This is a genomic window from Pantoea sp. X85 (genome assembly GCF_029623675.1).
Lineage (GTDB): Bacteria > Pseudomonadota > Gammaproteobacteria > Enterobacterales > Enterobacteriaceae > Pantoea > Pantoea leporis.
This window is the reverse complement of the sequence record NZ_CP121108.1, coordinates 979474-1094816: the sequence shown is the minus strand read 5'-3', so window position 1 is coordinate 1094816 and position 115343 is coordinate 979474. Positions and strand designations below refer to the sequence as shown.

Below are 115343 nucleotides of genomic sequence, written 5' to 3'. Positions count from 1 at the left end.
GGGCCCGTATTGTTCGCGATAACTGACAATCGCCTGCGCCTTCTTCAGCCCGATACCGTTCATACCAGCCGCCAGTTGTTCGGCGGTGGCTGAATTGATGCTAACCTGGCCTTCCTGTGGCGTGGAGACTTGCGTCGCCTGCGTTTCACTGGGACTTTCGGCAGCCGCCAGTCCGGTGGTATAAACTGCGCCGCCCAGCGCCAGCGTAATGCATAGGGCTTGAAACGTTGATTTAACCATGCTGTGTTTCTCCTTGTGTTTGACAGCAACAGCAGGGTGTCACAGCTCAATTCAACGCTCAAAAGGGCAATTACAGAAATGGAAAAGGCCGCATAAGCGGCCTTTCGGGTATTGCAGTGATTTAACTTTTTTTGTGAGGCTTACTGGTTTTGTGCTGCGGCGCCGTACTTAATCTTCGCCTCTTTACGCAGGTTTTCCAGCAGCGCTTCAAAGGCGATTTGCGCGTTATTCTGCGTTACGCCTTTTACCATCTCATCGATCTGCGCCTGCGGCATGTTGCCCGCGCTGACTTTATCCAGCGCGATCAGCACCACATTGCCCTGCATATCTTCGCTCACGCCCCACGACGGTTTATTGTCGGCAGGTTGTGGCAGATTGAAGGCCGACTGAGCAACAGGATCCTGCGCGTTGCGATCGAACGATTTGCTGGCGCTGAGCGTCAGGCCTGCAGCCTTCAGTGCATCCGCTTTACCGGCTTTCAAATCGGCCAGCAGCTTATCTGCTTGTGCTTTCGCCTGCTGCGTCGCTTTATCATGCTTCAGCGAGTCTACGATCTGTGCTTTTACCTGATCCAGCGGCTTCACCGCTTCCGGTTTGTGCTCGCTGATACGCAGTACAAAGGCACGATCGCCATCCACAGAGATGATGTCGGAGTTGTTACCCGGCGCACCATTCTGGCCTACCAGACCACCGTTGAAGATCGCTTGTTTAACCTGATCGAAATTCAACTCGTCTGGCAGGTTATCGCGGGTGATCCAGTTGGTTTCTACCACTTTCAAGCCGGAAGCCTGCGCGGCGCCCGCCAACGATTCGTTGTCGTTGCTGGCTGCTTCGCTGACTTTCTGCTGAATTTTGTAGAAGGCATCAACCGCTTTCTCTTGTTTTACTTTATCGGCAACGATGTCATGAACATCGGCCAGCGGCTTAACCTGCTCCGGCTGGATATCATCCAGACGCACCACCAGGAAGCCAACCGACGATTTGATAGCGCCGGAAAGCTGGCCTTTCTGCGTCAGATTGGCGTTTTTCAGCTCGTCTGGCGTAGTGCTCGGCTCCAGCCAACCCATGTCACCGCCTTTGCGGGCTGAGATTGGGTCGATGGATTTGCTTTTTGCCAGCGCAGCGAAATCTTCGCCTTTCTTCAGCGCGTCAACCACGGCGTTAGCGTCAGCTTCCGTCCTGGTCTGGATTACGCTGTAGCGATTACGCTGTGGCTGTGAATAATCCGCTTTATGTTGATCGTACCAGCTCTGAATGTCCGCTTCGCTGGCCGTTTCCTGCATGCTAGCGGCATCCATTTTGATGTAGCTCACGCGGAACTGTTCAGGCGCCATGAAGCTATTCTGATGCTGCTGGTAATATTGGCTGACTTCGTCGTCGCTGACCGTCTGCTTAGCCGCCAGCGCGTTGACATCAATCACCGCCTGACGCACTTCACGCTGCTGAGACACCAGATCCACCAGCTTGCTGGTTTCGCCTTTTAGCATGAAATCGGTGTTAGCAATTGCGTTAATCAGCTGCTGCGTCGCCAGCTGCTTGCGCAGCGCTTCGGCATACTGATCGGCAGTGAAGCCCATGCTGGTGATCAGGCCGCTGTATTTGGCGTTGTCGAATTTACCGTTGGTCTGGAAAGCTTTCTGATTAAAGATCGCCTGTTTCACCTGATCATCGCTGATGCCGATGTGCAGATCTTTGATGTACTGATCAAGTAACGCCTGATCGATCAACTGCGACAGCGCCTGCTGGCGCATCTGCTGCATGTAGCCTTCGTTGCTGGCTAACTGCGAGAACTGATCGCCCAGCATCTGCTGCTGACGATTGCGCTCGTTGTTATAACCCTGCTCCAGCTCTGCACGGCTGATCTCGTGGCCGTTAACTTTGGCAGCATAATCACCGCCGCCACCGATCAGGTAATTGCCCACCCCGGTGAGTACGAAAGACAGGATGATCAATCCCAGAATAATCTTGAGCACGACATGATTCGACGCCGCGCGTAAATTGTCCATCATGGTATGACAACACTCCGCTGTAGTGTGAATGTAAAGCTCTAACACGATGTCATCATCGTGCAACTGCTGTTCAGGCTGGCAGTTGGCAACCATGCGGAGACAACAACCAAAGGCTATCGCCGCGCATCAAGAATAAAAAAGGCACATCAAAAATGATGTGCCCGTATGTTACATGAGAACGGCTTTTGCGTCCTCAATCCACGGAAGAAAATGCTTCAATGGATGTATCAGCGGTCATTAATTGACGGAATCTTTCAGTGCTTTACCAGCACGGAAGCCCGGAACTTTACCAGCCGGAATGGTGAGCTCTTTACCCGTTTGTGGGTTACGGCCTGTACGAGCTGCACGCTCACGTACAGAGAAAGTACCGAAACCAACCAGTGCTACTTCATCACCGCCCTTCAGAGCTTCGGTAACGGAGTCCATGAATGCATCTAAAACACGTCCCGCTGCCGCTTTAGAAATGTCAGCATCTGCAGCAATTTTGTCGATCAACTGTGACTTATTCACTCTCTTCATCCCCTCTTTTATTATTCACATCGCACCCGTGCTTCCCGCCCGGTGCGAACGCGCAGCCAGTTATATCAAGCCTGTGGAGCTGAAACAACGGTATTCATCTTAATCGTTGATCCAGCAGCCCACTAAGTTAGCGGCACAAAAAAAAGCTGGCAAGCACCATTTTGCCTGCCAGCTTCGCTTTTTAGCGGTTTATGCCGCTAATCACTATTTTGCGGTCGCAACCTGCATGCCGTAAGGCGCATTTTCCAGTGCCAGGTTCAGCACTTCTTCAATACGCTTCACCGGATGAATCTCGAGATCGGCAATCACGTTCTGGGGAATATCCTCCAGATCGCGCTTGTTTTCGTCCGGGATCAGCACGGTTTTGATGCCGCCACGGTGTGCCGCCAGCAACTTCTCTTTCAGGCCACCAATCGGCAGAACCAGACCACGCAGGGTGATTTCACCGGTCATTGCAACATCAGAGCGCACCGGGTTACCGGTTAAGCAAGACACTAGCGCGGTGCACATAGCGATACCGGCGCTCGGGCCATCTTTCGGCGTCGCACCTTCTGGTACGTGCACGTGGATGTCGCGTTTCTCGTAGAAATCACCGTTGATGCCCAGTTTCTCTGCACGCGCGCGCACCACAGTCAGCGCGGCCTGAATCGATTCCTGCATCACTTCGCCCAACGACCCGGTGTACGTCAGCTTGCCTTTACCTGGTACGCAGGCGGTTTCAATGGTCAGCAGATCGCCGCCCACTTCCGTCCACGCCAGTCCGGTCACCTGACCCACACGGCTTTCGCTCTCTGCGCGACCATAATCAAAGCGCTGCACGCCAAGGAAATCCTTGAGATTATCGCCATTGATCACGATGTGCTTTTTCGACTTATCCATCAGCAGCGCCTTCACTGCTTTACGGCACAGCTTGGAGAGTTCGCGCTCCAGACTACGCACGCCCGCTTCACGCGTGTAGTAGCGGATGATGCCAACAATCGCGCTGTCGTCGACAGTGATCTCTTTCTCTTTCAGCGCATTACGTTCAATCTGCTTCGGCAGCAAATGTTGCTTCGCGATGTTCAGCTTTTCATCTTCGGTGTAACCGGAGAGACGAATCACTTCCATACGGTCAAGCAACGGTGCTGGGATGTTCATGGAGTTTGAGGTCGCCACGAACATAACGTCAGAGAGATCGTAATCCACTTCCAGATAGTGATCGTTAAACGCGATGTTCTGCTCAGGATCCAGCACCTCAAGCAGCGCTGAAGCCGGATCGCCACGCATGTCAGAAGACATTTTGTCGATCTCATCCAGCAGGAACAGCGGGTTTTTGACGCCCACTTTCGCCATTTTCTGGATCAACTTGCCAGGCATAGAACCGATGTAGGTACGACGATGTCCGCGGATTTCCGCTTCATCACGCACGCCACCCAGCGCCATACGCACGTATTTACGTCCGGTGGCCTTAGCAATCGACTGTCCCAGCGAGGTTTTACCAACGCCCGGCGGTCCAACGAGGCACAGAATTGGGCCTTTGATTTTGCTAACGCGACTCTGCACCGCAAGATACTCAAGGATGCGATCTTTGACGCGCTCCAGACCGTAATGGTCGATATCCAGCGTTTCCTGCGCTTTACGCAGGTCTTTTTTCACCTTGCTGCGCGCCACCCACGGAACCTGAACCATCCAGTCGATGTAGCCACGCACCACGGTCGCTTCTGCAGACATCGGCGACATCATCTTCAGCTTCTGCAGCTCAGCTTCGGCTTTTTCACGCGCTTCGGTCGGCATTTTGGCCGCTTCAATCTTACGTTTCAGCGCCTCGTACTCATCCGGCGCATCATCCATTTCGCCCAGCTCTTTCTGAATGGCTTTCATTTGCTCATTCAGATAGTACTCACGCTGGCTTTTTTCCATCTGCTTTTTAACGCGGTTGCGAATGCGCTTCTCAACCTGCAGCAGATCGATTTCTGATTCCATCATCGCCATCAGATATTCCAGACGTTCATTGACGTCGGACATCTCCAGCACGGACTGTTTATCAGCCAGTTTCAGCGGCATATGCGCTGCGACGGTATCGGCCAGACGGGCCGCATCGTCGATGCTGTTGAGGGAGGTTAAGACCTCAGGTGGGATTTTTTTATTGAGCTTGATGTAGCCTTCGAACTGGTTGATGGCCGTGCGCACCAGCACTTCCTGCTCGCGCTCTTCAATTTCTGGCGAGACAAGGTATTCGGCCTGGGCAACAAAATGGTCGCCATTATCAGCCAGCGTGGTGATGTGCGCGCGCTGTAAACCTTCGACCAGCACTTTTACCGTGCCGTCTGGAAGTTTCAGCATCTGCAATACAGAAGCGACGGTCCCTACTGAGAAGAGATCGTTAATGCCAGGTTCATCCGTTGAAGCCTCTTTCTGTGCAACCAGCATGATCTTTTTATCATGATCCATCGCGGCTTCGAGGCACCGAATCGATTTTTCCCGGCCAACAAACAACGGAATTACCATGTGCGGATAAACCACCACGTCGCGCAACGGCAACACGGGGATTTCAATGCGTTCAGAACGCTCAGGATTCATAGAGCTCTCTCTTAGTTTAATGTCCGCCAGGTGATGGGTACCGCGCAATAGAGGTTTTGCAGTTAAACCCACAGGATATTGAGTATATGGGGATGCTTGTACGACATTCAATGTCACTGGCGAGAGAAAAACAAAAGGGGAAAGATTTTTCCCCTTTTTTAAGATAACAACGTGGTGCAATTGTTTATTTATTCACCAGAAGCCTGGGCTTCATGCTTTCCATAAATCAACATCGGCTCGGATTGACCTTCAATGACTGATTCATCAATCACCACTTTTTCAACGTCATCCATCGAAGGCAGGTCGTACATAGTTTCAAGTAACGCACCTTCAACGATAGAACGCAGACCACGCGCACCGGTTTTACGTGACATCGCTTTTTTAGCGATTGCCGTTAAGGCTTCGTCGCGGAATTCCAGTTCTACGCCTTCCAGATTGAACAGCGCCTGATACTGTTTGGTCAGCGCATTCTTCGGCTCACGCAGGATCTGAATCAGCGCTTCTTCACTCAGTTCGCTCAGCGTTGCCACAACCGGCAAACGACCGATGAACTCAGGAATCAGGCCAAACTTGATCAAATCTTCTGGCTCAACCTGCGACAGCAATTCGCCTTCACTCGCCTTCTGGGATTTGCCCTTCACGGTTGCGCCGAAGCCGATGCCGGACCCGGTTTCAACACGCTGGGAAATCACCTTATCGAGACCGGCGAATGCGCCACCACAGATAAACAGAATCTTGGAGGTATCAACCTGCAAAAACTCCTGCTGCGGATGTTTACGTCCGCCCTGCGGCGGTACGGCAGCCACGGTGCCTTCAATCAGTTTCAACAGCGCTTGCTGTACGCCTTCGCCCGAGACGTCACGGGTGATCGACGGGTTGTCAGACTTACGAGAAATCTTATCGATTTCATCAATATAGACAATGCCGCGCTGCGCTTTCTGCACGTCGTAATCACACTTCTGCAGCAGCTTCTGGATGATGTTTTCAACGTCTTCACCCACATAACCCGCTTCGGTCAGCGTGGTGGCATCCGCCATCGTGAAGGGCACATCCAGCAAGCGCGCCAGCGTTTCGGCCAACAGTGTTTTACCGCTACCGGTTGGACCGATCAGCAAAATGTTACTTTTGCCCAGTTCAATGCCGTTGCTGGTATCGCCATTGCGCAAGCGTTTGTAGTGGTTATATACCGCTACAGCCAACACTTTTTTTGCCCTTTCCTGACCGATAACATAGTCATCAAGGTGATGGCGGATTTCATGCGGCGTCGGCAGTGAGCTACGCTCGCGATGCGGCGCAACTTCCTTAATCTCTTCGCGAATAATGTCGTTGCAAAGATCAACGCACTCATCGCAAATGTACACTGACGGCCCGGCAATTAGCTTACGGACTTCATGCTGGCTTTTGCCGCAGAAAGAGCAGTACAGCAACTTACCTGAACCGTCTTTGCGCTTATCTGTCATCAGCTAACCTCTTTTCTTTCTCAGACCAAATTTGTTGTACGGCGCTGGCCGTACATCAACGGCCGATATGCATTCAACCCATCTGCCTGCTACCCGTTAACTATAGCGTAAGGGGCAGACAGATGTGTCTTATTGGCGATGCGTCAGGATTGAGTCAACCAAACCGTACTCAACCGCTTCGCCCGCAGAGAGGAAACGATCGCGCTCAGTGTCGCGTTCAATCTCTTCCAGCGATTTGCCAGTGTGCTCAGCCATCAGCTCATTCATGCGCTGCTTCACTTTCAGGATTTCGCGCGCATGGATTTCGATATCCGTCGCCTGGCCCTGATAGCCGCCCAACGGCTGATGAATCATCACACGTGAATTAGGCAGGCAGAAGCGTTTACCTTTGGTGCCTGCTGTCAGCAGGAACGCACCCATTGAACAAGCCTGACCCATACAGATGGTGCTGACATCCGGCTTGATAAACTTCATTGTGTCATAAATCGACATCCCAGCAGTAATCACGCCGCCTGGCGAGTTAATGTAGAGATAAATGTCTTTTTCAGGATTCTCAGCTTCCAGAAACAGCATCTGCGCCACGATCAGGTTAGCCATATGATCTTCAACCTGACCAGTCAGGAAGATCACACGCTCTTTGAGCAGGCGAGAGTAGATGTCGTAAGAACGCTCGCCGCGCGAGGTTTGTTCGACCACCATTGGCACCAGCGCCATGTGCGGTGCAGTAAATTCACGATCGCCACTGTATGACATTACCGTCTCCTGATAAATTTCATTGGCAACATTCTGTACCGATTTTACGTGAGGCGCGCCGGGAAAACTATGCGCTGCAGTCTCACTCCGCAGTAACAAGACGGTTAATCAGTCAGTCTCACTGTTTTCATGCATTCTCCCTGTATCTGGGGATGCTGCCCAGTTGTTTCAAGCATAACAACCTTTTGCCCATTCGCTAACACGGAAAAAGAGCTTAGCGGATAATTTGCCGATTAATTAAGCAAATAGAGGGCAAATCGGTGTATTTGGCGCCAGAAACGAAAAAGCCCGCGACTTTTCAGTCACGGGCTTAGCACTAACGGTTAACGAATGAATCAGGCCGCAGAGGTCTGGTTCATCAGTTCCTGGAAGTTAGTGGCTTTATCGGTCACTTTCGCTTTCGCCAGTACCGCTTCAACCGCTTGCTCTTCCAGAGCCACGTTGCGCATGTTGTTCATCAGCTCGCTATTCTTGCTGTAGAACTCGATCACTTCCTGCGGATCTTCGTACGCAGAAGCCATTTCTTCGATCAGCGTTTTAACGCGTTCTTCGTCAGCCTGCAGTTCGTTGATACGAATCACTTCGCCCAACAGCAGACCCACAACGACGCGACGTTTAGCCTGCTCTTCGAACAGTTCGCGTGGCAGTTCCAGCGCTTGCTTCTCGTTGCCACCAAAACGCTGTGCAGCCTGACGACGCAGAACGTCAATTTCGCTGTCGATCAGCGCAACCGGAACATCGATGTCGTTGGCGTTAACCAGACCGTCGATTGCCTGCGTCTTGACGCGGTTACGGATAGCACCTTTCAGCTCGCGATCCATGTTCTTACGCACTTCAGCACGCAGACCGGCAACTGAACCATCTTCCACGCCAAAGCGCTTGATGAACTCTTCAGTCAGCTCTGGCAGTTCGCGAGTTTCAACTTTCTTCAGCACGATTTCGAACTTCGCATCTTTCCCTTTCAGGTTTTCTGCATGGTAATCGTCTGGGAATTTCACGTCGATAGTGAAGGTTTCGCCGGCTTTGTGGCCAACAACGCCCTCTTCGAAGCCTGGGATCATACGGCCCTGGCCCATTGCCAGCACGAAGTCAGAGGCTTTGCCGCCTTCAAACTCTTCGCCGTCAACAGAACCGCTGAAGTCGATGGTCGCGCGATCTTCAGCTGTCGCTGCGGCATCGCTCTCTTTCCAGGTCGCCTGCTGCTTCTGCAGGGTTTCCAGCATGGTATCAACGTCAGCGTCAGTCACTTCTACCACTGGCTTCTCAACTTCGATTGCATCCAGGCCTTTCAGCTCAACTTCTGGATACACTTCGAACTCAACCGCGTAGGTGAAGTCTTCGCCTTCTTTATATTCGCCCGGCACATAATTTGGTGCGCCAGCCGGATTGATTTTCTCTTTGATGATGGCGTCAACGAAGTTGCGCGTCATCAGCTCGCCCAGCACGTCCTGGCGAACAGAAGCACCGTAACGCTGAGAAATTATGTGTGCCGGCACTTTGCCTTTACGGAAACCGTCGATACGGACTTTCTTAGCCACTTCCACCAGTTCTTTCTTTACTGCGCTTTCGATGCTGTCAGCTGCAACAGTAATCGAAATGCGACGGCCCAGACCCTGAGTGGTTTCTACTGAAACTGTCATCTTGTTACCTCAAAAAATCACGTGCTCGGTCAACTTCAGACACCACACATAAAATGCGCCGTATCCAACAACCGGGACGGCCTCTGCAGGCAGAACCAAATCCCTGTCACCAGAAGCGTCCCGAAGACATTCCGGAAAAATAGACGCAGCATTATAGCGGCATCGCTGGAATGAGTCGAGGCTGCAAACTCACCACTTTTTAGCGGTTTTGCTGCTTTTTTGCGCCGTAGATCGCGTTTGAGTGTAATAAATGAAAAGAAAACGGCCCGCAGGCCGTTTTTAAGGATGAGTAAAAAGGGAATTCAGGCGAGCGTTCCCGCGCCGCGACAATTCGGCGAGGCCAAAACCGTATCCTGCAATCCATCCCACTCTTTTTGCGTGTAAGTATGCAGTGCCAGCGCGTGTACGCTGCCCGCTAATTCGGTCGCCAGTTCGCCATAAATAGCGCGATGACGTTGCAGAAAGCGCTGACCGGTAAATCGATCGCTGACAATCACCACTTTAAAGTGACTTTCAGAACCGGCGGGCACGTTATGACGGTAGCTTTCATCATGCACTTCAAGATGTGCAGGCTCGAAAGCGTTACGCAACTTTTCTTCTATTTGTTCGCGAATCATGATTAACACTCCTTTCCGGCGAGCGCTGTGCCCATCTGTTTAAATATTAGTAGGTTTTTCACCGCTCTCGCAGGTTGGCCGTAAATAAATCCGCCAGCGCTGCGCATAGTAACTTGCTTATCTCTCAGGTCAACCGGCTGGCGTTTCATCCTGTCCGAAAAAAGCCTTTACAATCAATTTCCATTGGCCCGGGGCTTTTTTCACCGCTGCGCAATGCTATGATGGCCGCAGTTTTGCAAACCAACCCATATGCTAACGAGAATGAGTATGTTGAAAAAACTGTTATTCCCTCTGCTGGCTGCATTTATTTTGGCCGGCTGTGCCAGCAACAACACCACATTGGATATTCAGCCGAAGATTCAATTACCGCAGCAAGATCCAAGCCTGATGGGCGTCACCATCAGCGTTAACGGTGCCGATCAACGTTCCGATCAGGCGCTGGCCAAAGTAAACCGCGACGGTCAGTTGATCACGCTGACACCATCACGCGATCTGCGCTTCCTGCTGCAGGAAGTGTTAGAGAAGCAGATGACGTCACGCGGCTACATGATCGGCCCGAGCGGTGCCGTTGATCTGCAGATCGTGGTGAATGGTCTGTATGCGGATGTGACCCAAGGCAACGTGCGCTACAGCATTACCACCAAGGCGGATATTTCCATCATCGCCACCGCGAAAAACGGTAACAAGCAGGTGAAAAACTATCGCCAGACTTACAGCGTAGAAGGCGCGTTTACCGCCACCAACGCGAAGATCACCAACGCGGTTAACTCAACCCTGAGTGACGTGATTGCTGATATGGCGCAGGACACCAGCGTTCACAACTTCATTAAGCAGAACGCCCGCTAATTTCCGCAGTATTTTGCCCGGCGACTCTCAGCCGGGCTTCATTTCAGGTTGGCTATGACATCTCACTATCTGCGAATTTTTACCCAACGTAATGCGGCGGTATTGCTGCTGCTGGGTTTTGCCTCAGGCTTACCGCTGGCGTTAACCGCCGGAACATTACAAGCGTGGATGACGGTAGAGAATGTTGACCTGAAAACCATCGGTTTCTTCTCCCTTGTCGGTCAGGCTTACGTGTTTAAGTTCCTGTGGTCGCCGATGATGGATCGCTATACGCCACCGTTTCTTGGCCGCCGTCGCGGCTGGCTGCTGGTCACGCAGTTGGCGCTGATTGGCGGCATTATTGCCATGGGCTTTATGCAGCCTTCGCGTGACTTAACGCTGCTGGCCGCGCTGGCGGTGCTGGTTGCCTTCTGTTCGGCTTCACAGGATATCGTGTTTGATGCCTGGAAAACCGATGTGCTGCCGCCGGAGGAGCGCGGCAGCGGCGCGGCAATCACCGTGCTGGGCTATCGTCTGGCGATGTTGATTTCAGGCGGACTGGCGCTGTGGATTGCGGATCGCTATCTCGGCTGGCAAGCCACTTACTGGCTAATGGCGTTGCTGATGGTGCCGGGCCTGATCGCCACGTTGCTGGCGAAAGAACCGGTGGCGCCGGCGCGCGAACCGCACTCGCTACGCCAGGCCGTGACATTCCCGCTGAAAGACTTCTTCCAGCGCAATAATGCCTGGCTGCTGATCACGCTGATTATCCTTTACAAGCTTGGCGATGCATTTGCCGCCTCGCTCACCACCACCTTCCTGATTCGCGGCGTCGGCTTTAGCGCGGGCGATGTCGGTCTGGTGAACAAAACGCTGGGTTTGTTGGCCACCATTATTGGTGCGCTGTATGGCGGCGTGCTGATGCAGCGCCTGAGTTTGTTCCGCGCCCTGATGATTTTTGGCGTGCTGCAAGCGGTGTCGAATTTTGCTTACTGGTTGCTGGCGGTAACGCCACCGCACTTGTGGAGCATGGCCAGCGCGGTCTTCATTGAAAACCTGTGCGGCGGCATGGGCACCGCGGCCTTTGTCGCGTTGCTGATGACATTGTGCAACAAATCCTTCTCTGCGACGCAGTTCGCACTGCTCTCTGCCCTCTCCGCCGTGGGCCGCGTTTACGTCGGTCCCGCCGCCGGTTGGCTGGTTGAAATGTGGGGCTGGCCGACCTTCTATGCTTTCACCGTGTTTGCTGGCGTACCGGGATTACTGCTGTTATGGCTGTGTCGCGGCACTTTGCATAGCATGCAGCAAAGCGGGGAGTTTGTGATGCGCAGCTTGTGGCCGCAAGGTTACCGCTGGACGGTGCGTCTGTTTAGCATCGGCTGCGGCTTGCTGGCCTTGTGGTTGCTGGCCTTAGCCCTTAACGCCAGCGGCGTTGTGCAGATTGATGCGCTACTTACGCCACTGTTTGAAGCCGGCATGGCATTTGCGCTGTTGGCGGTCGCACTCGGGGTTATTTTGGATAGTTTGGCATTAAAAAAAGCGGCGCGGGAAAATCTGGGTTGAGTAAGCCAATTTCATAACGAAATAATGGGCTAAAAATATCAGTTGCTCATTTTCCCAATAGCATTTTTTTTAAAGCGAATTAGAAACATTAAATTAACAACTGCGAGCGAATATTTAAATCCGGTGCGCAATTACTTTGTATAAAAGTCATCGCCGAAATGATGCAGAAATGTTAAATAAATGAGTATTAAGAGTACGGTTTATACTTTCCCTGATTTTTCTGCGGTTTCTACCATTGGTTTTTGTTATATTGGTGCCAACTGCTTGTCGCAGTTAATAATTTGTCACCCTGCGTAACATCTGTGACACCCTTAGCAAAAGGTGTCAACAGCCTTCTGACACATCCTTAAGCTGGTTTACACTGCATAAACCTTCCCGTAAAATGCGCGCACACTTAAACGACAATAGAGCCCTTTGTCATTGAGGTCGTTAAATGAGACTCAGTAAATACAATAAAAGTTTGGGGATTTTGTCATTAATTGCAGGCACTGTATTACTCAGTGGCTGCGATAGTGCGTTGTTAAATCCCAAAGGACAGATTGCACTGGAGCAACGTTCGTTGATTCTGACAGCTTTCGGCTTGATGATGATCGTAGTTATCCCGGCAGTCTTCATGGCAGTATTCTTTGCCTGGAAATATCGGGCAACCAATACTAACGCAACATATAGCCCTAACTGGTCACACTCAAACAAAGTGGAAGCCGTGGTCTGGACCATTCCGATCCTGATCATTATCTTCCTCGGCGTTTTGACCTGGAAATCAACCCACGCGCTGGAGCCGAGCAAACCGCTGGTTTCTGACGTTAAACCGGTTGAGATCGACGTTGTGGCACTGGACTGGAAATGGCTGTTCATTTACCCGGAACAGGGTATTGCAACCGTCAACCAGATTGCCTTCCCGGCAAACACTCCGGTGAACTTCAAGATCACCTCCAACTCCGTGATGAACTCCTTCTTTATTCCTACTCTCGGCAGCCAAATCTATGCGATGGCCGGTATGCAGACCAAACTGCATCTGATCGCCAACGAGCCAGGAACATTTGACGGTATCTCTGCGAACTTCAGTGGTCGTGGTTTCTCTGGCATGAAGTTCAAAGCCATTGCAACTAAAGACGATGCGGAATTCCAGCAGTGGGTTGCCAAAGTTAAAGCGGCACCTAACGCGCTGAACACCATGGATGATTTCGAGAAACTGGCTACGCCAAGCGAAAATCACCCGGTGGAATATTTCTCAACGGCAAATCCAGAACTGTTCAAGCAAGTGATTGATAAGTTCATGATGAGCCACGGGAAGATGGACATGCCAGAACATAAAGGCATGGACATGAGTCACGCCGCTTCCGCGGGAGCCGAGGAATAATACGATGTTCGGAAAATTAACACTGGATGCAGTGCCATACCACGAACCCATTATCGTGGTTACGGTCGCCGCTATCATCTTAGGTGGTCTGGCGCTGGTTGCTGCGATTACCTACTTTGGTAAGTGGCAGTACCTGTGGTCAGAATGGTTCACCTCCATTGACCACAAAAAACTGGGTATCATGTACATCATCATGGCTTTCGTCATGTTGCTGCGCGGCTTTGCCGATGCGGTAATGATGCGTACCCAACAAGTGATGGCTTCCGCTGGGGAAGCCGGCATACTACCGCCGCACCACTACGACCAGATCTTCACCGCTCACGGCGTGATCATGATCTTCTTCGTGGCGATGCCGTTCGTGGTAGGTCTGATGAACATCGCGGTACCGCTGCAAATCGGTGCTCGTGACGTTGCCTTCCCGTTCCTGAACAACCTGAGCTTCTGGTTTACCGCGATCGGTGTGATCCTGGTGAACATCTCTCTGGGTGTGGGCGAGTTCGCACAGACCGGCTGGTTGGCTTATCCGCCGCTTTCGGGTGCGGAGTACAGTCCTGGCGTCGGGGTCGATTACTGGATCTGGAGTCTCCAGCTGTCCGGTATCGGTACGACACTGACCGGTATCAACTTCTTCGTGACCATTCTGAAGATGCGTGCGCCGGGCATGGACCTGTTCAAAATGCCGGTATTCACCTGGGCATCACTGTGTACTAACGTCCTGATCATCGCTGCGTTCCCGGTACTGACCGTTACGCTGGCACTGTTGACGCTTGACCGTTACCTTGGCTTCCATTTCTTCACCAATGAAATGGGCGGTAACATGATGATGTACGTCAACCTGATTTGGGTTTGGGGTCACCCGGAAGTGTACATCCTGGTTCTGCCGGTGTTTGGTGTCTTCGCTGAAGTCACGGCTACCTTCTCTAAAAAGCGTCTGTTCGGTTACACCTCTCTGGTGTGGGCGACCATCGCGATTACCGTTCTGTCGTTCATCGTTTGGCTGCACCACTTCTTCACCATGGGTGCGGGCGCGAACGTAAACGCCTTCTTCGGTATCATGACGATGATCATCGCTATCCCGACCGGCGTGAAAATCTTCAACTGGCTGTTCACCATGTATCAGGGTCGCGTTGAGTTCCACTCAGCGATGCTGTGGACCATCGGCTTCCTGGTTACCTTCTCTATTGGTGGTATGACAGGTGTTCTGCTGGCGGTTCCAGGCGCGGACTTCATTCTGCACAACAGCCTGTTCCTGATCGCGCACTTCCATAACGTGATTATCGGTGGTGTGGTGTTCGGTTGTATGGCTGGCGTGACCTACTGGTTCCCGAAAGCGTTCGGCTTCACGCTGAATGAAAAATGGGGTATCCGCGCGTTCTGGTTCTGGATCATCGGCTTCTTCGTGGCATTCATGCCGCTGTATGCGCTGGGCTTCATGGGCATGACGCGTCGTATCAGCCAGGACATCGATCCTCAGTTCCACTCACTGCTGGTGGTTGCAGCAGGCGGTGCGGCGCTGATCGCTTGCGGTATCCTGTGCCAGGTTACCCAGTTCTACGTTTCTGTGCGTGACCGCGACCAGAACCGTGACCTGACCGGTGACCCGTGGGGTGGACGTACGCTGGAGTGGGCAACCTCTTCACCGCCGCCGTTCTACAACTTTGCTGTTATCCCGCATATCCATGAGCGCGATGCGTTCTGGGAAATGAAAGAGAAAGGCGAAGCGTACAAGCAGCCAGAAAAATATGAAGAAATTCATATGCCGAAAAACAGTGGCGCAGCTGTTGTTATCGCGGCTCTGATGACTGTATTCGGTTTCGCCATGATCTGGCATATCTGGTGGCTGGCTGGCCTCACCTTCGTGGGCACTATCGTCACCTGGATTGTGAAGAGCTTCGATGAAGACGTGGATTACTACGTACCGGTTGCTGAAGTCGAGCAGATCGAGAAGAAGCACTTTGACGAAATCAGCAAAGCAGGTCTGAAATAATGTCAACTGAAACTGCAAAACACCACCACGACGCCCATGCGGAGCATGGGCATCACGATGCAGGAGCCAATAAAGTCTTTGGCTTCTGGATCTACCTGATGAGTGACTGCATTATCTTCGCAACCCTGTTTGCGACCTATGCAGTTATGGTCAATAACACTGCCGGTGGCCCGGCAGGTAAAGACATCTTCGAACTGCCGTTCGTTCTGGTCGAAACCGCGCTGCTGCTGCTCAGCTCCATTACCTATGGTATGGCAGTGATCGCGATGAACAACCAGAACAAGGGCTCGGTCATCAGCTGGTTAGCCTTGACCTTCCTGTTCGGTGCTGGCTTTATCGGCATGGAAATCTATGAATTCCATCACCTGATCAAAGAAGGCTTCGGTCCCGATCGCAGCGGCTTCCTGTCAGCGTTCTTTACGCTGGTCGGCACGCACGGTCTGCACGTGACCTCTGGCCTGATCTGGATGGCAGTGATGATGTTCCAGATTTCTAAACGTGGTCTGACTGCAACCAACCGCACCCGTATCATGTGCCTGAGCTTGTTCTGGCACTTCCTGGATGTGGTTTGGATCTGCGTATTCACCGTTGTCTACCTGATGGGAGCCATGTAATGAGTCATTCTGTTAACGAACATGGCGCTTCTCACGGTAGCGTGAAGTCTTACATGATCGGCTTCGTCCTCTCTATCATCCTGACCGGTATTCCGTTCTGGATGGTCATGGATGGCGGCGCTTCACACGGCACTATTCTGGGTGTGGTTCTGGTGTGTGCGGTAGTTCAGGTGCTGGTTCACCTGGTCTACTTCCTGCACTTAGACAGCAAATCAGAAGGTGGCTGGAACATGGTGGCCATTGTCTTCTCAGCACTCATCATCTTGATTGTTGTCGTAGGCTCACTGTGGATTATGTGGAACCTCAACTACAACATGATGGCCCACTAAAGAGTCGCGTAATGATTAAGCAATACCTGCAAGTAACAAAACCAGGAATTATTTTCGGCAATTTAATTTCTGTGATCGGTGGATTCCTGCTGGCTTCGAAAGGCAGCATTGATTACACCCTGTTTCTCGCCTCGCTGGTTGGCGTATCGCTGGTTGTCGCATCAGGTTGTGTTTTCAACAACGTGATTGACCGCGATATCGACATCAAAATGGAGAGAACGCGGAACCGTGTTCTGGTCAAAGGCCTGATCTCGGCGAAAGTAAGCCTGGTTTATGCAACCGCATTGGGTATTGCTGGCTTTGCGTTGCTGTATTTCGGCGCTAACCCGCTGGCCATGTGGCTGGCGGTGATGGGCTTCGTGGTTTACGTAGGCGTTTATAGCCTCTATATGAAGCGTAACTCTGTCTACGGTACGCTGATTGGTAGTCTCTCTGGCGCTGCGCCGCCGGTGATTGGCTACTGCGCAGTGACCAACCAGTTTGATGCTGGCGCGTTGATTTTACTGGCTATCTTTAGCCTGTGGCAGATGCCGCACTCCTATGCGATTGCCATCTTCCGCTTTAAAGATTACCAGGCTGCCAACATCCCGGTTCTGCCAGTGGTGAAAGGCATTTCGGTGGCAAAAAATCATATTACGCTATATATCCTGGCGTTCATGATTGCCACGCTGATGCTGACCCTTGGCGGTTACGCGGGCTACAAATATCTGGTGGTGGCTGCGGCCGTTAGCGTGTGGTGGCTCGGCATGGCGCTTTCAGGTTACAAAACCTCAAACGATAAAGTTTGGGCGCGTAAACTGTTTGTGTTCTCGATTGTCGCTATCACCGCTCTGAGCGTGATGATGTCCGTTGATTTCATGACGCCAGCGTCGAAAGATTTACTGACTTACGTCTGGTAATTCAGCTCCGCAAAACCAGAAAGGGCGCGAATTTCGCGCCCTTTCTTTTTGTTACCACTGCTTAAGAACAAATGTTTTACCCGCCCTGCCCTGCTGCCTAAAATGGGCGCAGTATAATTTTGAGGTAAACATGAACGACAATAAAATGACGCCAGTAGAGCTTCGTGCTACATGGGGTTTAGGTACCGTTTTTTCCCTGCGCATGCTGGGAATGTTTATGGTCTTGCCGGTACTCACCACGTACGGCATGGCGTTACAGGGCGCCAGTGAAACACTGATTGGGTTCGCAATCGGTATCTATGGTTTGGCACAAGCCATCTTCCAGATTCCTTTTGGTCTGCTCTCCGATCGCGTCGGCCGAAAGCCGCTGATCGTTGGCGGGCTGCTGCTGTTCGTTTTCGGCAGCGTCATCGCCGCCACCTCCGACACCATTTGGGGCGTGATTTTAGGCCGCGCGTTACAAGGCTCCGGCGCGATTGCCGCTGCGGTAATGGCGTTGCTGTCAGATTTAACCCGTGAACAAAACCGCACCAAGGCGATGGCGTTTATCGGCATCAGCTTTGGCGTCACTTTTGCTATTGCGATGGTAGTTGGCCCGATTGTCACCCACGCACTCGGCTTGCACGCGCTGTTCTGGATGATCGCCATCCTCGCGACGCTGGGCATCGTCATCACCTTATTAGTGGTGCCGAACGCACCAAACCACGTATTGAACCGCGAATCCGGCATGGTGAAAGGCAGTATCCGCGCGGTGTTGACCAATCCAAAACTGTTAAAACTGAATATCGGCATTCTCTGCCTGCACATTCTGCTGATGTCGAGCTTCGTGGCGCTGCCGGGACAGTTTGAACAAGCCGGTTTACCGGCGGCCGAGCACTGGAAAGTCTATCTGGTGACGATGTTGGTGGCCTTTGTTGCCGTGGTGCCTTTCATTATCTATGCCGAAGTGAAGCGCCGCATGAAGCGCGTGTTTGTCGGCTGCGTGGCGATCATCATCATTGCAGAAATCGTATTGTGGGGCGCGGCAGGCCACTTCTGGACGCTGGTGATTGGTGTGCAGCTATTCTTCCTCGCCTTCAACCTGATGGAAGCGATTCTGCCATCGCTGATCAGCAAAGAGTCGCCGCCGGGCTACAAAGGCACCGCGATGGGCATCTACTCCACCAGCCAGTTCATTGGTGTGGCGATTGGCGGCAGCATGGGCGGATGGATCTATGGTCATGTTGATGCCCAAACCGTGTTCCTGGTCGGTGCGATTGTCGCAGCTGCCTGGCTGTTTGTGGCGATGTCGATGCAGGAACCGCCTTACGTCAGCAGCCTGCGCATTATGCTCAGCGATGCGGTGCTGGCGGTGCCGAATCTGGAGAAGCGTTTGAAAGCGCAGCCCGGCGTGGCGTCGGTGTTTATCGTGCCAGAAGAGAAAAGTGCTTACATCAAAATCGACAGTAAAGTGACGAGCCGCGTCGAACTCGAAGCGCTGCTCGCCAGCTGCTAAATGACCAGCCCGACCATCGCGTCGGGCTTTTTGTTACAGCGACATATCCACCACGATGCGCCCTTCAATCTTGCCAGCGTGCATCCGCGCGAAGATATCGTTGATGTTAGTCAGCGGTTCTACCGCTACGGTGGCTTTCACCTTGTGACGACCGGCGAAATCCAGCGCTTCCTGCAGATCTTTGCGCGTCCCGACGATGGAACCGCGCACCGTAATGCCGTCCAACACCATATCGAAAATCGACAGATCGAATTTGCCCGGCGGCAATCCGTTCAGCACCATGGTGCCGCCACGACGCAGCGTACCAATCGCCTGTTCGAACGCTTTTGGTGAAACCGCCGTGACCAGCACGCCATGCGCACCGCCAAAACTCTCCTGGAACACCTTGGCCGGATCGACATTTTTCGCATTCGCCACCACGCTGGCACCGAGACGTTTAGCGAACGCCAGTTTCTCATCATCAATATCCACCGCCGCCACGTTCAGACCCATGGCAACCGCGTACTGCACCGCCATATGTCCTAAACCGCCGATACCGGAAATCACCACCCAATCGCCGGGTTTGGTGTCGGTCATTTTCAGCCCTTTATACACGGTGACGCCGGCACAGAGGATCGGCGCGATTTCGTTGTAATCGACGTTATCCGGAATGATGCCGACATAGTTGGCATCGGCGAGGCAGTATTCCGCGAAGCTGCCATTCACTGAGTAACCGGCATTTTGCTGCGACAGACACAGCGTTTCCCAGCTATCGAGACAGTGTTCGCAGTGACCGCACGCCGAATAGAGCCATGGCACACCGACGCGATCGCCCATTTTCAGGTGCTTAACGCCCTCGCCGAGCGCCACAACCTGGCCCACACCTTCGTGGCCCGGAATAAACGGCGGATTGGGTTTAATCGGCCAGTCGCCTTCGGCCGCGTGAAGATCGGTATGGCACACGCCGGTAGCCGCAATTTTCACTAAAATCTGCCCCGGCCCGACCTGCGGCACCGGCACCTGCTCAATCACTAACGGTTCACCAAATGCCTTCACAACCGCGGCTTTCATGGTGGTTTTGATTTGCATATTCATCTTTCACTCTCCATTTGAACGGATGCGGACTTAGAACAGGCCCAAAGGCGCGGTGCCATAGCTAACCAGCAGATTTTTGGTTTGTTGATAGGCGCTGAGCGCCATTTTGTGCGTCTCACGGCCTACACCCGACTGCTTGTAACCGCCGAATGCCGCGTGAGCGGGATAGATGTGATAACAGTTGGTCCAGACGCGCCCGGCTTTGATGCCGCGTCCCATGCGATAAGCCAGATTGGTATCGCGCGTCCACACGCCCGCACCAAGACCGAACTGGGTTTCGTTGGCGATGGCGAGCGCTTCTGCCTCATCCTTAAAGGTGGTAACACCAATCACCGGCCCAAAAATCTCCTCCTGGAAACAGCGCATCTGGTTGGTTCCTTTGATTAAGGTCGGCTGAATGTAGAATCCATCATTCAGCTCGGTGGCCATGCTGGCGCGATCGCCACCGGTGAGAATTTGCCCGCCTTCGTCGCGTGCGATGTTGATATACGACAGGATTTTATCGAATTGCTGGCGTGAAGCCTGTGCACCAATCATGGTGTCGCTATCGAGCGGATCGCCGCGACGGATGTTCGCCACCTTGGCCATCACGCGATCCATAAAGGGTTGATAGATCGATTCATGAATCAAGGCGCGCGATGGACAGGTACAGACTTCCCCCTGATTGAAGAAACCGAGTACTAACCCTTCCACCGCCTTCTCAATAAACTCGTCCTCACCATCCATCACATCAGCGAAGTAGATATTCGGCGACTTGCCGCCCAGCTCGACGGTGCAGGGAATGATGTTTTCAGCAGCGCAGGCCATAATGTGGCGCCCCACCGGCGTTGAACCGGTAAAGGCGATTTTGGCGATGCGTTTGCTGGTCGCCAGCGCTTCACCCGCTTCACGACCAAAGCCCTGCACCACATTCAACACGCCAGCCGGGAACAGATCGCCAATCACCTCCATCAGCAGCGTAATACCGAGCGGCGTCTGTTCCGCCGGTTTCAGCACGACACAGTTGCCCGCCGCCAGCGCTGGCGCCAGTTTCCACGCCGCCATTAACAGCGGGAAGTTCCACGGAATGATTTGCCCAACCACGCCGAGCGGTTCATGAAAGTGATATGCCACGGTGGTTTCATCGATCTCCGCGGTGCTGCCCTCTTGCGCACGCAGGCAACCGGCGAAGTAACGGAAGTGATCCACCGCCAGCGGAAGATCGGCGTTCAGGGTTTCGCGAATCGGTTTACCGTTATCCCAGCTCTCCGCTACCGCCAGTTTTTCGAGATTGGCCTCAATGCGATCCGCCACCTGCAACAGGATGTTGGCGCGATGCTGCACGCTGGTTTTTCCCCAGGCATCAGCCGCCTGATGCGCCGCATCCAGCGCTAAATCGATATCGCGCGCATCCGAACGCGGGAACTGCGCGATATCGCTGCCATTCACTGGCGAGGTGTTAGTGAAGTATTGGCCGCTGAGCGGCTCGACGAATTTGCCCGCAATGTAGTTGCCGTAAATCGCCTGGAATGAAACCAAAGCGCCGGGCGTACCGGGATGTGCATAACGCATCGCAAACTCCTTTATGTAGGGTCAGATAATCTGAAGGCTCAGTCGCCTTACAGAGAACGTGCTGTCAGAGGAGCTATTGCAGCGGGCGTGCCAGCTTTTTTCATCAGAGGATGTTTTGTTAAAAAACCAATATGATCATTAAGTTAAGAGCCGACGCACAACATGACCTGGCTATGTTGTGCAGAAAAGTTCACCATCTGTGTTGCGTATCGCAACAGTACAGAAACCGACCCGCTACAATGTCGCAACACTTTCGCTTGGGCATGAGGTCATCAATGCAGGGAAATCCATCCGCGTCTGCCGTTAACGCCAATCCGCTGTTAAGCGACTCCTGGTTCCGTAGCCAGCTGTATGGCCTCGATCGCACCGCCGATGATTTTCCGCGTGTTCGCCAGGGTGAACTGGCCGATGTGCTTGCCAGCAATGCCGGGCTGCAGCAGTTCGCGCAGCCGGTGATCAAACAGCTGGCGCAGAAACTGGCCGAGAAGCAATCGGTGGTGATTCTGTCGGATGCCACCGGTTTGGTACTCAATACCTTTGGCGATATGCCTTCGATGGAAAAAGCCCAACGTTATGCGCTGGCGCCAGGCAATTTGTGGAGTGAATGCGGGCGCGGCACCAATGCGATTGGCACCGCGCTGGCGATTGATGATGGCTGCGAGATTCAAGGTCATCAGCACTTCCTGACGCTCAATCAAGGTTTGTACTGTGCGGCGATGCCGCTGCAAATGCCCAACGGTCAGATTGCTGGCGTGCTGGATATTTCCGGCCCGGCGCACTTCCCGCATCCGCAGACTTTTAGCTGGGTGAAAGCGGCGGCGAAACAGATCGAATATCTGTGGGTGAAGCAGAGCCTGCATCCGCAGCAATGGTTGATGAGCCTGCATCTGCAGCCGCAGGGCATCGATACCAGCGATGAACTGCTGCTGGTGTTCTCGGATAACGTCCTGACCGCCGCCAACAGGCTGGCGATGCGCGAGCTGGCGCTGAGCGTCGGGCAACTCGGCAGCGTGACCTTTCAACAACTGTTTCCGCAACAGCAGCAGCACGCCAACAGCATTCCCGCTCCGCTCGATTACGCCACGCAGCGCTACTATTTTCGCCTGCGAGCGCCGCAGCGCAGCCATTTTGCCACGCCGAGCGAACCCGCCAGCGAGCTGCCTTTCTCACTGGGGCGCGATGGCGAGAAGATGGTGCGACTGCTCAATGCCGGCGTTTCACTGTGCATTCACGGCGAAACCGGCAGCGGCAAAGAGTATGTCAGCCGCGCTCTGCATCAGCAAAGCCGCTGGCGCGAAGGCAAATTCGTTGCCATTAACTGCGCGGCCATCCCCGAAGCGCTGATTGAATCTGAGCTGTTTGGCTATCAACCCGGCGCGTTCACCGGCGCGAGCAAGAATGGTTACATCGGCAAAATCCGTGAAGCGGATGGCGGCGTGCTGTTCCTTGATGAAATTGGCGATATGCCGCTGGCACTACAAACCCGCTTGCTACGCGTGTTGCAGGAGAAAGAGGTGGCGCCGCTCGGATCCAGCCGCAGCTGGCCGGTGAATTTCGCGGTGATCAGCGCCACGCACCGCGATTTGGCACAGCGCGTGGCCGAAGGCGAATTCCGCGAAGATTTGCTCTATCGCCTGCAGGAATTCTCGATGACCATTCCGCCGCTGCGCGCCTGGCCGGATGTGGAAGGTTTTATCCGTCGATTATGGCTGGAGCTGGGCGGCGCGGATCGCGATATTCAGCTCTCACCTGCGCTGTTGACGGCTCTGGCGCAGCTGCCGTGGCCGGGTAACGTGCGGCAATTGCGCAGCTTGTTACGCGTGCTGTTGGCACTGGCGGATGAAGGTGAAGAAGTGACAGAGGTCCATTTACCGGCTGAGTATCGGCGTGCGGCGGTGCAGCCACAGTCCAATCGGCAGAGTCATGATAGGCGGTTGATCAGCGAAACGCTGCAGCGCTTCAATGGTAATATCAGTAAAACGGCGGAAGCCTTAGGCGTCGCGCGCAGCACGCTTTATCGTCGTGCGGCGCGCGACAAACGCGATTAGTCGCGGAAGTTTTTGAACTGGAAAGGCTGTCCGAGGTTGCCACCGCGCACCAGCGCCATCGCACCTTGCAGGTCGTCGCGTGACTTACCGGTTACGCGCAGTTCTTCACCCTGAATCTGCGTCTGCACTTTCAGCTTGCTGTCTTTAATCAGCTTCACCAGCTTTTTCGCGATATCGCTTTCGATACCTTTCTTCAGCTTGGCTTCCACCGACCAGCTTTTACCGCTGTGCACGATCTCTTCTGGCACTTCAATCGCCGCGCCTTCAATGCCACGCTTCAGCAGCTTTTCGCGCAGAATATCCACCAGCTGTTTGACCTGGAAATCAGATTCGCTGCTGAGTTTGATGGTCTCGTTCTTTTCGTTGAGCTCAATGGTTGCACTCACGTTACGGAAATCGAAACGAGTTGAGATCTCGCGGTTCGCATTCTCCACGGCATTTCGCACTTCCGACAATTCGACTTCGGAAACGATATCGAAAGATGGCATCTTTTCTTCTCCTGATACTAAAGTGACATGCATAATACGCGTCTTGTGGCGCTAATAAAACACGATACGCGGAAAGCTATACTTACCCGTAACGTGAAAACAGGAACCCGCCCACGGGAGGCAAAATGAAAATTACCGTGTTGGGGTGTGGCGCCTTAGGTCAAATTTGGCTCGCCGCTCTCGCCCGTCAGGGACATGAGGTGCAGGGCTGGTTACGTGTACCGCAGCCCTATTGCTCAGCCAACGTAGTCGATCCGCAAGGCGAGGTGAGCAATCACACCTTTATTGCCAATGATCCGCTGTTCCTCGCCGAAAGCCAGCTGTTACTGGTGACGCTCAAAGCGCCCCAGGTTTCCCCTGCGGTGAAAAATCTGCAAAGCGTGCTGCCGACGCACGCGCCAATTCTGCTGCTGCATAACGGCATGGGAACGTTGGAAGAGCTGAAAGATTTGCGTCAGCCGCTGTTGCGCGGCATCACCACGCACGCGGCAATGCGCGACGGCACGGTGATTAAGCATATTGCGCACGGCATCACCCATATCGGCCCTGCTAATCGTGAGAGCGCCGCACTGAGCGATATCGCCGATATTCTGCATCAGGCGCTGCCGGATGTGGCCTGGCATGACAACATCGCCGCCGCCAGCTGGCGCAAGCTGGCAATCAACTGCGTGATCAATCCGATGACCGTTGAGCACGATTGCCAGAACGGGGCGCTGCGCGCCTGGCCGGAACAAGTCGCGCTGCTGTGCGAAGAGATCGCCTGGGTGATGGAGCGCGAAGGCCAGCACATGGCGGTGGATAATCTGCGCGACATCATTTACGACGTGATCGAGAGCACCGCCGCCAATACCTCATCAATGTTGCAGGATGTGCGTGCGCAGCGTCTGACCGAAATTGATTACATCACCGGCTACCTGTTGCGTCGCGCCCGCGCGCAGGGCATTTCACTGCCGGAAAACACCCGTTTGTACGATCTGATTAAACGTAAGGAGTCCCACTATGAGCGCGAACGCATCGGTTCTGGTTTGCCTGGCACATGGAAGTGAAGAGACCGAAGCGGTCACCACGATCGATTTGCTGGTACGCGGCGGTTTAAGCGTCACCACCGCCAGCGTGGAGAGCGATGGCACGCGTGAGATCGTCTGTTCGCGCGGCGTGCGGCTGCTGGCGGATGCGCCTTTGGTTGAGGTGGCGGATAACGACTACGACGCGATTGTGCTGCCCGGCGGTTTGAAAGGCGCGGAGACCTTCCGCGACAGCCCGCTGCTGGTGGAAACCGTGCGCCAGTTCCATCTCTCCAGCAAGATTGTGGCAGCGATTTGTGCCGCGCCGGGCACGGTTTTGGTCGCGCACGATCTGTTTCCCGTCGGCAATATGACCGGTTTTCCCGGCCTGCGTGACACCATTCCCGACAGCAAATGGATGGAGCGCCGCGTGGTGTGGGATCCGCGCGTTAATCTGCTGACCAGCCAGGGACCGGGCACCGCAATGGATTTTGCGTTGAAGCTGATTGATTTGCTGGTGGATAAAGAGACCGCGCGTGAAGTGGCTTCACAGCTGGTACTGGCGGCAGGGATTTATAATTATCAGGAGTTTGAAGAGCGGTAACGTTGTTACAACAGACTGCACATGATTGTAGCGGCGCGATTAATTGCGCATTTCACTGCAACACTGATGCCGCATGAAATACGCGTGATTCATCGCGCCGCTACGGTTTATCGCTTATGGACGATAAACCTTCACGTTTTTGAAGCCCTGCTCATGCAGATAGAGCGCCTGCAGGCGACTCATCACACCGCGATCGCAATACAGCAGCCAGGTTTTACTCTGGTCCAGGTCGCCAAACTGGGTGCTGAGTTTGTAGAACGCCAGAGTTTTTACTTCAACGCCTTCGACGATCAGCGGATTCGCCTCCTGCTCATCGGCCGAACGGATATCCAGCACCACGTCGTTGCTGATGAAGGAGTCAACGGTTTCAACTTCCACCACTTCTTCTTCCGTCTGCTCGGCGATTTCACGGATATCGACGTTGCTGGCTTCCTGCACCACGCGATTGAGGATCTCGAAATCGAAGTTTTGCTCTTCCGCTTCGATCTTGCCCTTCACCGCTTTAACGGTTGGGCTTTTCGAAATCACGCCGCAATATTCTGGCATGGTGCGGGCAAAATCTTCGGTGCCGATCTTACGCGCCACATCAATGATGTGCTCTTTGTCATGGGAGATCAGCGGACGAAGAATCAGCGTATCGGAGGCGTTATCGATCAAACGCAGGTTGGTCAGCGTCTGGCTGGAAACCTGGCCCAGCGCTTCGCCGGTCACCAGCGCCTGCACGCCGTAACGTTCCGCCACCATTGACGCCGCACGCACCATCATACGCTTCAGCACCACGCCCATTTGGCCGTCGTCCACTTTCTCAAGAATCTCACCGACTACCGGCTCGAAGTTGATCGCTACGAAGCGTACGCGGTGTGAGCGACCAAAGCGCTGCCACAGGTAATGTGCAACCTGGCGCACGCCAATCTCGTGTGCCGCACCGCCAAGGTTGAAGAAGCAGTAATGCACGCGGCAGCCGCGACGCATCAGCATGTAGCTCGACACGCCAGAATCAAAACCGCCGGAAATCAGTGACAGAACATCTTCCTGGGTACCAATCGGGAATCCGCCTAAGCCTTCATAGCGTGCGGTGATCAGCAACAGACGATCGTCGTCGATCTCCAGATTCACCGTTTCTTCCGGACGATTGAGCTGCACGCGCGCGCTGGCGATGTGTTGGTTAAGGCCGCCGCCAACGTAGCGTTCCACGTCCTGCGAGCTGAAGCTGTGCTTGCCGCGGCGCTTGACGCGCACGCAGAAGCTTTTGCCTTCCAGACGCTCGCGGTTCAGCACCAGCGTCTGCTCGAAAATGTCGTGCATATCGGTGTAGGCGCGATCTTCCACCGCCAGCACATGGTGAATGCCCGGAATGCGCGTCAGTTCGGTGACAAGGGTCTCGCGCAGCGACTCATTCTTAGAACGCACTTCAATGTGGTCCCAATGGCGCACGACTTTGATCTCTTCATCCACGGTGCGCAGAATATTACGAATGCTACTGGAGAGAATTTTGATAAAGCGCAGACGCACCGACTGACTTTTGATGGTGATTTCTGGAAACAGCTTGACGATAAACTTCATGGCGACAGGGGTTCGTTTGGACAAATAAGTGCTAAAAGCATCGGCACTTAACTGTTAAAATCATATAATTGCGGGTTAATTCAGGAGCCCCCGCATCCGAGGCGCAAAAGTATATCACCTTTGCCGGGTGACTGCTTTAAGCAACCTTCATCACATTCATTATTTTGCTAATTAATCCTCGTCAGCTACCATGACCGATTGCAAGATGATCTCCTAACCTGTGAGTCGACACTGATTATGCCGAAAAAAGCCGAAGCGCCTGCCAGTTTTGAAAGCGCATTAGAGCAGCTGGAACAGATTGTTAGCCGCCTGGAAAGTGGCGAGCTGCCGTTAGAGCAGGCGCTGAACGAATTTGAACGCGGCGTACAATTGGCACGTACCGGTCAGCAAACCCTGCAGCAGGCAGAGCAGCGTGTGCAAATTCTGCTTAGCGATGAGAAAGATGCCGCCCTCGCCCCTTTTACCCCGGAAAATGAGTAATGGATTTTGCTAAACTGCTGAGCGCTTACCATCAACGCGTTAATCAGGCATTGACGCGCTTAATAGATCCACTTCCTTTTCAGAGTTCTCCTCTGGTGAATGCCATGGAGTATGGGGCATTATTAGGCGGTAAGCGTCTGCGTCCCTTTCTGGTGTACGCAACAGGCGAAATGCTAAAGGCCGATGCCGCCAGCCTCGATGTGCCGGCTGCGGCCGTGGAATGCATCCATGCTTATTCCCTGATTCATGACGATCTGCCGGCGATGGACGACGATGCGTTACGCCGCGGGCAGCCAACCTGCCATATTAAATATGGTGAAGACACGGCGATTCTCGCCGGCGATGCTCTGCAAACTTTGGCCTTTTCGATTCTGGCCGATCAGCCGATGCCCGGCGTCAGCGCCGACGCGCGTATTGCGATGATTTCCGAACTGGCGCAGGCCAGCGGCGTGGCAGGCATGTGCGGCGGTCAGGCACTGGATTTGGCGGCGGAAGGCAAAAGCATCGATCTGGCGCAGCTGGAACAGATTCACCGCCATAAAACCGGCGCGTTAATTCGCGCCGCGGTACGTCTTGGCGCATTAGCCGCCGGCGATCGTGGTCGCGCCGCGATGCCGCTACTGGATACCTACGCCAATGCCATCGGACTGGCGTTTCAGGTGCAGGATGACATCCTCGATGTGGTCGGCGATACCGCCGTGTTAGGAAAAACACAGGGCGCGGATCAGGCATTGGGTAAAAGCACCTATCCTTCATTGATGGGGCTGGAAAATGCCCGCAGTAAAGCCTGGGATCTTTATCAAGAGGCGCTCGGCGCTCTCGATATTCTGGCGGCACAGTCTTACAACACACTCGCCTTACAAGCGCTGGCAAGCTTCATAATTGAACGCGATAAATAACTTTCATAATGAGTCTCTGATGAGTTTTGATATTGCAAAATACCCGACACTGGCGTTAGCCAACACGGTTCAGGAATTACGTTTATTACCGAAAGAAAAACTTCCGGAGCTGTGTGACGAACTGCGTCAGTATCTGCTGGATAGCGTGAGCCGATCTTCCGGCCACTTTGCATCGGGTCTGGGCGTCGTCGAGCTAACAGTGGCGCTGCATTATGTTTATAACACCCCCTTTGATCATCTGGTGTGGGACGTGGGACATCAGGCCTATCCGCACAAAATTCTGACCGGACGCCGCGATCGTATCGGCACCATCCGCCAGAAAAATGGCCTGCATCCGTTCCCGTGGCGCGGTGAGAGTGAGTACGACGTGCTGAGCGTAGGTCACTCCTCCACCTCGATCAGCGCCGGGCTCGGCATGGCGGTTGCCGCCGAACGTGAAGGCAAAGGCCGCCGCACCGCCTGTATTATTGGCGATGGCGCGATCACCGCCGGCATGGCGTTTGAAGCCATGAACCACGCCGGTGACATCAAGCCGGACATGCTGGTGATCCTCAACGACAACGAGATGTCGATCTCCGAGAACGTGGGCGCACTCAACAATCGTCTGGCACAGATTCTCTCCGGGAAAACCTATTCACGCCTGCGCGAAGGCGGCAAGCGTGTATTGGGCGGTTTGCCGCCGATCAAAGAGCTGGTGAAGCGCACAGAAGAGCACCTGAAAGGCATGGTGGTGCCGGGTACGCTGTTTGAAGAGCTGGGCTTTAACTACATCGGCCCGGTAGATGGTCACGACGTGCTGACGCTGGTGAGCACGCTGAAGAATATGCGCGATCTGAAAGGTCCGCAGTTCCTGCACATCATGACCAAAAAGGGCAAAGGTTATGCCCCGGCGGAAGAAGATCCGATTACCTGGCATGCGGTACCGAAGTTCGATCCCGCCAGCCTGGCGCTGCCGAAAAGCGTGCCGGGCTTACCAAGCTACTCGAAGATTTTCGGCAACTGGTTGAGCGAAATGGCGGCTGACGATCCGCGCCTGATGGCGGTCACGCCAGCGATGCGCGAAGGTTCGGGCATGGTGAGCTACTCACGCGACTATCCGCAGCAATATTTTGATGTGGCGATTGCCGAGCAGCACGCGGTAACGTTCGCGGCGGGTATGGCGATTGGTGGTTACAAACCGGTTGTGGCGATCTACTCGACCTTCCTGCAGCGCGCCTACGATCAGCTGATCCACGATGTCGCCATCCAGAAATTGCCGGTGCTGTTTGCTATCGATCGCGGCGGTATTGTCGGCGCGGATGGTCAAACTCATCAGGGCGCATTTGATATCGCGTTCTTACGCTGCGTGCCAGAGATGGTGATCATGACGCCAAGCGATGAAAACGAATGTCGTCTGATGCTTTATACCGGATATCACTATCAGGATGGCCCGAGTGCGGTGCGTTACCCGCGCGGTACCGGTACCGGCGCAACGCTGGAACCGCTGGCGAGCTTGCCGCTGGGCAAAGGTATCGTGAAGCGTCGCGGCGAAAAGCTGGCGATCCTTAATTTCGGTACTTTGCTGCCAGAAGCCGCTGCCGCTGCGGAAGCGCTGAATGCCACGCTGGTGGATATGCGTTTTGTGAAGCCACTCGATGAAGCACTGATTGCCGAGCTGGCGGCCAGCCACGATTCGCTGGTTACGCTGGAAGAAGGCGCCATCAAAGGCGGCGCCGGCAGCGGTGTCAACGAGTACGTGATGGCAAAACGCCTGCGCGTACCAGTGCTCAACCTCGGCCTGCCGGATGAGTTCATCCCACAAGGCACGCAGGAAGAAGTACGTCAGGATTATCAGCTGGATGCCGCCGGTATTCAGCAGCAAATCACTGACTGGCTCGCCCAGTAATCTGCCCGACTCGCTCACCGCCCGGTGAGCGAGCCTGCTGCTATGCTTAGGGAACGATTTCCCTCAAGCATAAGAGCAGGAGCCCAAATAGATGAAAACCATTCCCCTAGGCCAAACCGACTTACAGGTTTCACGTCTCTGTTTAGGCTGCATGACTTACGGCGATCCCACGCGCGGCAATCACGCGTGGACGCTGCCTGAAGAGAGCAGCCGACCGTTGATCAAGCAGGCGCTGGAAGCCGGCATCAACTTCTTCGATACCGCTAACAGCTATTCCGATGGCAGCAGCGAAGAGATTGTGGGCCGGGCGCTGAAAGATTTTGCCCGCCGCGATCAGGTTGTGGTCGCCACCAAGGTCTATTTTCCGCTGAGTAATCTGTCACAAGGCTTGTCGCGCCAGAATATCTTGCAATCGATTGATGACAGCCTGACGCGCCTTGGTATGGAGTATGTCGATCTGCTGCAGATTCACCGCTGGGATTACGCCACGCCGATTGAAGAGACGCTGGAAGCGCTGCATGAAGTGGTGAAATCCGGCAAGGCGCGTTACATCGGCGCATCATCAATGCACGCATCGCAGTTTGCTCAGGCGCTGGAACTGCAAAAGCAAAATAACTGGGCGCGCTTTGTCAGCATGCAGGATCAGTACAACCTGATTCAGCGTGAGGAAGAGAATGACATGCATCCGCTGTGTCAGCGCGAAGGGATCGCGGTGCTGCCGTGGAGCCCGCTGGCGCGCGGTAAACTCACGCGTCCATGGGGCGAAACCACCGCACGTTCGGTATCGGATAATGTGATGGAGAAGCTGTATACCGGCACCGAAGAGAACGATGCGGCAATTGCCGAGCGTCTGGCTAATGTAGCCGCCGATAAAGGCGTGACGCGCGCGCAGGTGGCGCTGGCGTGGCTATTACATAAACCGGCGGTCACCGCGCCGATCATTGGCGCTTCGCGCGAGCAACAGTTCGCCGAGTTGGTGAAAGCGGTGGATGTTGAATTGAGTGAGAATGAGATTGCCGAGCTGGAAACGGTATATCAACCGCATCCGATGGTGGGGTTTGAGTAAGGTAGACCATTCCCCTCACCCCAGCCCTCTCCCGCAAGCGGGCGAGGGAGCAGTATCTGCAGTACCCACCTAATCGTTCCTTCTCCCACTTGTTGGAGCAGAACGAGCAGTCCCTACCTAATTGTCCCCTCTCCCACTTGTGGGAGAGGGTTAGGGTGAGGGCAATTTACTTCGCGCCGAAGTGATCAAACCCTTTCACATCTACACTGCGCGGCTTGCCGTTCTCCAGCAAACTCAGCCCTTCCGATTCGGGTGCAATCTGCCCAATACAGGTATAAGGCACACCAAAATGGCCGAGCGCCACGTCAATCGCGCCACGGTTCACTTCTGGCACGGTAAAGCACAGCTCGTAATCTTCGCCGCCGCTCAACGCCCATTTCAGCACCAGTTCAGGCTCGAAGTGATCGCGCAGGGCCGCTGAAAGCGGTAACGCGTCGAGATTGATGCGAGCGCCAACGCGGCTGGCGGTCAGCACATGGCCGAGATCGGAAATCAGGCCATCAGAGATATCGATCGCCGAGGTTGCCAGACCGCGCAGCGCCTGGCCTTGCAGCACGCGCGGCATTGGACGCAGATGGCGTTTGATCAACGCTTCGTGCACCGCCGGATCGTTCAGGCGATGGCGATGCTGCAGCAGCGATAAACCGGCCGCGCTGTCACCCAAGGTGCCGGTGACAAAGATCCAGTCGCCTGGCTTCGCGCCCGAACGTTTCAGCGCCCTTCCCACTGGCACTAAACCGTGAATGCCGAGCGTCATGCTCAGCGGTCCGCGCGTGGTATCGCCACCAATCAGCTGCATATCGTAATAATCCAGCAGCTCAAACAGGCTGTCGCTAAAGGCCGCCACCCACGGTTCATCAATTTCAGGCAGCGTTAATGCCAGCGTTAGCCAGGCCGGATCGGCGCCCATGGCGGCTAAATCGCTGAGATTAACGGCGACGGCTTTGTAGCCGAGATCGGCGGGATGGATATCACGTAAGAAGTGGACGCCTGCAACCAGCGTGTCGGTGCTGATGGCAAGTGTCTGTTTTTCTGGCACGTTAAGTAACGCGCAGTCGTCACCAATTCCTTTCTCCACATCGCGGCGGGAGCTGGTGACGCGGTTAAAGTAACGTGCAATCAGTTCGAATTCACCACAAGACATAAGTCAGGTCTCAATGAGAAAAAGGCCGGATAACCGGCCTTTAACGCTATTTTTTGTTTGGTCGAATTTGCGGGGCAGCTTTGTCGAGCACACCGTTGACGAATTTGTGGCTGTCTTCAGCACCAAACACTTTTGCCAACTCGATGCCTTCGTTGATGGCCACTTTATACGGCACATCAGAACGCTTGCTCAGCTCATACAGCGAAATACGCAGGATGGCTTTTTCTACCTGGCCCAGCTCTTCCAGCTGACGCGACAGGTAAGGCTTCATCAGACCGTCCAGGTACGCGCTGTTAGTCGCCACACCGGCCAGCAATTCGCGGAAATAGCTAATATCGACGTCTTTGACGTCTTGTTCCGCCAGAAACTGGTATTCCACATCGGCAATGTCGTTCTTAGACAGCTGCCAGGAGTAAAGCGCCTGGACAGCGCACTCACGGGCGCGACGACGAGCAGCAGGTTTCACAAAATTCCCCTTACAAAAATCAGGCTTTGATGGCTTTCAATACGTTGATCATTTCGAGTGCAGTCAGGGCCGCTTCGGCACCTTTATTACCTGCTTTCGTGCCGGCGCGTTCAATCGCCTGCTCGATATTTTCAGTGGTCAACACGCCGAAGGTCACCGGGATTTCGCTGGTCATCGCGACGTGCGCAATGCCCGAGCTGGCTTCACCGGCCACATATTCGAAATGTGCGGTGCCGCCACGGATGACAGTGCCCAACGCAACAATGGCGTCGTGCTTACCGGCTTTCGCCAGTGCGCGTGCTGCCAGCGGCAGTTCGTATGCACCTGGAACCCAGACAACGGTGATGTTATCTGCTTTCACCTGGCCGATGCGCTTAAGTGCGTCAATCGCGCCGTCCAGCAGGCTGTCATTAATGAAGTTGTTAAAACGCGCAATTACGATGGCAATGTTTGCATCAGGCGTGGCAACAGGAGCTTCGATAACTTTCATACATATCCTTTGGGTTGTTTTATGGCCCCGCAGAAGGGGGCGGATTCTATCATACTCTTTGGCGACGCGCTCAGGCTTTTCCGCGCGCTTTCAGCGCGGCGTCAGCGTCAGGCGCAGGTCCTCGCCAACCAGGCGCACATCGCTAAAATTCAGGGCCGGCGCATCGGCCAGCTGTTCCAGTCCCGGCAGCGTGCACAGGCCGCGTGCGGCATTCCCTAACAGCTTTGGCGCCATGTAAACAATCAGCTCATCCACCAGGCCCGCTTGCAGCAAAGCACCCGCTAATCCGGCACCCGCTTCCACCCACACGCTGTTGATCTGGCGCTGGCCGAGCAACATCATCATCGCGACCAAATCAAGCTGTTCACCACGCTGGGGTACCGCAATCTGGGTCACGCTGGCGGGCCACGCGTGTTGATCGGGCTCGCAGCGCATCAGCCAGGTTTCGCCTGGCTGGTCAATCAGTCGGTGTTGCGGCGTGACGCGCTGTTGGCTGTCAATCACCACGCGCACCGGCTGACGCAGCTGGCTTTCTTCGAGCTGCGCACGCACCTCTTCATTCAATTCTCTCCAGCGTACCGTGAGCGACGGATTGTCAGCCAACACCGTGGCGCTGGTGCTAAGAATAGCTGAACTCTGGGCGCGTAAACGTTGCACATCGCGCCTTGCGGCCGCGGAGGTGATCCACTGACTTTCGCCACTCGCCATGGCGGTGCGGCCATCAAGGGATGCGCCGAGCTTCAGCTGGATCCACGGGAATCCGGTCCGCATACGTTTGAGAAAACCCCGGTTCAGCGCTTCCGCTTCGTTCATCATCAGGCCATGACTGACGTCGATGCCCGCCTGCTGTAAACGGTAGAGTCCACGTCCTGCCACCTGCGGATTGGGATCCTGCATCGCGGCGACCACGCGCGTCACGCCTGCGGCAATCAGCGCATCGCAGCACGGCGGCGTGCGTCCATGGTGGCTACAAGGTTCCAGCGTGACATACGCGGTTGCGCCAGCAGCTCGTTCGCCCGCCATACGCAGCGCATGCACTTCGGCATGCGGTTCGCCGGCGCGCTGATGCCAGCCTTCGCCGACAATCTCGCCCTCGCGCACAATCACGCAGCCGACGTTGGGGTTAGGTGTGGTGGTAAAGCGTCCGCGCCGCGCCAGTTCCAGCGCGCGCGCCATATAGCGTTCGTCAGTCATGGATTAGTCCTGTAGACGGGCGATCTCTTCACCAAAATCGCGAATATCTTCGAAGCTGCGATAGACCGAGGCAAAGCGAATGTAGGCCACTTTATCGAGCTTTTTCAGCTCATCCATCACCAGATTGCCGATCAGTGCGCTTGGCACTTCGCGTTCACCGGTGGCACGCAGCTGAGTTTTAATATGATTGACCGCGCTTTCAACCGCATCGGCGCTGACGGGGCGTTTTTCCAGCGCCTTAATCATGCCGCTGCTGAGCTTGTCTTCATTGAAGGGTTCACGCACATCGTTGCTTTTTACCACGCGCGGCATCACCAACTCTGCCACTTCAAAGGTGGTAAAACGCTCATGACACACCAGACACTGACGACGGCGACGCACCGACGATCCTTCACTAACCAGACGAGAATCAATCACTTTGGTGTCCACAGCGGAGCAGAATGGGCAATGCATGAGGCTTCCTGATGCGAGATAAATAGGCCACACAGTGTAGCGCGATCGCGCCACAAAATGTATGTGTGTGGCACATAATGTGTGAATCCCCGTTTGTGACGTTAAGCCAAATGCAAGACATCACCTACATGACCTCAGGCAAAAAACCACTACGCTTAAAGAGCCGCCAGCAAGGCGGCCAACATCATAAAAATCTGGAGGATGTATGGGTCTGTTTGATTTCGTGAAAGATGCTGGAGAAAAACTGTGGGATGCCGTCAGTGGCGGCGGCGACGATGCCAGCAAGAAATTGCAGGATCACATCAACAAACTCGGTTTGCCCGACAGCGATAAGGTCAAGGTGGATGTCAAAGGCGATACCGTTACTGTGACTGGTGATGGCATCTCTCAGGAGTTGAAAGAGAAGATTCTGGTGGCCGCCGGTAACGTCGCGGGCATCACCAAGGTGGATGACAAGGTCACCGCCAGCGATGCCGCTACGCCCGCGAAATTCTATACCGTGAAAAAAGGCGATACCTTGAGTGCGGTATCGAAAGAGGTCTATGGGAATCCTAATGAATACAACAAGATTTTCGAGGCGAACAAGCCAATGCTGACGCATCCTGATAAGATCTACCCTGGCCAGGTTTTACGAATTCCCGAATAAAGAAAGGACATTGCATGACGATCAGGACGTTTTGGGCTCCGGCAGCACTCTCTTTGCTGGTTCTCAGTGGTTGCAGTTCAACGCCGGTTTCACCGCAGGTCAAAGAGTTGCATCAGGAAGTGAGTCAGCTTAATCAGCAGATGCGCAAGCTGACCAATCAGGCAACGGCGCTGGAGATTCAGGGACAGCTGAACAGCCAATCCACCCAGGGCGCGTGGCTGTTGCCGCAAGCCAATACGCCGGTGGAGTTACAGACGCAGCTAGGTAAATTGCGTTTGTCAATCTCGCAGGTGGCGGGTGAAGCCAGCGGCAGTCGCGCCAATCTGAATATCCGCTCGACCGATGATCAGCCGATTCCGGCACTGCGCGCGACCGTGGTATGGGGCGAAATGGATCCGGCCAGCGGCAAACCGCTTAACGCGGGCAGCCTGAGCCAGACCATCGAGGTTCCTGCACAGTTAATGCCGCGCAGTTCCGTTAGCGTGCCGCTGCGACTCAGCGGGTTAACCCCGGAGCAACTCGGCTACGTGCGCGTGCACGATGTTGAGCCTCCAGCGACGAAAACCACGCCCTGATCGACAGGCATAAAAAAACGGGCTGCCAATGGCAGCCCGTTTACTTTCTGACTCCGCGTTACGGCAGAATCGAAGGCTGATCTGCGCCCTCTTTTTCCACTTTCTGTACCAGCATATGTTCACGCTTCATGCCGAGTTTCAGCGCCAGCGCTGAAGAGACATAAATCGACGAAATAGTACCGATGGTGACACCGATCAGCATGGTCAGTGAGAAGCCTTTCAGCAACGCACCACCAAACACGAACAGGATCATGATCATCGCCAGCGTAGTGATGGAGGTGATCAAGGTACGGCTCAGCGTCTGGGTCAGCGACACGTTAGTGATGTCGTAAGAAGAACCGCGGCGAATCTTGCGGAAGTTCTCACGAATACGGTCGGAGACCACGATCTTATCGTTAAGCGAGTAACCAATGACCGACATCAATGAAGCGACAATCGTCAGGTCGATTTCGACGTGCGCCAGCGACAAAATACCACAGGTGATGATCACATCGTGCGCCAGCGCCAGAACGGTGCCGAGCGCTAAACGCCACTCAAAGCGGAAGCCGATGTAGATCAAAATCGCAATCAGCGCTGACAGCAACGCCATCGCACCGGCCTGCGCCAGATCGCTACCCACGCTTGGGCCAACGAACTCGATGCGTTTCACGGTAGCGTTCTGCTGCGTGGTCTGGCTAATGGAAGCCAGCACTTTATTGCCCAGTTCGGTGCCGGCATTGCCGGTGGCCGGAGGCATACGCACCATCACATCACGGCTGCTACCAAAGTTCTGCACCAGCGGCTCTTCAAAGCCCGCTTTCACCAAACCTTCACGCAGCGCGTCGAGATCCGCCGGTTTTTCCAGGTTAATCTCAATCACCGTTCCGCCGGTAAAGTCGAGGCCCCAGTTGAAGCCTCGCACACCGACAATGACGATAGATGCCACAATCAGCAGACCGGAGATGATGAAAGCCAGCTTATCCCAGCGCATAAAGTCGACGACTTTACGCCCGTGGTTTAGCTGCTCAATACTATATTCCTGTGCCACAACGCACTCCTCAGATAGACAGCTTGTTGATGCGTTTGCCGCCGTACACCAGGTTAACGATGGCACGGGTGCCGACGATAGCGGTAAACATTGAGGTTGCGATACCGATAGCCGTAGTAATCGCAAAGCCTTTGATTGAACCGGTACCGACCGCATAAAGAATGATCACTTTGATAAGCGTAGTGACGTTGGCGTCGACGATACTGGAGAAGGCGCCTTTATAGCCTTCATGAATCGCCTGCTGTACCGAGCGTCCGTTACGCAACTCTTCTTTAATACGTTCGTTAATCAACACGTTAGCATCGACCGCTACCGCCAGCGTCAGCACGATACCGGCAATACCCGGCATGGTGAGCGTCGCGCCTGGCAGCAGTGACATGATGCCGACAATCAGCACCAGGTTACACAGCAGCGCGCTGGTAGCGATAAGACCAAACTTCTTGTAGAACACCACCATGAACAGGATCGAAGCAATCAAACCCCACAGGCAGGCTTCGAGGCCTTGTGTGATGTTCTGCTGACCCATGGTTGGGCCGATAGTACGCTCTTCTACAATCTGGATTGGCGCAATCAACGCACCCGCGCGCAGCAGCAGCGACAGCTGACGTGCTTCGTTTGCATTATTGATACCGGTGATACGGAAGCTGTTACCGAGGCGCGACTGAATGTTCGCCACGTTAATCACTTCTTCCTGTTTCACCAGAATCGACCGGCCGTTGGCATCTTTCTTACCGCTGTCTTTGTACTCCACAAACAGGGTCGCCATCGGCTTACCGATGTTGTCCTTGGTGAAGTTGGACATCATGTTGCCGCCCGCGCCATCCAGTGAAATGTTCACCTGCGGCTGGTTGTACTCATCCATGCTCGACGTGGAATCGGTGATGTGATCACCGGTCAGAATCACACGCTTGTACAGCACCACTGGCTGCCCGTCGCGGGTTTTCTTCACTTCCGAATCGCCGGGCACACGGCCGCTGGCCGCTGCGGTTGGATCCACGCTGGTGTTCACCAGACGGAATTCCAGTGTGGCGGTAGCGCCCAGAATCTCTTTGGCGCGCGCGGTGTCCTGAATACCCGGCAGTTCCACCACGATGCGGTCAGAACCCTGACGCTGCACCAGCGGTTCGGCAACGCCGAGCTGGTTCACACGGTTACGCAGAATGGTGATGTTTTGCTGCACCGCATATTCACGCGCTTCGCTCAGACGCGCATCACTCATCACCGCACGCAGCGCATCGCTGCCCTGGCTTGAGATCACCAGATCACGGTGGCGAGTAGACAAGTAGCTGATTGCCGCATCACGGCTGGCGCCGTCACGGAAACGCACTTCTACGCCATAGTTCGCGATTTTATTAACGGTGGTATACGGAATGCTTTTGTCGCGCAGATCGCTGCGCAGGCTGTCGGCGTTCTGCTCTTGCAGTTTGCCCAGAGCCGTATCCATATCCACTTCCATCAGGAAGTGAACGCCGCCGCGCAGATCAAGACCGAGTTTCATCGGTTCCGCGGACAGCATGCTCAGCCAGCGAGGCGTTGCCGGCGCAAGGTTAAGGGCCACAATGTAGTCTTCGCCCAGCGCGCTGGTGAGTGCATCACGCGCGCGCAGCTGTCCATCCTGCGTTGCAAAGCGGGCCAGAATGGCACCATTTTCCAGAGCGAGGGATTTGCTCTCGATATTGTCTTGTTTTAATACGGTCTGGATCTGATCCAACGTTTGCTCACTGGCGGCGCCACCGCGCGCACCAGTGATCTGAACGGCCGGATCCTCACCATAAAGGTTAGGAAGCGCATAGAGCAGGCCGACGAGAATCACGACGACCAGCATGATGTACTTCCACAAAGGATAACGGTTTAACACGGCAGTTCCCTTCGGGAAGAAAAAATTACAGCGCCTTCAAAGTACCTTTCGGCAGAACGGCGGCCACGAAATCACGTTTAACAACTACTTCAGTGGTGTCGTTCAGGGCAATAGAAACATAGCCAGTTTCTGCCACTTTGGTCACACGGCCAACTAAACCACCGCTGGTCAGCACTTCATCACCTTTAGAGATGGAATCCATCAGTTTCTTGTGATCTTTAGTACGCTTCTGCTGTGGACGCAGAATCATGAAGTAGAAGATCAGACCAAATACCACCAGCATGATCACCAGAGAATACGGACTTCCCTGAGACGGTGCGCCTGCTGCGGCTACGGCGTCAGAAATGAAAAAGCTCATTAAATTTCCCTCATTGATGAATTATCAGACGTTCAGCGGAGGAACCGCCTTCCCCGTCCGTTGGTAGAACTCGCTAACAAAGTGCTCTAATTTACCCTCTTCGATAGCCTTACGTAAACCGGCCATCAAACGCTGGTAATAGCGCAGATTGTGAATCGTATTCAGGCGTGCGCCCAGTATTTCGTTACAGCGATCAAGATGATGCAAGTAGGCGCGGCTATAATTGCGACAGGTGTAACAATCACACTCTGCATCCAGCGTTGCGGTGTCATCTTTATACCGGGCATTACGAATTTTCACCACGCCATCGGTAACAAACAGATGACCATTGCGCGCATTGCGCGTTGGCATAACGCAGTCAAACATATCGATACCGCGGCGAACGCCTTCCACCAGATCTTCTGGCTTGCCGACGCCCATCAAATAACGCGGTTTGTCTTGCGGAATTTGCGGACAGACGTGCTCCAGGATTCGGTGCATGTCCTCTTTAGGTTCACCCACCGCCAGGCCGCCCACAGCGTACCCATCAAAGCCAATCTCTACCAGACCTTTAACCGAGACATCTCGTAAATCTTCGTAAACACCGCCCTGAATAATGCCGAATAATGCATTTTTATTGCCGAGGGAATCGAAGCGATCGCGGCTGCGTTGTGCCCAGCGCAACGACATCTCCATCGAACGTTTGGCGTAATCCCAATCCGCCGGATATGGCGTACATTCGTCGAAGATCATCACCACGTCAGAACCGAGATCGAACTGAATCTCCATCGACTTTTCCGGATCGAGGAAAATCGGATCGCCGTTGATCGGGTTACGGAAGTGCACGCCCGCTTCGGTGATCTTACGGATATCGCCAAGGCTGAACACCTGGAAGCCGCCGGAATCGGTAAGGATCGGTCCTTGCCAGTTCATGAAATCGTGCAGGTCGCCGTGCAGTTTCATGATCTCCTGACCTGGGCGCAGCCACAGGTGGAAGGTGTTGCCGAGCAGGATTTGCGCGCCGGTCTCTTTCACTTCTTCCGGCGTCATGCCTTTCACCGTGCCGTAAGTGCCCACGGGCATAAATGCTGGGGTTTCAACAACGCCACGATCAAAGACCAGACGGCCACGGCGCGCGCGCCCGTCGGTAGTATCTAATTCAAATTTCACATTAACCTCTGATCAGAGAAACAGTCTGATTCAATTATGCGCCGACGCTTTCGTCAGGCGCTTGTGGATTACGGGTGATGTACATCGCATCCCCGTAGCTAAAGAAACGGTACTGCTCTGCCACCGCGCTGTGATAAGCCGCCATGGTGTGCTGATAACCAGCAAAGGCCGAAACCAGCATAATCAGGGTCGATTCCGGCAGATGGAAGTTGGTGATCAGCGCATCGATCACCTGATAGTGATAGCCGGGATAGATGAAAATTTGGGTGTCATCGAAGAAGGGTGCGATCAGCGCGTCCTGGCTGGCCTTCGCGGCGCTCTCCAGCGAACGTACTGAGGTGGTGCCCACGGCGACCACTTTGTTGCCGCGTGCTTTACACGCCAGCACCGCATCCACCACATCCTGCGGCACTTCCGCGTATTCGGCATGCATGATGTGATCCTCGATGGTTTCAACGCGCACCGGCTGGAAAGTCCCGGCACCGACGTGCAGCGTGACAAACGCCATCTCGACGCCTTTAGCTTTCAGCGCTTCCAGCAGCGGCTCGTCAAAGTGCAAACCGGCGGTCGGTGCGGCGACGGCGCCGGGACGCACGCCGTACACGGTCTGGTACAGCTCACGGTCAGCATCTTCATCCGGACGATCAATATACGGCGGCAGCGGCATATGGCCGACGCTGTTGAGAATATCCAGCACCGCGCGATCGTCTTCGAAGGCGATCTCAAACAGTGTGTCATGGCGCGCCACCATCGTGGCTTTGACACTTTCGTCATCGCCCAGCAGCAGCGCTGCGCCCGGCTTGGGCGCTTTGGAGGCGCGCACGTGCGCCAGCACGCGCTTATCGTCCAGCATGCGCTCAACCAGCATCTCGATTTTGCCGCCGCTGGCTTTACGCCCAAAGACGCGCGCCGGAATCACGCGGGTGTTGTTGAACACCAGCAGATCGCCCGGATTGAGCTTATCCATCACGTCTGTAAATACGCCGTGGCTTAACGCGCCGCTTGGACCATCCAGCGACAGCAAGCGGCAACCGCTTCGCTGCGCCTGCGGATAGTGGGCGATTAAGGAATCTGGCAACTCAAAGGTAAAATCGGCTACGCGCATGCTTCACTTCTTCAGGACTTAAAATCAGGCGGCATAGTCTAGCGGAAAAGCGGCAAATTCTGAACAACTGGCTGCGCTTCTGTGATTCTGCGAATACACAAACTAATTCGAGGTGCAGGCAGGCGGCAAACGAGAGCAGCTCACGCACCTGTAACTTGAAGTATGACGTGTATATAATGCGCCATGAACTTTCTCGCTCACCTTCACCTGGCGCAGCTGGCTAACAGCTCTCTGCTGGGCAATCTCATGGCCGATTTCGTGCGCGGCAACGTGCAATCACAATGGCCTGCACCGGTGGTGGATGGCATTGCCATGCATCGTCGCCTCGACGTCCTGACCGATAACCTGCCCGAAGTGCGGATTGCGCGTGCGCTGTTTCGTCCGGAAACGCGCCGCGTGGCCCCCATCACGCTCGACGTGATTTGGGACCACTTCCTCGCGCTACACTGGGATAAATTCCACCCAACGCAGTCGCTGGTGGCATTTACCGCGGCGGCTGAACAAAACATCGTGCCGCAGCTGGCGGGCACGCCGGAAGGTTTCGTCGAGCTGAACGCCGTGATGTGGCGCGAACGCTGGTTTGAGCACTATGCCGAACCAACGCGGCTGGCACGCGTGCTCAACGGCATGGCGCATCGCCGTCCGCGCTTAGCCGCGCTGCGCGACTCCTATCAGGATTTTGTTGATCACTACGAGCAACTTGAGCCGCTGTTCTTCCAGTTTTATCCGCGCTTAATGGCCGCCGCGCGCGCGCAGGAATTGTAATATTAGGTAATTCAAGACCCGTCTGTTGGACGGGAAATTTCCCATCACCTACCCTGCGTGACCTTAATCTTCGTCACACTCAGGGAAATCTCATGCAGCATCTTATTGCCAACCGGCTCGCAGAAGCCGGTCTTAGCTACACGCACATCCTGGCGTTGGGGATAGTGATTGCCATAATCTTTGCCATCTCACTGCTTACTCACGCCATTCTGCACCGCGCTATCTTGCCGCTGCTGCGTCGCTACACCGAGAAAAGTAGCCGTCAGTGGCCAAAAGCGCTGATTAACAGTCGCCTGTTTAGCCGCAGCGTCTGGCTGATGCAAGGTGTGCTATTCAAATTACAGACTGAACTCTTCCTGCACGACAGTGCTCAGATCTATGCAGCGCTGCTGATTTTCGCCCAGCTGTGGATGATGATCTTCGCCCTGCTGATGTTGTTCTCCTTGCTGGATTTACTGCAGCAGCTCAGCGCGAATAGCATGCTAGCGCAGCAATTGCCGCTGCGCGGTATTATCCAGAGCGTGAAATTAATCGCCGCCATTTTAATGGTAATCATGATTATTTCGCTGCTGTTGGGTAAATCGCCTGGCGTATTGATCACCGGACTCGGTGCCATGACCGCGGTGCTGATGCTGGTATTTAAAGATCCAATTCTGGGTCTCGTGGCCGGTATTCAGTTGGCGGCCAATAATATGCTGAAAATGAATGACTGGCTGGAAATGCCGAAATATGGTGCGGACGGTGCGGTCATCGATATTTCTTTAACCACGGTAAAAGTGCGCAACTGGGATAACACCATTGTTACCATTCCCGCTTACGCCTTAATTTCCGACTCCTTTAAAAACTGGCGCGGTATGTCGGAATCCGGTGGGCGTCGCATTAAGCGCAGCATTCATATTGATACCACCAGTATTGGCTTCCTTGATGATGCCATGATGCAGCAGCTGAAAAGTGCGCATCTGCTGGCACCGTATCTGGATAGCAAAAGCGAAGAAGTGGCCGCATGGAATGCGCAACTGGGCTGTGATTTAGATTCGCCACTCAACGGTCGCCGCCTGACGAATATCGGTACCTTCCGCGTCTGGCTGCAGAGCTGGCTGGAGCAGCATCCGCGTATTCATCAAGAGATGACGTTAATGGTGCGGCAGTTAGCACCAGGTGAAAACGGTTTGCCGCTGGAAGTGTATGTGTTCACCAACACCACGGTGTGGAAAGAGTACGAGAATATTCAAGCGGATATCTTTGACCATATTTACGCGGTGCTACCTACTTTCGGTCTGCGCGTCCATCAATCGCCAACCGGTAATGACATGCGTCAAATTGGCGTAAGAACCCGCCATTAAGGCTTCATCCCGTATTACCCGCCAGTAAGAAGAAAAATTTCACTGGCGGGCTTTTCCCCCTCTTGTCACGCGCAGCCATCTGCGGCTTAATGAAGCCTTTCTTAACTTTTGTTAACTTCGTCACACAGCCAATACGCCATTTTTGGCGTCTGTTGTTGCTTCGCCAGCCTGAAAATCATAAGAGGGAAAGATGTCATCAGCTTCGCTTACCGAACTCGACGCACGTTATCATTTCGCCTGTGATGTTGCCAAAACCGCCGCCAGCCGGGCTCTATCCTGGTATCAGCAACGTCATCAATTAGTAGTTGAGCATAAGAAAGATCTGCAGGATGTGGTCAGCGAAGCCGATCGCAACGTTGAGGCATTGGTCAAGCATCTGATCCACGAACGCTTTCCTGACGATGCGGTGTTGGGTGAAGAGAGCGGCGGCAATACTGCTGGCGCACGCTTTATCTGGGTGCTCGATCCGATTGATGGCACCAGCAGCTTTCTTAACGGCTTGCACAACTGGTGCGTATCGCTGGCGATCGTTTGTGAAAACGAAGCGGTGATTGGCGTGGTGTGCGATCCCAATCATCATGAAACCTTTCACGCCTGCCGCGGCAAAGGTGCATGGGTTAATGATAAGCGCATCCAGGCGCACAGCGCGCAGCAGCTTGATCAGGGATTGCTTGGTCTGAGCAGCTCCAACAGCCAACCGATTGAACCGCTGACCACTTTTATCAGCGCATTATTGGCGCAGGGCGGCATGTTTATCCGCAATGGCTCGGGGGCGTTGATGAGCGCATGGGCGGCGGCCGGTCGCTTAATTGGTTACTACGAAGCGCATATGAATCCGTGGGATGGCTTGCCGGGCATTGTGCTGATGCGCGAAGCGGGCGGCATTACCAACGATTATCTGGCTAATCACGGCTTGCAGAACGGCAATCCGGTGTTGCTGGCTAATGCGGTGATTTATCCGCAGCTGAGAGCGCTGCTGCCTGGGCATTTATCGTTATAATTTCCGTAATCGGTTAAGTTCGTTAATTTATGCGAACTTAACCTTCATGCAAAATTACTTAAGCGCGCTGTAAGTAATATTCTATTCCGAAGTGAGAATTTTCTCTTTTTTTCTTAAACATCCCGGCATCAATAAAAATACGATATGCTGCGCAAGTCAAACATCCCTTAGTAATACTTATTTTCTCCTTTTTTGTTGTTCTTTTTCGGCGCCAGGATGCGCCGAGATATTTTTTGGCATTTTATTATTTAGGGATAGCGTGATTATTTTTTTATATTATGTTTAATCGTCATCGATAAAAAAGGTCGCCATCAATGGCGACCTTACAATATCATCAGCTTTTACGCTTTTTCACTAGCGGCCACGCCAGTAATAGCAGCGCAATCCACGCAAAACCAACGTACAGCGACACGCGCGTATCCGGGAAGTAACCAATCAGCCCAATAATGAAGGCCAGGAACAGCACGCCGAACCATGCGGTAGCGCTACCGCCCGGCATGGCAAAATCAAGCTTACCGGCTTGCTCTTTGCCAATCTTGCGGCGGAAGGCGATCTGCGACAGCAGAATCATGATCCACACCCAAACGGTAGCAAAGGTCGCCAGCGAGGCGATCACCAGGAACACTTTCTCTGGCATCAGGTAGTTGAGATACACCGCAATCAGCATCGCCAGCATCATCACCAAAACGGTCACCCACGGAATTCCGCGATTCGAAACCTTCTGGAATACCTTCGGTGCGTGGCCCTGTTGCGCCATGCCGTGCAGCATACGCCCCACGCCAAACACATCGCTGTTAATCGCCGACAGCGACGCCGTCAGCACCACGAAGTTAAGAATTGATGCCGCCGCCGCAATACCCAAATGCTGGAAGGTCAGCACGAACGGACTGCCAGAAGTGCCCACCTGATTCCATGGATAAATCGACATGATGACGAACAGCGTACCAACGTAGAATACCAGAATACGCATCGGTACGGAGTTGATGGCGCGTGGAATCGAGGTCTTCGGATCTTCCGCTTCACCGGCAGTAATCCCGATAATCTCAATGCCGCCGTAGGCAAACATCACCATCTGCAGTGACAGCAGCATGCCGACAATGCCGTGCGCGAAGAAGCCGCCGTTGGTCCACAGATTGTGAATGCCGGTCGGCTGGCCGCCGTTGCCGATGCCCCAGAAAATCATGCCGAAGCCGGCGAGAATCATGATGATGATGGTGGCGACTTTGAAAAAGGAGAACCAGAACTCCACTTCGCCAAAGACTTTCACGCTCATCAGGTTGATGGCGCCGATAATCAGCACCACGCTCAGCACCCAAATCCAGTGCGGCACATCGGGGAACCACACGCCCATGTAGATACCAAAAGCCGTTACGTCGGCAATCGCCACAATCAGGATTTCAAAACAGTAGGTCCAGCCGGTGATGTATCCGGCCAGCGGGCCAAGATAATCCTGCGCATAGCGCGAGAATGAGCTGGCCTGCGGGTTGTTGACCGACATTTCCCCCAACGCACGCATGATGATGTACGCCACCGCACCGCCGATGATGTACGCCAGCAGCACGCTTGGACCCGCCATTTTGATGGCATCTGCCGAGCCGTAAAACAGCCCGGTGCCAATCGCCGATCCCAGCGCCATAAAGCGAATGTGGCGCGTGCTCAGTCCGCGTTTGAGCTTATTGGTTTCTTGCATAACACTCAGTACCTTGAAAATGAAAAACCACGGGCAAGCCCGTGGTTGGAATTAACAGCAATGTCGCTTACTGATGAACCGCGACCTGCTCACGTCCTTTTGCCCGATCAACTACCGCGGCAATCACCAGCATCGCCAGCGATGGCGGCAACCAGGAAAGTCCCTGATCGGCCAGCGGCAAATGCTGACTGAACAGCGGCAACACATCTTTAAAGCTGGTGGTTTTGATGGCATCAACGATACCGAACAGCAGGCTTACCAGCATGGTCGGCGCGATAATACGCGAACTTTTGTTCCAGAACTTCAGCGTGAAGCTCAGCACCACCAGCACGATGCATGGCGGATAAATCGCCGTCAGCACCGGAATCGAAATCTGAATCAGATGGCTCAGACCGAGATTCGACACCACCATCGAGAACAGACCCAGAATAAATACCAGCGTTTTATACGACAGCGGAACATATTGCGCAAAGAATTCTGCACAGGCGCAGGTCAGGCCCACCGCCGTCACCATGCAGGCGACGAAGATCAGTGCCGCAAGGAAGAAGCTGCCCATGCCGCCGAAGGTCTGCTGCACGTAAGCATGCAGAATCTCAGCACCGTTCGCGCTTTGCGCCACCAATGCGCCGCTATCGTTACCGAGTTTGAACAGCGTCAGGTAAATCAGCGTCAAACCGATACCGGCGATGATGCCCGCCAGCATGGTGTAGCGCGTCAGCAGTTTGGCATCTTCAACACCGCGTGAGCGCGCCGCATTGACGATGACGATACCGAACACCAGCGCTCCCAGCGTATCCATGGTCAGATAACCATTAACGAAACCGCTGGAGAAGGCGGCACGCTGATACTCTTCGGTGCCCGGCGAAACGCCACCGGCCGGCCAGATCAGCACGGCAACGCCGAGCACAATCAGCGCCAGAATTTTCAGCGGAGCGAGGAAGTGGCCGACGGTATCCAGCAGTTTGCCCGGATACAGTGAGATGCCAATCACCAGCGCGAAGTAAATCAGGCTGTAAATGAACAGCGGCAGCGTGCCGTCGCCGGTCAGCGGTGCAATACCTACGGCAAAGGAAACGGTGGCGGTACGCGGCGTGGCAAACAGCGGGCCAACAGCCAGGTAACACACGGTCGCCAGCAGCAAGCCTGCGGCTTTACCAATCGGCGAGCTCAGCGCATCAATGCCACCGCCCACACGCGCCAGCGCGATGACGGTGATCACCGGTAAGCCAACAGCCGTAATCAGGAAGCCGAAAGCCGCAATCCAAACGTGTTCGCCAGACTGAATCCCCACCATCGGTGGGAAGATGATATTTCCTGCGCCAACGAACAGGGCAAACGTCATGAAGCCCAGCGCCAGGATATCCTTGGAGGTTAAACGATGTGTCATAAACTTCTGTACTGCCTGTAGCTGATGTTGCGGTGGAAGTTGAGTTCGTGTTGTCCTCTGGATGCGCTAAAACAAGGGCTTATCAGGCAAGACCAGCGTGTTATGCGGGACTAATCGTTAAAGCGCAGGTGATTTAATCTACTTTTCTTCTGTTCGCAGAGGGATAAATCGACAACGGCGCAAATTAGAACGTTTATAGCGAAGAAAGGCAATACAGGATCGAAAAACCAGAAGGATATAACAAGATAGTGGAAGAAAGCAGTGAATCACGGTGGAATAGCGGCAAAACACCTCAGATGATTTGCTAAATGTTTCCTCGATGCGAGAGATCTCTTTGCATAAATCAGCCTACAGATGCACAAAAGGCGCGATTTACGCGCCTGTTTGGCTAACTTTACAGCATTACCAGACTGTTCTTGCTATATCGACCACCAGACGAATCTTCTGCCACTGCTGCTCTTCGCTCAGGCTGTTGCCCTCTTCGGTTGAGGCAAAGCCACACTGCGGGCTGAGGCAGATTTGATCAAGACTCACGAACTGTGCTGCTTCCTGCAAACGCGCTTTCACCTGCTGCGCATCCTCCAGCTCGCCGGTTTTGGTGGTGATCAAACCCAGCACCACTTGCTGATGACCCGGCTTGAGGAAGCGCAGCGGCTCGAAACCACCTGAACGTTCGTTGTCATACTCAAGGTAGAAAGCATCGATATTTACGCCGCCAAACAGCACTTCGGCGACCGGCTCATAGCCACCTTCGGAAATCCAGGTTGAGCGGAAGTTGCCGCGACACACATGCAGCCCAACGGTCAGATCCTCTGGCTTACCTTCCAGTGCAGTATTCAGCACTTCAGCATAAATGCGCGCCAGTTCCTGTGGATCTTCACCACGCTCGCGGATCTGCTGCTGCTGTTCGGTTGAGCACAGATAAGCCCACACCGTGTCATCCAGCTGCAGATAACGGCAGCCAGCCGCATAAAACGCTTTGATGGCGTCTTTGTAGGTCTGCGCCAGATCGGCGAAGTACTCTTTCAGATCGGGATACACCGTGGCATCGATCACCTTACGGCCACCGCGGAAGTGCAGCACGCTTGGGCTGGGAATGGTCATCTTGGCAACCGCATCGCCCGCCACGCTTTGCAGGAAGCGGAAGTGATCCAGCATCGGGTGTTGAGGATTAAAAGCCACTTTACCAGTGACTTTCACGCCGTGCGCTTTGGTCTGCACGCCGTTGAACTGAATGCCTTGCTCCGCTTCGAACAGCTCGACGCCGTGCAAATCGCCAAAGAAATCGAAGTGCCACCAAGCGCGACGGAATTCACCATCGGTAACGATCTGCAGGCCATTGGCACGCTGCTGCTCCACAACATGGCGGATTTCGCGATCTTCAACCTGACGCAGCTGCTCAGCATTGATTTCGCCATTGGCAAACTGCACACGCGCCTGCTTGATGGCTGCGGGACGCAGAAAACTGCCGACGGTATCGGCGCGGAACGGGTTATGACGTGGCATTTTATCTCCTGGCTGAGCGCATAGTTGCGTCAGGGTATAATTTCGCTGGGTTATTTCAGCCATCTGGACGGCTATATGTCCACAAATAATGCCACGCTGTCACCCTTTCGGCAACGGAAGAAAATTCAGCTTACATGAAACTATTTCATGTTCAGATGCACGTTCTTCAATTTCCCTCAATTGCCGCTCGCGCTTGCGCCATCTGGCTATCTGACAACGGCAGATAACCCGCTTCGCTCACCCGACGCTGACCTTGTGGCGATAACACCTGATGCAGAAAGGCATTCACCAGCGGCGGCAGCGGTTTGCCGGGTGCTTTGTTGACGTAGATATAAAGCGGGCGCGACCACGGATAGCGGCCGTTGCGAATCGATTCGGCATCCGGCATCACGCTGTCGCCGTTCGCCGTGACCACCGGTAGCATTTTCACGCCGCTGAGATGAAAGCCAAAACTGGCATAACCGATGCTGTTGGGCGTGGCGGCAACGGCTTGCACCACCGCCGCAGAGCCGGGGAATTCAGCGACATCAGCACGGAAATCACCTTTGCACAGCGCCTGCTGCTTAAAGAAGCCCCACGTTCCCGACGCCGAGTTGCGGCCATAGCGCTGGATGCTGCGCGTGGCCCACTGGCCTTCGTTCAGGCCAAGATCGCCCCAGCGCTGCGGCACTTGCTGCCCGCCGCACAGACGCGTGATGGAGAACAGCGCATCGAGTTGTTGCGGCGCGATGCGCGACAGCGGATTGTCCTGATTAACCACTACCACCAGCGCATCCATCGCCACCGGCACCGCCAGCGGCGGATAGCCGTAGCGCGCGGTAAAAAGTTGACGTTCGTCGATCTGCATCGGCCGGCTCATCGCGCCCAGCTGGGCAGCACCTGCCGCCAGCGCCGTCGGCGCAGTAGAAGATCCCGCCGCCTGCACCTGAACGTTGACGCCCGGCGACTGGCGGCTGAAATCCTCGCCCCATAATGTCATCAGATAACCCAGCGTATCCGATCCAACGCTGCTCAGATTGCCGGTTAGCATGGTTTGTTGGCCGTGTGCCAAAGCAGAGCAAAGCAGCAAGAGGGAGATCAACAGCGATTTCATTGGCGATTCCGCAATTCAGTAAGACGCCTATTCTGGAGCGGTGCGATTTATCACGCAATACATTGCGTATGGGTTGTTAATGAGGCGGGAATTGGTCTCCATGAATGGCGTAATGCTTGTCAGTTAAACCAACGACGAGTGCGCAGGCCGGTGTCACTTTTGGTCCGGCGGTCCTCGCGCCGCTTACGCGGTACCTTCACTTCGCTCGTCTGCCTGACGGACCGGCGGAGACGGGACTTCCTTGTCCCGGCTCCGCCTTTCGCCCGCGTCCTGCGGGCTCTCCTGGCTTCCTCGCTTCGTTCAGCGCTGCGGATTGCCAGGCCAAAAGTGCCCCCGGCCTGCTCATAAGCTTCAGTGCGTGTTGTTGAAAAGGACTCATTCGCTTCAGGCGCTGGCGCGTCTGCTGCGGCAAAAGGGCCATTCGCAGCGCTGAGGCTTTTACGTTGGGCCAGGAGCCTCGCGCATGGATGCGCGAGGCAGTTCGGGGTCGGCCAGGGAAGGCCGATCCGCGAACGGTCCGTCGGCACAACGTGGAAGCCGAAGGTACCGCGCTAGCGGCGCGAGGACGGCCCGTGACGCAGCAGATGTGTCAGCGCCCGCACCAAAAAGGCTTTATTAACTGATAAGTATGGCGCCATGAATAGCGATCCTACGACCTTAATTAACCCGCTCTTGCATCACGTTAGCCACAATCAAGCGTGGCGGCAGCAGGAAGCTGAAACAGGTTTCCTGATGCGGCACGCTGGTGATCTCCAGCCGCGCGTTGTGATGTCCCAACGCATGCTTCACGATCGCCAGCCCCAATCCGCTGCCGCCGGTGGCGCGCGAACGCGCTTTATCCACGCGATAGAAACGCTCGGTGAGGCGCGGCAGATGCTGCTCGCTAATGCCCGGCCCGTCATCGCACACCTTAAACTGCGCGCCTTGTTTAGTGCGCAGCCAACTGATGTCGATGCGCGTGCCATCGGGCGTGTGATTCACCGCGTTGTAGACCAGATTGGAAATGGCGCTACGTAGCTGCTCATCATTGCCGAACACTTTCAGATGCGGATCGGTATGGAAATGGATGGTGTGACGTCCCTGACTCAGCGTTTCCGCTTCACGCTGCAACAGCATCAGCATGCCCGGCACATCCACCGTCTCTTTGAGATCGATGGCCGGCGCCGCTTCGATACGCGACAAGGTCAACAACTGCTTCACCAGGCTGTCCATGCGGCGCGTCTGCTCTTGCATGGTATGCAACGCCTTGCTGCGCGTGCGCTCGTTCATCACCGAGTCGTCCATCATTTCCAGATAACCCTGCAATACCGTTAACGGCGTGCGCAGTTCATGACTGACGTTAGCAAAAAAGTTGCGTCGCGCGCCTTCCAACTGGTGCATCTGGGTGACATCACGCGCCACCATCAGCCACTGACCTTCGCTGTAAGGCATCACGCGGAATTCCATATGATGCTGATTATTGAGGATCTGCGTCAGCGGCATGTCGAACTTGCGCTGACGGATATAGCGGGAAAATTCAGGATAACGCAGCAAATTGAGGATGTTCTGACCGTTATCTTCCGGCCAGCGCAAGCCAAGGTGCTGCTGCGCCAGGCCGTTGCACCAGAAAATAGTGCCCTCTTCGGTGGTCAGCACCACCGCATCCGGCAGCGATTCTGCCCCGCTGCGGAAACGTTTGATCAGATTGCCCAGCTCGCGGCGACGCCGCCGGTTGCGCAATTGCATCTGGTACAGGCCATAAAACAGCGGTTCCCAGCTGCCGCGTCCGGTGGGCGGCGTCATTGAACGATCGACCCACAGCCAGTGCGACAGACGCATCAGATTTCTGAAGTGCCAGAACATCACGCCGGTCACCGCAATCAGCAGCAGCCACGGCAGATATCCGAACAACAGACCCAACACCAGCGCAGGTAAACAGACCAGCGCCAGCTCGGTCAATAATCTCTTCCAGGAGAGTCGTTCCAGCACGGTAAACACTCCGTTTACGTTTAGTAGCGGGCAGAGAAACGATACCCTGTTCCACGCACGGTTTGAACCATGCGATCGTGTCCGGTCAATTCCAGCGCTTTACGTAAACGGCGAATATGCACATCGACGGTGCGATCTTCGACATACACATTGGTGCCCCAAACATGGTTCAGCAGCTGTTCGCGGCTGTACACGCGTTCCGGGTGGGTCATAAAGAAGTGCAGCAGTTTGTACTCGGTCGGCCCCATCTCCAGCGGCGTGGTTTCCGACATCACACGATGTGAGGAAGGATCAAGGCTCAGGCCCTGCATCTCAATCACCTCTTCCACCGCCATCGGCGAAATACGGCGCATCACCGCTTTGATCCGTGCCATCAGCTCTTTCGGTGAGAATGGCTTGGTGATGTAATCATCCGCGCCCACTTCCAGACCGCGCACGCGATCTTCCTCTTCACCGCGCGCCGTCAGCATCATCACCGGAATGTCGCGCGTCATGGCTTCACGCTTCAAATGCTTAATAAACTGAATCCCGCTGCCGCCGGGCAACATCCAGTCCAGCAGAATCAAATCAGGCCAGGGTTCGATCAGCTTACCAATCGCGCTGTCATAGTCTTCCGCCTCAATAGGCTGGTAATCATTCTGTTCCAGCACGAAACATAACATTTCACGGATGGGAGCTTCGTCTTCCACAACCAAAATGCGCTTAGCCATTGTAACTCCTGCTAGTGTGACACCGTGTCACTGGGATTTGCGGCGCCATTATGCGTCAGTTTTGTGACACTTTTATGAAAACACCGCCCTAAGATAGATAGATAAAAAACAGAAATGTCACAATAAAATTCTGTTTTTTTCTTTGTGATCTTAAGTGGTTATAATTCGCCTTCGCTAAACAGAGCACGGAGCAATCATGCGCATCATTCACACCGCTGACTGGCATCTCGGTCAGTTCTTTTACAGCAAAAGTCGCGCGCGGGAACATCAGGCGTTTCTCGACTGGCTGCTGGATCAGATTGTGCAGCATCAGGTGGATGCGCTGATTATCGCCGGCGACCTGTTTGATACCGGTTCGCCGCCGAGCTACGCGCGTGAAATGTTTAACCGTTTTGTGGTGGCGCTGCAGCCAAGCGGCTGTCAATTGGTGGTGCTGGCGGGCAATCACGACTCGGTGGCGACGCTGAATGAATCGCGCGAGCTGCTGGCCTGCCTGAATACGCAGGTGATCACCAGCGCCACGCCGCAGGGCGAACAGCAGGTGTTAACCCTGAAGCAGCGCGATGGCGCGCCGGGCGCGCTGCTGTGCGCCATTCCTTATCTGCGTCCGCGCGACATTCTGCGTAGCCAGGCTGGCCAATCCGGCCGCGAGAAGCAGATCTCGCTGCTGGAGGCGATCGAGCAGCATTATCAGCACTGCTTTGCTGCCGCGCAGGCGCAGCGCGATGCGCAGGACGTTACGCTGCCGATCATCGCCACCGGCCATCTCACCACCGTTGGCGTGACTAAAAGCGATTCGGTGCGCGACATCTATATCGGCACGCTGGATGCCTTCCCGGCGCAGGCGTTTCCGCCCGCCGATTACATCGCGCTCGGTCACATCCATCGCGCCCAGCGCATCGCCAACAGCGAGCACATTCGTTACAGCGGCTCGCCGATTCCGCTCAGTTTTGATGAGCTTGGCCGCGAGAAAAGCGTCTTCCTGCTGGAATTCAGCACCACGCTCGATACCGTTACGCCGCTAACCATCCCGCACTTCCAGCCGATGCAGATGCTGAAAGGCTCGATGGCGGAGATTGAACATCAGCTGGCGCAGTTCAGCGCGAGCGCCAGCGAACAGCCAGTCTGGCTGGATATTGAGATCACCACGCAGGAATATCTCAGCGATCTGCAACGTCGCATTGAAGCGCTCACCGAAAATCTGCCGGTCGAAGTGCTGCTGGTGCGCCGCAGCCGCGAACAGCGGCAGCGCAGCCTCGAACGGCTGGAGAACGAAACCCTGAGCGAACTAAAAGTGGAAGACGTGTTTGCGCGCCGACTGGCGCAGGAAGAACAGTTGGATGCCGGGCAGGCCGAGCAGTTAACGCAGCTGTTCCGCACCCAGCTTGCCGCGCTGGAGAATCCATCCGCATGAAAATTTTGACGCTACGTTTTAAGAACCTCAATGCGCTGCGCGGCGAATGGTTTATCGATTTCCGGCGTGAGCCCTTTGCCAGCAACGGCTTGTTTGCCATTACCGGCGCCACCGGGGCGGGCAAAACCACCTTACTCGATGCGATTTGCCTGGCGCTCTATCATCAGACGCCGCGCCTCGGCACGCTGTCGCAAACCCAGAACGAGCTGATCACCCGCGACACCGCCGAGTGTCTGGCGGAAGTGGAGTTTGAGATCAAAGGCGAAGCCTGGCGCGCCTTCTGGAGCCAGAACCGCGCGCGCGGCCAAGCCGACGGTAAGCTGCAGGCACCGCGCGTCGAGCTGGCGCGTGTGGCCGATAATCAGATCATCGCCGATAAAGTTGGCGACAAGCTGAAAGCGATTGAGACCCTGTCGGGGCTCGATTTCGCGCGCTTTACCCGCTCGATGATGCTGTCGCAAGGCCAGTTTGCCGCCTTCCTGAATGCCAAACCCGGCGAACGCGCCGAGCTGCTGGAAGAGCTGACCGGCACCGAAATCTACGGACAAATCTCGGTTCAGATCTACGAGCGCTGGCGCACCGCGCGCAGCGACCTGGATACGCTGCGCGCCCGCGCCGGTGGCATGTCGCTGCTCGATGAAGCGCGCCGGGCAGAATTGACGCAGCAGCTGGCAGAACTTGGTGCGCAGGAGAAAATTCTCAGCGAACAGCTGACGCTGGCGCAGCATCAGCAGCAATGGCTGGTGCAGCAGCAACAGCTAACGCAAGAGCAGCAGCAGGCCGAACAGACGCTGCTTGCCGCGCAACAGGCCTGGCAGCAGGCGGATGGCGATCGTCAGCGCCTGGCGCGCGCCGAACCGGCAGAAAAACTGCGCGAGAAGTTGCAGCAGCGCGAACAGTTGCAGGGCGATCTGCGCGCGCTGGAACAGCAATCGCAGCAGCTGCAAGCGCAACGGCAGCAAGCCAAAACCGCGCTGCAACAGGGCGAAAACCATTATCAGGCCGCGCAGCAGGCGCGCGAACAGGCGTTACAGCAACAGCAGCAGCTTGAAACGCTGCTCACCGAGCAGGTTATCCCGCTCGATCAACGCATCACCACCCTCGCGCAGCAGCTGGATGAACAGCAGCGATTGCATCTGCAGCAGCAACAGGCGCTGCAATCCAGCCAAACCGCACTCAGCCAGCAACAGCAGGTAAGTGAACGTTTACAACAACAGCTGGCGCAGCAGCAGGACTTCCGTGCCCGCGAAGCCGCTGTCGCCCATTGGGGCGCGGAATTAACGCGCTGGCAGGCGGAGATTGCTCGACTGGATGAGCGCGAGCAGACGCTGACGCAGCTCATCGCACAGCACCAACAGCAGCGCAGCCAGCTGGAGCAGCATCAACAGGCGCAGGCTCAACGTGAACAGGCGGCGCAACCGTTGCAGCAAGCCGAAGCGCAGGCCGCGCAGCAACGTCTGCAAGCGGAGCAAGCACTGACTTCACTTGAAGTGGAGATCGGCAGCGCACAACTGCGCGACGCCCTGACGCAGCATCAAACCCAACGCCCTGCGCGCCAGCAGCTTAACCTGCTCGCCGCGCAGTGGCGCGCGCTGCAACCGCAGCGGTTGCAGCGTCAGCAGAAACTGGCGCAGCTCCAGCAGCAGCATCAGGACGCGGAACAGACGTTGCAAGCGCTGCGCGAGGAGTACAAACGGGAACATCAGGCGCTGCTCGATGTGCGCAAAATCTGCGAGCTGGAGCGCACCATCGCCCAGCTGGCCGACGAGCGCGCCAAACTGCAGCCGGATCAGCCCTGCCCGCTGTGCGGCTCGTGCCAGCATCCGGCGATTGCGCAATATCAGCAGCTTGAGCCCGGTGCCAATCAGCAGCGTTTAACCGCGCTGGAAACGCGCGTGGCGCAGCTAAAAGAGTCCGGCACCGCCAAAGGCGAGCAGCAGAAACTGTCGCTGCAACAGCAGCAGGCGTTGCAGCAGGAGATCAGCGATTACGATCAGCAACTGGCGACGGTGAACACCCAATGGCAAGCGCTGAGCGGTGAGCTGGCACTTACCTGCACGCTGGAGCAGCAGGACGATTTTGCGCAATGGCAACAGCAGCAGGATGCGCAGGAACAGCTGCAGCAACAGCAGCTGCAGACGCGGGAAAACGCCGCGCGTGCGCTGCAGCAGGCGAAGGATGCGCATCTGCAACAGCAGCAGCTGTGGCAGCAGCATCAGAATCAGCAGCAGCTGGCGCAGCAGCAGATCGCCAGCACGCAGCAGACGCTGGATGAAATCAGCCAGCGCGAGGCCAGCGAACGCAGCGCCATGCAGCAACTGGCGCAGCAGCTGGAACAGCAGCTGACGCAGCATCAGCTCGTCCTGCCAGATGTCGCTGAGCGGGAAAGCTGGCTGCGCACCCTACAACAACGCTGGATCGCATGGCAGGAAAATGAACGTTTACACGGCGAGTTGCAGCCACAGCTGGCGAAAGCCGAAAGCGAGCGCAGCAGCCTGCAGCAGAATCTGGCGCGTGAACAGCAGCGGCTGGATGAGCTGCAGCAGACGCTCAGCGCTTTGCAGCAGCAGCGCCAGCAGCAGCAACAACAGCGTCAACAGCTGTTTGGCGATCGTCAGGTGGCAGAAGCCCGGCAGCAGCAGCATGTTGCGCTGCAACAGTGTGAACAGGCGCTGGCGCAGCAGCTTCAGCAGTGGCAACAGGCGCAAAGCTTGCTGCACGGCCTGAATGGCCAGTGCGAGCAGATCGCGGCGCAGCAAAACACCTTACGTGAGCGCGCTGCCGCCGCAGAAAGCGCCTTCCTCGCCGCGCTGCAGCAGAGTGATTTTGCGGATGAAAGCGCGCTACGTGCCGCTCTGCTGGAGGAGCGCGAGGTGCAGCAGCTGCGCCAGCAGTTGCAGACGCTCGATCAACAGCGCCAGCAGCAGCTCACCCTCAGCGAACAGCTTATGCAGCGCTGGACGGCGCATCAGCAGCAGCGGCCTTTGGAACTTAGCGACGAGATCGCCGCCACGATTCAGCAGCAGCTGGAACAGCTGCGCGTGACGTTACGTGACAATGCCCGTCAACAGGGCGAAGCGCAGCAGCAGTTACACAGCGATGCACAACAGCGTTTGCAGCAGCAATCGTTGCTGACGCAAATCGCCACCGATGAAGTGGAACTGGCGCAGCTGGGGCGTCTGAACGATCTGGTGGGTTCGGCCAAAGGCGATAAATTCCGCCGCTTCGCACAAGGTCTGACGCTCGACCATCTGGTGTGGCTGGCGAACCGTCAGCTCGATCGCCTGCACGGTCGCTATCTGCTGCAGCGCCGCATCAGTGAAGAACTAGAGCTGGAAGTGGTTGATACCTGGCAAGCTGACGCCACGCGCGATACGCGCACGCTATCGGGCGGCGAGAGTTTTCTCGTCAGCCTGGCGCTGGCGTTAGCGCTGTCCGATTTGGTGAGTCATAAAACGCGCATCGAATCGCTGTTCCTCGACGAAGGCTTCGGCACGCTGGATGCCGAGACGCTGGATACCGCGCTGGATGCGCTCGATGCCCTCAACGCCAGCGGCAAAACCATCGGCGTGATCAGCCATGTCGAAGCGATGAAAGAGCGTATTCCGGTGCAGATCCGTGTCCGCAAGATGAATGGCCTGGGTTACAGCAAGCTGGAGCTGCCGGGCGATCTCGCTTAAAAACGCACAATTGGTAGCGGCGCGATAATTCGCGCCGCTACGATTCACTGCGTTCTTTTATCGCGTACTCACCAACTTATAACGAGGGCCGGCCAGCAAACCGCCCTGCTCGTTCTGCGCCAGCAGACGGGCGCTGGTCACACCGGCGATGGTATGTGCCTTATCCGACACATTGCTGGCAATCTGCTTAATCGCAGCAGAGACCAACATGCCAATAATACCGCCATTATTGTTGTTGCCATCTTCCGCGTCGCTGGCGGTGGCAATGCCTTGCCACAGCTCTTTACCGCTGCGCAAATCCACCAGACGCGCCGTCGCCGACACCCTGGTCACGCTCTGGATCACCTGATAGCTGCTGCCGTAATCGGTCACTGAAATGTACAGCGCGCTGTCGGCGTGGAAGATGTCATGCAGACGCTGCGGGCTGACAGCCTGAATTTCATGGCCGTTGGTCAATCCGTTCTGCTGGAAGGTTTCATCCACCACCGCCACCGGGAACACGTAATAGCCCGCTTCCGCCAGCGGACGGGTCACCAGCGAGGTGAAGCTGTTCGCCGCGTTCACATCCGGCGCGCGGTTATCCGCAGGCAGCACCAGAATTGAGGCCGGCTTGCTGGCGCGGAAGGCGCTGTAATCGTACGGTTTTTTGTGCGCGCAGCCGGTCAATAGCAGCGTGGCCAGCACGCCTAAAGACACAATCAGCTTGTTCACTGGGCAACTCCTTGTTTTTTCTTCATCAGAAAGTCCATATAGGGCGCCGATTCCGGGAACAGCTGCTTCTCGGTGGCAAACTGGCCGAAGGCTTTATCGGTAGCACCGGTTTTGGCGTACAGCAGGCCGAGCTGCGCGTGCAGGCCCGGCGCGACCGGTTTGTTGACCGATTTGGCTTTTTCAATATCCAGATTCAACGCTTCGATCTGCTTCTGCGGATCGCTATCTTTTTGGTAATAGCTATAGATCTGCTGCTGGTAATCGCCCCAGTAATAGATCGGTTCCGGCCCTTTTGGCGCACAGCCAGCCAGCACACCCGCAGCGATCAGCGCCGCACTCAGTTGCAACCCTTTCATGCTCAATATCCTTATTTCGCCGGACGCCATGCGCCACTGTTAATGCCATCCACTAAATGATCTACCGCTTCACGAATCGCCAGATCCATCACTTTGCCGTTGAGAGTGGAGTCATAGCTGGTGGTGCCGCCGAAACCGACGATCTCACGCGCTGACAGCTTGAATTCACCCGCGCCCTGCGCGCTGTACACCACTTCTGAGGTGGTGACATCCACCACATTCAGGTTGACTTTGGCATAGGCAATCTGGTTCTTACCGCGCCCCAAAATGCCCCACAGCTGCTGATCGCCCACTTCTTTGCGACCAAATTCGGTGATATCGCCGGTGATGATGTAAGTCGCACCTTTGATGTTCTGCTCGATCTTCTTAAAGCCGGCTTCCTGCTGCAACTCTTTCAGGTTGCTGCGATCCAGCACGTTGAAGCGATTGGTCTGCTGCAGGTGCGTGACCAAAATGGTTTTCGACTGATTGCCAAGACGATCCACGCCATCAGAGAAGATGCCGTTCATGTACGAGGAGCGATTATCAAACTGGCCAACCGCAATCGGGCTGCGCACGCCCTGATACGCGGGCTGGCTGGCCGCACGTACCTGTGGCGCTTCAATGGCGCGTGACGATTCGGTCGCGCAGCCGCTGAGCAGCGTGGCGCTTAACAAGGAGAGTGCCGCAAGGGCATATTTTTTCTGCATTTCTAATCCATGAATCAAAAGGAGATAAAGCCGCAAGGCTGCGGCAAATTCTGGTTCTGCCGACAGTCAGAGTAATGCCATAGCATTGGTTGAGTCGGTCTGTAGACTGTCGGCAGTGAGAGAGAGGAACTTTAGTGAAAGTACAGGCATATTAATGAATTTAATTAATCGAATGGCGGGATTATTGGGCGGGTTAATGATTGTTGTGGGCCTCAGCGCTTGTCAGCATTCTGAGCCAAAGCAACAGGATAGCATCGCCAATCTGTGTCAGCCGCAGAGCGCGCCGGGCAGCGCATCCTGCAAGTGGGCTGATGAGATGCAGCATCAGCTCAACCAGCATTTCCGCGATGCGCGCCGTTATGCCGGTCAGCAATGTCTGGTGCGGCTTGAGTGGCAAAACAGCGGGCGCTACGCGGTGACGCAGACGCAAGGCGACGAAACGCTGTGCCTGCGCGCCTGGCAGTTGATTGGTCAAAGCAAAGATTTACCGCCGCCACCGGACGCTAGCCAGCCAGCGTGGTTCGGTTTTGCCCCGGCAACGCCGAGCCATCCTGGCGCCACTGGCGCGGGCTGATGCCAAACCAGCGGCGGAAGGCGCGGGAGAAGGCGCTGACTTCGGAATAGCCGAGCAGCAGCGCCATCTCTGAGATTGGCAGCTGCTTCTGTTGCAGATAGTGCGTCGCCATCTCGCAGCGTACCTTGTCCACCAGCGCCGTGAAACTGATGCCCTCTTCACGCAGCCGCCGTTGCAGCGACCAGCTCGACAGGCCCATTTTTTCGGCAATATCTTCCAGCACCGGTTCGCCCTGCATCAGTGACAGATTGACCTGCGATCGCGCCTGCTCCACCACGCTTTGCAGGCTGGCACAACTGTTCAGGCGGCGGATAGCATCCTGCATCACCATCAGCAACATCGGATCTTGTTCCGGCATGCTGCGCAGCAGATCGCGTTTCGGGATCAGTAATGAGTTGAACGGTTGATCAAACCACACCGGCGCATCAAATACTTTGCAGTGCTCGTGCCACTGCTCCGGGCGCGGATGTTCGAAGTGCACTTCACGCGGTGCCCAGTTTTTGCCGGCAACGTGGCGGATCAAGTTGAGGAACATGCCGAGCGTCAGCTCCGCATCCTGACGTCTGGAGAGGATCGCACCGTGGCGCACCTGATAATCGAGCCGCCAGCACTCGCCTTTATCCACCAGCCGCGTCAGCGTGTCGTGCTGATGCCACGGAAAGGCGTTCACCACGTTGTGCAGCGCCTGCTCCAGCGTGGGCGAACAGAGGCCGATATACCCAATCAAGCCTAATGACTGCGGTTTGAACTGCTTGCCGTAATGCAAACCGAAGTTATCAAAACCGGAATGACGCGCTGCCTCTTCCATCACGCGGCAGTAGTTCACCAAACCCAGGCTTAGCGTGGGGCTCGCCAGCAGTTCGGAGTTGATGCCGCTGATGCCAAAAATACGATCGACATCGCCGCCTTTGTCAGTGATAAACCCGCTCAGTCCGGTGGCCGCCGCCGCCAAAACGCCGCGGTTGCTGGCGCTGACGGACAAGGCGCTAAAGGCTTCAGTGGGTGTTATGAGTGATTGCATCGGAACCTCTGCGTGTGGCGCGAGTGAAACAGGTTGAGGATTCCAGCAATATTCGTACCAGGCGGATGATTTGCGGATTTTGTCGCAGGGTCGCCATGAATGGCGACCTTTGCTGCGCCGCGACAGCGCAAAGCTGCTCACTGCTGGTGCATCAAACGCCAACCGGCAGCTGATTGGTTTCCAGATAACGTCGGCAGAGGCGCACCGAGTGATCGGCCCAGCGCGGCCCAAGGCTCAGTGCCATTTCCGTTTCCGCGTGTGATCCCATCCACGCCGTCATCTGAATGCGGCGCTGGATCAGCAGCGTCGGCACCAGCGCCATCTCGTCATCACTGATATGCGCCACTTTTTCGTAACCGAGGATCCAGTTATCCACCCATTCGGCGGCGCGCGGATGGTGCTCAACAAAACTGATCGCCGCCGCCAGATCGTGCAGATACCAGCCGAGTCCGCAGTCATCAAAGTCGATCACCCGCGTTTCGCCTTTATGCAGCAGCAGGTTGGTCAGACGCAGATCGGCGTGGATCAAACCATAACGATCCGCCCCTTTGCCAAAGCCCTGTAGCTCCTGCCCGACGCGCGCTACCGCTTCGGCGACGATGCCGTGATCGGCCGGATTGAGGTTCGGCGCATCCTGCCAGCGTCCCCAATGGCTATGATCGCTGACCATGGTGTGATGATCCCAGATGATGCGCTGAAAACCCGCCGGTTTCTGCCAGCTGCGGCTGTGCTGATGCAAGCGCGCGGTGATGTGCCCCAGCTGCTGAAACGCTTTGGGATCGACATCGGTGGTGGGCATGTCACCCTCAATCCAGTGGAACAACACGGCGTATCGCTCGTCGCCGTTTGCCATCAGCAGCGTCAGCACGGTCTCACCCTCACTGGCCGGGATCGCCTGCGGCACCATGATGCCAATGTCACGCAGCGCATCCAGCCACAGCAGCTCGCTCTGAATGTCCGCTTTGCTGTGATAGTTAGGACGATGCAGACGCAGCGCGTAGCGTTTGCCCGCCGCCTGCAACAGGAAGGTGGCATTTTCCGACCGGCACAGCAGCTTGAGTTCGCCGCGCAGTGCCGCGGGATAACGGGCCAGCGCCTGATGCGCCAGCAGGGTGATTTCAGTATCGGTTAAGGTATCGGACTGTTCGGCACTCATTCATCAATCTCCAGCATCAAGCAAGTGGTATCAGCATGGGATGACGTCGTCCTGACTGCTTGACCGCAGACAACCCAAAGTTGACCGCAGCGTGCATCTGGCACTTTTCTTGCCTCAGAGTTGACCGTGGAGGACAAAACTCACTGCGCCCGCGTCAAGTTTTCCCGCGCCAGGCAGCGGCATTATCACTTCACTGTAGCGCAAAGATAAAAAAGCGCGGTGAAGCTGCCGCACCAACAATGACGACGGGGAGAAGACGATGACGAATAAGCTCAAACCCACGCTGGGCACCCTGCATTTGTGGGGCATTGCGGTTGGACTGGTGATTTCCGGGGAATATTTTGGCTGGAGTTACGGCTGGGGCGTGGCGGGCACGCTGGGATTTCTGATCACCACCGCGATGATCGCCACCATGTATACCTGCTTCATTTTCAGCTTTACCGAACTAACCACCGCGATTCCGCATGCAGGCGGCCCGTTTGCCTATAGCCGCCGCGCGTTCGGTGAAACCGGCGGCTTGATCGCGGGCCTCGCCACGCTGATTGAGTTCGTGTTCGCACCGCCGGCGATTGCCATGGCGATTGGCGCTTACCTCAACGTGCAATATCCCGATCTCAATCCGAAAACCGCCGCGGTCGGCGCCTATATCGTCTTCATGACGCTGAACATTCTCGGCGTCAAGCTGGCGGCGATGTTCGAATTGGTGGTCACGGTGCTGGCGGTTCTGGAGCTGCTGGTGTTTATGGGCGTGGTTTCGCCGGGCTTCAGCATCGCCAACTTTGCCGCTAACGGCTGGGCGGGTAGCGATCACTTCGGCATGCCGGCGATGTCTGGCATCTTCGCCGCGATTCCGTTCGCCATCTGGTTCTTCCTGGCGATTGAAGGCGCGGCGATGGCGGCCGAAGAAGCCAAAGATCCGAAGCGCACCATTCCCAAAGCCTATATCACCGGCATTTTGACGCTGGTGGTGCTGGCGATTGGCGTGATGCTGCTGGCCGGTGGCGCTGGCGACTGGCGCAAGCTGTCGGACATCAACGATCCGCTGCCGCAGGCGATGAAGATGATTGTGGGTGAAAACTCCAACTGGATGCACATGCTGGTGTGGATTGGTCTGTTTGGCCTGATTGCCAGCTTCCACGGCATTATTCTCGGCTATTCGCGCCAGTTCTTCGCCCTCGCCCGCGCCGGTTATCTGCCGCAAAGTCTGGCGAAGCTGTCGCGCTTTCAGACGCCGCACCGCGCGATTATCGCCGGCGGTTTGATTGGCATCGCCGCGATCTACAGCGATGGTTTCATTAATCTGCAAGGCATGACGCTGACCGCTGCGATGATCACCATGGCGGTGTTCGGCGCGATTGTGATGTATCTGATGAGTATGCTGAGCCTGTTTAAACTGCGTCGCACTGCGCCAGAGATGGAACGCAGCTTCCGTGCGCCTGGCTATCCGATTGTGCCGGGCATTGCGCTGGTGCTGTCGCTGGTGTGTCTGGTGGCGATGCTGTGGTTTAACCCGGTGATTGGCGGCTTGTTTGTGGCGATTATGGCGGTGGGATATGTCTACTTCCTGGCGACTAAAGCCCAGCGCGATAACGCGCCGCAGGATTCGATGTTAGTGGGTGAGTGAGTGGGTTAGTGCTGGCTGTCCCCCATCCCAGCCTTCCCCCGTAAACGGGTGAAGGAGACGCTGCCACATGTAGCATCCAAACTCACATATAGCAGCATCTTCCTCCCCCATTGATGGAAGTGTGCACGCTGTCCCCCATCCCGGCCTTCCCCCGCAAGCGGGGGAAGGAGATGCTGCCACATGCAGCATCCAAACTCACATATTGCAGCATCTTCCTCCCCCATTGATGGAAGTGTGCACGCTGTCCCCCATCCCGGCCTTCCCCCGCAAGCGGGGGAAGGAGACGCTGCCACATGCAGCATCCAAACTCACATATAGCAGCATCTTCCTCCCCCATTTATGGGGGAGGACCGAGGAGGGGGAAAGCGAGCACATACAGAGGTGCGTAAAAGAAACTACCCTTTCAACGGCCACAACCACGCCGCCCCGCGCACGCCGCTTGAATCGCCATGTACCGCCTTCAGCACTGGCGTTTCACACTCGCGGCCAAACACCCACTGCTTCATCAGCGCCGGCACGGTTTGGTACAGGCGATCGTTGTTACTCATGCCGCCGCCCAACACAATCACATCGGGATCCAGCAGATTCACGACCTGCGCCAGCGATTTCGCCAGACGCATTTCGTAGCGATTCATCGCCAGTTCCGCCACCGGATCCTGCTGCTCAATCAGCTTGATGATCTCCGCGCCTTTCAGCGCTTTACCGCTCAGACGCTGATAATCGATAGCGAAGCCGGTACCCGATACAAAGGTCTCAATGCAGCCCTGCAAGCCACAGTAACAGGGCACTTCCGCGCGATGGCGCAATTCATCCTCATCCATCCACGGCAGCGGATTGTGGCCCCACTCACCAGCATTGCCGTTACCGCCAATGCGCGACTCACCGCCAATCGCTACGCCCGCGCCCGATCCGGTGCCGATAATCACCGCAAATACCAGCGGCTGACCCGCGCCCGCGCCATCTACCGCTTCGGAAACCGCCAGACAATTCGCGTCGTTGGCGATGCGCACGTCACGATTCAGCGCCTGCGCTAAATCCTTATCCAGCGGCTGACCGTTCAGCCAGGTGGAGTTGGCATTCTTCACCCGTTGCGTGTAGGGCGAAATCGTGCCGGGAATGCCGATGCCGACCGTGCCCTGCTGGCCGGTTTTCTCCTCCGCCAGCAGCACTAAATCGACAATCGCCTGAACCGTGGCAGCGTAGTCGTCACGCGGCGTGTTAACGCGATGACGGAACAGTTCCTGACCCTGATCAGACAGTGCAATCACTTCAATTTTGGTCCCGCCTAAATCAATCCCGATGCGCACGATTTATTCCTCATTATTCGTTCTGGTGACCAATACAGTAGAAGGCTGAATCGGGAAAGGCAATGAAACCAATCCGATGTTTCGCTATCATGCGCGCTGACTTTGAGACTTGTGCGCCCGATCGCACCCACGGTAAGGAATCCCGATGTTGTGGTTTAAAAATATGATGGTTTATCGTCTGAATCGTGACATTCCGCTGTCCGCAGACGATCTGGAAAAACAGCTCGACGCCTTTACCTTTTCGCCATGCGGCAGCCAGGATATGGCGAAAACCGGCTGGGTTTCACCGATGGGCAACCGCAGCGAAGCGCTGACGCACGAAATCAACGGTCAGATGGTGATTTGTGCACGCACCGAGCAGAAGATTCTGCCGTCGCCGGTGGTGAAGCAGGCGCTGGAAGCCAAAATCGACAAGCTGGAAGCAGAACAGAGCCGCAAGCTGAAGAAGACCGAGAAAGATTCGCTGAAAGATGAAGTGCTGCACAGCTTGCTGCCACGCGCGTTTAGCCGTTTCAGCCAGACGTATATGTGGATCGACACCGTTAACAATCTGATCATCGTCGACTGTGCCAGCGCCAAAAAAGCCGAAGACACGCTGGCGCTGCTGCGTAAAAGCCTCGGTTCGCTGCCGGTGGTACCGCTGACGCTGGAGAATCCGATCGAGCTGACGCTGACCGAATGGGTGCGCTCAGGTGAGCTGCCAGCCGGTTTTGCCCTGATGGATGAAGCCGAGCTGAAAGCCATGCTGGAAGATGGCGGCGTGATCCGCTGTAAGAAGCAGGATCTGATTTCCGACGAAATCGCTACACACATTGAAGCCGGCAAAGTGGTCACTAAGCTAGCGCTTGACTGGCAGGAACGCATTCAGTTCGTTATCGCCGATGATGCTTCAGTGAAGCGTTTGAAGTTCAGCGACACGCTGCGTGAGCAGAATGATGACATCGACCGCGATGATTTCGCCCAGCGTTTCGATGCCGATTTTATTCTGATGACCAGCGAACTGGCCGCGCTGATCGGCAATCTGGTCGAAGCGTTAGGCGGCGAAGCGAAGCGTTAATCTCCTCGATCCTGATCGCCATTAAGGGTGACCCCACGACAAACCAGCAGGATTTTCGTGGGGCGAGCAATAAAAAAACCTGCGCTTCAACAGAAGTCGCAGGTTTAAGATGTTCTAAAGCTTGAGTTTAGAGGTAGCGGCACAGATAAGAAGAAGGCTCTGCCACCTGCAGATGGAATTCGCTTTGGCCTGGCACGTTGAAGCTGGTGCCAGCTTCGTACCATTTCCACTCGGTTTCGCCCGGCAGCAGCACTTTCAGCGCGCCGCTCACCACCGTCATCTCTTCCGGTTGATTGGTGCCGAAGGTGTATTCACCTTCGGCCATCACGCCAACGCTGGCACGGCCAATGGTCACGCTGTCGAAACCAATGGATTTCACTTTTCCGTCGAAATACTCACTTGTATTGAGCATATTACTTCCTCACAGCACATTATCGTGACTGGCAGATTACTAAGGAACTCGCTGATCTGTCACGCGAATTAGCGCCACATATCGCAACTTGTGATCTCCCTGCGTTAGACGATCAATTCTGCCGCCAGCTTGGCCACCAGCACGTTCGACAGCAGTACCGGAATGCCCAGCATTTTCTGCAGGAAATCGCGGTGCTGCTGGTGATAGCCGATGCAATCCAGCACCACCACATCCGCGCCCTGCTCCTGCAGCGACAATCCCGCTTCCACCAAATCGGCCTGCTCCGCCAGATACGGGCTGGCAACGGCAAAACACGGCGGAGTGATCAAGTTGCGCCACTTGTTGGCCTGCTCGGCAATCTGCTCTTCCACCGGCACCACAATCCCGACCTTATGATCTTGCACAATCGCGCGTACCAGCGGTGGGATAATGCGATCGGGTTCCAGCAGCAAAGCGGATTGGGTTTTCAGCGCGCCAAACTCGCCGGTGCACAGCAGCAAAATGGTGTCATAGCCCTGCTGCTCCAGCGCGTTGATCTTACGTTGCAGTCCCTGCTCCACTTTTGCTACGGACAGGCGCACCTGCTCGCCGCTGGTCATACGCGATACCAGCACCTTGTCGCCCGGCGCGGGCGCATACTGCAGCTCAACTTCGGCTAGCGTCAGGCCGTCGAGTAAACCGGCATGCGCCACCTGATCGGCGGGCAGATATTCCAGCAGCAGCGGCAGAATGTCGTTGCGCGGTGATTGACCAATCGTCAGTGTGACCAGGGAGATGTTCATCATCAGGCTTTCCGGGTGCGCAGATGGCTGAGACTACCATACAAAGAGAGCAGCAGCGCGTACTCTTGTGGGTCGTAGAAGTGACAGGTTTCACGCCCGAACTCTTTCGCCACTTCGACCGCAAACTTCACGGCTAAAGCGATATCCACTTCGTGGCTGGCGCCGGTGCCGCAGCCCGGCACCACCGATTCGGCACAGATCGCCACGCCGACCACCGGCACATCCGTCGCGGTGGAAGGTTGCAAAATACTGTTGAGGTGATAAACCCCGTTGCCGTATGGCGTGATGTCCTGCGTGGTGATCGGGAAGGTAACCGCCGGTTTGCCGCTGGTCATCTCCATGATGCGTAACAGATCTTCTGACACGCGCAGGATGTAGCCCTCTTTCACCGTCGGCGACAGCGCGTAGCCTTTGTGATTGAGAATGCGGTTACCTTTGGTGGTATCGATCGACAGAATCGCATCAACACCAGCGATCACTTCGTTGTCATTCATGGTGATGTCGTCGCACGGCGAATCCATGAAATCGACTGGCTCGTGCGGACGGGTTGGCGCATCCGGGCAGATGTGGGTGGTGATAATCACATCACCGGCCAGCACGTCGCCTTTGGTCTGCATCTGCGCCAGCTTCAACGCACTGCTCACCGCCGCGACGGCGCCATCGGCATCCGATACCATACCAATGCGCGTTGGACGCGCACCAATACCGCCGAGACGGCCAATGATGCCGAGTGTTGGCGCACTGCCGCCGTTGCTTTTGCCCTGCGCACCGGGGATATCGATGCGGACGAAATCGGTCCGCCCTTTTGGCCCGCTAACGCGTTTCGTGCTGGCGGTGACGCCCGGATAGGCCGCGAACAGATCGACCACCTGTTGGCCATCGATGTAAGCGCTATCGAGTAACTCAAAGACCTGCAGTGTCTGCTGTAAACTCATCATCAATTTCCTGGATTATTTTTTGCTGCCGCTGGCAAAAAGTGAATGGAAGAAGCTGTAGAGCGCATCGCCCGCGATAAATCCGGCAGCCATCACCTCCATCGGTGAACGTCCACGCTCGCCCCACACGCGCAGGATGATAATGCGCAGCGCGATGCCCACCATCACCGCCCAACCTGCCGCGGCGTTGTTGATTAACAAGCCGGTCGCCAGCAGGACGCCAAGCTGACGTTTCGGTCCGCCGATCAACTGAATAATCGCGCCCGGAATCGCCCACATCAGCAGGTTGCCGGCAATCCCCGGTTCGGCACCGGCCTGAATGGTTTTGGCATAGACGCGCGCCACCGGCGGCAGCAGATTCTCGGCAAAGAAAATGGTGTGCGCGTACCACACCACGGGAATACAGATCACAAAGGCAATCATCGCGGCGATCAGCTGGATACGGCGGCCCCACAGCTCTTGCTGCACATCGGCACCGTTACCGCGCAGGATAAAGCCGGCTTTCAGGTCATAACCCATATCGGCAAACGCCGGACCGGTAGCGGCGGTAAAGCCACACAGCAGGCACAAGGCCAGCGGCGGGAAGCCGAGCAGAATACCGAGAATCAGGGTGATCAGCGCCACCGCAAAGGCCGGGAACCAGCCAGAGTGCATGGCGGCGATACCAACAATCAATTCATGCACGAAGGCAGCAAAGGCGGCGTAAAGGATAAACAGCACCAGCATCGGCAGGCCCATCTGGCTCCACAGACCGCCCGCCAGCGCCAGCAGCGTGGAGATGACGATATAGCCCACAGTGCCGAAACCCAGCGAACGTTTGACTTCGCTGTCGCTACGGCTGACGTTGACCTGATCATTGCGGCGGCTGCGAATCACCTGCACCACCTGAATCAACGCCACCAAACCGGCACCGACCATCACGCCGTGCGGAATATAGAGTGCGTTGATATCAATGCCAGCAACCGGTTGCGCGTAGGCGCGCAGCAGGAAACCCATACCGAGCATGCTGAGCGCCCAGATATTACCGATAAACGCGGTACCAAATGCCGACATCGGGATCTTCAGCATCGAACCCACGATGCCGCCAACAATCCCCACCACCAGCAGCCAAGCCTGACGACCGCCTTTGTCACCGGCTTTGATCGCTTCGGCTGCCGCCACGCCCGGCGGCCACGCATTGCTGGCCGGGAAGACGCGGGTATCAAATAGACGATAGAGTAAATAAGCATCGAGCAGCATCGCCGCGCTGACGCCAACAAACAGCGGCAGCACCAGCTGCGGCTCACCCAGCGCCCACGGCACCGCAATCGGCATTAACAGGCTGTTGGCCGCACCGAAGGTGGCCGAGGAGATGGCGGTTTGCGCGAGGTTTTGTACTTCAATGGAGCGATAGCGACGAAACCATTGCAGCGGAATACGCGCCAGCAGCATGGCAAAAAGTGCGCCGATAATAGAGGTATTGGGTGTTACCCCAATGGTGGTAATAAGCTGAACCCCAATGATGGCGCCGGCAACGGACAGCAGAACCAGCATTAAGGCAACGCCAACGCTTTTTATTGGATTATTTTGACGCATGAGATCCCCGTATTTTCACCCTGTAGAAAACGCTTTAATTCGAAGTGCCCGACACGCGGGACATCAACGTTTTTATATTAATCGTTCCCTGATTATTGAAATAAGCAGGTCCGAAGACCTGCTATTTCCCTGGTGTGGCGCGAATAAACGCCTTCAAAACTAAAATAGGGTTTCCTGTTTTGGACAGGATTATGCGCCGTATTTTTCGGCCATCAGTGCAGCCGTTGCGCGTAGTTCGCTGAGCAGCCTCTCCGGATATCCGGGCGCCGCTTCTTGCGATAAAAACGAGAGACAGAGCGCGGCACTTTCACCGCGATGTTTATTGGTTACCGCGACCGCCAGCGAACTGATGCCCGGCAGCGTCTCATTGCGCGCCAGTGCCCAGCCTTGCTGACGAATTACCGCTAACTCTTTGCATAACGCATCGACGCTCAGCGGCGAGTTCATCGAAGCCGCCTGCCAGTTGCTGGCAAAACGTTCGCGAACCTCGTCATCACTGAGCTGCGCCAGTAGCACGCGTCCGGTCGAAGTGCCGGTTAATGAAACGCGCGAGCCCGGCGGCGTCACCAACTGGGTGAAGAAGCGGCCGTGATACATGCGCATCACCAGCACATCGTCGCCATCCAACACCGAGATATAACCCATGCAACCGCTGCTGGCCGCCAGGCGCGCCATCGGCGCCGACGCGCTATCCACTAGCGGCGTCGACAGATAGTGACCCGCCACCGACAGCAGCACGCGACCAATCTGGAAGCAGCGACTTTCAGTGTCACGCTCAAGTAAGCCTTCACTCTCCATGGTCGCTAACAGGCGCGAGACCGTGCTTTTCGGCATGCCTAACGCATCCACCACCTCGGTAAAGGTCAAGCCGGGATGGCCCTGCGTCACGCCAAAGCGCTGAAACAGCTTCAGTACAGCGGAGGCATTTTCTAGTGTGGTCATGGCGTTGGTTTCACTATATGGAACACAGTTCCTCTTTCAATAACCAGAAAGTAAAGCGCGACGCTTTGACGGTCAAGCGCAAATTTTAAGCCGGACGTTTCTGAGGGAATTTAAGGCAGAATAAAATACGGCGTGAAGTGGGAAATAAATGACGTAATCAGGTGAGTTAAATATTCCGCAGGAAAGTGTGTAACTTTTTTGGAATATTGCAGTTTTTCGGCTGAATTCTTTACCCTATAGAGTTCAAGTTGCAGGGAGGCGGCAAATGGGTGAATCCCCCAGGAGCTTACTTAAGTAAGTGACTGGGGTGAACACATGCAGCCAACGCACCTGCAGCTTGAAATATGACGGGTAAACTTAATCTTTTTCAGCGTCTTCGTAGCGCTCTTTGGCATCTTGCGCTTCGGTTTCGCTTTTGTGTTCGCTTATTAATGTATCGGGTTTGGGATGGTCGGCACGTAATTCATACCAGGTGACGGTTTGATCCGCCGAACCTTTTTCAACGGCGACAATACGCGCGACGCGCGGATAGGGTGGTTTCGTTGGCATTGTTTTCCCTCTTCTATCAGTTGTCCACAGACAGCGGTGATCCTCTGCCTAACGCTAAGTATAGACAACTGAGGATCGCTGCAAAGAAACAGAGAGAAATCTGAGGGTTTAGCTGGCGCGCGCTAAAGAGAGCGATTGCAGAATTTGCTCTACTACGCGATCGGGCGATTGCATCGCGTTGACTTCATGATGCGCGGTTTGGCGATACAAATGAGCACGCTCACGCAAAATATCGCCCATCTCTTCGGCAATCGGGCGGCCGGTTAAGGTGGGACGCTGCGCGGCTTCCGGCTGATGTTCCAGACGATCGGCCAGCACGTCTGAAGGCGCGTTCAGCCAAATCACCTGGCCGTGTTCGCGCATAAAGCGACAATTCACTTCCGCCAGCACCATGCCGCCGCCGGTGGCGATGACCGTATTCGGAGCGGTGACCGCGCGCAGCGATTCCGTTTCGCGGGCGCGGAAGCTATCCCACCCTTCAGATGCGACAATCTCCGCCACGCTGCGTTGCGTAGTGAGTTGCAAATAGTGATCGGTATCGTTGAAGAAATAGCCCAGCGCTTGCGACAGCGCCTGGCCAACCGTGGTTTTACCGCAACCGCGTGCGCCGATCAGATAGATGGGTAATGACATCCGGGCTCATCCTCCGCCGTAATGTGCCGCACGGGCAACGTCATCAGGTCAATAATGCGTCGCATAATACCTGGATTTTATTTTATCAGCCACCCGCGAGGCACGATTTACGCGTATTTCAGTCACATCCTAAGCTAGTCGTTTGATTAAACTGCAAAAAACAATGCATGAATCGTGCATCGGGCCAAATGTAACAGCGGCCAACATTTCCTTACCAGGCCGCTGATTTACTTTCTTCGGTCGCGCCCTCATATATGAGGCATCCTTAACGGAGGGTTCCCCATGCAAAGCGAAGAACAACAACTTATTGAAAACCTGTTCAGCCGACTGAAACAGGCTGAGACGCAAAGCGGCCCGCGTGATGCTGGCGCAGAGCAGTTAATCAAACAGCATTTACAGAATCAGCCCGGCGCGCCTTACTACATGTCACAGGCGATCCTGATTCAGGAAGCGGCGCTGAAAAAGCTTAATGCGCAGGTTACGGATCTGGAAAATCGTCTGGCGCAGGCGCAGCAGCAACAGGCACCGCAGCAGAGCAGCGGCGGTTTTCTTTCCAGCCTGTTTGGTGGCGGATCGCGCCCGGCGGCGCAACAACAGCCAGCGTGGGGGAATCCACCGCCGCAGCCACAACAGCAATATGCGCCACCACAGCAGCAATCTGCTGCGCCTGCGGCACGCGGCACCGGCTTCCTCGGCGGCGCATTGCAGACGGCCGTTGGCGTGGCGGGCGGCGTGGTGATGGCGGATATGCTGACCAGCATGTTCCACCATTCGCAGCCGGAAGAGATCGTTAACATCATCAACGAACCGGCGCTGCCGCAGGTCGATAACAGCCTCGACACCTTTAACGGCAACGACAGCAACAATGCGTTCCTGAATGATAACTCGGGCTGGGATAACAACCTGGCGGACAACAATGATTTCGGTGACTTTGGCAGCGGCGGCGACTTTGACGACGATGATAGCTTCGTCTGATCAGCGCTGACGTAACCACTTATCTAGTTCATTGGCGAACAGTTGGCGGTCGCGTTGGCTTAAGGTCGACGGGCCGCCACTCTGAATCCCGCTGGCGCGCATCGTTTCCATAAAGTCACGCATGGTTAAGCGCTGACGAATGGTGTCTGTTGAATAACGCTCTCCGCGCGGATTCAGCGCCGCAGCGCCCTTCTCCAGTACTTCTGCCGCCAGCGGAATATCGCCGGTGATCACCAGCTCGCCGGGCTGCACCCGTTTCACAATCTCGTTATCCGCCACGTCAAACCCGGCAGCAACCTGCAGCGTTTTCAGCCACGGCGACGGCGGCACGCGCAGCGGTTGGTTGGCGACAAAGGTCACGGTAACTTTGGTGCGCTCAGCCGCGCGGTACAGCACTTCTTTGATGACATTGGGACAGGCATCGGCATCAACCCAAATCGACATGATGACTCCTTTTTCACAGACAATGAGGCTGATCTTGCCGTGCTACGGCAGAATGGCAACTGTTTTTGCTGGCCGCCCGCCTTGTTATTAATCCTCGCTGACGTAAGCTTACCCCCACAGAAAATGAACCACTTAGAGGATAAAGCGATGCTGGATAAAAAAATCGGGTTTGTCGGCTGCGGAAATATGGCGAAAGCCATCATTAGCGGACTGGTCAACAGCGGGCAGATCGCCCCCGCCAATATCTGGGTATTCGACCGTAAGCCCGCCACCAATCAGGCGATGGCGCAGCAATATGGCGTCACCGCCGCAGACAGCGTGGAAAGTCTGGCGCGCGAAGTGGATATTCTGTTTGGCGCGGTGAAACCCAATGTGATTCTCAAAGTGCTGAAAGATCTTGCCGGCCAGCTGAAGAAAGATGTGCTGGTGGTCTCGATCGCCGCAGGCGTGACGCTGGATTCTCTGGCATCGGTGCTCGGCCACGATCGCAAAATCATCCGTGTGATGCCCAATACACCATCACTGGTGAACGAAGGTATGACCTCGGTGACACCCAATGTGCTGGTGGAAGCGCATGAAGTGGATGAAGTGGTGGGGATTTTCGAAAGCTTCGGCAAAGCGGCGGTGGTAAATGAATACCTGATTCACGCGGTGGTTGGCGTGAGCGGCTCAGCGCCAGCCTATGTGTTTATGTTTATCGAAGCGATGGCCGATGCGGCGGTGCTCGGCGGCATGCCGCGTGCGCAGGCATATCAGTTTGCGGCGCAGGCGGTCAAAGGCTCGGCGCAGATGGTGCTGGAGACCGGCAAGCATCCCGGCGAGCTGAAAGATATGGTGTGCTCGCCAGGCGGCACCACCATCGAAGCGGTGAAAGTGCTGGAAGAGAAAGGCTTCCGCGCCGCGGTGATGAATGCGATGCAGCAGTGTATGGCGAAGTCAGAGGCGTTGAGTAAGCAGTGATCGGTGCGCTTTGCCCCTCACCCTAACCCTCTCCCGCAAGCGGGAGAGGGAACTGATCGAGCATGTGGCAAACTCCCGCAAGCGGGAGAGGGAACTGATCGAGCATGTGGCAAACTCGCGCATGCGGGAGAGGGGTCCGATCGGGCATGTGGCTGCGTCTCCCTCTCCCTGTGGGAGAGGGCATCAGGCCGCTGCGTACGCCTCATACAGCGCAATACCCTGCGCCAGCGTCATGGGCTGCTGCATCTCCTGCACCAGCGCTGCTGTCAGCGTATATAACCCGGCAGAACACACCGCCGTAATCATCCCCTCCTGACAATAGAAAGCGATAAACTGCTTATTCTGCAGCGATCCCAGCAGCCGGTAATCGTCCCACTCTTCCGCATGCCCCAGATACTCATAGCGGGTACCGTAATGCGCGGTCCAGAAGAACGGCACGCGGTCATACAAGACCTGTTTCCCTAACATATTCAGCGCCGCGATGCGCCCTTGCTGGTGCGCCACGCGATAGTGCTCAATGCGTTGTGGGCCCTGCACCGACGGATAACTGGCGATATCACCGGCCACCCAGATGTTATCGGCCACGCGCAGCTGGCTGTCGGTGAGCAAGCTGCCATCTTCTTCCAGCGGCAGGTCGTGGATGAATGAGGTCGCCGGCACCACGCCCGTGCCAAACAGCACCAGGCTGGCATCAACTTTTTTGCCACTCTTCAGGCGCACGGCAGTGACTTTGCCCTCGCCTTCCAGCGCCACGGGATCACCTTCGACAAACTTCACGCCGTTGCTGCGATGCAGATCGTAAAAGTGGCGGCCAATCTCTTCGCCAAACTGTTTAGCGAACGGCAGCGGCTGGCGCGCAATCACCGTGACATCAACATCACGATTACGCAGCGAACCTGCCATCTCCATGCCGATAAAGCTGTTGCCGATAATCACCAGCTGTTCGGTTTTATCCACCTCTTTGAGTAACTCATCGGCCTGATTAAGCGATCGCAGCAGATGCACGCCGTCGAGATCTTTACCCGGTATATCGAGCGGTTGCGGCACGCCACCGCTGGCAATGAGCAGTTGGTCAAACTTCACTTGCTGACCGCCTTTAAGGATCAGCGTTTGCTCAAGCGCTTTGAGCTGCTCGACATCGCCCTGAATCCGCTCCACCGTACCCAGCACATCCTGCTGCAGCAGCTTAGGTACATCCTCAATCGCCATTTTGCCGGACGGCACGAATTTGCTCAGTGCGGTGCGATCGTAAGGTGCGGCCGATTCCCGCTCGATCAACACAATATGCCCTTTAAAACCTTCATCGCGCAGCGTCCAGATCGCCGCACTTCCCGCCGCGCCCGAACCGAGAATCACGCATACCGGTGACTCACCTTGTGCGGAGGGCGCACTGGCGGGCGACATCGCCTGCGGGCTGACCAGCACTTTGCCTTGTTCGATGCGCACCGGATAACGCTTGAGATTCGCCAGCGCCAGCGGCTCGCACATCTGCCCATCCTGCAGCTGAAACACCGCTTTGTGCCACGGACAGATCAGCTTGTCGCCACACACCGCGCCCTGCTCTAACGGCGCCCCGGCGTGCGGGCATTTGGCCTGAAACGCCTGCACCCGCTCATCGTCACGAATCAGTACCACATCGGTGTCGCCGACGGTAAATTTAGTGGGTTTGCGCTGTGCCAGCGACTTGAGTTCCACGACAGTTTGATAGCTCACGTTAGGCCTCCTTTCTTGTGGTTTTTGAGGTATTCAGCAAATCCCTACAAAGAGTAAGCCTGGCAAAGCATGGTGATTTGTCCGCATCAACAACGCGCTGAGGTAGGTAAGTTATTGTTTATTCGCTAAAGATAATCTTCACCATCCCGCCACACGACAGCGCCTTGCTTCACACAGCCGCGTAAAGCCACGCCGCCGTCCGCCTGAGCAGCCAGCAGCAGCACATCGGCGGGTGCGCCGCAGGCCAAACCTTGCTGCTGTGGCAGATTGAGCTGCCGCGCCGGACGAACAGACGCCATCTCAATCGCCTGCGCCAGCGTCGCCAGCTGGTGGCGCAGCAGGAAGTTCACGCCCTCCAGCAAACCACGCGCCGATCCCGCCAGCAGCTGCGGCGCATCGGCGATGCTCAGGCGTCCGCTAGCGCTAAGCTGCACGCGGCCGCCAATCGCGGTGTCGTAGATGCCCGGCGGCTGCCCAGCGAACGAGGTGACGTCACTGACCAGCAGCGCCTGCTCGCCTTTGGCACGCAGGAACACTTTCAACACGTCCGCCGGCAGGTGATCGCCATCGGCAATCAACGTGGCCGTCAGCGCATCTTCCGCCAGCTGCTGCCAGATGTAATTGGGATGACGCGGCAGTTGCAGATGCGCGCCGTTGCCGAGATGGGTGGAGAGCGTCGCGCCCGCGTCAACCGCCGCGTGAATTTGCGCTGGCGTGGCGGACGTATGCCCAATGGCGACGCGCACCTGCTGCGCCACACAATGTTTGATCAGCGCATCGCTGTGCGGCCATTCCGGCGACAGCGTGAGCAGGCGAATATGCTGCTGCGCGGCTTGCTGCCAGCTGTCGAACAGCGCAATATCCGGTGCGCGAATCGCCTCGCGCGGATGCGCACCGCGCGGCCCATCTTCAGGCGACAAAAAAGGTCCTTCCAGATGAAACCCCGGAACGGCGCGTGCCACGTCAGGATGATGCTGGCGGGCGCTGGCGAGTCGCTGCATCGCCTGCGCAATTTCCTCCGGCATGGCGGTGATCACCGTTGGCAGAAAGCTGGTGACGCCCTGCTGCCACAGCGCGCACGTGGCGTTTAGCACATCCTCTTCGCTAAAAGGAAAGTGGTTGAAATCGACGCCCTGAAAGCCGTTGACCTGCAGATCGACCAAGCCCGGCGCGAGGATGATCTCCTCTTCCAGTTTATTCAGCGCGCGCACATCACTAATGGTGCCGTGCTCAATCTCCAGCTCAATCGGTTGCAGCGTGCGGTAATCGCGACCGCGCAAAATGAGGTTAGTCAAAGGTCACCTCCGGGCAGGCATCGCTGTCGGTATAGAGCGTACAATCGGCATGCTGGCGCAGACACGTCGCCGGACACGCGGTGGAGATCGCATCCTCAAGCGTTGCGCGCACCGCCGCGCGTTTGCTCGCACCCGGCACCATGCAGAACAGCCGCGCACCGCTCATCAAGGCGGGAATCGTTAGCGTCACGGCATGCGTCGGTACCGCCTCGAAACTGGCGAAACAGCCATCGTTAACCTGCTGCTGGCGGCAGGTATTATCCAGTTGCACCACCTTAACGGTGATAGGATCGTTGAAGTCGGCCACTGGCGGATCGTTGAAGGCTAAATGGCCGTTCTCGCCAATCCCCAGACACACCGCATCAATCGGTGCAGCGGTAAGTTTTGCCGCGTAATCCGCACAGATCGCGGCAGGATCGCCGCAAGATGGGATCAAGTGAACTTCGCCAGGCTGCACCACATCAAACAGCTTCTGGCGTAAAAAGTGGCTGAAACGCTGCGGCGCATCCGTCTCCAGCCCGATGTACTCGTCCATATGGAAGGCATGAATGCGCGACCAGTCGATATCCGCGGCCGCAACCAGCGCGCCGAGAAACTCGTTTTGCGAGGGCGCGGCGGCAAACACCATGCGCACCACATGCTGTTCACTCAGCCGTTGACGCAGAAACGCGGCCACATCCTGCGCCGCAGCAGCACCTAATGCCGCGCGGCTGGCGAAGCGTTTGATCCGTAAGCGATCTCGGGTTCCCTGTTGTAAGAGCGTCATGTTATCCCTCCTGAGAGACGTTACTTTTATGCGCCCAGCGCTGTGCGGCTGGCGCATCCTGATCCTGATTGAGTGCGTTCAGCAGCTGATCTACTTCCGGGCGCACCGGCGCGCGGCGTAACCAGCCCATCACCACAAACAGCACCAGCGAGGACATCACCGGCGCAGCCACCACGGTGGCGGTGCTGACATCGGTAAAGACAAATTTCACGCAGAAGAAAGTGCCGACGCCGATCGCCCAACTCACCAGCGCGGCGGCGCTGCCGCTGCGACGAAATGCCGGCAGCAAACCCAGCAGCATGGGAATGGAGATCGGGCCGACTAAGCCGCCAAACCAGATGATCAGCAGCGACAGCACGCCGCCGAAGTGGCTGGCGTTCATGGCAATCACCAGCGTGGTGATAATGAAGATAAAAGCGGTGAGCCGCGCCACCAGCAGCGAGCTTTTACCGCGCTGAAAGTGTTTCGGCAGCATGCCGGGCAGGATATCGCGCGTCACCACCGCCGTAATGGCGTTGGCATCCGACGAGGTCATCGACAGCGTGTGAGTAAACATCGCCACCAGCACCAAACCCACTAAACCATTCGGCAGCAGCTCCATCGCCATCATCGAATAAGAGCGCGAGGGATCGCTAAGATTGGGAAACAGCAGCGGCGCAGCCCACATCGGCCAGAACAGAATCAGCGGCCAGATGAGATAGAGCGCGGCGGAGAGGCGCGCCGCTTTGCGTGCATCGCGGCCGGCGGGCGCGGCTATAAAGCGCTGCGCCAGATTCCAGGTGCCGCCGTTATAGCTCAGCGTGTAGATGACGAAATAGGCGAGAATAAAGCCGATGCTGTACGGCTCCTGAATGATCTGGGTGTGGGTTGGCGGCAAACGCTGCCAGATGGTGAACAGCTCAGCAAAGCCGCCGAGATGCACCGCCACCGCCACCACCATCACAATCGCGGCCACAAACTGCACCACGAACTGGCCGAAGTCGTTGCAGGCATCCGCCCACAATCCGCCCATCACGGTGTAAAACAAACTCAGCGCGCCAGATACACAGATGCCAATCAGCGGATCGAGTCCGGTGAAGACGTTGATGATCACCGCAATTGCCGCCCACTTCGCGCCGACGTCAAAGGTTTTCAGCAGCACCCCGCTCCACGCCAGCACCATTTGCGTTGGCAAGTTGTAGCGCGTGGCGAGATATTCCATCGGCGATTCGATGTTCATATAGATGCGCAAGCGCGCCCAGCGCGGCGCAAACAGGCGTGAACCTATCAACACCGCGATCGCGATGGGAAACGCCCACCAAAAATAGATGGTGATGCCCATGTTGTAAGCCACCGCCGCATAGGCGACAAAAACCGCCGCGCTGTATCCTGACATATGATGCGACACGCCCGACAGCCACCACGGCATTTTGCCGCCAGCCGCAAAGAAATCACGCGTGCTGCCCACCTTGCGCATCGCCCACAAGGTTATAGCCACAATCATCAGCGCATAAAGCGCCATCACAGCATAATCAAGCACATTCATAGCAGACTCCACAGGTAAAGGCTGCCCAACGAACGCTCTGGCTTCGCGGGGATTGAGCGGATGAAATAATTAGTCATCATTTAGGACTAAAGCATCCTGGCAGCGTTATCGGTGCGGTTTTGTGATGAGGATCCTGATATGAGTTTTTCCTCTGACGTGATAAGTAAAATTGAATATGTCTGCGCCGCAGCTTACAGCAATAAAAAAGGGTTCACGCTAAACATGAACCCTTATTCCTTTTCACGCATGAGTGATTTAAAAACGGCGACGATTATCGCTAATTAAATCAGCTTTTCTTCAGGCACGAACTCATAAACGTTTTACGTGCATCGCCGGTGAGCTTTTTATCGCTCGCATCAGCATTACAGGTTTTCATCTTCATTTGTTGCGGCGTCATACTGCCTATTTTGCTGTCTTTTTTCAGACAGTCACTCATAAAGCTTTTACGCGCATCGCCTTTCAGATTTTGTGTACCGGCGCTCTGGTTACACTGGGTCATTTTTTCCTGCTGTGCGGTTTTCTCTGCCGCACTCGCTCCGCCTGCAATCAGCAAGCCTGCTGTCATTATTGCCAAAAGACACGATTTCATTACCGGATTCTCCGTAGCATTATTGCTCTCTAAGCATGGCACGGAATAAGCAAATACGAGAAATCGATAATGACAATTGCCTGCAAAAACAGGCGATAGCCATTATACGCGCGGATGATGCAGCAACTTCTCTACGTAATTACGCAGCATGGTGGTATCGGGCGTTTCAGCCGCGGGGGCGACGGGCGGCATGGCTAATTTAATAGCGGCCTCAATGTCGTGGAATTGATCAGGATCCAGTTTGCGCAACATCGCGGTTAACACGATTTCTAATGCCTCAACCTGAGCCACTAATTCTTTAGACTCTTCTTCTTTTTCAGCCAGCTTTAGAAGGAGTTCCGCAATCAGGTTTTTCATGCGACAAGCTCAATGAGAGAAGAAAAACAGACGTTAGCATTGCGCTGAATAAAACAACAAGGATTTTTAAGCCGTTTTAGAGAAAAAACAGCCAAACGGCAGAATAAAAAAACCGGCTAGATTTCAATAGTTAATAGCGAAACGTTTCACTGGACGTTCAAAGATTTATTGAAACGTTTCGCTCACCTATGCCCTGAATAATTCGAGGTGCAGGAAGGCGGCAAGTGCAATCATCCTCAGGAGCTTACTTCAGTAAGTGACTGAAGGTGAATGCACGCAGCCAACGCACCTGCAGCCTGAATTATGATGGGTATTAATGCGGCCCCATAAATCCTCGTCCCGGACCGCCACCATGGCCGCCGCCCCAACCGCCGCCACCCGGAGGTGGGAAAATACAACCGCTCAGCGCGGTGACCAATGCCACAACTGCGGCCATTTTAATCATACGGACCATAATTACCTCGAAATGGTGAAATCGGGCTGAGTGTATGAGGCCGCATCGGGCACGACAATACAGAATCCTCCGCAACCCGGCGCTATTCATCTCTGCTCACCACGCTTAACAATTTACTGGCACTAAAGCGGCAAAAGCATTGCACGGGTGGCATAGATTGCTGCCAACGCGCTGCGCAAAATCGTGGTTGATCGCTTTACAGCCGGTGCGATTTCACGCAATGTGAGCGCATTACAATAAATGAGATCTCATCATGAGCTTATCTGCTGTCTCCCTGAGTGAAATTCTGGCGCGCCGTGACTGGGAAAATCCGGTGATCACCAGCCTTAATCGACTGGATGCGCATCCGCCGTTTGCCAGCTGGCGCGACGAAATCAGCGCGCGCGATGACCGCCCTTCGCCTTCGCGCCAGCTATTGAACGGCCAATGGAGCTTCAGCTACTTCACGCAGCCGGAAGCGGTACCGCAAAGCTGGCTGCTGCAGGATTTGCCTGGCGCCGATGCGCTGCCGGTGCCCGCAAACTGGCAGCTGCACGGCTTTGACGCGCCAATTTATACCAACGTGCAGTATCCGATTCCGGTCACGCCACCTTTGGTGCCGCAACAGAATCCTACTGGATGCTACTCGCTCACATTCAAAGTGGATGCTAGCTGGCTACAACAGGGCCAGACGCGCATTATCTTCGACGGCGTAAATTCGGCCTTTTTCCTGTGGTGTAACGGCCAGTGGATCGGCTATTCGCAGGATAGCCGCCTGCCCGCCGAGTTTGATCTTACTCACGCCTTGCAGCCCGGCCAGAACCGCTTAGCCGTGATGGTTCTGCGCTGGTGCGATGGCAGCTATCTGGAAGATCAGGATATGTGGCGCATGAGCGGCATCTTCCGTGATGTCAGCTTGCTGCATAAGCCGGAGACGCAGTTGGCCGATGTGCAGATTGAAACCGCGCTGAGCCCGGAATACCTGCGCGGCGATCTGCGTGTCAGCGTCAAGATCCACGCCGGCGATCGTCAGCCCGCGCAGTGCCGATTGCGCGTCAGTTTGTGGCGCGGCGACAGCTGCATTGGTGAGCAGGAACAGGCACCCGGCAGTGCGATTATCGACGAGCGCGGTCATTATCCCGAACGCGCCCTGCTGATTTTGCCGGTCAACCAGCCGCAACTGTGGAGCGCCGAAACGCCGCATCTCTATCGCGCGGTGGTGACGCTGCTGGATGAAAACGGTGCCGTGCTCGAAGCCGAAGCTTACGACGTCGGTTTCCGCCGCGTCAGCATTGAACAGGGCCAATTGTGCCTCAACGGCAAGCCGCTGCTGATTCGTGGTGTGAACCGCCATGAACATCACCCGGAACACGGTCAGGTGGCGGATGAAGCCAGCATGCGCCGCGATATCGAGCTGATGAAGCGCCACAACTTCAACGCGGTACGCTGCGCGCACTATCCCAATCATCCGCTGTGGTATCGCCTGTGCGATCAATACGGTTTGTATGTGGTGGATGAGGCGAATATCGAAACGCACGGTATGCAGCCCATGAATCGCCTCTCCAGCGATCCGCGCTGGTTCGCCGCCTACAGCGAGCGCGTCACGCGCATGGTGCAGCGCGACCGCAATCATGCCTGCATTATTATCTGGTCGCTGGGCAACGAATCAGGTCACGGCAGCACGCACGATGCGCTCTATCACTGGGTGAAAAGCAGCGATCCGACGCGTCCGGTGCAGTACGAAGGCGGCGGCGCCAACACCGCCGCCACCGATATCGTCTGCCCGATGTACGCGCGCGTCGATCAGGATCAGCCTTTTCCGGCGGTGCCAAAGTGGTCGCTGAAAAAGTGGATTGGTTTGCCGGGCGAGACGCGGCCATTGATTCTGTGTGAATACGCCCACGCGATGGGCAACAGCTTTGGCGGTTTCGCGAAATACTGGCAAGCCTTCCGCCAGTTCCCGCGCTTGCAGGGCGGCTTCGTCTGGGATTGGGTCGATCAAAGCCTGACGCGCTACGACGACAACGGTGAAGCCTGGCAAGCCTACGGCGGAGATTTTGGCGATACGCCGAACGATCGCCAGTTCTGCATGAACGGGCTGGTTTTTGCCGACCGCTCACCGCATCCGGCGCTGTTTGAAGCCCAGCGCGCGCAGCAGTTCTTCCAGTTTCAGCGGGACGCTAACGAGCCGTATCGCTTTACCGTCAGCAGCGAATATCTGTTCCGCCGCAGCGATAACGAAGTGCTGCGCTGGTCAATCGAGCAGGATGGCGTTGCCATCGCCAGCGGTGAATTGCCGCTCGATCTCGCCGCTCAAGGCAGCCAGACCTTTACGCTGCCCGCCAGTGAAGATTTGCAGGGCAACGCGTGGCTGAATCTGGCGGTGCATCAAATCAACGCCACGCCGTGGTCCGAAGCGGATGCGCGCGTCGCCTGGGATCAGTGGCCGCTGCCCGCTGCGCTGCCGGTGCGCGTCGTAGAGCTCGGTGCCACCGCGCCGGAACTGATCGCCAATCACGATTTGGTGGCGGTGGTTGTGCCGCAGCAGCGCTGGCACTTCTCGCGCCGCAGTGGCGAGCTGGTGCAATGGTTTGTTGATGATGAAGAAACGCTGATCACGCCGCTGCAGGAGTGCTTTATTCGTGCGCCGATTGATAACGATATCGGCACCAGCGAAGCTGCCAATGTTGATCCCAATGCGTGGGTCGAGCGCTGGAAACGTGCGGGCTACGATGAGTTGCAAGCGGTGCTGGTGGATATGCAGGTCGATAGCCTGAAACACAGCGTGCTGATTGAAACCTGGCATCAGTGGCTGGCCAACGGTCAGCTGGCTTTCACCAGCCACAAACGCTATCAAATTAATGCTAACGGTGAGTTGTCCATTAGCGTCAATGTGGAACAGGCGCCCGGTCTGCCGGCGCCGGCACGCATCGGGCTGCGCTGCCAACTGGCGAAGTCGCCGCAGCAGGTGAGCTGGCTCGGTTTGGGCCCGCACGAGAACTATCCGGATCGCCAACTGGCGGCGCAGTTCTCGCGCTGGCAGCTGCCGCTGGCAGCGCTCAGCACCGCGTATGTGTTCCCCGGTGAAAATGGTTTGCGCTGTGGCACGCGTCAGTTACAGAGCAATGGCTTGCAGGTGAGCGGCGACTTCGCCTTTTCGCTCAGTCGCTTCAGCCTTGAACAGCTGCGTGCCACCTCGCATCGCCACTTATTGCAGCAAGAGGATGGGTGCTGGCTGCACCTCGATGGCTTCCACATGGGCGTCGGCGGTGATGATTCATGGAGCCCAAGCGTTAGCCCGGAGTTTTTGCTTTCTCAGCAGCGCTGGCACTACGCGCTGACGTTGCGTCAGTAGGTTTTTCTGCGGTTTCACGCTGGCTCAAAGGTGGAGTCAGCGTGGTTTTCGGCCGACGATAGAAGCGGCGCAGGAAGATCACGTTAACCATCACCACCATCGCCGTGGCGAAGAACACCCAGCGATAGCCGGTTGCCGCCGATACCGCCGCGCCCAGCAGCGGACCCGCCACGTTACCCAAGTACATAAACGATTGGTTGTAGCCGAAAATGCGCCCGGTGACGTTATCGCGTGAATGCCGCACCAGCAGCGTTTGCACCGCCGGCATCATGGCACCATCGGCAAACCCCAACAGGAAACGCAGCACGCCCAACTGCGTCGCGCTGGTGACGAACGACATCGCCACCAGCAGCAATAATGACACCATCATGGTGGCGAGCAGAATACGTTGCGTGCCAATACGATCGCCGAGTTTACCCAGCCGTGGCGCGGAGATCAGCGCCGATACGCCCGGCAACGCGGCGATCACCCCGCTGAGAAACGCAATGTTCTGCGCATTCGGTGCCAGCTCGCGCACGAACAGCGTCAGGATGGGGTTCACCGAGCCGTTGCACATCTGAATCACCATGGTGGTGAAGAACAGGCAGATCATTAAACGCGGATTATCGAGGGTGAGAAACACGTCGCGCCCGCTCAGCTTGTCCTGCTTGCTAACCGGCGTATAACCGGTCTCTTTTATCAGAAATAAGGTGACGAGAAAGCTCACCATCAGCAGCACGGCGGTGACGATAAACACCATGCGTAAACCGAGCCAGTCCGCCAGCAAACCGCCAATCATCGGCCCGAGAATGACGCCGCTGATCTGCCCGGTGGAAACACAGCTGAGCGCCCAGCCGCTGCGCTCGCGCGGCACCTGCGCCGCCACCAGCGCCATCGCATTGGGAATGTAGCCGGACGTAAGGCCCATCAGCGCGCGCAGCAGCAACAGCTGCCACGCCTGAGTGACAAACGCCTGCAGCAGAATCACCGCGCCCATGCCGAAAGAGGCGCGCAGCAGCATTAGCTTGCGCCCTTTACGGTCAGCAAGGCTGCCCCACAACGGCGCGACGGCGGCAGAAACAATGAAGGTGACGCTGAAAGTGAGCCCAGACCAAATGCTGAGCGCGTTACCGCCACGAATCCCGAGTTCTTCCACATACAGCGGCAGGAAGGGAATGATCTGACTGATAGCAAGGCCGGTAAAAAAGCAGCCAAACCAAACAGATATCAGATTAACTTTCCAGGACTCGATGGAGCGTAACATGGGCGTGGGCATCAGCAGAATGAAACGAGAGTTCAGTCTAACAATCTCATAACATTACCGGACGGCAAAACATGGCATGGGCGAAAAAACGCAGTTTTACACTGTCGAGCGTGATTTTGCTCACAGCAAATCATGTCTGAAAGCCGTTTTTTAGTGTCTTTATGTGCTGAAACCCAGCCTGCCGCAAGATAAGCGCATCGCAATGGCAGGCAAACGTGAAAAAATATGTCTACACGTTACTGACAATATTCCACACCGCATCTATGTTTAAAAAACCACCAGTTATCACTGGCGACGCGCTGTCTGTTCTGGACAGTCCGCATGATTAAACCCAATTTCCCCATGCTGCCATTATCCGGCGGTGGGCATCGTTGTCTCTGCGGAGGTCAGCTATGAGAACCCAGCCAAACAGCGCCAGTCGGGCGATTACCGACTACTTCAATAGCCCAGCCTGGCATGCACCGCATGAGAGCGACCTGTTAGCGGCGATCATGCGCGAACTGATGGATGACGGACAGCCTGCCACCAGCAAAGCGATTATTGCGCGCGTGATTGATAAGCTGGAATTTGAAGGGGATGAACAGCAGCTGCAGAGCTACCGCAACTTACTGGCAAAACTGCTGGAATCGGGGCCGCAGAAATAGCGGCCCACGCCACTATTTTACCGCACGCAGATGGTCGGCTTCGCTGACAAATGCCCTGCCGCTTTGACGCTGGTACAGACAGAGTTCGCGTCCGACCTGATTTTTCATGTGCTTTTGCGGATAGCGACCTTCCAGCAGCAGCGCATCAAAGCCCACGCTGTCATCATACTGAATCGGCTTACCCACCACTTTCGCTGTCTTCAGGCCGCTGGCCTTGAGACAGCTTTGCTGCATATTTTTGTCGTTCTGCTGCCATGCGGCTTCGCTCGACGCCTGCGCCAGCGGACTCAACAACAGCGTTAACAGCAGCAATTTTCCACGCGTTCTCATCATCACTCCTCCATCAGCCTTGCAGGCCGAAAGATAAAAAAATTCCCGCCGCAGCGGGAAGAAATAAGACGAACATTGCATATTCGAGAGTGACGAGGAAATCTCCGTAGTGCGCAGTTATCCTCGCCCGGCGCTGTGACAGCCAGATGACAATGCAATGTCGTTTTTTTGTTATCCGCAGTACACCCGGGAAATTTTACCGCTTTGATCCGCCGCGAAATTTATCCGACGCAGATTGAAATCCATCGTTACCGCTGAATTCCACGGAATAGCACGCACGGGCACCGCGAAGCGTTTGTTGTCGAGCGTCGATAATGGCTGACCAACGTAGTTTTGGTATTGCGATGCGCCGCACTGATCGGTTTCCGGATCGTGGCTGGCAGCCGCGCTGGCGTCAGGTTTGCTGGCTGACTGGCAAGCGGTCAGGGCAAAAAAGGCCGTTACCAGTAGCGCTTTTCCATAATGGGTCACAAGTTTCTCCTCCTGGATAAATAGACAACCGGTTTTTGAGAGTAGCAAAGCGTGACCGTGAAACGGAAATTTTTACAGCAGATTGGTCGCACTAATCAGCTCAAAAGGGCGATCTTCCTCTCAAAAGTTAGGATTAATCGCACGCACTGTCTAAAAATCAATCCGCCAGCCACTACAATTAACTAAGAATTTTCTTAGCGAGGAGGCAATGATGGAACTGGTGATTTTTGTTGGCTTCGCCGCTCTGATGACGTTTGTTGCGATCAGAGTGCGTTAAAAAGCCGCGCACATTTCGTAGCGGCGCGATTTATCACGCAATGCATTGCGCCGCTACAATGTGTGCAAAATCAATTGACGGTTTCCTCTTCCTGTAACCGCGTATTAAAGGCGGCCAGCGACATGGGTCGGCCAAGGACATATCCCTGCCCTTCTTCACACGACAGCGCTTTCAGCGCCTTTAGCTGTGCTTCGGTTTCAATCCCTTCTGCGGTAATGGTCAGCGCAAACGCGCGAGCCAGACCGACAATCCCCGCCACCACCGATTGCGCCTGCTGCGATTCCGGGAACTCCTTCATCCATGAACGATCGATCTTCAAACCGTTGAACGGGAAAGTTTTCAGATAGCCCAACGCCGCATAGCCAGTACCAAAATCATCCACCGTCAGCCGCACGCCGAGCGCGCGCAGGCCTTGCATGATCTCCAATGCGCGATCCGGATTCTCAAAAGTGACGTTTTCGGTGATCTCCAGCTCCAGCCGTGTGGCCGGTAATCCACTCACCTCCAGCGCATGCGCCACGCGCTGCACCAGATCGTTATTACGAAACTCCACCGGCGAAATATTCACGGAAACATAGCGCTGTTCGCCCCAGTCGCGGGCGTCCACGCATGCGCGCATCAGCACCCAATCGCTGATCGCAGCGATCAGGCCGTTCTCTTCCGCTAACGGAATAAAGCGATCGGGTGTGATCCATTGGTCGTCGGCTATCTGCCAGCGAATCAGCGCTTCAGCGCCAGCCAGCTGCCCGCTTTGCAGCTGATAGCGCGGCTGGTAATGCAGCGTGAAGGCGTGATTGTGCAGCGCGCCTTCAATCGCCTGCACCATGTCGCGTTTTGACTGCAGATGGTTCGCCATATCGGTGGAGTACCAAACCCACCGATCGCGTCCGGCACTGCGCGCCTGAGCCAGCGCAATATCGGCCAGGCGTAACAGCGCTTCCGGCTGAGCCGCATCCTGCGGTGCTGATACGATGCCCATGCTGGCGGTGAGGCTGATTTGATGCGATCCGCTGATGATCGGTTGATGCACCATGCGCTGCAGCGCACGACAGCGATATTCCACACCCGCCCGCGTGCTCTCGCGCAGCAGCAAAATAAAGGCATCGCCGCCGAGCCGGGCCGCCAGTTCATTCGGCGCCAGCAAGCTTTTCAGCCGTGTCGAGATCTCATTCAGAACGTCATCACCGACCGCGTGGCCCCACGTATCGTTGATCGGTTTGAACTGATCGAGATCGAAACTGATGACAAACAGCGGATCATCCGCGCTGACGCACTCCAGATACGCGGTTAAATACTCCTGCAGCTGCATGCGGTTCGCGAGGCCGGTGAGCATGTCATGACGTGACAGAAACTGAATGCGCGCTTCGGCGTCCACTTCATGAGTGATATCCGACACCGTGCCGCGAAAACCCGAGCGCAAGCCGTTACGCCGAATGGCTTTCGCCATTAACTGCCCAATGCGGCGCTCGCCGTTGGCCGACATAAACTGGCAGCGCAGCGGCACATGTTTCACCTCTTCGCCTTGACGCATCAGCCAGGAGACCAGCGAATGGCTGGGATGGCTCAGCAGTTGATCGAGCGGACGTCCAATCCAGCTTTTCACTTCATGGCCGGTCACCGCAGCAAAGCGCGACGAGAGATAACAGAGGCGGCCCTGTGCGTCGACTTCCCAAATCCAGTCCGACGCGGCTTCCGCCAGATCGCGAAAACGCTCTTCGCTGTTGGCCAACTCACGCTGACTGATCGCCAGCATTTCAAAGCGACGATCGGAGATCACCGCGTTGTGCAGTGCATGCCGCAGCACGCGACGCGTCACCAGCGCCACCGCCAGCGCGGTGAACAGCAGCAGCGGCATCATCAGCCACATCACGCCGAAGCCGGGATTTTTCGGCTGCCAGCGCAGCACCAGGGGTTCGCCCTGCAGCACCGGCTCCACCAGCCGTGGCTCAAACAGCGCATCGTTTAGATCGCTGGCGATGCGCGGCTCAATCACATTCAGGGATGTGCCCAGCGTTTGCAGTTTTTGTGGCGTGAAAATGTTAACGAACACCATGACCGAAGCGGGGCCGGGCATCGTCGGCAAATCCTGTCCTTTGCCCGGCGTAATCGGTGCGGCCACGACGATCGCCGGGTTACTCTCCACCAGCGCATTGCCTGCAACGGCGTCATGCCGTGAGCGCGCCTCGCTTAGCAGTACGTTGCTTTGTGCGCCTAACAAGCTCTCAATCGAAGCATCCGATAATTCACCGTTAATCACCGCATAGCGGGTTTTCCCATTGCCATCTACCACGAACACGCCGTCGTAGTGATACTCCTTGTAAAGCCCCGGACCAAAGTTCTCTTCGTCCCACGCCCAAACCTTATTGACCGTCAGATGCAGGTTTTTCCAGCCTTCGCCCCAGTTAGCATAATCGCGCGCATCGACGAGCATCTGTTGCTGCTGTTGCTGCCACGCCTGACGCATCAGATTGGCATCCTGCTGGATTGAGTCGGTGTTTTGTCGATGGGCGATAACCAGCACCATCACCACAGAGAGAAGTAGCACGCCAAACAGCAGCGAGGATAAGGTGCGCAGACTGCGCCGCGTCAGCCTTACCGTGTGTGCTTCCATATTGGTCCTGGCGGCCAGTGCCGTGTGCCGGTGAAACTCAGAATTCATGCGCATTGCTCGTAGAATACAGGCAGCAAAAAAAGGCGGATGACAACGCAGACTGCGCACATCTCCACCCTGTAGGGTTTGATCGGTTATCGGCCCCGAGCGCCGCAGATTTAGTCTTGTTGGTGGAATATTTGAGCAGCGCAAATGTGCAGCACGCCACCTCGACAGGGATGATCGGCGTTGCTACTATGCGCTCTCCTCTGCTCGCTGAGTCGCCTATGGACACCCAATCCGACAAAGTTACGTTAACGCTGTTCTACGTGGGTAGCTTTGTGGTCTATTACCTTGTGACCATGCTGGTTACGCTGTTTCCCAATTACGGGATGCTGCGTACCAACGGCTTGCTGATGCCGGTGCTATGCCTGGTGGAGTTTGCGGTGATCTATCCGCTGTATCGTTTTTACTGTCAGCGTCGCAGCGACATTCCGCTGGGCTTTGTGCGGCCGATGCAGGCGCTGCTGTTTATCGGTTTACTGTTTGCTTTGATGGTGGCGCAGACGCAATTTCTGCAACCCGAAGGCTGGCTGATTGCGCAATCGCAGCAGGGACGCAGCTCGATGTTGATTCTGCTGCTCACCGCCGTGCTGCTGGCGCCGGTGTTTGAAGAAGTGCTGTTCCGGGGATTTTTACTGCAAGGTTTTCTGTTGTGGGCGCCGAGAAGCCGTTTGGCCTGCATGCTGCTCACCTCCCTGCTGTTCGCCGCGATGCATACCCAATATGTGCACTGGGAAACGCTGGTTGCCTTAACGCTGTTTTCCATGCTGCTGTGCTACGCGCGCCTGCGCAGCAACAGCCTGGCGCTACCGATTTTCCTGCACACGCTGAACAATTTAATCGCTATCCTGCCCGCCTGGTATTTCGCCTGACCAAAGCAAAACAGCCATCCTGAGATGGCTATGTATGATGCTTACACCTGTGTCAAACCGCCATCCACACAGATTTCTGCGCCCGCGATGTAACTGCTCTCGTCACTGGCGAGGAACAGCGCGACGTTGGCCACCTCTTCGGGCTTGCCCATTCTGCTGAGCGGAATAGTGCTGGTGATGCCGTTGCGCACCTCTTCAGAAGCCGCCCGCATCATATCGGTATCGATCGGGCCGGGCGCCACCACGTTAATGCGGATGCCGCGCGCAGAGAGCTCGCGCGTCCAGGTACGGGCAAAAGATCGCAGTGCGGCTTTACTGGCGCTGTAAACGCCGTAACCTTCGGTGCCAATCACATCGGCAATCGAACCAATCAATACCACGCTGGCGCCGGGCTTCAGCAGCGGCAACGCGGCCTGCAGAGCAAACACCGGCGAGCGCACATTGAGGCCGAAGATGTGATCAAAATGCTCAGCGCTAATCTCATCGATGGTGGCGTACTCCGCCATCCCAGCGTTGATCACCAACACATCCAGCTGGCCGGATTCACGCGTGATCGTTTCAATAATGCGCGTCAATTCACTCTGCTGGCTCACATCGGCACGCAGCGGATGCGCGTTGCCGCTGATGCTGCTGCTGGCGGTCTGTAACTCCTCGTCACGGCGCGAGGTAAACCAGGTGGTAGCGCCCTCACTGGCAAAACGCTGGCTGATTGCCAGACCAATTCCTTTTGCGCCGCCCAGTACCACTGCCACTTTGTTATCCAGTCTGCTCATCTGCTCTCTCCTGTTTGGGTAGAAAGCTGATGGTATATATTTTATACTTAATAACAATTACGCACTTCATTTATACCAGATATCGCGGAGTATATCGCCATGGCAGAGATCGACGGTAACAGCTTGAGAGATGTAGGAAAAACCCGGCCGGTACTGGAGCACATCACCAATAAATGGTCGATTTTAATTCTCACCGTGCTTTGTACTAAGCCGTCGCGTTTTAACGAGATTCGTCGTCGGCTGGATGGCATCACTCACAAAGCGTTGGCGGATGCGTTAAAGCGGCTGGAGCGTAATGGGCTTGTGAATCGCGAAGTGCTGAACACCGCGCCGATCGGTGTGGAATACAGCCTGACGCCGCTGGCACAGACGCTGCAACAACCGTTTGTCGCGTTGTATGACTGGGCGCTGGAGCACGGTCCATCACTGGAACGCGCGCAGGAAGAGTACGACCGCACCCACACGGATGAGATCGCCTAGGGCCGCCATTCATTCATGGCGACCGCTGGCACAAAAATTACTCTTTTTCCGCTTCGAAATGATTTTTGAACTGTTCGTAGATAGAAATCATGTTGGAAGCATCACCGTGCAGCGGGCTCAGTTTTCCCGCGCGCACCAGTTCAATCACCAGTTGCAAGGCGGCTTGTTTTGGGCTGCTGGCTGGTTGGGCAATTTCGTTCGACATGTTAACTCACTCATCGTTTTTATCAGGGCCGCATAGTTTAGCCCAGATTGAGCTACGGTTGCGCACTGCGATGCGTATAATCTTGCGAGCCGGACAAGAAAGCCGCTCAGGGTGATAATTGACTCTCAACGCGTTTAGCTATACTGGATCAAAAAAGGGAACGACCAGCCACACATTCCGTACCAGCGAGAAGGTGTTAAAGGAGTCTGATTATGCTGATTGGTTTTGTTTTATTAGTGAGCGCGTGTGGGCATGATGCCTGTGATGCCCTACCGGTTTCGGAGCGTATCTATCCGACCAAAGTGGCCTGTGAGCAGATGGCCGATCGCATCCATAAAGTGCGGCCAAATGTGGTCTTACTTTGTGGCGAAGTGCACCGTTAATTCGGTGCCAGCTTGATTAAAGTTGCGCAAATAGTAGCCAAACGGCATTGCAAGAATGGGTTGTAGCGTTCAAAATATAAGCTGCTTTTCACTATCATCGTTGTGAATCCAATGAAAACATCTCGCCCCCGTCGTCCAAACGGACGCTGGGTTTATTACATTTTGTATGATGGCATTCTCTGGCCCTGCCCCGTACGTTGGGAATGGGAAAGCGGCTTCGGCGGCTGGCTGCCATTCTATTTCTCGCCCACGTTTGAGTTCGTGGCGGGCGATCCACGCAAGGCGTATCGCATTGCGCGCAGCAGTGCGCGTAACGTACGCCAGACAGACGGTGAGTTCGCCTGAATGATTAGCCAATCTGCCACGGGAACCACGACGCCGTAAGCAGGTAATGCAGTAACTCCAGCACCAAAATCACCATCACCAACACGCCAAGCTTGTGACTGCTGATCCACTCTTTCATCCCCATATCATCGCCGCCCAGCGAATCAGCATCAGCGCCCCGCAGATGCACAACAGCACCACGATCATTTTCCAGTGTTTGGTTGCAGCCAGTTTTTTTGCCACGCATCCTCCAGACGACAGAAAGCAACGATGCGCCATAAGGCGCATCGTTGATTCTAACGCTGGTCACCCATTTGGGCGATTATTTATTCAGCGTGTAGTCGAGCGTGATTTCAGCATTCAGTACCTGAGAAACCGGGCAGCCCGCTTTGGCTTTCTGGATAATCTCATCAAACTTCGCGTCATCAATGCCCGGTAAGACGATGGCGCTGGTCAGCGCGATTTTGGTGATGGCAAAACCGTCGCCCTTTTTATCCAGCGACACATCCGCGGTGGTATCAATGCTTGTTGGCGGATGCCCTTCATTGCCCAACATCAATGACAACGCCATTGAGAAGCAAGCGGCGTGCGCAGCACCAATCAGCTCTTCCGGGTTAGTGCCCTTCTGGCCTTCAAAACGGGTATTGAAACCGTATGGTTGATTGCTCAACACGCCGCTTTCGGTACTTACCGTACCTTTGCCTTTAATGTCGCCTTCCCAATGGGCCGATCCTTTCTTATGAATAGTCATGTCATTCCTCCTGTTGTGTTCGACAGCTATTGAGTATAGACAACATGACTCATTCTGCTGGATTAGCTCACCGCGCGTGGACGCGCCGGACTCAAGCCCGCCTCACTCAACAGCGCGTTAGCCTGCACCAGCGAAGCCTGCGTAATCTCTTTGATCGATTTCGCACCGGTCAGCGTCATCGCCACTTTCATCTCTTTCTCAATCAGGTTGAGCAGATTTTCAACGCCGCGCTGACCGTGCGTTGCCAGCGCATAGACAAACGCGCGTCCCAGCAGCACGCTGTCGGCACCGAGGGCGATCATCCGCACCACATCCAACCCGCTGCGAATCCCGCTGTCGGCGAGAAGGGTAATATCGCCTTTCACCGCATCGGCAATTGCCGGCAACGCGCGCGCCGACGACAGCACGCCGTCCAGCTGACGCCCGCCGTGATTCGACACCACAATGCCATCGGCACCAAATCGCACCGCATCGCGCGCATCTTCCGCGTCGAGAATGCCTTTAATCACCATCGGGCCATCCCAGAATTCACGAATCCACTCCAGATCTTTCCAGGAAATCGACGGATCGAAATTGTTCGCCAGCCAGCCGATGTAATCTTCCAGCCCGGTCGGTTTACCAAGATAAGTGGAGATGTTGCCAAGATCGTGCGGACGGCCATGTAAACCGACATCCCACGCCCATTGCGGATGGGTTGCCGCCTGCCAGTAACGACGCAGCGGCGCATTGGGGCCGCTCATGCCGGAGTGCGCATCACGGTAACGTGCGCCCGGCGTCGGCATATCGACAGTGAACACCAGCGTGGTACAGCCGGCGGCTTTGGCGCGCTCCAGCGCGTTGCGCATAAAGCCGCGATCGCGCAGCACATAGAGCTGGAACCACATCGGACGATTAATGGCCGGCGCCACTTCTTCAATGGGGCAAACCGACACGGTTGAGAGCGTAAACGGAATGCCTTTCAGCGCCGCCGCGCGCGCCGCCTGCACTTCACCGCGTCGCGCATACATGCCACACAAGCCGACCGGCGCAAGCGCCACCGGCATCGACAGGGTTTCGTTGAACAGCTTCGTTTCGAGGCTCAACGCCGACATGTTTTTCAGCACGCGCTGGCGCAGCGCCACGTCGGAGAGATCGGCGACATTGCGCTTCAGCGTGTGCTCGGCGTAAGCGCCGCCATCCAGATAGTGAAACAAGAACGGTGGCAAGATGCGTTGCGCCGCGGCGCGATAGTCACTGGCAGCAGAAATGATCATCCGTTATTTTCCTTGTGCTGAGGTTGGTGGCCCGGCAGACGCGTAATGCGCGCCTGGCGCGCCTCATCTTCATGCAGGGTTTTCATAGTGGTGTGAACAAAGCCGAGATGATCCATCGCCGCCTGGCGCGCCGTTTCCGCATCACCGGCCATCACCGCATCAAACATCGCCTGATGCTGTTCGTTAAGACGATTAAAAATCACCGGATGGGTATACATGCGCTGACGGCTGTGCAGCACCGAGGATTGCAGCAGATCGAAAAAGCCGCGCATGGTCTGCAGCAGCACCACATTGTGCGAGGCTTCGGCGATGGCGAGATGAAAACGCAGATCAGCCTGCGCCGCGAGATCGGCATCGTCGCTCTGCTTAATCTTCAGCAGCGCATCAAAGGCGTAAGCCAGCCGCTCTTTATCGGCTTCGGTGGCGCGCAACGCCGCATGCCACGCGGTGCTGGCCTCTATTGCGTGACGCGCTTCAAGGATGTCGTAGCGATAATCGGGATCCTCAGCCAGCAGTTGGCGAATCGGCTCTACGATGCGCTGTTCCGACCACGGTTGCTGCGGCTGACGTAGCCAGGTGCCGCCACCGCGTTTACTGATCAACACGCCGCTGCTGATCAGTTGCTGGATCGCCTCGCGCAGTGACGATCGCGATGAACCGAACTCGGCCGCCAGCGCGCGTTCGGACGGCAGCCGCATCCCCGGCTCCAGCTGATGCTCGGTAATCCAGGCGCAGAGCCGCGCCCGCAGCGTATTTTCGGTCATCGCATTATCCTGAGAAAGGCTCCCCCGCCATGCTGCATTGGTAGGACCAAAATGCAGCGTGGCGGGCTTGATGGAGGAGAATGGTTAATGCTTTGTTATTTCGATGCAACGAAACAGGCGGGATTTTTCATGTTATGTGACGACGCGGCCACATTTGAATCTTTTGGTAGGACCAATTACGCCGCAGTCCGGCCAAAGGCCCGACCATAACTGCGCGGATGAAAGCGCAGGTTCAGCAAAATCAGCCCGACCGTCACCGCCGCCTGCATCAGCCAGACGCTGGAAAAACTGTGGGTTAATGCCTGCAGCTGACCGGCGATAAACGGCATGCAGCCGGCGATGATAAAGCCCGCGCCCTGCATAAACGCCACCAGCCGCGCACCGGCCTGCGGATGCGGCAGGTGATCAAGCGCCAGCACCATCGCCAGCGGGAACGCCGCGCCCAGACCAAATCCGGCAATCGCCGCCCACAGCCACGGCGCGAACAGCGGGGCAAACAGAAAGCCGCTCATGCCGATCAGCTGACAAACCAGGCTGATAATCAGCTGCGGACGCCGATCCGCCATACGCGCCAGCAGCGGCATCAATAGCGCGCCCGCAACCTGACAGAGAATCATTGCGCCGAGCAGCGATCCGCCGGCCTGCGCCGGCCAGCCAAGATGATGATAGGCATCCGGCAGCCAGGCAACGCAGGTGGCGTAACCACCGTTCACCAGTCCAAAACTGATTGCCAGCGTCCAGGCGCGCGGCGTGCGCCACAGCGGCGGCAGCGCAACCTTTTCCGTGCTGGCGGCGGTTGGTACGCGCACGTAAAGCCACAGTGCAATCGCCAGCAGCACCGGCAGCGCCCAGCCGCTCAGCGCCAGCGGCTCGCCCAAATGATCGCTGAGCCACGGCGATAATGCTGCTCCCAAACCGCCGCCGCCCATCAGCGCACCGGCCCACAATCCGGTGACCGGCGCGCTGCGCTGCGCAAAGCGCTGACGAATCAGGCCCGGCATCGCCATCTGTACCACGCCCACGCCAAGGCCGCCAAACAGCGCGCTGACCACCAGCCAGCTCCCGTCGTGGATCACGCCACGCGCCGCCAGCGCCAGCAGCAGCAGCGTCAAACCGGCCAGCAGCAAGCGTTGCAGCGGCACGCGCTGCATCAGCGAAGCGCTCAATAGCGCGACCGCGCCCATCATCACCATCGGTACCGCAGGCAGCAGCGAAGCCGCCAGTGAAGAGAGTCCCATCGTCTGCCGAAGCTGGCCGAGTAACGGACTAAGAGAAGTGAGTAACGGTCGCATATTCAGCCCAGCCACTACCAAAGCGGCGAGCGTTAATCCGTTGAAATGTCGATTCATACACAATCCTGCTGCAAAGAGGTTGTCAGCATCGCAGCAGTCGTTACTATTTGGAAATGAAATAACACCATAACGACCAGTGGAAAAATGAATCGTCAGCCGATGTTCACCCCGCAGCAACTGCTGAGTTTTGTCGCGGTGTGCGAAACCGCCAGCTTCACCCGCGCCGCCGATCGCGTGCATCTGTCACAATCCACCGTCAGCCAGCAGGTGCGTCGGCTGGAAGAGATGATCGGTAAACCGCTGCTACAGCGCACATCGCATCAGGTGGCGCTCACCGAAGAGGGCGAGAAGCTGCTGGGCTATGCGCGCCGCATCATCGCGCTAAACGGCGAAGCGCACGACGTGCTGAGCGATAAATGGCGCGACGGCGTGCTGCGCCTTGGCGTGCCGGAAGATTTCGCCGCGCCGACCGCCGGTTTGCTGGCGGAGTTCAGCCGCGATCATCCGCAACTGCGCCTTGATGTGATGAGCGGCATGTATGTCGATTTGCATCGCGCCTGGCAGCGTGAGGAGCTGGATATCATGCTGATCAAACAGCCGGGCGGTGAACGTCCGCTGGCTGCGCGCCCCGAGCCGCTGCTGTGGCTGGACAGCGCCGCACATCCCTGCTTTGAGCAAACGCCGGTGCCGCTGGTGGTGTTCCCGCAGCTCGGTTTATATCGCGAGGAGATGGCGCAGACGCTGGATAGCCTCGGCCGCAGCTGGCGCATCAGCTACAGCAGCGCCAGTTTGGTGGCGCTCGCCAGCGCCAGCGCCGCCGGATTGGGCTTAACGCTGCTGCCCGCCAGCTGCCGCTTGCCTGAGCATCGCGTATTAGGGGAAGCCGATGGTTTACCCACCATCAACCATTTTGAACTGGCGCTATTTTGCCGTGCGCCGCAGGACGAACTGCAGCAGGCGCTGGCCGCCGCGCTGGTGACCTTTTGTCAGCTGCAGTGGCAGTGATTTTTCCACTGCTAACCAGTGGCAAATATCGCAGCGCGCTGCGTTGAGTTTTGCCAGATTAAGCGTTTCTCATTTGATGGAACCTCTGATGCAACTGACCTCTCCCAGCCGTCGTGAATTTCTTAGTCTGACCGCCGCCGGAAGCCTGCTGGCCGCCGGCATCAGCTACGCTGCGCCCGCTTCACCGCTGCTCGCCAACAGCACACAGCCGCACACGCCGCCACCGCGCGTTGCGCACTACCAGCTGCTCAATGTCCGCCTCGAAGAGGGCTTTGAGCGCGACGGTAAAGAGGTGATCGCCACGCGCACCGCGCTGTACGACATCACCATCAAAGACGGCACTTTCGCGGCGATTGATGCCGCAGGCAAAGCGCGTAACGCCGCCCTACCACAGTGGGATGCCAACGGCGCCCTGCTGCTGCCGCGCACCCGTGATATGCATATCCATCTCGACAAAACCTTTTACGGTGGTCCGTGGGAAGCGCCGCGTCCGCGTCAGGGCAAAACCATCATGGATATGATTGCGCGCGAACAGGTGCTGATCCCGCAACTGCTGCCAACGTCGCAGGCGCGTGCCGAAGCGATCATTGGTTTGCTGCACAGCAAAGGCACCACCGAAGCGCGCAGCCACTGCAATATCGATCCGGTTAGCGGCCTGAAAAGCCTTGAGCATCTCAAGCTGGCGCTAGCGAATCATGCGGAATTCCCGTGTGAAATCGTTGCCTTCCCGCAGCACGGTTTGCTGCACTCGAAGGTTGATGGCTTGATGCGTGAAGCGATGCAGATGGGCGTGCAGTTTGTCGGCGGGCTCGATCCCACCAACGTGGATGGCGCGATGCAGGCGTCGCTGGATGCGATGTTCCAGATCGCCCTCGATTTCCAGCGCGGCGTGGATATCCATCTGCACGAAACCTCGCCATCCGGCGTGGCGGCCATTCAGTACATGATCGACACCATCGCGAAAAACCCGCTGCTGAAGGGCAAAGTGACGCTGAGCCACGGTTTTGCGCTCGGCACGCTGGAAGGCAAAGCGCTGGATCAGATGATTGCGGGCATGGCCGAGCAGCAGATGAGCGTGGCGTCGACCATTCCGATTGGCAAGCTGACCATGCCGCTGCCGCAGTTGCAGGCGGCGGGCATCACGGTGATGACCGGCACGGACAGCGTGATCGATCACTGGTCACCGTTTGGCACCGGCAGCATGCTGGAGAAAGCCAATTTGTACGCGCAGCTGTATCGCGGTTCCGATGAGTTCGGTTTGAGCCGCGCGCTGCATATCGCCACTGGCGGGATTTTGCCGCTGTCGAATCAGGGCGAACGTCAGTGGCCGAAGGTCGACGATGAAGCCAGCATGATGCTGGTCGAGGCCAGCTGTTCCGCCGAAGCCGTTGCCCGCATCTCGCCGGTCCGCGCCACCTTCCACCGCGGATTGCCAGTTTTCAGTGCGTAAGCAGAAAATCGCACATTCCCGTAGCGGCGCGATTTATCGCGCGTATTAATGGCGGCACCGCGCCCTTCACGACATAGCGCAATAAATTGCGCCGCTACAATGGTATGCAGCTTGTGGCTGAAGGCACCCAACAAAAAAGCCTCCGCAAGGAGGCTTTACGTACGACATAAACAGGCAGCATGCGCACACCCGGTGAGTGCTGGATTTTACGAAAGCATCTGAATCGCCAGCGCATACAGCCGCTGGTTTTCATCGTCGCTGACAGGCTCTTCTTCCGCGTAACAGGCAATCATAGAGCTGACTTTATCCGAGGATAAGGTTTCTCCATGCAGATGCAGCGTTAACACGGCGCGGCCGACGATTTTCAGAATGTCTTCGTTTTGTCCCTGGACATAATGACTCAATGAAATGACCTCTGAAATATTATGGGTATTTACTGATTAGCCAAACGGCGGGGTAAATATAAAGCAAATCGGCTATTCGTTTTAATCAGAATTTTACCTAAGCGAAGCCATTCATTAGCACAATACTTATAAGTAAGCATTAACAAACCCTGATAATGCTTGTTTAATAACGCTAATTCTCCTTTTTCGTTGAATATGTCGAGGTTTAGCGCCTTCATTGCAGAATAAAATCAACCACAAAAGCATTAGAACTTCGCAACAGTATGCGTATAAAAACGAGACAAGCCTGTTATAACACTAACGGTTTTCAGGCAGGCAGCAGAAGCGCTTTTGCCATTGCCGATCACGCCCCTTTCTGCCAGACTGACCGCCGCCATCCTACCCGCAATTAGAGACTTTCCCGTGACTGCTTTTTCTACCCTGACGCAACTGCCCGCCAGCCAACTCGATAACCTGCGCGAGATGGGTTTCGACGCCATGACGCCGATTCAGGCCGCTTCCCTGCCCGCGATTCTGGAAGGGCGCGACGTGCGTGCGCAGGCGAAAACCGGCAGTGGCAAAACCGCCGCCTTTGGCGTGGGTTTGCTGAACCGCATCGATAACAGCCAGTTCCACACCCAAGCGCTGATTCTGTGCCCGACGCGTGAGCTGGCCGATCAGGTCAGCAACGTGCTGCGTCAGCTGGCGCGTTTTACCCGCAACATCAAAATTCTGACGCTGTGCGGCGGCCAGCCGATGAGCGCGCAGCGTGATTCCTTAGTGCATGCGCCACATATCGTGGTCGGCACGCCGGGCCGTTTGCTTGATCACCTGAAGCGCGACAACCTTGATCTCAGCCAGCTGCAAACGCTGGTGCTGGATGAAGCCGATCGCATGCTGGAGATGGGCTTCCGCGACGACATGGAAGCGATCATCGGCTTTACGCCAGAAACACGCCAGACGCTGCTGTTTTCTGCCACCTGGCCGGATACCATCGCCAGTCTCAGCCAGCGTTTTCAGCGCGATGCGCTGGCGGTCGCCACCGAAGATAAAACCGAGTTACCGACCATCGAGCAGCAGTTTATTGAAGCCAGCGCCAAAGAGCGCCACAGCCTGCTCGGCGCGCTGCTCAGCCAGCAACAACCGGCCTCATGCGTGGTGTTCTGTAACACCAAGCGCGAGTGTGACGACGTTGCTGCCGCGCTGAACGAGCGTGATATCAGTGCGTTAGCGCTGCATGGCGATCTGGAGCAGCGCGATCGTGAGCGCGTGCTGATTCGCTTCGCCAACGGCAGCATCCGCGTATTGATCGCCACCGACGTCGCTGCACGCGGTCTGGATATTAAATCGCTGGCGCTGGTGGTGAATTTCCAGCTGGCGTGGGATCCGGAAGTGCACATTCATCGCATCGGCCGTACCGGTCGCGCCGGTGAGAAAGGGTTGGCGGTAAGCTTTGTCGCCCCCGACGAAATGGTGCGCGCCAATGCGCTGGAAGAGTATCTGCAGCAGAAGCTCAATTGGGTTTCCTCCAGCTCGCTGAAAGGCACCAGCGCCAAATCGTTGCCGGCGACCAAAATGACGCTGTGTATTGATGGCGGCCGTAAAGCCAAAATCCGTCCGGGCGATATTCTCGGCGCGCTGACCGGTGAAGCCGGTTTTAGCGGCGACCAGATCGGCAAGATCGATATGACCGCCACCCACGCCTATGTTGCCATCGACGCCGCTCAGGCGAAGAAAGCGCTGATCAAGCTGAAAGAGGGCAAGATCAAAGGCAAAAGCGTGCGCGCCATTCTGCTGAAGTAAAGGGTACCCGCGTGAGGGCGATCGCTCTCACGCTAAAATTTCCGTTATCTCCCCCTTCATTTTTTTTCTCTTCTGCCGATAAGTTAATCATGGCGATATTGCCCTGCCCTTTACTCAGCCCAGATCTGCTCCGAGGCCATGATGGATAATTTTCAGAAAGAGATCGATGAACGCGCCAACCTTGCGCTTTCCAATAAATTCGAACTGCTGTTGTTCCGACTGGGTTCCGATCAGCTGAAAGGCAAATCTGAGCTGTACGGCATCAACGTGTTTAAACTGCGTGAAATCGTGCCGATGCCCACCATCACTCGCGCCGCTGGCATGCAATCGCCGCTGCTTGGCATGGCGAGTATTCGCGGCCAGTTTATTCCGGTTATCGATCTGCCCGCCGTCACCGGCTGCAAACCAGAAACCGGCCTTAACCTGCTGCTGGTGACCGAATATGCGCGCAGCACTCAGGCGTTTGCGGTGGAATCGGTGGAGAACATTGTGCGTCTCGACTGGAGCCAGGTGCACACGGCGGAAGCGGGCATCGGTAGCCGCAACATCACCAGCATCGCCTGTCTGGATACCGACGGCCAAAGCAATAATCTGGCGATGGTGCTGGACGTTGAGCAGATTCTGTATGACATCATTCCTTCAGTGCGCGGCGTTGAGCCAAGCGCAGAGACCGCCAAAGACTTCAATCTGAAGCCGGGCCAGGTGGCGATTGTGGCGGAAGATTCCAAAGTGGCGCGTCAGCTGCTGGAGCAAGGCCTGAAAAGCATGGGCATCCCGGCGATTATGCACAACACCGGTCTGGAAGCCTGGATCAAAATTAACGAGATGCAGAAAGAAGCGGCTGCAAACGGTGAGTCGATCCACGACAAGATCGCGCTGGTGCTGACCGATCTCGAAATGCCGGAGATGGACGGCTTTACCTTAACGCGCAACATCAAACGCGATAACAACCTGCGCCAGATTCCGGTGGTGATCCACTCTTCACTCTCCGGCAGCGCCAACGAAGATCATGTGCGCAAAGTCGGTGCCGATGGTTACGTGGCGAAGTTCGAAATCAACGAGCTGTCGAATGTGATCCACGGCGTGCTGAAAAAGCCGCGTTAATTATCGTAACGCCACCGTTCATAGCGTAATGCTTGTCAGTTAAGACCTGAAAACCCTTAATTACCAGAGCACCCAGTGTAGCGGCGCAATTCATTGCGCGATAAATCGCGCCGCTACGGAATGTGCGGTGATTTGATAAGGTGCTTAACTGATCGGCATTACGCCATTCCTGGCGACCCTTCAACCAGGATCCTCCCGCCTCACTTTCCCATCCAGTCAAAAATCAAGGTTAACGTCATTAACCAAACCGTGACGCATCTCTAAAAAATTAAAGTTAAAACATTAACAACCGATAACTGATAGCGCTTGCGCTGGTGCTGCCATACCAGATTTGTCACGCTGCGTAACCATTTTTACCTTAGAAAACATCAACCTGATGCGGGCGCCTTGCCTGCTTTTCCGTCTTGAAAACATCAATTTTTGGCATTACGGGGAGAACCAATGTTGAGCTTAAAGAATATGAAGGTCGGCGTCCGTTTGGGCATCGCCTTTGGTTTAGTGGTGGCACTGTTAGTCATTGTCGGCATCACGTCGATTACCAAAATTAACAACATCAAAACCGGTATTACGTCGATTGTGGAAGACCGTTACGTGAAAGTGCGTCTCGGTTTTGACGTCCGTGACGGTGTTAACGATCAAATTAAATATCTGCGTGGCATCGTGATTGATACCACGCGTCCGGAAAATAACGTTAAACGTTACCAGCAACTTGCCGAAGCCACTGAGCATACCAACAACGCGATGAATAAAATCAAAGCGATACAGGTTACCGAAGTGGGTAAAAAGAAAATCGCCGGGCTGCTGGCGGCCAGTGACAAATTCGAGGCCGAGAAACATCAGCTGATTGAGCTGGTACGCGCTGGCGATGCAGACGCCGCCAGCACCTATGTTCTGAAATCCATTACCGCTACGCAAAACGCTTTCCTGGCGAGCGCGGTGGCGTTTGCCGATTCGCAATCGCAGCAGTTACAGCAAGAAGGCGCGAAGATTATTGATAACGGCTCATCCGCTATTGAGATGACGCTAATCTTCTCCGCTCTCGCCATTGCGGCCTCCATCGTATTAGGCTTTATGCTGACGCGTTCAATTGTGCGTCCGCTGAATGAAGCGGTGGAAATCGCCGGGAAAGTCGCGGCAGGCGATCTCAGTTCGCACATTGAAATCAGCGGTAAAGATGAAACCGCCGTGCTGATGCAGGCGCTGCAGGCGATGAACGACAATCTGCTCACTATCGTTTCCGATGTGCGCGCCGGTTCCGATACCATCGCTGTCGCCTCGAATCAAATCTCCAGCGGTAACATCGACCTCTCATCACGCACCGAACAGCAGGCCAGCTCGCTGGAAGAGACCGCATCGGCGATGGAACAGATGACCGCCACCGTCAAGCACAACGCCGAAAACGCGCGGGAAGCCAATCAGCTGGTGGCCAACACCTCCAACGTGGCGAAGCAAGGCGGCGTGGTGATGGAACAGGTGATCGAGAAGATGGAAGCCATTACGCTCTCTTCGAAGAAGATCGTCGATATTATCAGCGTGATCGACTCCATCGCCTTCCAGACCAACATACTTTCCCTTAACGCCGCGGTCGAAGCCGCACGCGCCGGTGAGCAAGGCCGTGGTTTCGCCGTGGTGGCCACCGAAGTACGTAATCTGGCGGCACGTTCGGCATCTGCCGCTAAAGAGATCAAGGTGTTGATTGAGGATTCGGTCGCGCAGGTGGATGAAGGTAGCCGTCTGGTGACGCACGCCGGTTCAACGATTGGTGAAGTGGTCAACAGCGTGAAGAGCGTGGCGGATATTATGAGCGAAATCACCATTGCCAGCAGCGAGCAAAGTAGCGGGATTAGCGAGATCAACTCAGCGATTACGCAGATGGAGGCGGTGACGCAGCAGAATGCCGCGTTGGTGCAGGAAGCCTCAGCGGCGTCGCAGGCGTTGCAGGAACAGGCAGATCGCCTGGCGCAGTCGATGAGTGTGTTTAAAACGGCTGCGGTGTAATGATGACAAGGTCGCCATGCCTGGCGACCTTTCTGATATATATGCTTAGCTGACCAGCGAATAAGCAATCGACGAAATCGCCAGCACGCCAACGATCACCACAAACACGTTACTGATTTTCCCGCTGTACTGACGCATCGCCGGCACTTTCTGAATGGCATACATCGGCATCAGGAACAGAATCATCGCAATAATCGGCCCACCCAGCGTTTCAATCATGCCCAGAATACTGGGGTTCAGCGTTGCCACCAGCCAGGTGGTCAGCAGCATAAACGTGGTGGTCAGGCGATTCAGACGCTGCGGCGTGACGGTTTTACCGCGGCTGCGCAGCGACTTCACAACCATGCCGTTAAACCCTTCACGCGCCCCCAGATAATGCCCGAGAAACGACTTCGTGATCGCCACCATCGCCACAATCGGCCCCATCCACGCAATCATCGGTACATTAAAGTGGTTGGCTAAATAGGACAGAATAGTGATGTTCTGATCTTTCGCCGCCTGCAGATCGGCGGGCGACAGGCTCAGCACGCAGCTGAACACAAAGAACATCACCGTCACGACCATAAGCAGATGGGCGTTCGCCAGGATGCGCGAACATTTCTTCTCCGCGCCTGCGCCGTACTCATCGCGCTTGGCAACAGCAAAAGAGGAGATAATCGGCGAATGATTAAAGGAGAACACCATCACCGGAATCGCCAGCCACAGCGTCATCAGAATGCCGTGGCCGCTTACATTCGCATCTAACGACAACGTTTCCAGGGCTGCACCATGCCAGTGCGGTACCAGATAAGCCGCCAGCAGCATCAGCACCGCCACAAACGGGAACACCAGTACGCTCATTGCTTTCACAATCATCTGCTCGCCAAAGCGCACCACCGTCATCATGCCGATGATCAGAATCAGCGACAGCAGCGCACGCGGCGGCGAAACCAGCCCCAGCTGATGCACGATAAAGCTATCAACGGTATTGGTGATCGCCACGCTGTACATCAGCAGGATCGGATAGATAGCAAAGAAGTAGAGCAAGGTAATGATCTTGCCAGCGCCCACGCCAAAGTGCTCTTCCACCACTTCGGTAATGTCTTCGCCGGGATTTTTACCGGAGAGCACAAAGCGCGTTAACGCGCGGTGCGCGTAATAGGTCATCGGGAAGGCAAGAATCGCCATGATAATCAGCGGAATTAGCCCGCCGGCACCGGCATTAATCGGCAGGAAAAGCACGCCCGCACCAATCGCCGTACCGTACAGACCCAGCATCCACACGGTATCACTCTTACGCCAGCCCTTAGCCGCCGTTTCTACGGTGCTAAGCGTACCGGTTTGTGAGTTGTCCATCTGTCTCTCCAGAATTTCAAGCTTTATCAACATGCAGCCACAAAGATGGCTACCAATCATGGCGTGGGCTGCTCCGCCCGGCCGGAACGCAAAGGATGACGCTTCATGAGATGAAATTCACGCATCCTGATGTTTTGCGCCGCAGTAAATGCACGAAACATGCGCGCAATCGATTGCATGGGGCGCTATTTGACATGAGACGCGGAATGAGTGCAAGAAGGAGTAACGGGGAGTCAGCAGAAAGGCGGGAGGAAAGTGGAAAGGTGTGGCAACGCTGGGCTGTTACCACGGGTGGTGCAGATGACATAAAGAGCAACTCCCCCGGCCACTAGCCTCTGATACAGCAAATGCGTCCAGAGGCTAACGCCGGGAGAATTTAATTAGAATGCGCGCATTCTGTAGAGTGCATAAAGAAAATAGTACGCTGTGAGTGTATTCAAATTCATAATCATGTACTTCAATTTTTCATTTTTATTCAGCAGGATGAAAATACCTTTTGAGTATTTACCCCGCTTTATTTGATCAATTTCCTGGGCAATATCCGCAGGTGAAAACGATGAGTGATACATTGCGGTCACGATTTGCATATCCAGCGCCAGCACACGTTTGGAGATGCCTTTAAGGAAATAGTCGAGATCGCTGGCCTGATATTTACTGATGATCGAATCATACAGTGCGGTGAGAAACTGTTTACGTACTTTCAGTTCACTGTATTGCACTTTACGCTTCGATAATGAACCCGCCACGTCTTCATAATGATAAGCCGCACCCGGCGTGACCAGAAAATTGCTAATGCAGCTGAAGAATTTAAGGTTAAATAGCAAATCTTCGCTCATGGAGATACCTTCCAAAAAGCGCAGGTTCAACTCCTCAATAATCTGACGACGATAACATTTGTTATGCAGATAACCGATGTTATCACTCATCTCCAACTCACCGAGCACATAAGGAATGTCCTCCTGACTGAAGAAGCCCGCCTGCGACACTTTGCCCACGCGGTTGTCGTTGAGGTTGCCCACCATCAAATCGACAGATTCCGCTGGCCAGGCATCGAGATTCTGTTTGAAGATCATCAGGAAGTTATCATCCACCCAATCATCCGCATCGAGGAATAACACATATTCACCGCTGGCTTGCTGCATTCCGCTATTTCGAGCGGCGCTGACACCGGCATTAATTTGGTGAATTACCGTGACCTGCGAATAAGCACTAAACTCCTGCAGAATATTCGCGGTTGAATCGCTGCTGCCATCATTAACCACAATCACTTCGTAACTGCTGAACGTCTGTTTAAGCACGCTCAGTAAGGTACGTTTAATGGTTTTTTGTGAGTTATAGACGGGAATGATAAGACTAAACAGGGGTTTTTCATTCATGATAAACTCTCTTTACTGTCTGAGGTTTTGATATTGTTAAATAACAGCCATAGTTTCCTGGGATTGATAAAAATTTGATGAATACGCATTACGGGTTGAGCAGGGAAAAAGTAATTAAGCAGGGAGAAAGATAAAAACTCGGTTAATACCACGCTCATGGCCGCGCCATTTAAACCGAAATAAGGAACCAACAATAAAGAGGAGGCCACGCAAATTAATAACACCACGAAGGTTTTCTTCACTAAATAGCGATATCCGTTGTACTTAATAATGAAACGATCCATCACGCTGCTTAGCACCGCGCACATCGCACCCACGCTGAGTAACAGCGTTGGCGCTACCGCATCGAGATACTCCGCACCGTAAAAGTCACGGATAAACCATCCGGACAATAACCAAATCGCCAGAATCACCAGCGACGAGACACCAATCACCAGCAGATGTAATTTCTGTGCTTTGATAATCGATTGCCGATCGTCACGTTCGGCAAAGAACGCCGGAAAAAAGGAAGCCAGCAAGGCATTGGGTAAAAATACCCACGCGGTGGCGAGCGTCAGCGCGACAGAGAAAATCCCCGCCTCTTTCACACCAAGGAAATACGACACGCTGATTTGGTTAACGCGGGTATAAATCGCCACCGCAATCACGGAAAACACCAAAGAAATACCGGACGCCACCATATAGCGGGAATATTTCTTCATCTGGCGCAGTGCCGGAATCGGTACCTGACGATGGTATTTCAGGAATATCGTCAGTTTGATGGCAAAAGGAATAAAGGTCGCCAGTACGATCGGAATCGACAACAGTTGCGGATCCAAACCGTAATACGAAATAAAGAAGCGCACGGTTAAACTGATCGCCAGCCCCGCCAGATTGGCGATGACATTCAGGCGCGCATTAAGCATCGCCTCGTTGTAGATATTGACCAGATCGAGCGAAGAAAACAGACAGGCAATCGCCGCTGCGCAGACAAATACCCGCGCTTCAGCACTCCACTCTTCGCCCATAATCAGCATGCCGCTGGCTGCCAGAATGCCGTAAATCACTAACACCAGCAGAAAGGTCGCCATCATTAAGCGCATGCCGGAGTGATGATTTTGCGATAAGCGTTTCAGCAGAATCACATCGCTGCCCATCAGCGCGATGCTTTGGATGAACTGAAAAACCAGCATCGAAATCGAGATAATGCCGAAGGTGGTGGGCCCCACATATTTCGCCACATAAGAGGTGACAAATATCAGGCCGAACACCGCAATCAGCTTTTCAGCGATCATCCACATAGAATTTTTTAATTTATCTTTCACAACTCAACCTCAGCGTTTATTTCTGTGCCAGGCGGCGCAGACGCGATACCAGTCGTGGACTGACAAAAAACAGCGCAAAGTACAGGCTCCACGGATTGAGCATCAATCCTGATGTGAAATAGGACTTGAAGCTGCGACGGTAGAGCGAAATATATTCATCAATAAAGGCGCGGCTGAATCCGTCGCTGTGCAGCGCTTTATAGATATAAGACGAGGTCACTTTTAAATAGAGATGGTAATAACAGCGGCTATGCTGCGCGGATAAAAACGCCTGCATGCCATTAAACGAACGCGCAAAGGAGAAATGCTTTTCGCGTAACGCCGATCGCGTGGCGGAGTTGGTGGATTCCACATAGTAATAAACCACCTGCTGGGTGAAGATCACCTGACGATCCTGTTGCAGGTGCAGGTAATTGACCACAAACAGCAGATCTTCGAAGTTATAAATCTCCTCGTTGAAGGTGAGCTGATGCTGACGAATCACATCACCACGAAACACCTTGTCGCAGATGCCGTGACGCGGATTGAAATAGAGCAGATCGTTAATCGCCGCCGAAGCGGTCAGCTGGCGCGCGTCACTGCTGTTGGCCGGGAAATCGAGCGGATCGCCTTGCGGCGTGAAGTGCTGCGATTCCCCACCCACCATGGCGATGTTGTTTTGCATCAGCCGCACATAGGTGGCAAACGCGCTGGCCGGCAGAAAATCATCGGCGTCTAAAAAGCACAGCAGTTTGCCGCGCGAGGCGCGAATGCCCTGATTGCGCGCCGACGAAACGCCGCCGTTGGTTTTGTCGATAATGTGAAAATGTGGGTAGTGGGCGTAATTCTGTAATATCGCGAGCGAGTTATCGCTGGAGCCGTCATTAATAAATATCGCTTCAAAACGGCTTTCTTCCTGCTGTAGCAGGCTGTCAATGCATCGCTCCAGATACGCCGCGGCGTTATACACCGGCACGATGACGCTGATCAAAACGTCGTTAACGGGATTTTGCATATAACCTCTGGACTCTGTCGGAGTAAAAGTTGCGGACGGAAAAAGTATTCGCTGAACATTGCAGTGATTAACAGTGCACGTTGCTTGCGCCCGGCTTAACATTTATTGCCTGTCTATTTCAGAGTTTCCTCAGGTCAAATAAAACTGGCCTTTAATTCTCTGTAAAAAGATCGCTAAATAAGATAATCGCCAAATAAACCGTGCAGATTTATTCTGCTTTCGTCAGGTAAAACAGGCAGGCTACCGCCCCAGGCTTGCAGCTACCTGTTTACTGACTACGCATAAACCCATTTTTCAGGCATAAAAAGGCTGCGCTGCGCTCGTAAGAGTTCAGTTAATTTTCAGCCAGTTACGTTTTATCTTGTGGTGATTTGGCTTAATAGCGTCACTACGTCATTCACGGCGAACTTAAATTAAATTTTTATCTGTCTGGTAATGAGCGTTAAAAAAACGCTGGCGTCTTTATCGCGCTCATCACCAAAAACAAGAAATGCCGACCGGGGCTGAGTAGGTGCATCAACAGACGGGCCTTCTCAACGAACGTCACGACATTAACGATATTTGCTGTGTGCCCTGCACTTTTATTACTTCGGCGCGTCTTTTTGCGTTCCGATGAGTGCAAGTGGCGTTAATTCAGTGCGGCGTTTGCGGTCGCACTGCAACGGGCTTAATGCCCAAAATTTGCGATCTAATTCAAAACTTTTCCCGGCATTCTCACCACTCAGGGTTATAAGGTCAATGGTTGCCAGGCCAAACCGGAATTTACTCAGAGAAAGGCTGGATTAAATAACGGCGCATAGATTAGCCGTGGTGAATTGATTTTTTGCCGATTGATTAGCGCCACAGCAGGCGAATACCAGGAATAAGATGGGAATATCGCTGACATGGTGCCAACAGTAACCAGCGCCTAAGCCGCGCCGGGATTGAAGCCAGCTCACAACTCTGAAGATAGCGTGTCACGGCACGCATTTTCGCGTGCTAGTCTGCAGCCATGCCTCTCTCCAGTTTCTCTTCACTGCAGGTTGTATGAAACGCAGATTATCTTTCCAGGTAAAACTCTTCCTGTCGCTGGTGCTGTTTTCCTGCCTGCTACTCGCCTTGCTGGGCACTATTCTGTTTCATTTTATCGATCGCCAGCTGCATCACGATTTGGGACAGCGCGCGCGGGTGCAGGCCAGTGAAATTGCGCTGATGCCCGGGCTGGCGGAGAAAGTAGCGCGCCGCGATATCGCTGGCATCGCCGCGCTGATTCAGCCGCTGCGCAACCAAAGCGATGCCAGCTATATCGTGATTGGCGACACGCAAGAACACCATCTCTATCACTCGGAGTCACCGGAGCGCCTCAATCTACCGATGATTGGCGGCGACAATGCCGAGGTGCTGCAGGGCAAAACCATTATTTCGGTGCGCAAAGGCGGCATCGGCGTGTCACTGCGCAGCAAGGCGCCAATCTTAAATGCCCAGCACCAAGTGATTGGCATTGTCTCGGTGGGTTATCTCACTTCCTATATTGCCAATATCAACGTTAGCCTGCTGTGGCAGGCCAGTTTGTATGGCGTGGCGCTGCTGTTGCTGCTGTTTATTTTTTCCTGGATGTTTAGTCGCAACCTGAAAAAACAGATGTTCTGGCTGGAGCCGAAGGATATCGCCCTGCTGGTGCTGCAACAAAAAGCGCTGCTGGAAGCGATGTATGAAGGCGTGTTTGCGGTCAACGCGGAGCGGCAGCTGATTCTCATCAACCGCGCCGCACGCGAGTTGCTGGATATTCAGCAGAGTGAGAGTGAACTGCTGGGGAAACCGCTGGATGCGGTGTTGCAGATTCCTCCGGCGTTTTTGCGCCAGCATGAGGTGAAAACTCACGATCACGTTACCGTGCTCAATCAGCGTCAGGTGATCGTTAACCGGGTGGCGATCGAGCTGGAACCCGGCGAGCCTGGCGGCTGGGTATGCAGCTTCCGTGATAAAAACGACATCAATACGCTGAGCAGCCAGCTGAGCCAGGTGAAACGCTATGCGGATAATTTACGCATCATGCGTCATGAACAGCTGAACTGGACCGCCACGCTGGTCGGCCTGTTACAGATGCAGCGTTACGACGACGCGATGCGCTACATCCACGCGCAATCAGCTGGCGCGCAGCAGGTGCTGGATTTTGTCTCGGCACGCTTCACCTCACCCGCGCTCTGTGGGCTGCTGCTGGGGAAATATGTCAGTGCGCGGGAAAAAGGCGTGGAGCTGAAATTTGATCCGGCCTGCCAGCTGAGCCGCATTCCTGCCGCGCTGAGTGAAACGGCGTTGATGTCGGTGATTGGTAATCTGCTGGATAACGCCGTCGACGCCACGCTCAATGCCATAACGCCCGCCGCCCCGATAGAATTGTATATTTCTGGCCGTAATCAGGAGCTGTTAATCGAAGTGGCCGATCAGGGTTGCGGCATCGATGACAGCATTAAACCGCATCTGTTTGAGCAAGGCGTCACCAGCAAGCCGTCCAGCAACGACGATATGTTCGGTGCAGAGCACGGCATCGGCCTCTATCTGGCGGCAGGTTATGTACAGCAGGCGGGCGGCAGCATTGAGATCAGCGACAACTCACCGCAGGGCACCATCTTCTCGGTGTTTATTCCGTTCCAGCCCGCCGCATTAACAGGACTTTCCCATGAATAATGCTAAGCCGCTTGATGTGGTGATTGTGGAAGATGAGCCGCATCTGGCCGATCTGCATCGTGAATATATTGAGCAGAACTTTCATCTGCGTGTGGTCGGCATTGCCGCCACGCTGGCGCAGGCGCGCGCGCTGATTGCCGCGCATCAGCCACGGCTGCTGCTGCTCGACAACTATTTGCCGGATGGTCAGGGCGTAACCTTGATTGACGATCCGCTGCTGAAGCGTTTTGAGTGCTCAGTGATTTTCATCACCGCCGCCAGCGACATGCAAACCTGTAGCCACGCGATGCGCAGCGGCGCCTTTGACTACCTGCTGAAACCGGTGTTTTTCCATCGCCTGCGCGCGTCGCTGGAGCGCTTCATGCTGCTGGTGCAGACCCTGCGCCAGATGAAGAATGTCGATCAACAGGCGCTGGATAAGCTGTTCAACCTGCCAGCCAGTGACGCGCCTGCCGCGCCATCCACCAAAGGCATTGAGTCGATTACGCTGGAACGGGTGAAAGGCTTTTTTAACGCAGCACCGCACAGCAGCTGGTCGGTTGAACAGGTGGTAGAAAACATCGGCATCAGCAAAACCACCGGCCGCCGCTACCTCGAATATTGCGTAGAGATCGGATTTATTGGCGTCGAGATGCAGTACGGCAATATCGGCCACCCGCGACGGCTGTACCGCAAAATCCTGTGATCACGCGCAAATTCCGCGCGCGGCCACTTGCGGTTTTTATGGTGTTAATTGCCTAAACGACGCCAACAATCACACTTCGTGAAGATAACAATCCGTCACCTCTTGTGTGGAAAAGGCGATCGGCTATGTTGACCTTTAGTTCCTCAAATGTAACTAAAAGGTTAATTATAATGTCGAACACTTTTCCTCTGTCTCTGATTGCCGCCACTGTGTTTGTTTCCATGTCAGCCGTAGCGGCTCCGCCGCAAGGTTACCCTTCGGACTACCAAAGCGTGATTGATGCCGCCACCAAAGAGGGCAAAGTGGTGGTCTACTCCACCACCGACATCAAAGCCGCCGGACCGCTGGTCAAAGGCTTTGAGGCCACTTATCCCGGCATCAAAGTTGAATATAACGATATGAACAGCACCGAGCTGTACAACCGCTTTATCAGTGAACAAGCTTCGGGTGGCACCAGCGGCGATGTGGTGTGGAGCTCCTCAATGGATACCGGGCTGAAGCTGGCGACCGACTACGCGCAGGAGTACAAATCCCCTGAACTGGCGCAGCTGCCGAAGTGGGCGGTGTGGAATAACAAGGCGTACGGCACCACCTACGAACCGGTGGTCTTCATCTACAACAAGCGCATGATCCCGGCCGGTGACGTGCCCGATTCGCACGCTGCGTTAGCCAAGCTGCTCGCCAGCCAGACCGACAAATTCAAGAGCAAAGTCACTACCTACGATATTGAGAAATCGGGCCTCGGCTTCATGCTCTCAGTACAGGATGCCAAAGCCGACCCCAACTACTTCAAAACCCTGGCCGACGTGGCGAAAGGCGGTTTAGCCGTGCAGTCTTCCACCGGCACCATGATGGAAAGGGTTTCATCCGGCGAAAACCTGATTGGCTTTAACATTCTGGGTTCTTACGCCGAAGCGCGCGCCAAAACCGATCCGTCGCTGGGCATCGCTTATCCGAAGGATTACACGCTGGTGCTGTCACGCGTCTCGTTCATCAGCCAGCAAGCGCAACACAGCGATGCGGCTAAGCTGTGGCTCGATTACGTGCTGTCTGAAAAAGGGCAAAGCATTCTGGCCAACCAAGCCGACATCCCTTCCCTGCGCAACGATATTGAAGGCAAAAATGACATTGATGGCCTGACCAAAATGTTAGGTAACGCGCTGAAACCGATCCCGGTTGATGAAAGCCTGCTGGAATATCTGCAACCGAAAAAACGTCTGGATTACATCAAACAGTG

At 55.5% G+C, this 115343-nt stretch carries 106 protein-coding genes (2 of these 106 only partly in view); 41 read left to right on the top strand and 65 right to left on the bottom strand.

What is annotated here, in order from left to right; genetic code table 11:
* From P6287_RS04965 to bolA, 8 genes are all read right to left on the bottom strand, one after another.
* A protein-coding gene (locus P6287_RS04965; RefSeq protein WP_101762421.1) for a ComEA family DNA-binding protein crosses the window boundary here: on the bottom strand, window positions 1-240 show its 5' portion. It extends 84 nt beyond the left edge of the window; only the first 240 of its 324 coding nucleotides appear in the window; it begins with the start codon at window positions 238-240; the stop codon falls past the left edge of the window.
* A gap of 140 nt (window positions 241-380) precedes the next feature.
* Complete coding sequence (ppiD, locus tag P6287_RS04960; protein WP_110867834.1) at window positions 381-2249, bottom strand: peptidylprolyl isomerase; 1869 nt, start codon at window positions 2247-2249, stop codon at window positions 381-383.
* 237 nt (window positions 2250-2486) lie between these two features.
* Entirely contained in the window at window positions 2487-2759 is a 273-nt protein-coding gene (hupB, locus tag P6287_RS04955; protein ID WP_036648244.1) for a nucleoid-associated protein HU-beta, read from the bottom strand.
* Between the two features lie 213 nt (window positions 2760-2972).
* The gene (gene lon, locus P6287_RS04950) at window positions 2973-5327 is read right to left on the bottom strand and encodes an endopeptidase La (RefSeq protein WP_101762422.1); all 2355 of its coding nucleotides are present in this window, start codon (window positions 5325-5327) and stop codon (window positions 2973-2975) included.
* Window positions 5328-5515: 188 nt separating this feature from the next.
* Window positions 5516-6787, bottom strand: coding sequence for an ATP-dependent protease ATP-binding subunit ClpX (gene clpX, locus P6287_RS04945; RefSeq protein ID WP_008103932.1), 1272 nt, complete (start codon window positions 6785-6787; stop codon window positions 5516-5518).
* Between the two features lie 129 nt (window positions 6788-6916).
* Window positions 6917-7540 (bottom strand): ATP-dependent Clp endopeptidase proteolytic subunit ClpP, encoded by a 624-nt coding sequence (gene clpP, locus P6287_RS04940; RefSeq protein ID WP_007886971.1) that lies wholly within the window; start codon window positions 7538-7540, stop codon window positions 6917-6919.
* A 335-nt stretch (window positions 7541-7875) separates the two neighbouring features.
* A complete protein-coding gene (gene tig, locus P6287_RS04935; protein ID WP_101762423.1) occupies window positions 7876-9180 on the bottom strand; it encodes a trigger factor in 1305 nt (434 codons plus the stop codon).
* Window positions 9181-9482: 302 nt separating this feature from the next.
* Window positions 9483-9797: a transcriptional regulator BolA gene (bolA, locus tag P6287_RS04930; RefSeq protein ID WP_008103937.1), complete on the bottom strand. Its 315-nt coding sequence runs from the start codon at window positions 9795-9797 to the stop codon at window positions 9483-9485.
* Between the two features lie 267 nt (window positions 9798-10064).
* On the opposite strand from bolA, the gene P6287_RS04925 reads away from it, so the two are divergent.
* From P6287_RS04925 to P6287_RS04890, 8 genes are all read left to right on the top strand, one after another.
* A complete protein-coding gene (locus P6287_RS04925; protein ID WP_007886975.1) occupies window positions 10065-10643 on the top strand; it encodes a lipoprotein in 579 nt (192 codons plus the stop codon).
* A 54-nt stretch (window positions 10644-10697) separates the two neighbouring features.
* Window positions 10698-12185, top strand: a complete 1488-nt coding sequence (gene ampG / locus P6287_RS04920) for a muropeptide MFS transporter AmpG (RefSeq protein ID WP_277974594.1) — start codon at window positions 10698-10700, stop codon at window positions 12183-12185.
* A gap of 433 nt (window positions 12186-12618) precedes the next feature.
* Window positions 12619-13545, top strand: coding sequence for a cytochrome o ubiquinol oxidase subunit II (gene cyoA / locus P6287_RS04915; protein ID WP_210081238.1), 927 nt, complete (start codon window positions 12619-12621; stop codon window positions 13543-13545).
* A 4-nt stretch (window positions 13546-13549) separates the two neighbouring features.
* A complete protein-coding gene (gene cyoB, locus P6287_RS04910; RefSeq protein ID WP_192236708.1) occupies window positions 13550-15532 on the top strand; it encodes a cytochrome o ubiquinol oxidase subunit I in 1983 nt (660 codons plus the stop codon).
* Window positions 15532-16146 carry a cytochrome o ubiquinol oxidase subunit III gene (locus P6287_RS04905; protein WP_007886985.1) on the top strand — a complete coding sequence of 205 codons (615 nt, stop codon included), beginning with the start codon at window positions 15532-15534 and terminating at the stop codon, window positions 16144-16146. Before cyoB ends, P6287_RS04905 begins: the two co-directional genes overlap by 1 nt.
* The gene (locus tag P6287_RS04900) at window positions 16146-16475 is read left to right on the top strand and encodes a cytochrome o ubiquinol oxidase subunit IV (RefSeq protein WP_007886986.1); all 330 of its coding nucleotides are present in this window, start codon (window positions 16146-16148) and stop codon (window positions 16473-16475) included. Before P6287_RS04905 ends, P6287_RS04900 begins: the two co-directional genes overlap by 1 nt.
* Window positions 16476-16486: 11 nt before the next feature.
* On the top strand, window positions 16487-17374 hold the full coding sequence (cyoE, locus tag P6287_RS04895; RefSeq protein WP_008103945.1) for a heme o synthase: 888 nt from the start codon (window positions 16487-16489) through the stop codon (window positions 17372-17374).
* Between the two features lie 130 nt (window positions 17375-17504).
* Window positions 17505-18869: an MFS transporter gene (locus P6287_RS04890; protein ID WP_192236709.1), complete on the top strand. Its 1365-nt coding sequence runs from the start codon at window positions 17505-17507 to the stop codon at window positions 18867-18869.
* 33 nt (window positions 18870-18902) lie between these two features.
* On the opposite strand, the gene adhP is transcribed toward P6287_RS04890, so the two are convergent.
* Window positions 18903-19937, bottom strand: coding sequence for an alcohol dehydrogenase AdhP (gene adhP, locus P6287_RS04885; protein WP_192236781.1), 1035 nt, complete (start codon window positions 19935-19937; stop codon window positions 18903-18905).
* Window positions 19938-19973: 36 nt separating this feature from the next.
* Window positions 19974-21494, bottom strand: a complete 1521-nt coding sequence (locus tag P6287_RS04880) for an aldehyde dehydrogenase family protein (RefSeq protein WP_110867746.1) — start codon at window positions 21492-21494, stop codon at window positions 19974-19976.
* Window positions 21495-21769: 275 nt separating this feature from the next.
* Here P6287_RS04880 and P6287_RS04875 point away from each other — a divergent pair, with 275 nt between their 5' ends.
* The gene (locus tag P6287_RS04875) at window positions 21770-23542 is read left to right on the top strand and encodes a sigma-54-dependent Fis family transcriptional regulator (RefSeq protein WP_277974593.1); all 1773 of its coding nucleotides are present in this window, start codon (window positions 21770-21772) and stop codon (window positions 23540-23542) included.
* Here P6287_RS04875 and P6287_RS04870 read toward each other — a convergent pair.
* The gene (locus P6287_RS04870; RefSeq protein ID WP_101762432.1) at window positions 23539-24030 is read right to left on the bottom strand and encodes a YajQ family cyclic di-GMP-binding protein; all 492 of its coding nucleotides are present in this window, start codon (window positions 24028-24030) and stop codon (window positions 23539-23541) included. The genes P6287_RS04875 and P6287_RS04870 overlap by 4 nt on opposite strands.
* A 125-nt stretch (window positions 24031-24155) precedes the next feature.
* Here P6287_RS04870 and panE point away from each other — a divergent pair, with 125 nt between their 5' ends.
* Together panE and yajL are read left to right on the top strand one after the other, a co-directional pair.
* Window positions 24156-25076 (top strand): 2-dehydropantoate 2-reductase, encoded by a 921-nt coding sequence (gene panE / locus P6287_RS04865; protein WP_137385267.1) that lies wholly within the window; start codon window positions 24156-24158, stop codon window positions 25074-25076.
* On the top strand, window positions 25030-25638 hold the full coding sequence (gene yajL / locus P6287_RS04860; protein WP_192236713.1) for a protein deglycase YajL: 609 nt from the start codon (window positions 25030-25032) through the stop codon (window positions 25636-25638). The genes panE and yajL overlap by 47 nt, the downstream gene beginning before the upstream one ends.
* Window positions 25639-25752: 114 nt before the next feature.
* On the opposite strand, the gene thiI is transcribed toward yajL, so the two are convergent.
* Window positions 25753-27201, bottom strand: coding sequence for a tRNA uracil 4-sulfurtransferase ThiI (gene thiI / locus P6287_RS04855; RefSeq protein ID WP_277974592.1), 1449 nt, complete (start codon window positions 27199-27201; stop codon window positions 25753-25755).
* A 237-nt stretch (window positions 27202-27438) separates the two neighbouring features.
* On the opposite strand from thiI, the gene xseB reads away from it, so the two are divergent.
* From xseB to P6287_RS04835, 4 genes are all read left to right on the top strand, one after another.
* Complete coding sequence (gene xseB, locus P6287_RS04850; RefSeq protein WP_101762436.1) at window positions 27439-27681, top strand: exodeoxyribonuclease VII small subunit; 243 nt, start codon at window positions 27439-27441, stop codon at window positions 27679-27681.
* Window positions 27681-28580, top strand: coding sequence for a (2E,6E)-farnesyl diphosphate synthase (ispA, locus tag P6287_RS04845; RefSeq protein ID WP_101762437.1), 900 nt, complete (start codon window positions 27681-27683; stop codon window positions 28578-28580). The genes xseB and ispA overlap by 1 nt, the downstream gene beginning before the upstream one ends.
* Before the next feature lie 19 nt (window positions 28581-28599).
* Complete coding sequence (gene dxs / locus P6287_RS04840) at window positions 28600-30465, top strand: 1-deoxy-D-xylulose-5-phosphate synthase (protein ID WP_101762438.1); 1866 nt, start codon at window positions 28600-28602, stop codon at window positions 30463-30465.
* A gap of 91 nt (window positions 30466-30556) precedes the next feature.
* Window positions 30557-31531 carry an aldo/keto reductase gene (locus P6287_RS04835; protein ID WP_192414018.1) on the top strand — a complete coding sequence of 325 codons (975 nt, stop codon included), beginning with the start codon at window positions 30557-30559 and terminating at the stop codon, window positions 31529-31531.
* Between the two features lie 166 nt (window positions 31532-31697).
* Here P6287_RS04835 and thiL read toward each other — a convergent pair whose 3' ends face one another.
* From thiL to nrdR, 5 genes are all read right to left on the bottom strand, one after another.
* The gene (gene thiL, locus P6287_RS04830; protein WP_101762440.1) at window positions 31698-32675 is read right to left on the bottom strand and encodes a thiamine-phosphate kinase; all 978 of its coding nucleotides are present in this window, start codon (window positions 32673-32675) and stop codon (window positions 31698-31700) included.
* A 46-nt stretch (window positions 32676-32721) separates the two neighbouring features.
* Window positions 32722-33141: a transcription antitermination factor NusB gene (gene nusB / locus P6287_RS04825; RefSeq protein ID WP_007887007.1), complete on the bottom strand. Its 420-nt coding sequence runs from the start codon at window positions 33139-33141 to the stop codon at window positions 32722-32724.
* A 19-nt stretch (window positions 33142-33160) separates the two neighbouring features.
* Complete coding sequence (gene ribE, locus P6287_RS04820; RefSeq protein WP_007887008.1) at window positions 33161-33631, bottom strand: 6,7-dimethyl-8-ribityllumazine synthase; 471 nt, start codon at window positions 33629-33631, stop codon at window positions 33161-33163.
* Window positions 33632-33721: 90 nt separating this feature from the next.
* On the bottom strand, window positions 33722-34825 hold the full coding sequence (ribD, locus tag P6287_RS04815) for a bifunctional diaminohydroxyphosphoribosylaminopyrimidine deaminase/5-amino-6-(5-phosphoribosylamino)uracil reductase RibD (protein ID WP_277974591.1): 1104 nt from the start codon (window positions 34823-34825) through the stop codon (window positions 33722-33724).
* A 3-nt stretch (window positions 34826-34828) separates the two neighbouring features.
* Window positions 34829-35278 (bottom strand): transcriptional regulator NrdR, encoded by a 450-nt coding sequence (nrdR, locus tag P6287_RS04810; protein WP_008103978.1) that lies wholly within the window; start codon window positions 35276-35278, stop codon window positions 34829-34831.
* A gap of 205 nt (window positions 35279-35483) precedes the next feature.
* Here nrdR and lysM point away from each other — a divergent pair, with 205 nt between their 5' ends.
* The gene (lysM, locus tag P6287_RS04805; RefSeq protein WP_101762442.1) at window positions 35484-35924 is read left to right on the top strand and encodes a peptidoglycan-binding protein LysM; all 441 of its coding nucleotides are present in this window, start codon (window positions 35484-35486) and stop codon (window positions 35922-35924) included.
* A 14-nt stretch (window positions 35925-35938) separates the two neighbouring features.
* Window positions 35939-36499 carry a DUF3251 domain-containing protein gene (locus P6287_RS04800; protein ID WP_277974590.1) on the top strand — a complete coding sequence of 187 codons (561 nt, stop codon included), beginning with the start codon at window positions 35939-35941 and terminating at the stop codon, window positions 36497-36499.
* A 58-nt stretch (window positions 36500-36557) separates the two neighbouring features.
* Here P6287_RS04800 and secF read toward each other — a convergent pair whose 3' ends face one another.
* Genes secF through queA form a run of 5 tightly spaced genes read right to left on the bottom strand, consistent with a single transcriptional unit; the run spans window position 36558 to window position 41996 of the window.
* Complete coding sequence (secF, locus tag P6287_RS04795) at window positions 36558-37526, bottom strand: protein translocase subunit SecF (protein WP_101762444.1); 969 nt, start codon at window positions 37524-37526, stop codon at window positions 36558-36560.
* Between the two features lie 10 nt (window positions 37527-37536).
* A complete protein-coding gene (gene secD, locus P6287_RS04790) occupies window positions 37537-39384 on the bottom strand; it encodes a protein translocase subunit SecD (RefSeq protein WP_101762445.1) in 1848 nt (615 codons plus the stop codon).
* A 25-nt stretch (window positions 39385-39409) separates the two neighbouring features.
* Window positions 39410-39742, bottom strand: coding sequence for a preprotein translocase subunit YajC (yajC, locus tag P6287_RS04785; RefSeq protein WP_008103990.1), 333 nt, complete (start codon window positions 39740-39742; stop codon window positions 39410-39412).
* Window positions 39743-39766: 24 nt separating this feature from the next.
* Window positions 39767-40891 (bottom strand): tRNA guanosine(34) transglycosylase Tgt, encoded by a 1125-nt coding sequence (gene tgt / locus P6287_RS04780; RefSeq protein WP_061717469.1) that lies wholly within the window; start codon window positions 40889-40891, stop codon window positions 39767-39769.
* A gap of 34 nt (window positions 40892-40925) precedes the next feature.
* Window positions 40926-41996, bottom strand: a complete 1071-nt coding sequence (gene queA, locus P6287_RS04775) for a tRNA preQ1(34) S-adenosylmethionine ribosyltransferase-isomerase QueA (RefSeq protein ID WP_192414012.1) — start codon at window positions 41994-41996, stop codon at window positions 40926-40928.
* 183 nt (window positions 41997-42179) lie between these two features.
* On the opposite strand from queA, the gene P6287_RS04770 reads away from it, so the two are divergent.
* From P6287_RS04770 to P6287_RS04760, 3 genes are all read left to right on the top strand, one after another.
* Window positions 42180-42761 (top strand): ACP phosphodiesterase, encoded by a 582-nt coding sequence (locus P6287_RS04770; protein WP_192414010.1) that lies wholly within the window; start codon window positions 42180-42182, stop codon window positions 42759-42761.
* A gap of 92 nt (window positions 42762-42853) precedes the next feature.
* A complete protein-coding gene (locus tag P6287_RS04765) occupies window positions 42854-44104 on the top strand; it encodes a mechanosensitive ion channel family protein (RefSeq protein ID WP_192236718.1) in 1251 nt (416 codons plus the stop codon).
* Between the two features lie 190 nt (window positions 44105-44294).
* Window positions 44295-45104: an inositol monophosphatase gene (locus P6287_RS04760; RefSeq protein WP_277974589.1), complete on the top strand. Its 810-nt coding sequence runs from the start codon at window positions 44295-44297 to the stop codon at window positions 45102-45104.
* A gap of 334 nt (window positions 45105-45438) precedes the next feature.
* On the opposite strand, the gene proY is transcribed toward P6287_RS04760, so the two are convergent.
* The 6 genes from proY to phoB all read right to left on the bottom strand — a co-directional run bounded on the left by proY (window position 45439) and on the right by phoB (window position 53458).
* Window positions 45439-46794 carry a proline-specific permease ProY gene (gene proY, locus P6287_RS04755; RefSeq protein WP_101762450.1) on the bottom strand — a complete coding sequence of 452 codons (1356 nt, stop codon included), beginning with the start codon at window positions 46792-46794 and terminating at the stop codon, window positions 45439-45441.
* A gap of 67 nt (window positions 46795-46861) precedes the next feature.
* Window positions 46862-48181, bottom strand: coding sequence for a branched-chain amino acid transporter carrier protein BrnQ (gene brnQ / locus P6287_RS04750; protein WP_101762451.1), 1320 nt, complete (start codon window positions 48179-48181; stop codon window positions 46862-46864).
* A 402-nt stretch (window positions 48182-48583) separates the two neighbouring features.
* Window positions 48584-49687, bottom strand: a complete 1104-nt coding sequence (locus P6287_RS04745; protein WP_277974588.1) for a cobalamin-independent methionine synthase II family protein — start codon at window positions 49685-49687, stop codon at window positions 48584-48586.
* 166 nt (window positions 49688-49853) lie between these two features.
* The gene (locus tag P6287_RS04740) at window positions 49854-50780 is read right to left on the bottom strand and encodes a phosphate ABC transporter substrate-binding protein PstS family protein (protein WP_277974587.1); all 927 of its coding nucleotides are present in this window, start codon (window positions 50778-50780) and stop codon (window positions 49854-49856) included.
* Between the two features lie 657 nt (window positions 50781-51437).
* On the bottom strand, window positions 51438-52748 hold the full coding sequence (gene phoR, locus P6287_RS04735) for a phosphate regulon sensor histidine kinase PhoR (protein ID WP_137385254.1): 1311 nt from the start codon (window positions 52746-52748) through the stop codon (window positions 51438-51440).
* A 20-nt stretch (window positions 52749-52768) separates the two neighbouring features.
* A complete protein-coding gene (gene phoB, locus P6287_RS04730; protein WP_007887040.1) occupies window positions 52769-53458 on the bottom strand; it encodes a phosphate response regulator transcription factor PhoB in 690 nt (229 codons plus the stop codon).
* A gap of 196 nt (window positions 53459-53654) precedes the next feature.
* Here phoB and sbcD point away from each other — a divergent pair, with 196 nt between their 5' ends.
* Window positions 53655-54872 (top strand): exonuclease subunit SbcD, encoded by a 1218-nt coding sequence (gene sbcD, locus P6287_RS04725; protein ID WP_277974586.1) that lies wholly within the window; start codon window positions 53655-53657, stop codon window positions 54870-54872.
* Window positions 54869-58552: an AAA family ATPase gene (locus P6287_RS04720; RefSeq protein ID WP_277974585.1), complete on the top strand. Its 3684-nt coding sequence runs from the start codon at window positions 54869-54871 to the stop codon at window positions 58550-58552. Before sbcD ends, P6287_RS04720 begins: the two co-directional genes overlap by 4 nt.
* A 57-nt stretch (window positions 58553-58609) precedes the next feature.
* Here the strand turns inward: P6287_RS04720 and P6287_RS04715 are convergent, their stop codons facing one another.
* Genes P6287_RS04715 through P6287_RS04705 form a run of 3 tightly spaced genes read right to left on the bottom strand, consistent with a single transcriptional unit; the run spans window position 58610 to window position 60308 of the window.
* Complete coding sequence (locus tag P6287_RS04715; protein WP_101762457.1) at window positions 58610-59263, bottom strand: DUF799 domain-containing protein; 654 nt, start codon at window positions 59261-59263, stop codon at window positions 58610-58612.
* Entirely contained in the window at window positions 59260-59619 is a 360-nt protein-coding gene (locus P6287_RS04710) for a DUF4810 domain-containing protein (protein WP_277974584.1), read from the bottom strand. The genes P6287_RS04715 and P6287_RS04710 overlap by 4 nt, the downstream gene beginning before the upstream one ends.
* A gap of 11 nt (window positions 59620-59630) precedes the next feature.
* The gene (locus P6287_RS04705) at window positions 59631-60308 is read right to left on the bottom strand and encodes a CsgG/HfaB family protein (protein WP_277974583.1); all 678 of its coding nucleotides are present in this window, start codon (window positions 60306-60308) and stop codon (window positions 59631-59633) included.
* Between the two features lie 154 nt (window positions 60309-60462).
* Here P6287_RS04705 and P6287_RS04700 point away from each other — a divergent pair, with 154 nt between their 5' ends.
* Entirely contained in the window at window positions 60463-60882 is a 420-nt protein-coding gene (locus P6287_RS04700; protein ID WP_192414000.1) for a cell envelope integrity TolA C-terminal domain-containing protein, read from the top strand.
* On the opposite strand, the gene P6287_RS04695 is transcribed toward P6287_RS04700, so the two are convergent.
* Window positions 60812-61903 (bottom strand): AraC family transcriptional regulator, encoded by a 1092-nt coding sequence (locus tag P6287_RS04695; RefSeq protein WP_210081256.1) that lies wholly within the window; start codon window positions 61901-61903, stop codon window positions 60812-60814. The two genes, P6287_RS04700 and P6287_RS04695, sit on opposite strands and share 71 nt — an antisense overlap.
* Before the next feature lie 151 nt (window positions 61904-62054).
* Complete coding sequence (locus P6287_RS04690; protein ID WP_192236726.1) at window positions 62055-63059, bottom strand: phosphotransferase; 1005 nt, start codon at window positions 63057-63059, stop codon at window positions 62055-62057.
* Window positions 63060-63318: 259 nt separating this feature from the next.
* Between P6287_RS04690 and eat the strand changes: the two genes are divergently transcribed.
* Entirely contained in the window at window positions 63319-64683 is a 1365-nt protein-coding gene (gene eat / locus P6287_RS04685; RefSeq protein WP_061717487.1) for an ethanolamine permease, read from the top strand.
* Window positions 64684-65078: 395 nt separating this feature from the next.
* Here eat and mak read toward each other — a convergent pair whose 3' ends face one another.
* Complete coding sequence (gene mak, locus P6287_RS04680) at window positions 65079-65990, bottom strand: fructokinase (RefSeq protein WP_110867766.1); 912 nt, start codon at window positions 65988-65990, stop codon at window positions 65079-65081.
* Between the two features lie 145 nt (window positions 65991-66135).
* Between mak and rdgC the strand changes: the two genes are divergently transcribed.
* Window positions 66136-67047, top strand: coding sequence for a recombination-associated protein RdgC (gene rdgC / locus P6287_RS04675; protein ID WP_101762465.1), 912 nt, complete (start codon window positions 66136-66138; stop codon window positions 67045-67047).
* Between the two features lie 127 nt (window positions 67048-67174).
* On the opposite strand, the gene ppnP is transcribed toward rdgC, so the two are convergent.
* The 7 genes from ppnP to aroL all read right to left on the bottom strand — a co-directional run bounded on the left by ppnP (window position 67175) and on the right by aroL (window position 72875).
* A complete protein-coding gene (ppnP, locus tag P6287_RS04670) occupies window positions 67175-67459 on the bottom strand; it encodes a pyrimidine/purine nucleoside phosphorylase (RefSeq protein WP_101762466.1) in 285 nt (94 codons plus the stop codon).
* Between the two features lie 104 nt (window positions 67460-67563).
* A complete protein-coding gene (locus tag P6287_RS04665) occupies window positions 67564-68241 on the bottom strand; it encodes an AroM family protein (RefSeq protein WP_277974905.1) in 678 nt (225 codons plus the stop codon).
* Between the two features lie 2 nt (window positions 68242-68243).
* Window positions 68244-69176, bottom strand: coding sequence for a DUF1177 domain-containing protein (locus P6287_RS04660; RefSeq protein ID WP_110867768.1), 933 nt, complete (start codon window positions 69174-69176; stop codon window positions 68244-68246).
* Window positions 69177-69191: 15 nt separating this feature from the next.
* A complete protein-coding gene (locus P6287_RS04655; RefSeq protein ID WP_110867769.1) occupies window positions 69192-70751 on the bottom strand; it encodes an OPT/YSL family transporter in 1560 nt (519 codons plus the stop codon).
* A gap of 189 nt (window positions 70752-70940) precedes the next feature.
* On the bottom strand, window positions 70941-71693 hold the full coding sequence (locus tag P6287_RS04650) for an IclR family transcriptional regulator (RefSeq protein WP_101762470.1): 753 nt from the start codon (window positions 71691-71693) through the stop codon (window positions 70941-70943).
* A gap of 357 nt (window positions 71694-72050) precedes the next feature.
* Window positions 72051-72242, bottom strand: coding sequence for a YaiA family protein (locus tag P6287_RS04645; RefSeq protein ID WP_101762471.1), 192 nt, complete (start codon window positions 72240-72242; stop codon window positions 72051-72053).
* A 108-nt stretch (window positions 72243-72350) separates the two neighbouring features.
* On the bottom strand, window positions 72351-72875 hold the full coding sequence (gene aroL / locus P6287_RS04640) for a shikimate kinase AroL (RefSeq protein WP_277974582.1): 525 nt from the start codon (window positions 72873-72875) through the stop codon (window positions 72351-72353).
* 282 nt (window positions 72876-73157) lie between these two features.
* On the opposite strand from aroL, the gene P6287_RS04635 reads away from it, so the two are divergent.
* Complete coding sequence (locus tag P6287_RS04635; protein WP_101762473.1) at window positions 73158-73850, top strand: DUF2076 domain-containing protein; 693 nt, start codon at window positions 73158-73160, stop codon at window positions 73848-73850.
* On the opposite strand, the gene P6287_RS04630 is transcribed toward P6287_RS04635, so the two are convergent.
* On the bottom strand, window positions 73851-74294 hold the full coding sequence (locus P6287_RS04630) for a YaiI/YqxD family protein (protein ID WP_008106050.1): 444 nt from the start codon (window positions 74292-74294) through the stop codon (window positions 73851-73853).
* A gap of 147 nt (window positions 74295-74441) precedes the next feature.
* Between P6287_RS04630 and proC the strand changes: the two genes are divergently transcribed.
* Window positions 74442-75254 (top strand): pyrroline-5-carboxylate reductase, encoded by an 813-nt coding sequence (gene proC / locus P6287_RS04625; RefSeq protein WP_277974581.1) that lies wholly within the window; start codon window positions 74442-74444, stop codon window positions 75252-75254.
* Between the two features lie 183 nt (window positions 75255-75437).
* On the opposite strand, the gene P6287_RS04620 is transcribed toward proC, so the two are convergent.
* The 7 genes from P6287_RS04620 to P6287_RS04590 form a co-directional block, all read right to left on the bottom strand.
* Window positions 75438-76967 (bottom strand): FAD-dependent oxidoreductase, encoded by a 1530-nt coding sequence (locus P6287_RS04620; protein WP_192415348.1) that lies wholly within the window; start codon window positions 76965-76967, stop codon window positions 75438-75440.
* Window positions 76968-77092: 125 nt separating this feature from the next.
* A complete protein-coding gene (locus tag P6287_RS04615) occupies window positions 77093-78262 on the bottom strand; it encodes an amidohydrolase family protein (RefSeq protein ID WP_277974580.1) in 1170 nt (389 codons plus the stop codon).
* Entirely contained in the window at window positions 78255-79028 is a 774-nt protein-coding gene (locus tag P6287_RS04610) for a 6-phosphogluconolactonase (RefSeq protein WP_277974579.1), read from the bottom strand. Before P6287_RS04610 ends, P6287_RS04615 begins: the two co-directional genes overlap by 8 nt.
* 1 nt (window position 79029) lies before the next feature.
* On the bottom strand, window positions 79030-80553 hold the full coding sequence (locus P6287_RS04605; protein WP_101762478.1) for a sodium:solute symporter family protein: 1524 nt from the start codon (window positions 80551-80553) through the stop codon (window positions 79030-79032).
* 286 nt (window positions 80554-80839) lie between these two features.
* The gene (locus P6287_RS04600; RefSeq protein ID WP_101762479.1) at window positions 80840-81142 is read right to left on the bottom strand and encodes a PsiF family protein; all 303 of its coding nucleotides are present in this window, start codon (window positions 81140-81142) and stop codon (window positions 80840-80842) included.
* Window positions 81143-81244: 102 nt separating this feature from the next.
* Window positions 81245-81499 carry an anti-adapter protein IraP gene (gene iraP / locus P6287_RS04595; protein WP_277974578.1) on the bottom strand — a complete coding sequence of 85 codons (255 nt, stop codon included), beginning with the start codon at window positions 81497-81499 and terminating at the stop codon, window positions 81245-81247.
* Window positions 81500-81812: 313 nt separating this feature from the next.
* Window positions 81813-81953: a hypothetical protein gene (locus P6287_RS04590; protein ID WP_167391187.1), complete on the bottom strand. Its 141-nt coding sequence runs from the start codon at window positions 81951-81953 to the stop codon at window positions 81813-81815.
* 253 nt (window positions 81954-82206) lie between these two features.
* On the opposite strand from P6287_RS04590, the gene P6287_RS04585 reads away from it, so the two are divergent.
* Window positions 82207-85287 carry a beta-galactosidase gene (locus tag P6287_RS04585; protein ID WP_277974577.1) on the top strand — a complete coding sequence of 1027 codons (3081 nt, stop codon included), beginning with the start codon at window positions 82207-82209 and terminating at the stop codon, window positions 85285-85287.
* Here the strand turns inward: P6287_RS04585 and P6287_RS04580 are convergent.
* Window positions 85226-86530, bottom strand: coding sequence for a multidrug efflux MFS transporter (locus tag P6287_RS04580; protein WP_277974576.1), 1305 nt, complete (start codon window positions 86528-86530; stop codon window positions 85226-85228). The two genes, P6287_RS04585 and P6287_RS04580, sit on opposite strands and share 62 nt — an antisense overlap.
* A 392-nt stretch (window positions 86531-86922) precedes the next feature.
* Between P6287_RS04580 and P6287_RS04575 the strand changes: the two genes are divergently transcribed.
* A complete protein-coding gene (locus P6287_RS04575; protein WP_192415359.1) occupies window positions 86923-87174 on the top strand; it encodes a biofilm development regulator YmgB/AriR family protein in 252 nt (83 codons plus the stop codon).
* 12 nt (window positions 87175-87186) lie between these two features.
* Here P6287_RS04575 and P6287_RS04570 read toward each other — a convergent pair whose 3' ends face one another.
* From P6287_RS04570 to P6287_RS04560, 3 genes are all read right to left on the bottom strand, one after another.
* Window positions 87187-87504 (bottom strand): hypothetical protein, encoded by a 318-nt coding sequence (locus P6287_RS04570; protein WP_277974904.1) that lies wholly within the window; start codon window positions 87502-87504, stop codon window positions 87187-87189.
* Between the two features lie 171 nt (window positions 87505-87675).
* On the bottom strand, window positions 87676-87975 hold the full coding sequence (locus tag P6287_RS04565) for an I78 family peptidase inhibitor (RefSeq protein WP_101762485.1): 300 nt from the start codon (window positions 87973-87975) through the stop codon (window positions 87676-87678).
* 347 nt (window positions 87976-88322) lie between these two features.
* Window positions 88323-90911 (bottom strand): EAL domain-containing protein, encoded by a 2589-nt coding sequence (locus P6287_RS04560; protein ID WP_277974575.1) that lies wholly within the window; start codon window positions 90909-90911, stop codon window positions 88323-88325.
* A 218-nt stretch (window positions 90912-91129) separates the two neighbouring features.
* Between P6287_RS04560 and P6287_RS04555 the strand changes: the two genes are divergently transcribed.
* Window positions 91130-91777: a CPBP family intramembrane glutamic endopeptidase gene (locus P6287_RS04555; protein ID WP_110867779.1), complete on the top strand. Its 648-nt coding sequence runs from the start codon at window positions 91130-91132 to the stop codon at window positions 91775-91777.
* Between the two features lie 41 nt (window positions 91778-91818).
* Here P6287_RS04555 and P6287_RS04550 read toward each other — a convergent pair whose 3' ends face one another.
* Window positions 91819-92550 carry an SDR family oxidoreductase gene (locus P6287_RS04550; RefSeq protein ID WP_137385239.1) on the bottom strand — a complete coding sequence of 244 codons (732 nt, stop codon included), beginning with the start codon at window positions 92548-92550 and terminating at the stop codon, window positions 91819-91821.
* Window positions 92551-92649: 99 nt separating this feature from the next.
* Between P6287_RS04550 and P6287_RS04545 the strand changes: the two genes are divergently transcribed.
* Window positions 92650-93030, top strand: coding sequence for a helix-turn-helix domain-containing protein (locus P6287_RS04545; RefSeq protein ID WP_192415363.1), 381 nt, complete (start codon window positions 92650-92652; stop codon window positions 93028-93030).
* 37 nt (window positions 93031-93067) lie between these two features.
* Here P6287_RS04545 and P6287_RS04540 read toward each other — a convergent pair whose 3' ends face one another.
* The gene (locus P6287_RS04540) at window positions 93068-93235 is read right to left on the bottom strand and encodes a hypothetical protein (RefSeq protein ID WP_167391189.1); all 168 of its coding nucleotides are present in this window, start codon (window positions 93233-93235) and stop codon (window positions 93068-93070) included.
* 212 nt (window positions 93236-93447) lie between these two features.
* On the opposite strand from P6287_RS04540, the gene P6287_RS04535 reads away from it, so the two are divergent.
* Both P6287_RS04535 and P6287_RS04530 read left to right on the top strand, forming a co-directional pair.
* Entirely contained in the window at window positions 93448-93618 is a 171-nt protein-coding gene (locus P6287_RS04535) for a hypothetical protein (protein ID WP_007887091.1), read from the top strand.
* 111 nt (window positions 93619-93729) lie between these two features.
* The gene (locus P6287_RS04530; protein WP_101762489.1) at window positions 93730-93963 is read left to right on the top strand and encodes a hypothetical protein; all 234 of its coding nucleotides are present in this window, start codon (window positions 93730-93732) and stop codon (window positions 93961-93963) included.
* Between the two features lie 114 nt (window positions 93964-94077).
* On the opposite strand, the gene yniD is transcribed toward P6287_RS04530, so the two are convergent.
* The 5 genes from yniD to P6287_RS04505 form a co-directional block, all read right to left on the bottom strand.
* On the bottom strand, window positions 94078-94185 hold the full coding sequence (yniD, locus tag P6287_RS04525) for a small membrane protein YniD (protein WP_021507251.1): 108 nt from the start codon (window positions 94183-94185) through the stop codon (window positions 94078-94080).
* Window positions 94186-94264: 79 nt separating this feature from the next.
* Complete coding sequence (locus P6287_RS04520; RefSeq protein WP_101762490.1) at window positions 94265-94693, bottom strand: OsmC family protein; 429 nt, start codon at window positions 94691-94693, stop codon at window positions 94265-94267.
* Window positions 94694-94755: 62 nt separating this feature from the next.
* Entirely contained in the window at window positions 94756-95946 is a 1191-nt protein-coding gene (gene lldD, locus P6287_RS04515) for an FMN-dependent L-lactate dehydrogenase LldD (protein WP_101762491.1), read from the bottom strand.
* A complete protein-coding gene (lldR, locus tag P6287_RS04510; RefSeq protein WP_101762492.1) occupies window positions 95943-96710 on the bottom strand; it encodes a transcriptional regulator LldR in 768 nt (255 codons plus the stop codon). Before lldR ends, lldD begins: the two co-directional genes overlap by 4 nt.
* A gap of 176 nt (window positions 96711-96886) precedes the next feature.
* Window positions 96887-98059, bottom strand: a complete 1173-nt coding sequence (locus P6287_RS04505; RefSeq protein ID WP_277974574.1) for a cyanate transporter — start codon at window positions 98057-98059, stop codon at window positions 96887-96889.
* Between the two features lie 87 nt (window positions 98060-98146).
* Between P6287_RS04505 and P6287_RS04500 the strand changes: the two genes are divergently transcribed.
* Both P6287_RS04500 and P6287_RS04495 read left to right on the top strand, forming a co-directional pair.
* On the top strand, window positions 98147-99007 hold the full coding sequence (locus P6287_RS04500) for a LysR family transcriptional regulator (protein WP_110867784.1): 861 nt from the start codon (window positions 98147-98149) through the stop codon (window positions 99005-99007).
* 88 nt (window positions 99008-99095) lie between these two features.
* Window positions 99096-100457, top strand: a complete 1362-nt coding sequence (locus P6287_RS04495; protein WP_277974573.1) for an amidohydrolase family protein — start codon at window positions 99096-99098, stop codon at window positions 100455-100457.
* Between the two features lie 206 nt (window positions 100458-100663).
* Here P6287_RS04495 and P6287_RS04490 read toward each other — a convergent pair whose 3' ends face one another.
* Entirely contained in the window at window positions 100664-100861 is a 198-nt protein-coding gene (locus P6287_RS04490) for a hypothetical protein (protein WP_039333073.1), read from the bottom strand.
* A 402-nt stretch (window positions 100862-101263) separates the two neighbouring features.
* Between P6287_RS04490 and dbpA the strand changes: the two genes are divergently transcribed.
* From dbpA to P6287_RS04475, 3 genes are all read left to right on the top strand, one after another.
* Window positions 101264-102643: an ATP-dependent RNA helicase DbpA gene (gene dbpA / locus P6287_RS04485; protein ID WP_101762496.1), complete on the top strand. Its 1380-nt coding sequence runs from the start codon at window positions 101264-101266 to the stop codon at window positions 102641-102643.
* Window positions 102644-102784: 141 nt separating this feature from the next.
* Window positions 102785-103747: a chemotaxis protein gene (locus P6287_RS04480; protein ID WP_008105989.1), complete on the top strand. Its 963-nt coding sequence runs from the start codon at window positions 102785-102787 to the stop codon at window positions 103745-103747.
* A gap of 441 nt (window positions 103748-104188) precedes the next feature.
* Entirely contained in the window at window positions 104189-105745 is a 1557-nt protein-coding gene (locus P6287_RS04475; protein ID WP_101762497.1) for a methyl-accepting chemotaxis protein, read from the top strand.
* 45 nt (window positions 105746-105790) lie between these two features.
* Here the strand turns inward: P6287_RS04475 and P6287_RS04470 are convergent, their stop codons facing one another.
* The 4 genes from P6287_RS04470 to P6287_RS04455 all read right to left on the bottom strand — a co-directional run bounded on the left by P6287_RS04470 (window position 105791) and on the right by P6287_RS04455 (window position 110754).
* Window positions 105791-107080 (bottom strand): HAAAP family serine/threonine permease, encoded by a 1290-nt coding sequence (locus tag P6287_RS04470; protein ID WP_277974572.1) that lies wholly within the window; start codon window positions 107078-107080, stop codon window positions 105791-105793.
* A gap of 380 nt (window positions 107081-107460) precedes the next feature.
* Complete coding sequence (locus P6287_RS04465) at window positions 107461-108456, bottom strand: glycosyltransferase family A protein (RefSeq protein WP_101762499.1); 996 nt, start codon at window positions 108454-108456, stop codon at window positions 107461-107463.
* Entirely contained in the window at window positions 108453-109760 is a 1308-nt protein-coding gene (locus P6287_RS04460; RefSeq protein WP_192415371.1) for an oligosaccharide flippase family protein, read from the bottom strand. Before P6287_RS04460 ends, P6287_RS04465 begins: the two co-directional genes overlap by 4 nt.
* 16 nt (window positions 109761-109776) lie before the next feature.
* The gene (locus P6287_RS04455; protein WP_101762501.1) at window positions 109777-110754 is read right to left on the bottom strand and encodes a glycosyltransferase; all 978 of its coding nucleotides are present in this window, start codon (window positions 110752-110754) and stop codon (window positions 109777-109779) included.
* 1026 nt (window positions 110755-111780) lie between these two features.
* Here P6287_RS04455 and P6287_RS04450 point away from each other — a divergent pair.
* The 3 genes from P6287_RS04450 to P6287_RS04440 all read left to right on the top strand — a co-directional run.
* Window positions 111781-113421, top strand: coding sequence for a sensor histidine kinase (locus P6287_RS04450; RefSeq protein ID WP_277974571.1), 1641 nt, complete (start codon window positions 111781-111783; stop codon window positions 113419-113421).
* Entirely contained in the window at window positions 113414-114106 is a 693-nt protein-coding gene (locus P6287_RS04445; RefSeq protein WP_110867792.1) for a response regulator, read from the top strand. Before P6287_RS04450 ends, P6287_RS04445 begins: the two co-directional genes overlap by 8 nt.
* A 170-nt stretch (window positions 114107-114276) precedes the next feature.
* A protein-coding gene (locus tag P6287_RS04440; RefSeq protein WP_277974570.1) for an ABC transporter substrate-binding protein crosses the window boundary here: on the top strand, window positions 114277-115343 show its 5' portion. 22 nt of this gene lie beyond the right edge of the window; the window shows 1067 of its 1089 coding nt (coding positions 1-1067); it begins with the start codon at window positions 114277-114279; its stop codon lies beyond the right edge, outside the window.

Excerpts from the sequence above, each read along its gene's own strand:
- ppiD (WP_110867834.1), bottom strand. The coding sequence starts at position 2,249 with ATGATGGACAATTTACGCGCGGCGTCGAATCATGTCGTGCTCAAGATT.
- lon (WP_101762422.1), bottom strand. The coding sequence starts at position 5,327 with ATGAATCCTGAGCGTTCTGAACGCATTGAAATCCCCGTGTTGCCGTTG.
- clpX (WP_008103932.1), bottom strand. The coding sequence starts at position 6,787 with ATGACAGATAAGCGCAAAGACGGTTCAGGTAAGTTGCTGTACTGCTCT.
- clpP (WP_007886971.1), bottom strand. The coding sequence starts at position 7,540 with ATGTCATACAGTGGCGATCGTGAATTTACTGCACCGCACATGGCGCTG.
- tig (WP_101762423.1), bottom strand. The coding sequence starts at position 9,180 with ATGACAGTTTCAGTAGAAACCACTCAGGGTCTGGGCCGTCGCATTTCG.
- bolA (WP_008103937.1), bottom strand. The coding sequence starts at position 9,797 with ATGATTCGCGAACAAATAGAAGAAAAGTTGCGTAACGCTTTCGAGCCT.
- P6287_RS04925 (WP_007886975.1), top strand. The coding sequence starts at position 10,065 with ATGTTGAAAAAACTGTTATTCCCTCTGCTGGCTGCATTTATTTTGGCC.
- ampG (WP_277974594.1), top strand. The coding sequence starts at position 10,698 with ATGACATCTCACTATCTGCGAATTTTTACCCAACGTAATGCGGCGGTA.
- cyoA (WP_210081238.1), top strand. The coding sequence starts at position 12,619 with ATGAGACTCAGTAAATACAATAAAAGTTTGGGGATTTTGTCATTAATT.
- cyoB (WP_192236708.1), top strand. The coding sequence starts at position 13,550 with ATGTTCGGAAAATTAACACTGGATGCAGTGCCATACCACGAACCCATT.
- P6287_RS04905 (WP_007886985.1), top strand. The coding sequence starts at position 15,532 with ATGTCAACTGAAACTGCAAAACACCACCACGACGCCCATGCGGAGCAT.
- P6287_RS04900 (WP_007886986.1), top strand. The coding sequence starts at position 16,146 with ATGAGTCATTCTGTTAACGAACATGGCGCTTCTCACGGTAGCGTGAAG.
- cyoE (WP_008103945.1), top strand. The coding sequence starts at position 16,487 with ATGATTAAGCAATACCTGCAAGTAACAAAACCAGGAATTATTTTCGGC.
- P6287_RS04890 (WP_192236709.1), top strand. The coding sequence starts at position 17,505 with ATGAACGACAATAAAATGACGCCAGTAGAGCTTCGTGCTACATGGGGT.
- adhP (WP_192236781.1), bottom strand. The coding sequence starts at position 19,937 with ATGCAAATCAAAACCACCATGAAAGCCGCGGTTGTGAAGGCATTTGGT.
- P6287_RS04880 (WP_110867746.1), bottom strand. The coding sequence starts at position 21,494 with ATGCGTTATGCACATCCCGGTACGCCCGGCGCTTTGGTTTCATTCCAG.
- P6287_RS04875 (WP_277974593.1), top strand. The coding sequence starts at position 21,770 with ATGCAGGGAAATCCATCCGCGTCTGCCGTTAACGCCAATCCGCTGTTA.
- P6287_RS04870 (WP_101762432.1), bottom strand. The coding sequence starts at position 24,030 with ATGCCATCTTTCGATATCGTTTCCGAAGTCGAATTGTCGGAAGTGCGA.
- panE (WP_137385267.1), top strand. The coding sequence starts at position 24,156 with ATGAAAATTACCGTGTTGGGGTGTGGCGCCTTAGGTCAAATTTGGCTC.
- yajL (WP_192236713.1), top strand. The coding sequence starts at position 25,030 with ATGAGCGCGAACGCATCGGTTCTGGTTTGCCTGGCACATGGAAGTGAA.
- thiI (WP_277974592.1), bottom strand. The coding sequence starts at position 27,201 with ATGAAGTTTATCGTCAAGCTGTTTCCAGAAATCACCATCAAAAGTCAG.
- xseB (WP_101762436.1), top strand. The coding sequence starts at position 27,439 with ATGCCGAAAAAAGCCGAAGCGCCTGCCAGTTTTGAAAGCGCATTAGAG.
- ispA (WP_101762437.1), top strand. The coding sequence starts at position 27,681 with ATGGATTTTGCTAAACTGCTGAGCGCTTACCATCAACGCGTTAATCAG.
- dxs (WP_101762438.1), top strand. The coding sequence starts at position 28,600 with ATGAGTTTTGATATTGCAAAATACCCGACACTGGCGTTAGCCAACACG.
- P6287_RS04835 (WP_192414018.1), top strand. The coding sequence starts at position 30,557 with ATGAAAACCATTCCCCTAGGCCAAACCGACTTACAGGTTTCACGTCTC.
- thiL (WP_101762440.1), bottom strand. The coding sequence starts at position 32,675 with ATGTCTTGTGGTGAATTCGAACTGATTGCACGTTACTTTAACCGCGTC.
- ribE (WP_007887008.1), bottom strand. The coding sequence starts at position 33,631 with ATGAAAGTTATCGAAGCTCCTGTTGCCACGCCTGATGCAAACATTGCC.
- ribD (WP_277974591.1), bottom strand. The coding sequence starts at position 34,825 with ATGACTGACGAACGCTATATGGCGCGCGCGCTGGAACTGGCGCGGCGC.
- nrdR (WP_008103978.1), bottom strand. The coding sequence starts at position 35,278 with ATGCATTGCCCATTCTGCTCCGCTGTGGACACCAAAGTGATTGATTCT.
- lysM (WP_101762442.1), top strand. The coding sequence starts at position 35,484 with ATGGGTCTGTTTGATTTCGTGAAAGATGCTGGAGAAAAACTGTGGGAT.
- P6287_RS04800 (WP_277974590.1), top strand. The coding sequence starts at position 35,939 with ATGACGATCAGGACGTTTTGGGCTCCGGCAGCACTCTCTTTGCTGGTT.
- yajC (WP_008103990.1), bottom strand. The coding sequence starts at position 39,742 with ATGAGCTTTTTCATTTCTGACGCCGTAGCCGCAGCAGGCGCACCGTCT.
- queA (WP_192414012.1), bottom strand. The coding sequence starts at position 41,996 with ATGCGCGTAGCCGATTTTACCTTTGAGTTGCCAGATTCCTTAATCGCC.
- P6287_RS04770 (WP_192414010.1), top strand. The coding sequence starts at position 42,180 with ATGAACTTTCTCGCTCACCTTCACCTGGCGCAGCTGGCTAACAGCTCT.
- P6287_RS04765 (WP_192236718.1), top strand. The coding sequence starts at position 42,854 with ATGCAGCATCTTATTGCCAACCGGCTCGCAGAAGCCGGTCTTAGCTAC.
- P6287_RS04760 (WP_277974589.1), top strand. The coding sequence starts at position 44,295 with ATGTCATCAGCTTCGCTTACCGAACTCGACGCACGTTATCATTTCGCC.
- proY (WP_101762450.1), bottom strand. The coding sequence starts at position 46,794 with ATGCAAGAAACCAATAAGCTCAAACGCGGACTGAGCACGCGCCACATT.
- brnQ (WP_101762451.1), bottom strand. The coding sequence starts at position 48,181 with ATGACACATCGTTTAACCTCCAAGGATATCCTGGCGCTGGGCTTCATG.
- P6287_RS04745 (WP_277974588.1), bottom strand. The coding sequence starts at position 49,687 with ATGCCACGTCATAACCCGTTCCGCGCCGATACCGTCGGCAGTTTTCTG.
- P6287_RS04740 (WP_277974587.1), bottom strand. The coding sequence starts at position 50,780 with ATGAAATCGCTGTTGATCTCCCTCTTGCTGCTTTGCTCTGCTTTGGCA.
- phoB (WP_007887040.1), bottom strand. The coding sequence starts at position 53,458 with ATGGCTAAGCGCATTTTGGTTGTGGAAGACGAAGCTCCCATCCGTGAA.
- sbcD (WP_277974586.1), top strand. The coding sequence starts at position 53,655 with ATGCGCATCATTCACACCGCTGACTGGCATCTCGGTCAGTTCTTTTAC.
- P6287_RS04720 (WP_277974585.1), top strand. The coding sequence starts at position 54,869 with ATGAAAATTTTGACGCTACGTTTTAAGAACCTCAATGCGCTGCGCGGC.
- P6287_RS04710 (WP_277974584.1), bottom strand. The coding sequence starts at position 59,619 with ATGAAAGGGTTGCAACTGAGTGCGGCGCTGATCGCTGCGGGTGTGCTG.
- P6287_RS04705 (WP_277974583.1), bottom strand. The coding sequence starts at position 60,308 with ATGCAGAAAAAATATGCCCTTGCGGCACTCTCCTTGTTAAGCGCCACG.
- P6287_RS04700 (WP_192414000.1), top strand. The coding sequence starts at position 60,463 with ATGAATTTAATTAATCGAATGGCGGGATTATTGGGCGGGTTAATGATT.
- P6287_RS04695 (WP_210081256.1), bottom strand. The coding sequence starts at position 61,903 with ATGCAATCACTCATAACACCCACTGAAGCCTTTAGCGCCTTGTCCGTC.
- P6287_RS04690 (WP_192236726.1), bottom strand. The coding sequence starts at position 63,059 with ATGAGTGCCGAACAGTCCGATACCTTAACCGATACTGAAATCACCCTG.
- eat (WP_061717487.1), top strand. The coding sequence starts at position 63,319 with ATGACGAATAAGCTCAAACCCACGCTGGGCACCCTGCATTTGTGGGGC.
- rdgC (WP_101762465.1), top strand. The coding sequence starts at position 66,136 with ATGTTGTGGTTTAAAAATATGATGGTTTATCGTCTGAATCGTGACATT.
- ppnP (WP_101762466.1), bottom strand. The coding sequence starts at position 67,459 with ATGCTCAATACAAGTGAGTATTTCGACGGAAAAGTGAAATCCATTGGT.
- P6287_RS04665 (WP_277974905.1), bottom strand. The coding sequence starts at position 68,241 with ATGAACATCTCCCTGGTCACACTGACGATTGGTCAATCACCGCGCAAC.
- P6287_RS04660 (WP_110867768.1), bottom strand. The coding sequence starts at position 69,176 with ATGAGTTTACAGCAGACACTGCAGGTCTTTGAGTTACTCGATAGCGCT.
- P6287_RS04655 (WP_110867769.1), bottom strand. The coding sequence starts at position 70,751 with ATGCGTCAAAATAATCCAATAAAAAGCGTTGGCGTTGCCTTAATGCTG.
- P6287_RS04650 (WP_101762470.1), bottom strand. The coding sequence starts at position 71,693 with ATGACCACACTAGAAAATGCCTCCGCTGTACTGAAGCTGTTTCAGCGC.
- P6287_RS04645 (WP_101762471.1), bottom strand. The coding sequence starts at position 72,242 with ATGCCAACGAAACCACCCTATCCGCGCGTCGCGCGTATTGTCGCCGTT.
- aroL (WP_277974582.1), bottom strand. The coding sequence starts at position 72,875 with ATGTCATTACCCATCTATCTGATCGGCGCACGCGGTTGCGGTAAAACC.
- P6287_RS04635 (WP_101762473.1), top strand. The coding sequence starts at position 73,158 with ATGCAAAGCGAAGAACAACAACTTATTGAAAACCTGTTCAGCCGACTG.
- P6287_RS04630 (WP_008106050.1), bottom strand. The coding sequence starts at position 74,294 with ATGTCGATTTGGGTTGATGCCGATGCCTGTCCCAATGTCATCAAAGAA.
- proC (WP_277974581.1), top strand. The coding sequence starts at position 74,442 with ATGCTGGATAAAAAAATCGGGTTTGTCGGCTGCGGAAATATGGCGAAA.
- P6287_RS04610 (WP_277974579.1), bottom strand. The coding sequence starts at position 79,028 with ATGACGCTCTTACAACAGGGAACCCGAGATCGCTTACGGATCAAACGC.
- P6287_RS04605 (WP_101762478.1), bottom strand. The coding sequence starts at position 80,553 with ATGAATGTGCTTGATTATGCTGTGATGGCGCTTTATGCGCTGATGATT.
- P6287_RS04600 (WP_101762479.1), bottom strand. The coding sequence starts at position 81,142 with ATGAAATCGTGTCTTTTGGCAATAATGACAGCAGGCTTGCTGATTGCA.
- iraP (WP_277974578.1), bottom strand. The coding sequence starts at position 81,499 with ATGAAAAACCTGATTGCGGAACTCCTTCTAAAGCTGGCTGAAAAAGAA.
- P6287_RS04590 (WP_167391187.1), bottom strand. The coding sequence starts at position 81,953 with ATGGTCCGTATGATTAAAATGGCCGCAGTTGTGGCATTGGTCACCGCG.
- P6287_RS04585 (WP_277974577.1), top strand. The coding sequence starts at position 82,207 with ATGAGCTTATCTGCTGTCTCCCTGAGTGAAATTCTGGCGCGCCGTGAC.
- P6287_RS04580 (WP_277974576.1), bottom strand. The coding sequence starts at position 86,530 with ATGTTACGCTCCATCGAGTCCTGGAAAGTTAATCTGATATCTGTTTGG.
- P6287_RS04575 (WP_192415359.1), top strand. The coding sequence starts at position 86,923 with ATGAGAACCCAGCCAAACAGCGCCAGTCGGGCGATTACCGACTACTTC.
- P6287_RS04570 (WP_277974904.1), bottom strand. The coding sequence starts at position 87,504 with ATGAGAACGCGTGGAAAATTGCTGCTGTTAACGCTGTTGTTGAGTCCG.
- P6287_RS04560 (WP_277974575.1), bottom strand. The coding sequence starts at position 90,911 with ATGAATTCTGAGTTTCACCGGCACACGGCACTGGCCGCCAGGACCAAT.
- P6287_RS04555 (WP_110867779.1), top strand. The coding sequence starts at position 91,130 with ATGGACACCCAATCCGACAAAGTTACGTTAACGCTGTTCTACGTGGGT.
- P6287_RS04550 (WP_137385239.1), bottom strand. The coding sequence starts at position 92,550 with ATGAGCAGACTGGATAACAAAGTGGCAGTGGTACTGGGCGGCGCAAAA.
- P6287_RS04545 (WP_192415363.1), top strand. The coding sequence starts at position 92,650 with ATGGCAGAGATCGACGGTAACAGCTTGAGAGATGTAGGAAAAACCCGG.
- P6287_RS04540 (WP_167391189.1), bottom strand. The coding sequence starts at position 93,235 with ATGTCGAACGAAATTGCCCAACCAGCCAGCAGCCCAAAACAAGCCGCC.
- P6287_RS04535 (WP_007887091.1), top strand. The coding sequence starts at position 93,448 with ATGCTGATTGGTTTTGTTTTATTAGTGAGCGCGTGTGGGCATGATGCC.
- P6287_RS04530 (WP_101762489.1), top strand. The coding sequence starts at position 93,730 with ATGAAAACATCTCGCCCCCGTCGTCCAAACGGACGCTGGGTTTATTAC.
- P6287_RS04520 (WP_101762490.1), bottom strand. The coding sequence starts at position 94,693 with ATGACTATTCATAAGAAAGGATCGGCCCATTGGGAAGGCGACATTAAA.
- lldD (WP_101762491.1), bottom strand. The coding sequence starts at position 95,946 with ATGATCATTTCTGCTGCCAGTGACTATCGCGCCGCGGCGCAACGCATC.
- lldR (WP_101762492.1), bottom strand. The coding sequence starts at position 96,710 with ATGACCGAAAATACGCTGCGGGCGCGGCTCTGCGCCTGGATTACCGAG.
- P6287_RS04505 (WP_277974574.1), bottom strand. The coding sequence starts at position 98,059 with ATGAATCGACATTTCAACGGATTAACGCTCGCCGCTTTGGTAGTGGCT.
- P6287_RS04500 (WP_110867784.1), top strand. The coding sequence starts at position 98,147 with ATGAATCGTCAGCCGATGTTCACCCCGCAGCAACTGCTGAGTTTTGTC.
- P6287_RS04495 (WP_277974573.1), top strand. The coding sequence starts at position 99,096 with ATGCAACTGACCTCTCCCAGCCGTCGTGAATTTCTTAGTCTGACCGCC.
- P6287_RS04480 (WP_008105989.1), top strand. The coding sequence starts at position 102,785 with ATGGATAATTTTCAGAAAGAGATCGATGAACGCGCCAACCTTGCGCTT.
- P6287_RS04475 (WP_101762497.1), top strand. The coding sequence starts at position 104,189 with ATGTTGAGCTTAAAGAATATGAAGGTCGGCGTCCGTTTGGGCATCGCC.
- P6287_RS04470 (WP_277974572.1), bottom strand. The coding sequence starts at position 107,080 with ATGGACAACTCACAAACCGGTACGCTTAGCACCGTAGAAACGGCGGCT.
- P6287_RS04465 (WP_101762499.1), bottom strand. The coding sequence starts at position 108,456 with ATGAATGAAAAACCCCTGTTTAGTCTTATCATTCCCGTCTATAACTCA.
- P6287_RS04455 (WP_101762501.1), bottom strand. The coding sequence starts at position 110,754 with ATGCAAAATCCCGTTAACGACGTTTTGATCAGCGTCATCGTGCCGGTG.
- P6287_RS04450 (WP_277974571.1), top strand. The coding sequence starts at position 111,781 with ATGAAACGCAGATTATCTTTCCAGGTAAAACTCTTCCTGTCGCTGGTG.
- P6287_RS04445 (WP_110867792.1), top strand. The coding sequence starts at position 113,414 with ATGAATAATGCTAAGCCGCTTGATGTGGTGATTGTGGAAGATGAGCCG.